At 43.9% G+C, this 115343-nt stretch carries 100 protein-coding genes and 4 tRNA genes (2 of these 104 cut by a window edge); 19 read left to right on the forward strand and 85 right to left on the reverse strand.

Features of this window, described 5'->3' with window-relative positions; all coding sequences use genetic code 11:
• Window positions 1–947, forward strand: partial view of a sensor histidine kinase gene (locus tag CRO04_RS07380; RefSeq protein ID WP_097003597.1) — the 3' portion only. 838 nt of this gene lie to the left of the window's left edge; 947 of the gene's 1785 nt are visible here — the last part of the coding sequence; its start codon lies beyond the left edge, outside the window; the stop codon is at window positions 945–947.
• 166 nt (window positions 948–1113) lie between these two features.
• On the opposite strand, the gene CRO04_RS07385 is transcribed toward CRO04_RS07380, so the two are convergent.
• From CRO04_RS07385 to CRO04_RS07415, 7 genes are all read right to left on the reverse strand, one after another.
• Window positions 1114–2388 (reverse strand): BclA C-terminal domain-containing protein, encoded by a 1275-nt coding sequence (locus tag CRO04_RS07385; protein ID WP_097003598.1) that lies wholly within the window; start codon window positions 2386–2388, stop codon window positions 1114–1116.
• A gap of 520 nt (window positions 2389–2908) precedes the next feature.
• A complete protein-coding gene (locus CRO04_RS07390; RefSeq protein WP_097003599.1) occupies window positions 2909–4846 on the reverse strand; it encodes a BclA C-terminal domain-containing protein in 1938 nt (645 codons plus the stop codon).
• Between the two features lie 194 nt (window positions 4847–5040).
• Entirely contained in the window at window positions 5041–6522 is a 1482-nt protein-coding gene (locus tag CRO04_RS07395) for an L-fucose/L-arabinose isomerase family protein (RefSeq protein WP_097003600.1), read from the reverse strand.
• A gap of 61 nt (window positions 6523–6583) precedes the next feature.
• Window positions 6584–7210, reverse strand: coding sequence for a DUF4867 family protein (locus CRO04_RS07400; protein WP_097003601.1), 627 nt, complete (start codon window positions 7208–7210; stop codon window positions 6584–6586).
• Window positions 7211–7230: 20 nt separating this feature from the next.
• The gene (gene fsa / locus CRO04_RS07405; RefSeq protein ID WP_097003602.1) at window positions 7231–7884 is read right to left on the reverse strand and encodes a fructose-6-phosphate aldolase; all 654 of its coding nucleotides are present in this window, start codon (window positions 7882–7884) and stop codon (window positions 7231–7233) included.
• A 34-nt stretch (window positions 7885–7918) separates the two neighbouring features.
• Window positions 7919–9442: a xylulokinase gene (gene xylB / locus CRO04_RS07410; RefSeq protein WP_097003603.1), complete on the reverse strand. Its 1524-nt coding sequence runs from the start codon at window positions 9440–9442 to the stop codon at window positions 7919–7921.
• Window positions 9443–9543: 101 nt separating this feature from the next.
• Complete coding sequence (locus tag CRO04_RS07415) at window positions 9544–11400, reverse strand: ATP-dependent nuclease (RefSeq protein ID WP_097003604.1); 1857 nt, start codon at window positions 11398–11400, stop codon at window positions 9544–9546.
• 128 nt (window positions 11401–11528) lie between these two features.
• On the opposite strand from CRO04_RS07415, the gene CRO04_RS07420 reads away from it, so the two are divergent.
• The 3 genes from CRO04_RS07420 (at window position 11529) to CRO04_RS07430 (ending at window position 15677) form a co-directional block, all read left to right on the forward strand.
• Window positions 11529–12899: a citrate transporter gene (locus CRO04_RS07420; protein ID WP_097003605.1), complete on the forward strand. Its 1371-nt coding sequence runs from the start codon at window positions 11529–11531 to the stop codon at window positions 12897–12899.
• 26 nt (window positions 12900–12925) lie between these two features.
• Window positions 12926–14776 (forward strand): asparagine synthase (glutamine-hydrolyzing), encoded by a 1851-nt coding sequence (asnB, locus tag CRO04_RS07425; RefSeq protein WP_097003606.1) that lies wholly within the window; start codon window positions 12926–12928, stop codon window positions 14774–14776.
• A 106-nt stretch (window positions 14777–14882) separates the two neighbouring features.
• Window positions 14883–15677: a MerR family transcriptional regulator gene (locus CRO04_RS07430; protein WP_097003607.1), complete on the forward strand. Its 795-nt coding sequence runs from the start codon at window positions 14883–14885 to the stop codon at window positions 15675–15677.
• Between the two features lie 26 nt (window positions 15678–15703).
• Here CRO04_RS07430 and CRO04_RS07435 read toward each other — a convergent pair whose 3' ends face one another.
• The 5 genes from CRO04_RS07435 to CRO04_RS07455 form a co-directional block, all read right to left on the reverse strand.
• Window positions 15704–17596, reverse strand: coding sequence for a sialate O-acetylesterase (locus CRO04_RS07435; protein WP_097003608.1), 1893 nt, complete (start codon window positions 17594–17596; stop codon window positions 15704–15706).
• A 6-nt stretch (window positions 17597–17602) separates the two neighbouring features.
• Window positions 17603–18478, reverse strand: coding sequence for a carbohydrate ABC transporter permease (locus CRO04_RS07440; protein ID WP_097003609.1), 876 nt, complete (start codon window positions 18476–18478; stop codon window positions 17603–17605).
• 11 nt (window positions 18479–18489) lie between these two features.
• Window positions 18490–19311, reverse strand: a complete 822-nt coding sequence (locus CRO04_RS07445) for a sugar ABC transporter permease (RefSeq protein WP_334293617.1) — start codon at window positions 19309–19311, stop codon at window positions 18490–18492.
• Window positions 19312–19439: 128 nt separating this feature from the next.
• Window positions 19440–20792, reverse strand: coding sequence for an ABC transporter substrate-binding protein (locus CRO04_RS07450; RefSeq protein ID WP_097003611.1), 1353 nt, complete (start codon window positions 20790–20792; stop codon window positions 19440–19442).
• 58 nt (window positions 20793–20850) lie between these two features.
• Window positions 20851–22812, reverse strand: coding sequence for a glycoside hydrolase family 20 zincin-like fold domain-containing protein (locus CRO04_RS07455; protein ID WP_097003612.1), 1962 nt, complete (start codon window positions 22810–22812; stop codon window positions 20851–20853).
• 280 nt (window positions 22813–23092) lie between these two features.
• Here CRO04_RS07455 and CRO04_RS07460 point away from each other — a divergent pair, with 280 nt between their 5' ends.
• Complete coding sequence (locus CRO04_RS07460) at window positions 23093–23896, forward strand: AraC family transcriptional regulator (RefSeq protein ID WP_097003613.1); 804 nt, start codon at window positions 23093–23095, stop codon at window positions 23894–23896.
• 148 nt (window positions 23897–24044) lie between these two features.
• On the opposite strand, the gene CRO04_RS07465 is transcribed toward CRO04_RS07460, so the two are convergent.
• The 3 genes from CRO04_RS07465 to CRO04_RS07475 all read right to left on the reverse strand — a co-directional run bounded on the left by CRO04_RS07465 (window position 24045) and on the right by CRO04_RS07475 (window position 30849).
• A complete protein-coding gene (locus CRO04_RS07465) occupies window positions 24045–25469 on the reverse strand; it encodes a hypothetical protein (protein WP_097003614.1) in 1425 nt (474 codons plus the stop codon).
• Window positions 25470–25677: 208 nt separating this feature from the next.
• Entirely contained in the window at window positions 25678–29427 is a 3750-nt protein-coding gene (locus CRO04_RS07470; protein WP_097003615.1) for a phosphoribosylformylglycinamidine synthase, read from the reverse strand.
• A 174-nt stretch (window positions 29428–29601) separates the two neighbouring features.
• Window positions 29602–30849 (reverse strand): 6-phosphofructokinase, encoded by a 1248-nt coding sequence (locus tag CRO04_RS07475; protein ID WP_097003616.1) that lies wholly within the window; start codon window positions 30847–30849, stop codon window positions 29602–29604.
• Between the two features lie 260 nt (window positions 30850–31109).
• Here CRO04_RS07475 and CRO04_RS07480 point away from each other — a divergent pair, with 260 nt between their 5' ends.
• On the forward strand, window positions 31110–31427 hold the full coding sequence (locus CRO04_RS07480; protein WP_097003617.1) for a hypothetical protein: 318 nt from the start codon (window positions 31110–31112) through the stop codon (window positions 31425–31427).
• Between the two features lie 14 nt (window positions 31428–31441).
• On the opposite strand, the gene CRO04_RS07485 is transcribed toward CRO04_RS07480, so the two are convergent.
• Together CRO04_RS07485 and CRO04_RS07490 are read right to left on the reverse strand one after the other, a co-directional pair.
• Window positions 31442–32068, reverse strand: a complete 627-nt coding sequence (locus CRO04_RS07485) for a histidine phosphatase family protein (protein WP_330400797.1) — start codon at window positions 32066–32068, stop codon at window positions 31442–31444.
• Window positions 32069–32083: 15 nt separating this feature from the next.
• A complete protein-coding gene (locus CRO04_RS07490) occupies window positions 32084–32674 on the reverse strand; it encodes a sigma-70 domain-containing protein (protein WP_097003619.1) in 591 nt (196 codons plus the stop codon).
• A 138-nt stretch (window positions 32675–32812) separates the two neighbouring features.
• Between CRO04_RS07490 and CRO04_RS07495 the strand changes: the two genes are divergently transcribed.
• Window positions 32813–33688, forward strand: coding sequence for a LysR substrate-binding domain-containing protein (locus CRO04_RS07495; RefSeq protein WP_097003620.1), 876 nt, complete (start codon window positions 32813–32815; stop codon window positions 33686–33688).
• 40 nt (window positions 33689–33728) lie between these two features.
• Here the strand turns inward: CRO04_RS07495 and CRO04_RS07500 are convergent, their stop codons facing one another.
• From CRO04_RS07500 to CRO04_RS07510, 3 genes are all read right to left on the reverse strand, one after another.
• Window positions 33729–34241, reverse strand: coding sequence for a GNAT family N-acetyltransferase (locus CRO04_RS07500; RefSeq protein WP_242974375.1), 513 nt, complete (start codon window positions 34239–34241; stop codon window positions 33729–33731).
• Window positions 34210–36621: an ATP-dependent DNA helicase gene (locus tag CRO04_RS07505; protein WP_097003621.1), complete on the reverse strand. Its 2412-nt coding sequence runs from the start codon at window positions 36619–36621 to the stop codon at window positions 34210–34212. The genes CRO04_RS07500 and CRO04_RS07505 overlap by 32 nt, the downstream gene beginning before the upstream one ends.
• Window positions 36622–36714: 93 nt before the next feature.
• Window positions 36715–36957 (reverse strand): HPr family phosphocarrier protein, encoded by a 243-nt coding sequence (locus CRO04_RS07510; protein WP_097003622.1) that lies wholly within the window; start codon window positions 36955–36957, stop codon window positions 36715–36717.
• A gap of 415 nt (window positions 36958–37372) precedes the next feature.
• Here CRO04_RS07510 and CRO04_RS07515 point away from each other — a divergent pair.
• Window positions 37373–37443 (forward strand) — tRNA-Trp (locus CRO04_RS07515).
• A 92-nt stretch (window positions 37444–37535) separates the two neighbouring features.
• Here CRO04_RS07515 and CRO04_RS07520 read toward each other — a convergent pair.
• On the reverse strand, window positions 37536–38507 hold the full coding sequence (locus CRO04_RS07520; RefSeq protein ID WP_097003788.1) for a P1 family peptidase: 972 nt from the start codon (window positions 38505–38507) through the stop codon (window positions 37536–37538).
• A gap of 307 nt (window positions 38508–38814) precedes the next feature.
• Here CRO04_RS07520 and CRO04_RS07525 point away from each other — a divergent pair, with 307 nt between their 5' ends.
• Entirely contained in the window at window positions 38815–40620 is a 1806-nt protein-coding gene (locus CRO04_RS07525; protein WP_097003623.1) for a sensor histidine kinase, read from the forward strand.
• Between the two features lie 3 nt (window positions 40621–40623).
• Window positions 40624–42171 (forward strand): response regulator transcription factor, encoded by a 1548-nt coding sequence (locus tag CRO04_RS07530; RefSeq protein WP_097003624.1) that lies wholly within the window; start codon window positions 40624–40626, stop codon window positions 42169–42171.
• A 38-nt stretch (window positions 42172–42209) separates the two neighbouring features.
• On the opposite strand, the gene CRO04_RS07535 is transcribed toward CRO04_RS07530, so the two are convergent.
• The 24 genes from CRO04_RS07535 to CRO04_RS07650 all read right to left on the reverse strand — a co-directional run bounded on the left by CRO04_RS07535 (window position 42210) and on the right by CRO04_RS07650 (window position 71039).
• A complete protein-coding gene (locus tag CRO04_RS07535; RefSeq protein ID WP_097003625.1) occupies window positions 42210–43967 on the reverse strand; it encodes an extracellular solute-binding protein in 1758 nt (585 codons plus the stop codon).
• 12 nt (window positions 43968–43979) lie between these two features.
• A complete protein-coding gene (locus CRO04_RS07540) occupies window positions 43980–44900 on the reverse strand; it encodes a carbohydrate ABC transporter permease (RefSeq protein WP_330400799.1) in 921 nt (306 codons plus the stop codon).
• An 11-nt stretch (window positions 44901–44911) separates the two neighbouring features.
• Window positions 44912–45844, reverse strand: a complete 933-nt coding sequence (locus CRO04_RS07545; protein WP_330400800.1) for an ABC transporter permease — start codon at window positions 45842–45844, stop codon at window positions 44912–44914.
• Between the two features lie 434 nt (window positions 45845–46278).
• Window positions 46279–46764 (reverse strand): hypothetical protein, encoded by a 486-nt coding sequence (locus tag CRO04_RS07550; protein WP_097003627.1) that lies wholly within the window; start codon window positions 46762–46764, stop codon window positions 46279–46281.
• A 227-nt stretch (window positions 46765–46991) separates the two neighbouring features.
• The gene (locus CRO04_RS07555) at window positions 46992–48113 is read right to left on the reverse strand and encodes an alpha/beta hydrolase (RefSeq protein ID WP_097003628.1); all 1122 of its coding nucleotides are present in this window, start codon (window positions 48111–48113) and stop codon (window positions 46992–46994) included.
• Window positions 48114–48129: 16 nt separating this feature from the next.
• Entirely contained in the window at window positions 48130–48903 is a 774-nt protein-coding gene (locus CRO04_RS07560; protein ID WP_097003629.1) for a response regulator transcription factor, read from the reverse strand.
• 20 nt (window positions 48904–48923) lie between these two features.
• On the reverse strand, window positions 48924–50663 hold the full coding sequence (locus CRO04_RS07565; RefSeq protein WP_242974377.1) for a sensor histidine kinase: 1740 nt from the start codon (window positions 50661–50663) through the stop codon (window positions 48924–48926).
• A 76-nt stretch (window positions 50664–50739) separates the two neighbouring features.
• Complete coding sequence (locus CRO04_RS07570; protein WP_097003631.1) at window positions 50740–51564, reverse strand: carbohydrate ABC transporter permease; 825 nt, start codon at window positions 51562–51564, stop codon at window positions 50740–50742.
• Entirely contained in the window at window positions 51564–52418 is an 855-nt protein-coding gene (locus CRO04_RS07575) for a carbohydrate ABC transporter permease (protein ID WP_097003790.1), read from the reverse strand. The genes CRO04_RS07570 and CRO04_RS07575 overlap by 1 nt, the downstream gene beginning before the upstream one ends.
• 96 nt (window positions 52419–52514) lie before the next feature.
• Complete coding sequence (locus CRO04_RS07580; RefSeq protein WP_097003632.1) at window positions 52515–53873, reverse strand: ABC transporter substrate-binding protein; 1359 nt, start codon at window positions 53871–53873, stop codon at window positions 52515–52517.
• A 483-nt stretch (window positions 53874–54356) separates the two neighbouring features.
• Window positions 54357–55748, reverse strand: a complete 1392-nt coding sequence (gene radA, locus CRO04_RS07585) for a DNA repair protein RadA (protein WP_097003633.1) — start codon at window positions 55746–55748, stop codon at window positions 54357–54359.
• 78 nt (window positions 55749–55826) lie between these two features.
• Window positions 55827–56240, reverse strand: coding sequence for an endosialidase (locus CRO04_RS07590; protein WP_097003634.1), 414 nt, complete (start codon window positions 56238–56240; stop codon window positions 55827–55829).
• A 95-nt stretch (window positions 56241–56335) separates the two neighbouring features.
• Window positions 56336–58789: an ATP-dependent Clp protease ATP-binding subunit gene (locus CRO04_RS07595; RefSeq protein ID WP_097003635.1), complete on the reverse strand. Its 2454-nt coding sequence runs from the start codon at window positions 58787–58789 to the stop codon at window positions 56336–56338.
• A gap of 16 nt (window positions 58790–58805) precedes the next feature.
• Window positions 58806–59840, reverse strand: a complete 1035-nt coding sequence (locus CRO04_RS07600) for an ATP--guanido phosphotransferase (protein WP_097003636.1) — start codon at window positions 59838–59840, stop codon at window positions 58806–58808.
• Window positions 59833–60387 (reverse strand): UvrB/UvrC motif-containing protein, encoded by a 555-nt coding sequence (locus CRO04_RS07605; protein WP_097003637.1) that lies wholly within the window; start codon window positions 60385–60387, stop codon window positions 59833–59835. Before CRO04_RS07605 ends, CRO04_RS07600 begins: the two co-directional genes overlap by 8 nt.
• 28 nt (window positions 60388–60415) lie before the next feature.
• The gene (locus tag CRO04_RS07610; protein ID WP_097003638.1) at window positions 60416–60796 is read right to left on the reverse strand and encodes a GntR family transcriptional regulator; all 381 of its coding nucleotides are present in this window, start codon (window positions 60794–60796) and stop codon (window positions 60416–60418) included.
• 231 nt (window positions 60797–61027) lie between these two features.
• Window positions 61028–62827: a cadherin-like beta sandwich domain-containing protein gene (locus tag CRO04_RS07615; protein ID WP_097003639.1), complete on the reverse strand. Its 1800-nt coding sequence runs from the start codon at window positions 62825–62827 to the stop codon at window positions 61028–61030.
• 21 nt (window positions 62828–62848) lie between these two features.
• A complete protein-coding gene (locus CRO04_RS07620) occupies window positions 62849–65209 on the reverse strand; it encodes a dockerin type I domain-containing protein (protein ID WP_097003640.1) in 2361 nt (786 codons plus the stop codon).
• Between the two features lie 211 nt (window positions 65210–65420).
• Window positions 65421–66785 (reverse strand): aspartate aminotransferase family protein, encoded by a 1365-nt coding sequence (locus CRO04_RS07625; RefSeq protein WP_097003641.1) that lies wholly within the window; start codon window positions 66783–66785, stop codon window positions 65421–65423.
• Window positions 66786–66815: 30 nt separating this feature from the next.
• Window positions 66816–67946, reverse strand: coding sequence for an iron-containing alcohol dehydrogenase (locus tag CRO04_RS07630; protein ID WP_097003642.1), 1131 nt, complete (start codon window positions 67944–67946; stop codon window positions 66816–66818).
• A gap of 28 nt (window positions 67947–67974) precedes the next feature.
• Window positions 67975–68868, reverse strand: coding sequence for a substrate-binding periplasmic protein (locus CRO04_RS07635; protein ID WP_097003643.1), 894 nt, complete (start codon window positions 68866–68868; stop codon window positions 67975–67977).
• A 40-nt stretch (window positions 68869–68908) separates the two neighbouring features.
• Entirely contained in the window at window positions 68909–69604 is a 696-nt protein-coding gene (locus tag CRO04_RS07640; protein WP_097003644.1) for an amino acid ABC transporter permease, read from the reverse strand.
• A gap of 12 nt (window positions 69605–69616) precedes the next feature.
• A complete protein-coding gene (locus CRO04_RS07645; RefSeq protein WP_097003645.1) occupies window positions 69617–70339 on the reverse strand; it encodes an amino acid ABC transporter ATP-binding protein in 723 nt (240 codons plus the stop codon).
• 94 nt (window positions 70340–70433) lie between these two features.
• Window positions 70434–71039: an AAA family ATPase gene (locus CRO04_RS07650; RefSeq protein WP_097003646.1), complete on the reverse strand. Its 606-nt coding sequence runs from the start codon at window positions 71037–71039 to the stop codon at window positions 70434–70436.
• A gap of 158 nt (window positions 71040–71197) precedes the next feature.
• Between CRO04_RS07650 and CRO04_RS07655 the strand changes: the two genes are divergently transcribed.
• Window positions 71198–72316: a PucR family transcriptional regulator ligand-binding domain-containing protein gene (locus CRO04_RS07655; RefSeq protein WP_097003647.1), complete on the forward strand. Its 1119-nt coding sequence runs from the start codon at window positions 71198–71200 to the stop codon at window positions 72314–72316.
• A 24-nt stretch (window positions 72317–72340) separates the two neighbouring features.
• On the opposite strand, the gene CRO04_RS07660 is transcribed toward CRO04_RS07655, so the two are convergent.
• The 12 genes from CRO04_RS07660 to CRO04_RS07715 all read right to left on the reverse strand — a co-directional run bounded on the left by CRO04_RS07660 (window position 72341) and on the right by CRO04_RS07715 (window position 86004).
• On the reverse strand, window positions 72341–72790 hold the full coding sequence (locus CRO04_RS07660) for a MarR family winged helix-turn-helix transcriptional regulator (RefSeq protein WP_242974379.1): 450 nt from the start codon (window positions 72788–72790) through the stop codon (window positions 72341–72343).
• 18 nt (window positions 72791–72808) lie between these two features.
• The gene (locus CRO04_RS07665; protein WP_097003648.1) at window positions 72809–74665 is read right to left on the reverse strand and encodes an ABC transporter ATP-binding protein; all 1857 of its coding nucleotides are present in this window, start codon (window positions 74663–74665) and stop codon (window positions 72809–72811) included.
• Window positions 74662–76392: an ABC transporter ATP-binding protein gene (locus tag CRO04_RS07670; protein WP_097003649.1), complete on the reverse strand. Its 1731-nt coding sequence runs from the start codon at window positions 76390–76392 to the stop codon at window positions 74662–74664. The genes CRO04_RS07665 and CRO04_RS07670 overlap by 4 nt, the downstream gene beginning before the upstream one ends.
• Before the next feature lie 192 nt (window positions 76393–76584).
• On the reverse strand, window positions 76585–77997 hold the full coding sequence (locus CRO04_RS07675) for an oxaloacetate decarboxylase subunit alpha (RefSeq protein WP_097003650.1): 1413 nt from the start codon (window positions 77995–77997) through the stop codon (window positions 76585–76587).
• Window positions 77998–78061: 64 nt separating this feature from the next.
• A complete protein-coding gene (locus tag CRO04_RS07680) occupies window positions 78062–79210 on the reverse strand; it encodes a sodium ion-translocating decarboxylase subunit beta (protein ID WP_097003651.1) in 1149 nt (382 codons plus the stop codon).
• A gap of 56 nt (window positions 79211–79266) precedes the next feature.
• A complete protein-coding gene (locus CRO04_RS07685) occupies window positions 79267–79638 on the reverse strand; it encodes a biotin/lipoyl-containing protein (protein ID WP_097003652.1) in 372 nt (123 codons plus the stop codon).
• Window positions 79639–79659: 21 nt separating this feature from the next.
• Window positions 79660–80439 (reverse strand): OadG family transporter subunit, encoded by a 780-nt coding sequence (locus CRO04_RS07690; RefSeq protein ID WP_097003653.1) that lies wholly within the window; start codon window positions 80437–80439, stop codon window positions 79660–79662.
• A gap of 17 nt (window positions 80440–80456) precedes the next feature.
• On the reverse strand, window positions 80457–81911 hold the full coding sequence (locus CRO04_RS07695; RefSeq protein ID WP_097003654.1) for an acyl-CoA carboxylase subunit beta: 1455 nt from the start codon (window positions 81909–81911) through the stop codon (window positions 80457–80459).
• Window positions 81912–82183: 272 nt separating this feature from the next.
• Window positions 82184–82750, reverse strand: a complete 567-nt coding sequence (locus tag CRO04_RS07700) for a hypothetical protein (RefSeq protein WP_097003655.1) — start codon at window positions 82748–82750, stop codon at window positions 82184–82186.
• Between the two features lie 131 nt (window positions 82751–82881).
• A complete protein-coding gene (locus CRO04_RS07705; RefSeq protein WP_097003656.1) occupies window positions 82882–83727 on the reverse strand; it encodes a YitT family protein in 846 nt (281 codons plus the stop codon).
• A 25-nt stretch (window positions 83728–83752) separates the two neighbouring features.
• Window positions 83753–84598, reverse strand: a complete 846-nt coding sequence (locus tag CRO04_RS07710; RefSeq protein ID WP_166432499.1) for a tyrosine-protein phosphatase — start codon at window positions 84596–84598, stop codon at window positions 83753–83755.
• Between the two features lie 83 nt (window positions 84599–84681).
• Window positions 84682–86004 (reverse strand): D-alanyl-D-alanine carboxypeptidase family protein, encoded by a 1323-nt coding sequence (locus CRO04_RS07715; RefSeq protein WP_097003658.1) that lies wholly within the window; start codon window positions 86002–86004, stop codon window positions 84682–84684.
• Window positions 86005–86118: 114 nt separating this feature from the next.
• Here CRO04_RS07715 and CRO04_RS07720 point away from each other — a divergent pair, with 114 nt between their 5' ends.
• The gene (locus CRO04_RS07720; RefSeq protein WP_097003659.1) at window positions 86119–87363 is read left to right on the forward strand and encodes a DNA polymerase Y family protein; all 1245 of its coding nucleotides are present in this window, start codon (window positions 86119–86121) and stop codon (window positions 87361–87363) included.
• Between the two features lie 30 nt (window positions 87364–87393).
• On the opposite strand, the gene CRO04_RS07725 is transcribed toward CRO04_RS07720, so the two are convergent.
• Together CRO04_RS07725 and CRO04_RS07730 are read right to left on the reverse strand one after the other, a co-directional pair.
• Window positions 87394–88272 (reverse strand): YitT family protein, encoded by an 879-nt coding sequence (locus tag CRO04_RS07725; protein WP_097003660.1) that lies wholly within the window; start codon window positions 88270–88272, stop codon window positions 87394–87396.
• Window positions 88273–88307: 35 nt separating this feature from the next.
• Window positions 88308–88640 carry a U-box domain-containing protein 56 gene (locus CRO04_RS07730; protein WP_242974381.1) on the reverse strand — a complete coding sequence of 111 codons (333 nt, stop codon included), beginning with the start codon at window positions 88638–88640 and terminating at the stop codon, window positions 88308–88310.
• Window positions 88641–88664: 24 nt separating this feature from the next.
• On the opposite strand from CRO04_RS07730, the gene CRO04_RS07735 reads away from it, so the two are divergent.
• Window positions 88665–89588, forward strand: coding sequence for an RluA family pseudouridine synthase (locus CRO04_RS07735; protein WP_097003661.1), 924 nt, complete (start codon window positions 88665–88667; stop codon window positions 89586–89588).
• On the opposite strand, the gene CRO04_RS07740 is transcribed toward CRO04_RS07735, so the two are convergent.
• Window positions 89551–90954 carry an RsmB/NOP family class I SAM-dependent RNA methyltransferase gene (locus tag CRO04_RS07740; RefSeq protein WP_207654417.1) on the reverse strand — a complete coding sequence of 468 codons (1404 nt, stop codon included), beginning with the start codon at window positions 90952–90954 and terminating at the stop codon, window positions 89551–89553. The two genes, CRO04_RS07735 and CRO04_RS07740, sit on opposite strands and share 38 nt — an antisense overlap.
• 75 nt (window positions 90955–91029) lie before the next feature.
• Here CRO04_RS07740 and CRO04_RS07745 point away from each other — a divergent pair, with 75 nt between their 5' ends.
• Window positions 91030–91605 carry a hypothetical protein gene (locus tag CRO04_RS07745; protein ID WP_097003662.1) on the forward strand — a complete coding sequence of 192 codons (576 nt, stop codon included), beginning with the start codon at window positions 91030–91032 and terminating at the stop codon, window positions 91603–91605.
• 69 nt (window positions 91606–91674) lie between these two features.
• Here CRO04_RS07745 and yedF read toward each other — a convergent pair whose 3' ends face one another.
• The 20 genes from yedF to CRO04_RS07845 all read right to left on the reverse strand — a co-directional run bounded on the left by yedF (window position 91675) and on the right by CRO04_RS07845 (window position 109681).
• Window positions 91675–92289, reverse strand: a complete 615-nt coding sequence (yedF, locus tag CRO04_RS07750; protein WP_097003663.1) for a sulfurtransferase-like selenium metabolism protein YedF — start codon at window positions 92287–92289, stop codon at window positions 91675–91677.
• Window positions 92290–92384: 95 nt separating this feature from the next.
• A complete protein-coding gene (locus CRO04_RS07755; protein ID WP_097003664.1) occupies window positions 92385–92720 on the reverse strand; it encodes a DUF1292 domain-containing protein in 336 nt (111 codons plus the stop codon).
• A 97-nt stretch (window positions 92721–92817) separates the two neighbouring features.
• Complete coding sequence (locus CRO04_RS07760) at window positions 92818–93342, reverse strand: cob(I)yrinic acid a,c-diamide adenosyltransferase (RefSeq protein WP_097003665.1); 525 nt, start codon at window positions 93340–93342, stop codon at window positions 92818–92820.
• Window positions 93343–93358: 16 nt separating this feature from the next.
• Window positions 93359–95191 carry an ATP-dependent helicase gene (locus tag CRO04_RS07765; RefSeq protein WP_207654421.1) on the reverse strand — a complete coding sequence of 611 codons (1833 nt, stop codon included), beginning with the start codon at window positions 95189–95191 and terminating at the stop codon, window positions 93359–93361.
• Window positions 95192–95273: 82 nt separating this feature from the next.
• Window positions 95274–96734: a glutamate--tRNA ligase gene (gltX, locus tag CRO04_RS07770; protein ID WP_097003667.1), complete on the reverse strand. Its 1461-nt coding sequence runs from the start codon at window positions 96732–96734 to the stop codon at window positions 95274–95276.
• Between the two features lie 95 nt (window positions 96735–96829).
• A complete protein-coding gene (locus tag CRO04_RS07775) occupies window positions 96830–99358 on the reverse strand; it encodes a transglycosylase domain-containing protein (RefSeq protein WP_097003668.1) in 2529 nt (842 codons plus the stop codon).
• A 79-nt stretch (window positions 99359–99437) separates the two neighbouring features.
• A tRNA-Thr gene (locus CRO04_RS07780) sits at window positions 99438–99510 on the reverse strand.
• A 184-nt stretch (window positions 99511–99694) separates the two neighbouring features.
• Window positions 99695–100648 carry an L-lactate dehydrogenase gene (locus tag CRO04_RS07785; RefSeq protein ID WP_097003669.1) on the reverse strand — a complete coding sequence of 318 codons (954 nt, stop codon included), beginning with the start codon at window positions 100646–100648 and terminating at the stop codon, window positions 99695–99697.
• Between the two features lie 56 nt (window positions 100649–100704).
• Complete coding sequence (locus CRO04_RS07790) at window positions 100705–101781, reverse strand: type IV pilus twitching motility protein PilT (RefSeq protein WP_097003670.1); 1077 nt, start codon at window positions 101779–101781, stop codon at window positions 100705–100707.
• A 19-nt stretch (window positions 101782–101800) separates the two neighbouring features.
• Window positions 101801–102235 carry a short-chain dehydrogenase gene (locus tag CRO04_RS07795; RefSeq protein ID WP_097003671.1) on the reverse strand — a complete coding sequence of 145 codons (435 nt, stop codon included), beginning with the start codon at window positions 102233–102235 and terminating at the stop codon, window positions 101801–101803.
• A 15-nt stretch (window positions 102236–102250) separates the two neighbouring features.
• A complete protein-coding gene (locus tag CRO04_RS07800) occupies window positions 102251–102658 on the reverse strand; it encodes a hypothetical protein (protein ID WP_097003672.1) in 408 nt (135 codons plus the stop codon).
• A 1-nt stretch (window position 102659) separates the two neighbouring features.
• Window positions 102660–103142 (reverse strand): DUF4860 domain-containing protein, encoded by a 483-nt coding sequence (locus tag CRO04_RS07805; protein WP_097003673.1) that lies wholly within the window; start codon window positions 103140–103142, stop codon window positions 102660–102662.
• A gap of 11 nt (window positions 103143–103153) precedes the next feature.
• Window positions 103154–103483 carry a hypothetical protein gene (locus CRO04_RS07810; protein ID WP_420323206.1) on the reverse strand — a complete coding sequence of 110 codons (330 nt, stop codon included), beginning with the start codon at window positions 103481–103483 and terminating at the stop codon, window positions 103154–103156.
• Window positions 103484–103486: 3 nt separating this feature from the next.
• On the reverse strand, window positions 103487–104539 hold the full coding sequence (locus CRO04_RS07815) for a type II secretion system F family protein (RefSeq protein WP_097003675.1): 1053 nt from the start codon (window positions 104537–104539) through the stop codon (window positions 103487–103489).
• 28 nt (window positions 104540–104567) lie between these two features.
• Window positions 104568–105551 (reverse strand): transglutaminase-like domain-containing protein, encoded by a 984-nt coding sequence (locus CRO04_RS07820; RefSeq protein ID WP_097003676.1) that lies wholly within the window; start codon window positions 105549–105551, stop codon window positions 104568–104570.
• Window positions 105552–105571: 20 nt separating this feature from the next.
• On the reverse strand, window positions 105572–106309 hold the full coding sequence (rlmB, locus tag CRO04_RS07825; protein WP_097003677.1) for a 23S rRNA (guanosine(2251)-2'-O)-methyltransferase RlmB: 738 nt from the start codon (window positions 106307–106309) through the stop codon (window positions 105572–105574).
• Entirely contained in the window at window positions 106306–106764 is a 459-nt protein-coding gene (locus CRO04_RS07830) for a Mini-ribonuclease 3 (RefSeq protein WP_097003678.1), read from the reverse strand. The genes rlmB and CRO04_RS07830 overlap by 4 nt, the downstream gene beginning before the upstream one ends.
• Entirely contained in the window at window positions 106749–108152 is a 1404-nt protein-coding gene (gene cysS / locus CRO04_RS07835; protein ID WP_097003679.1) for a cysteine--tRNA ligase, read from the reverse strand. Before cysS ends, CRO04_RS07830 begins: the two co-directional genes overlap by 16 nt.
• A gap of 23 nt (window positions 108153–108175) precedes the next feature.
• Window positions 108176–108721 (reverse strand): 2-C-methyl-D-erythritol 2,4-cyclodiphosphate synthase, encoded by a 546-nt coding sequence (gene ispF, locus CRO04_RS07840; protein WP_097003680.1) that lies wholly within the window; start codon window positions 108719–108721, stop codon window positions 108176–108178.
• A gap of 33 nt (window positions 108722–108754) precedes the next feature.
• Window positions 108755–109681, reverse strand: coding sequence for a diacylglycerol/lipid kinase family protein (locus tag CRO04_RS07845; protein WP_097003681.1), 927 nt, complete (start codon window positions 109679–109681; stop codon window positions 108755–108757).
• A 218-nt stretch (window positions 109682–109899) separates the two neighbouring features.
• On the opposite strand from CRO04_RS07845, the gene CRO04_RS07850 reads away from it, so the two are divergent.
• Window positions 109900–110343 (forward strand): hypothetical protein, encoded by a 444-nt coding sequence (locus CRO04_RS07850; protein WP_097003682.1) that lies wholly within the window; start codon window positions 109900–109902, stop codon window positions 110341–110343.
• Window positions 110344–110461: 118 nt separating this feature from the next.
• On the opposite strand, the gene CRO04_RS07855 is transcribed toward CRO04_RS07850, so the two are convergent.
• The 3 genes from CRO04_RS07855 to CRO04_RS07865 form a co-directional block, all read right to left on the reverse strand.
• Window positions 110462–110535: transfer RNA gene (locus CRO04_RS07855), tRNA-Met, on the reverse strand.
• Window positions 110536–110569: 34 nt separating this feature from the next.
• Window positions 110570–110642: transfer RNA gene (locus tag CRO04_RS07860), tRNA-Val, on the reverse strand.
• A 149-nt stretch (window positions 110643–110791) separates the two neighbouring features.
• Entirely contained in the window at window positions 110792–111676 is an 885-nt protein-coding gene (locus CRO04_RS07865) for a LysR family transcriptional regulator (protein WP_097003683.1), read from the reverse strand.
• A 127-nt stretch (window positions 111677–111803) separates the two neighbouring features.
• Between CRO04_RS07865 and CRO04_RS07870 the strand changes: the two genes are divergently transcribed.
• Window positions 111804–112802, forward strand: a complete 999-nt coding sequence (locus tag CRO04_RS07870) for a YeiH family protein (protein ID WP_097003684.1) — start codon at window positions 111804–111806, stop codon at window positions 112800–112802.
• Window positions 112803–112864: 62 nt separating this feature from the next.
• Here the strand turns inward: CRO04_RS07870 and CRO04_RS07875 are convergent, their stop codons facing one another.
• The gene (locus tag CRO04_RS07875; protein ID WP_097003685.1) at window positions 112865–113779 is read right to left on the reverse strand and encodes an NYN domain-containing protein; all 915 of its coding nucleotides are present in this window, start codon (window positions 113777–113779) and stop codon (window positions 112865–112867) included.
• 194 nt (window positions 113780–113973) lie between these two features.
• Here CRO04_RS07875 and CRO04_RS07880 point away from each other — a divergent pair, with 194 nt between their 5' ends.
• The 3 genes from CRO04_RS07880 to CRO04_RS07890 are packed head-to-tail and all read left to right on the forward strand — an operon-like array spanning window position 113974 to window position 115069.
• Window positions 113974–114159 carry a spore coat associated protein CotJA gene (locus CRO04_RS07880; RefSeq protein ID WP_097003686.1) on the forward strand — a complete coding sequence of 62 codons (186 nt, stop codon included), beginning with the start codon at window positions 113974–113976 and terminating at the stop codon, window positions 114157–114159.
• Complete coding sequence (locus CRO04_RS07885; protein WP_097003687.1) at window positions 114156–114452, forward strand: spore coat protein CotJB; 297 nt, start codon at window positions 114156–114158, stop codon at window positions 114450–114452. Before CRO04_RS07880 ends, CRO04_RS07885 begins: the two co-directional genes overlap by 4 nt.
• Window positions 114452–115069, forward strand: coding sequence for a manganese catalase family protein (locus CRO04_RS07890; protein WP_097003688.1), 618 nt, complete (start codon window positions 114452–114454; stop codon window positions 115067–115069). Before CRO04_RS07885 ends, CRO04_RS07890 begins: the two co-directional genes overlap by 1 nt.
• 126 nt (window positions 115070–115195) lie before the next feature.
• Here the strand turns inward: CRO04_RS07890 and CRO04_RS07895 are convergent, their stop codons facing one another.
• Window positions 115196–115343, reverse strand: the 3' end of a protein-coding gene (locus CRO04_RS07895; RefSeq protein ID WP_097003689.1) for a DUF3837 family protein. 161 nt of this gene lie beyond the right edge of the window; 148 of the gene's 309 nt are visible here — the last part of the coding sequence; the start codon falls outside the window, past its right edge; its stop codon occupies window positions 115196–115198.

The following is a 115343-nucleotide window of genomic DNA, read 5'->3' on the forward strand; positions in this document are numbered from 1 at the left end:
ATTTAAATGTAATCCACATAACAAAGAAATCAGCTCTTACCGGAGATATAAAGGAACTTCGCTCTTTTTTTATTCTGGTGTGGATTGCCTGTTTCCTTGCAGCTGTTTTACTCAGCATGGCTCTGTCCGGTCTTCTTACCAGAAATTTAAGGGTGCTTGGAACTATAATACGAAGTATCAACGACAAAACCTATACAAAGCGGAGGGAATTTAATCATACAGACGAAATCAGTCTTCTGGGAGTCCAGTTAAACCAGATGTACGATACCATTCAGCTGCAGCTTTTACAGATTAAGGATGAGGAACAAAAAAAGGCAATGGCGGAAATACAGATGATGTCGGAACAGATTAATCCTCATTTTCTATATAATACGCTGGAATGCATTCATTTTCAGATATTAAATGGTCATTCGGAAACTGCTGAGGGGATGCTTGAAAGTCTGGGGAAATATTTAAGGACTACACTTAGTTTTGGGAAAACATTGATTTCTATAGAAAAAGAAGTAGAACATGTGACTTCCTATATGGAAATCATGAACCGCCATTCTTCTGATGGGATTTTGATGGAAACAAAGATTGACCCTCTGTTAAAGGACTGCAAAATCATGAAAATTCTTCTCCAGCCGCTTGCGGAAAACTGCATACGCCATGGCTTTGACGGTTTTATAAGCGGTTTTGAACCGGTTCCGCCCCGAATTGATATTGTGATATCATCAGAAGAAAACAACCGGATCACAATAGAAGTAACCGACAATGGTAAGGGAATTGATATTGAAGTAGCGAATGCCTGCATTACGGAAAACTCTCCGGAGTCTCAAAAGCATTTTGGATTATCCAATATACAAAAGAGATTAAACGCGTGCTACGGGGATTCTTTTCATATATCATTTATAAGTATCCCTTATTTAAAGAACAGTGTTATTATTGAACTACCAAAGGATATTTAAAAACCAGATCAGTGTGATGTTCCATGCTGATCCGGGTTTAATTTATTATTGTAACATGTGGTTAATTGTCTGCGAAACATAAAAAATGACAAATATGCTGCAAAATCTAATGCCCCCATCCCAGTTAGATGAAGGGACGGGAGCATTTTGAAAAATTAAATCAAAATCATATTACTCTTACAAGTGTCATATACGTGCTTGCACCGCCCAGAAGCGTAGCTGCTCCCAGTAAACCAAATAATTGCAGGGAAATAGTATCACCTACAGTTAACGGTACAATAAATGTTGTCTCCAGGTTATCTGCAGCAATCGTCGGTGTAATAACAGATGCTGCTATCGGTGTTCCGTTTTGTGTGATTCGTGAGGATACCAGTAACGCTGCGGTTGTTGAGACGGCATAACTAATCAGGTATTCGCCTGTTGAAGGTACTGTAAATACAGTATTGGTTCCATCTACAATAAACGTATTTAAATTTTGATTATCTGGCAGCGGTATATCGGTACCTCCTAATACAACTGCAATGACTGCTGACGTTGTATTGGATGCAGACATACTGTCACTCGTTACGGTTGCTCCGGTTGGGCCGGTCGGACCTGTGGGACCTGTAATACCAGCTATTCCTGTGGGACCCGTGTCTCCCGTTGGACCTGTCGGACCCGTATCTCCCGTCGGACCTGTCGGACCTGTCGGACCTGTATCTCCCGTCGGACCTGTCGGACCTGTGTCTCCTGTTGGGCCGGTCGGACCTGTGGCTCCCGTCGGACCTGTCGGACCTGTGTCTCCTGTTGGGCCGGTCGGACCTGTGGCTCCCGTCGGACCGGTGAGGCCTGTTGCTCCTGTCGGACCTGTAAGACCCGTTGGACCGGTCGGGCCTGTGGCTCCCGTTGGACCGGTCGGACCCGTTGCTCCTGTCGGACCTGTAAGACCCGTTGCTCCTGTCGGACCGGTTGGACCCGTTGCTCCTGTCGGACCTGTAAGACCCGTTGCTCCTGTCGGACCGGTCGGACCCGTTGCTCCTGTCGGCCCTGTCGGACCAAAATCATCCTGGACTACAACCAGAGTTCCCCTCAAAGGAACAATTTGTGAAAAGTATACAGTTGCTGTACTGATATTTACAAGTGAAACCGTAACTGGAGCAGTGACTACATCAATAATGCCAATTCCATATACTTCCCCTGTATTTATAGGTGAATTTCCTTCCAAAAGATCCCCCTGCGAGGATGATAAAGCAAAGGCTGTCCCATTTGTCGATTGAGTAGATTGAGTTGCCAGCCACCAATCCAGAATATATCTTCCAGCTTCAGATATAGTAATTACTCCTGTAACTGGATTGTAGGATATAGCTCCGAATGAATAGACTATGTTGTCAAAAGGGACATTGGCACCTGAAGCTACAGTTGTAACTGTATTCAGTTCAATTTGCAGAGCATTATTCGCCATAAAAAATCCTCCTCTTTATAAAAGGCGCATCAATCTGATAACACCTAATAGCATTGTATGTAATGGCTGAGGTTTTCGATACTATAATTTTCATTGCCGGAGAGACTCACAAAATCCTGTGCCTGGTCTAATGTAGGACTACCCTCACAAAAATGCAATTGCCTGAGTTGGTGTGTATGCCAACCGAAATGATACCAATAAAGGAAAATGTGACTCCATACATTAAGCCACTCCTTTATGATAAATGGAAAAAGCGTAGTTTTAAGAAGTAAATCGGACGTCGGAAGAACATGATATATATCAAACATGGAGATTGCTACATCTGTAGTTATGGGAGAATTTTATGGCATGTAGGAAAGTTATAAATGATACTGCCTTCCCCAGCCAAAAGCTCATAGATTTTCTGGAATAAAGGCAATTCGGATAGGAGGTGCCACGGAGTTTCGGGAAGAATACGTTTATTGATCCGACTGTATTTCGAAAAGAAATACAGCCGGATTATTTTAACCACTTACATCATTTAGGACAACAGTATCACATCGAATTGTGCGCCTACACCTGTAGAGGAATCCGTAGTAAAAGGAACTGCCGAGTTGTTCCTGAGTGTAAGAACGTCCCCTGCGGCGAGCGTAAGCATGGCATCGCCGCCTGTTTCGCCCACAGCAGTAAGCAGATTCACATTTGTTGATGGGTCCACAACTCCATTCACGGCAATTGCAATAGCTGCGCCTACACCGGCAGTAATATTAACACCGTAGTATATCTGGTAAGTGCCGGCGGTTGGAACTGTTACCGGCGCAGTTCCAGCGGTATGAGTAACGCCGCTAAGAGGACCATTGTTGCTAAATGTTACATCCGCGCCTCCGGCAACCACTTGACCTCCAGCCGTCAAATCATACACATATCCGAATGTTGTTACACCCGCTCCAGTTGGGCCGGTATCTCCCGTCGGACCCGTTGGGCCGGTATCTCCCGTCGGACCGGTTGGACCGGTATCTCCCGTCGGACCCGTTGGACCTGTGTCTCCGGTTGGGCCTGTATCTCCTGTTGGGCCGGTTGGGCCGGTATCTCCTGTCGGACCGGTTGGACCCGTATCTCCGGTTGGACCGGTTGGACCCGTATCTCCGGTTGGACCGGTTGGACCCGTATCTCCGGTTGGGCCGGTTGGACCCGTATCTCCTGTTGGGCCGGTTGGACCGGTATCTCCTGTCGGGCCGGTTGGACCCGTATCTCCTGTCGGACCGGTTGGACCCGTATCTCCTGTCGGACCGGTTGGACCCGTATCTCCGGTTGGACCGGTTGGACCCGTATCTCCGGTTGGACCGGTTGGACCCGTATCTCCTGTTGGACCGGTTGGGCCTGTATCTCCCGTCGGACCGGTTGGGCCGGTATCTCCCGTCGGACCGGTTGGACCCGTATCTCCTGTTGGGCCGGTTGGGCCGGTATCTCCCGTCGGACCGGTTGGACCCGTATCTCCTGTTGGGCCGGTTGGGCCGGTATCTCCTGTTGGGCCGGTTGGGCCGGTGTCTCCTGTTGGGCCGGTTGGGCCGGTATCTCCTGTTGGGCCGGTTGGGCCTGTGTCTCCTGTTGGGCCGGTTGGGCCTGTTGGGCCGGTATCTCCTGTTGGGCCAGTTGGACCGGTATCTCCTGTTGGGCCGGTTGGACCCGTTGCTCCGGTTGGACCTGTATCTCCTATTGGGCCAGTTGCTCCTGTCGGGCCGGTTGCTCCTGTCGGGCCTGTCGGGCCTGTCGGGCCGGTTGGGCCTGTCGGGCCGGTTGGGCCTGTCGGGCCGGTTGGGCCGGTTGGGCCGGTATCTCCTGTTGGGCCGGTTGGACCCGTTGCTCCCGTTGGACCCGTTGCTCCTGTCGGACCCGTTGCTCCTGTCGGGCCGGCTGCTCCTGTCGGACCGGTTGGGCCTGTTGGACCCGTTGCTCCTGTCGGACCTGTTGGGCCTGTTGGACCCGTTGCTCCTGTTGGGCCGGTTGGACCCGTTGCTCCTGTCGGGCCGGTTGGGCCGGTTGGACCCGTTGCTCCTGTCGGACCAGCCCCGGTTAAATCATCCTGTACTACTACCAACGTTCCTATTAACGGTACTACCTGAGAGAAAAATACGGTAGCAGTGCTGATATTTACAAGAGAAACAGTAACAGGTGCAGCAGCAACCTCTATGATGCTGACACCAAATACTTCGCCGGTTTTTATTGGTGAATTCCCTTCCAGCAAATCTCCCTGGGACGAGGACAAGGCGAAGGATGTCCCATTTGTTGACTGGGATGCCTGGGTCGCCAGCCACCAGTCGATTACATATCTTCCGGCTTCCAGAAAAGTAATTACTCCCGTAGCCGGATTATAAGTGATACTTCCAGCTAAATAAACAATTGTATCAAAAAGTACATTTGCACCTGATGCTACACTTGCTGCTGAATTTAGTTCTATTTGAAGAGCATTGTTAGGCATAAATAATCCTCCAATCGTATCAATAAGGCGCTTTCAAGAAATACGCCTATAAGTAATGTATGTTGGCTAAAAGAGTTTCGATACAATTGACTTGTCCCGTGATATCGCAAAAAAATGAGGAAAGCCGATCCCAAACAGATGGCTTTCCTCTAGTATTAATTTATTATCGCTTGCTATATAAATTTCCAATCTGATTATAAAGCAAATGGATTTTCTGTCTTATAAAGCATACCCTTTGGCTGGTTAAATCCAATCTCTTCCACACCAAGATATTTAAAGATTTCAAATAAAGCTTTTCCATAATGTCCGAAAGCAACCGCTCCATGATGCGGGAAATTCTTCTCAATCAGAACATGACGGTAAAATCTTCCCATTTCCGGAATTGCAAAGATTCCAATGGAACCAAAGGAACGGGTTGCTACAGGAAGTACTTCACCCTGTGCTACATAGGCGCGAAGAATGTTGTCTGCAGTGCTCTGTAAACGGAAGAATGTGATATCTCCTGGAATAATATCTCCTTCTAATGTCCCCTGTGTTACCTCTTCCGGAAGAGCTCTTGCCATGATCATCTGATACTTCATAGAGCATGAGGACAGCTTCCTTGAGCAGGTATTTCCGCAGTGGAATCCCATAAATGTATCCTGATGGGTATAATCATGTTTTCCTTTGATATCACCTTCGTACATATCATCCGGAACCGTATTGTTGATATCAAGAAGGGTAACGGCATCTAAGCTCACGCAGGTACCAATAAACTCACTGAGTGCTCCATAAATATCAACTTCACAGGATACCGGAATACCCATTCCGGTTAAACGGCTGTTTACATAGCAGGGTACAAATCCAAACTGGGTCTGGAATGCAGGCCAGCATTTTCCGGCAATAGCCACATATTTGCGGTATCCTCTGTGCTGCTCTACCCAGTCAAGTAATGTCAGCTCATACTGTGCAAGCTTTGGAAGAATATTTGGTTTATTATTTCCTTCTCCCAATTCAGCTTCCATATCTTTTACAACATCAGGAATTCTGGGATCTCCTTCATGTTTATTAAATGCTTCAAATAGATCAAGTTCTGAGTTTTCTTCAATCTCAACGCCTAAATTATAAAGCTGCTTAATGGGCGCATTGCAAGCCAGAAAGTTTAATGGGCGTGGTCCGAAGCTGATGATCTTTAAGCTGGAAAGACCTACTAAAGATCTGGCGATCGGAAGAAACTCTTCAATCATATCCGCACATTCTTCCGCTGTTCCAACCGGGTATTCCGGAATGTATGCCTTAATGTTTCTCAGCTTTAAGTTATAGCTGGCATTTAACATTCCGCAGTAAGCATCGCCTCTGCCCTGGGTTAAACTGTCTCCGCTCTCCTCTGCAGCAGCGATAAACATAACCGGTCCGTCAAAATGCTTTGCAAGAAGGGTTTCGGAAATCTCCGGACCGAAGTTTCCAAGATAAACAACAAGGGCGTTACAGCCTGCATTCTTAACATCCTCTAATGCCTGCACCATATGTATCTCACTTTCCACGATACACACAGGGCACTCATATATATTGGCCGCATCATACTTTGTTTCATAAGCTTTGATCAGGGCCTTTCTTCTGTTTACTGACAATGTTTCCGGGAAACAGTCTCTGCTGACTGCTACGATACCTACTTTTAATTCCGGGATATTATTCATATTATGACTCCTCCTGTTATCCTAGGCTTTTTTATCTGCCTCATCATACTTTTTTTGTTCTTTATATGGAAAGATTTTCTCCTGTAATACCGATATAGGCTTCTTTTGGAAGACCGCCCTCTTCATGACCGATCAGCCATTTGTTTTTAGCAAACAACAGCTTATCTTCCTTGTTTACTGTCTTTTCAATAGGCGTTAAATCGGTATTGGTCCCCTGCGGGAGAATGACCACACAACGGAAACCGCTTTCCTCTGTATGGCATGGTGCATAATGGAGTGTTGTGGCATAAACCTCTACTACGGTTCCTTTTGGAATAAGAAATGCCTCCATATTACCTGAATCATAGCTGTAATCCGGTGTAATATCCTGCTGCCTGCCAAGGATCAGCACCAGATCAGTGACAGCAATATTTATTTCGGAATTCCTGTGATACTCTGCTGCGTTTAATTTTTTATTGTGTCCGTTGCAATAACCTACCTGTATCGGCATCTGTCCGTATAGATTGGACTCCATCTCCCTGCATACAGGAAGTGCTTCCAGTTCCTGCACGGAAGCAACATATATCACATCGTCCGGGAGCGGAGTTTCCTCCATCTTTTTTAAAAGATCACCAATTTCATAACCCTTTACGATCTTTCCATAAGCGCCAAAAGCCGGATCTGTTACCGGTTTTATCTCTAACCCCATAATAATCCCTCTCTTTTTCTCTATTCTCCGAATACTGCCACATAATCCTTTTTAAACTTCTCGATTCCCTGATCCGTCAAAGGATGAGCGGTCATCTGCAGAAGCACCTTATAAGGAACGGTTGCTATATCTGCGCCAGCCTTTGCACAGTCAATTACGTGAATGGGGTTGCGCACACTGGCCGCTATGATCTCTGTTTCAATTCCGTGAATCTGAAAGATCTCCATAATATCATTGATTAAATCAATACCCGGCATGGAGATATCATCCAGACGTCCGAGGAATGGTGAAACGTAGGTTGCACCTGCTCTTGCAGCTAAAAGTGCCTGAGCAGAAGAAAATACAAGTGTCACATTGGTTTTGATTCCTTCTGCATGAAGAACCTTTACAGCCTTTAATCCCTCTGGAGTCATGGGGATTTTAACTACCATATTGGGGTGGATTGCCGCAATTTCCCTGCCCTCTTCGATCATTTTCTTTGCATCGGTGGTTGTCGCTTTTACTTCTCCGCTTATAGGACCGTCTACGATAGAGGCAATTTCTGCAATTACTTCTTTAAAAATACGCCCTTCCTTTGCGATGAGAGACGGATTTGTGGTTACTCCGCATATAATTCCCATCTCATCTGCCATTCTGATTTCTTCTACATTTGCCGTATCAATAAAAAAACGCATATTCCAATCCTCCTGCTTTCTGTTAGTAAGTGATTTATAAACCTGCCAGTATCTTATAACTGCCTTTTAAATCTTCATAAAGCTTTTTGTAGAGCTGGTGGTAGTTTTTATATTTCTCTGCTTTTTCTGCATCAGGTTTCGTGGACTTGTCTTCGGAGATCAGTGCTTCACAGGCTGACTCCACACTCTCATATAATCCACAGCCTACTCCGGCAAGAATTGCCACACCTAACGCAGGCCCTTCCGTCTGAGCAACTGTTTTTACGCTGCACTGGTACATATCTGAAAGCATCTGACGCCATACCGGGCTTTTACCTCCGCCTCCGCATGCCATCATCTGATCTACATGAATTCCCATCTCTTTTAAAATGTCATTGCAGTCATTTAAGGAATAGGAAACACCTTCCATAACAGCACGCAACATGTGGGCCCGGGTGTGTATGGCTGAAAGTCCGAAAAATACACCTCTGCAGTCCGGATCAAGATGGGGCGTCCTCTCTCCCATCAGATAAGGAAGATATAACAGCCGTCCGCTTCCAGCTTCCACCTTTGCAACTTCTTTATTAATGATGTCATAAACATCAATTGATTCCCGCTCTGCTTCCTTCACATAATCTTTGCAGAACTGATCCTTAAACCACTTTAAGGAAAGACCGGCTCCCTGGGTAACTCCCATTACGTGCCACGTACCAGGTACGGCAGCACAGCAGGTATGAACTCTTCCCTTCGGATCAATGGTAACCTGACTGCTGTGGGCAAATACAACTCCGGAGGTTCCTATTGTGGTAAATGCTGTTCCATCTTTTACAACTCCGGTTCCCACAGCCGCAGCTGCGTTATCTCCGGCACCGCCGACTACCTTTGTCCCGTCAGACAGCCCTGTCCTTTCAGCAATCTCAGGAAGAACCGTACCCGTCACTTCGCAGGATTCATAAACCTTCCCCAAAAGCGCCGGGTCAATATCCAGCTTTTCAAGCACTTCTTGTGACCAGCATCTTCCGGGTACATCAAGAAGCTGCATTCCGCTGGCATCGGAAACCTCTGTCGCATAGACCCCTGTGAGAACAAACCTTATGTAATCTTTAGGCAGAAGAATATGTCTGCACCGTCTGTAATTATCCGGCTCATTCTTCTTTACCCACAGAATCTTGGCTGCTGTCCAGCCGGTTAACGGCGGATTTGCCGTGATTTCAATCCAACGCTCTCTTGGCATAATGGAAAGCATATCCTCTACCTCTGCGCCGGTTCTCTGATCACACCAGATAATGGAAGGACGTATCACCTCATTCTTCTCATCCAGCATCACCAGTCCGTGCATCTGGCCCGATAATCCAATTCCTTTTATCTCTTCCTTTGAAACTCCGGATTCCTTTACTACCTGGGAAATCGTCTCCAGAACCGCCTCCCGCCAATCCTCCGGTTTTTGCTCCGCCCAGCCGTTACTTGGCTGGTAAAGAGGATACTCTCTGGAAGCAGAAACCACTACCTGTCCTTTTTCATCAAACAGAACGGTCTTCGTTGCCGATGTTCCCACATCGATCCCTATCAGATAATTCATCCTCGTACCTCCTGGTAAAATCTCATACTCTGATTATAATATAAGTGCCGTAAAAAAGCGTGCTTTTATTTGTCCAAGTAATAGCACTTTCTTGCCTTTTTTTATTTTTCCACTTTTCTGTTTTCAAAATATACAAAGCGGTCAATGGCATCCAGAATATCCTTAAACTCCTCTCTGGGGGCCAGATCAATATACTTTCTTAAAATTTCTGCTTCCTGTTTTCTATATGGTCCATAAAAAATATCAAACAGATTATGCCCCCGCATATATATTTTGAATTCCTCCATATGCTCCTTTAATTCTTCCGGGCTTTCCATGTTCTTTCCAACTGCCTCTAAAAACTGTTTTCCGCTCTTTAACCGGTGAAGATACTCGTTCCATTTTTCGAACAGTCTCTCATAAAAAGATTCCTCACTTTCCACAATTCCCAGCTGTTCCATGATCTTAGGATTAAAGAAATAGTTTTCAAACGAATAGTATTTTAAAATAAGTACATTTCTTCTGGTCACTTTGGGAAGCCTGTCGATTTCCTCCTTTCCTCTTTCCTCATAATACCGGCACAGTTCTCCCGCCAGTTCCTCCGGATCTCTCCCGTCTCCATCCCGGATCATCAAAAACTGATCCCGCAGATAGACCTGATTCATATACTTTAAATTGGCATAGGTCTTGATATTGGTACAGCTGTTAGTGGTAATTATGGAGATTCTTGATAAGTTTCCTTCCTTGTCATAAATTTCTGAATAATACTTCTCAAGCAGCAGGGGCAGTCTGCTCTTGTCCTGCTTTCCTTCCACAATAAATACAAAGCTGACTCCCAAAAGATCAATGGCTCCGTATCCCAGATCATCAAGAATTACATCAATATCCGTTTTCTCCTTGACCACCGAATATCCACCCCGGTCAAGAACCACCTGGCGGATCTGGCGGCTGGTAAAGTTAAACAGCATGTTGGGCGAATGGGTGGTAAATATCACCTGATTCTTTTTTGACAGACGGTAGAGAATTTCACTGGAAGTCTTCTGAAGCTGGGGATGAAGAAAAATCTCCGGATCCTCCACAATGATGATATTGGGAATTTTCTTCCCATCCTCTGTATATGCTTCCAGAAGGGACAACATGTATAAACTTCTCATACCATTGCTTAAATTGCTGATAGGACTTGTTTTTCCCCGTTCTTCGTGATAAGTCTCTGCCGTCACCCGAAACATCTGGTTCGGATCGCAGATCAGGGAAAAGCGGATTTCTTCATACCCACCGTTTTTTCTGTAGTTTTCATTGACTCTGGCAGCAAAATCATTCAGATTAAGCTGATACATCTTATATTCCAGAAGCTTGGCAGTCTCATAAACCGCAAGTTCCTCCGGTTTCTTCTGATTGATCAGTCCGATGCACTGGAAGCACTGGCTGCACTCTCTGGCGCTGTCAAACATACAGACGTGATCTCTTAACCGGGAAAGCTGGTCATCCTCCTGGAAAAGCAGCAGATCATTCTGGAACTGATTCAGTTCTCTCTGGGAATCAATATAGTACAGTCTTGGCATTACCTCTTTAATATACCGGTTGTTTTTATGGTGTCCGTCAAAGAACCGGATCTCGCCGTTCCAGCTTGCCTGATAGGTAAATGTCAGTTTCCCTTCCTGGTAAGACGGCAGCTTTGCCTTAAAATCGTGCAGCCAGGTTTCGAACCGTTTATACTGGCTGACAATTCCCTCACGGTGAAACAGTTCTAAATCCTCCTTCGTCATCGCCAGAGTCATAATAATCTCAATTTTCTGTTTCTTCTCATTAAAATCTTCTTTTGTCACATCGTAAGCACTGGCAGCAGCCCGTATGGCATCCAGGATTCCGGTTTTGCCTGTATTGTTCTTCCCTACCAGGATCAGGGCATTTTCAATGTCCGTGATCTCCATGTCCTCAATTGACTTAAAATTCTTAATATGAACTGAAATAATCTGCATAAGATTTCTCCTTTATAAAATTCAGTATAAAAGGCTGAACGGAAAAATTCAAGTTCCTCTTAAAAAATCACACTGCCCATTCCCTTCTCTCATACAATAGATTATATTATTTCCCAGGAGAGATTCCTATGATTGATACCAATCTGGTTCTTACGCCCATGCACTATCTCTATCTCATAGGCGTTCTTACAATTCTAACAGTTATGATAATACGGCGGGATACTCCGCTCGTCTGCATTGCCTTTCTGTTCCTGATTGGCTTTGTGGGACTTGGTTCTGTGACTGGCGGCATTATGACTATATTTAAAGCGATTGTGTTTGCAGCAAAGGAATTTATGGATATTATTGCAACCATTGCGCTAATTACTGCTCTGTCCAAATGCTTAAAGGATTTAGGCAGTGATTACATTATGATGATTCCTATGGCTAAGGTTATGAAATCGCCCGCCGCAGCCTGGTGGATTCTGGGCCTGTCCATGTTTGTCTTCTCCCTTTTTCTCTGGCCCTCTCCCTCCGTAGCTTTGATTGGCGCCATTGTGCTTCCATTTGCTCTGAAAGCCGGGCTGGACCCGCTGGCCGCCGCTATTGCAATGAATCTTTTCGGACACGGCTTTGCATTAAGCTATGATCTGGTAATCCAGGGTGCTCCCTCCATTTCCGCAGGAGCTGCAGCCATTTCCCCCTCGGATATATTAACAAAAGGACGCCCTCTTTTTCTTGTAATGGGCATTGTCACCACGGCTTCTGCATATCTGTTAAACAGGAAACAGATGAAAGACTGCTGCAGCCAGGTCCGGATACAGAATATAGAAGAACCTCAAAATTCAGAATTTGCATCCATCTTTATGGCAATTCTGACTCCCCTGTTTTTTGCTGCCGATATCATACTGATGCTTGTTTTCGAATTAAAGGGCGGCGATGCCACCAGTCTTGTTTCGGGAACTGCAGTTGTGATTATGTGCATTGGAGCATATTCTGGCTTTGGCATACATGCTCTGGAAAAGGTCACTATCTATGTAACGGATGGTTTTCTTTTCGCAATACGGATCTTTGCTCCCGTTATTATCATCGGGGCATTTTTCTTTTTAGGAGGAAACGGGATTTCTTCTATTTTAGGAGACCAGTTTCAAAGAGGAATTCTAAATGACTGGGCAATCTGGCTGGCTCAAAATTCACCGTTAAACAAATATATGGCGGCGATCCTTCAGATGGCCGCCGGCAGTCTGACAGGTCTTGACGGATCTGGATTTTCCGGACTTCCGCTTACAGGAGCGCTGGCCGGTACATTAGGCATAGCTGTGAAAGCTTCCGTACCCATTCTGGCATCTCTTGGGCAGATTACCGCCATTTATGTAGGCGGTGGAACCATTGTTCCCTGGGGACTGATACCTGTTGCAGCCATATGCAGCGTCAATCCTCTGGACCTTGCCAGAAAAAATATTCTGCCCGTTTTCCTGGGATTTGCCGCGACGTTTATTGTCGCCTGTTTTCTCTTATAACCGATTCACCCAAAGGAGGAATCAATATGTGTGGAATTTCCGGATTCTATAACCCAAACCGGGATTACTTAAAAGATGAACCCTATTACAGCCACATACTGGAGGATATGGCTGCCATTCAAAGGCATCGGGGGCCAGATGCTTCCGGAACCTGGCTGTTTAAACATGGAGGGCTGTCTCACGCCCGCTTATCTATCATTGACTTAACAAACGGAAGCCAGCCCATGAAAAAAACGGAGTCTGGGAAAACGTTCGGGATTGTATACAATGGTGAAATCTACAATACCAAAGAACTTCGCAATGACCTCATCAGCAAAGGCCGCTCTTTTTCCACTACCTGCGATACGGAAGTCATCCTTACCGGTTATATGGAGTATGGACCCGATTTTGTCAGGCAGCTAAACGGTATCTTTGCCTATGCCATACTGGACCCATACAGAGAATGCCTCTGCCTGTGCAGGGACCGCTCCGGTGTAAAACCTTTGTTTTATACCATTCAGGAAGAGGAAATTCTTTTCGCCTCTGAGCTGAAGGGGATTTTTGCTTACCCTGGATTTTGTCCTCTCCTGAATAAACAGGGGCTGAATGAAGTATTCTCCATCGGACCTGCCCGCACCCCTGGCTGCGGAGTTTTTAAAGACGTGAAGGAACTGCTTCCAGGACACATGCTCCTCTGCTCCCAGGATGGCTTTCACTTAAAATCCTACTGGAAGCTTGAAAGCCGTCCCCATGAGGACAGCTATGAGGAAACAGTTGAAAAAACAGCATTCTTAGTCACTGACTCCATCCGGAGGCAGATGGTTTCCGATGTCCCCATCTGTACCTTCCTGTCCGGAGGTGTGGATTCCAGTATTGTCTCTGCAGTCTGTGCCGCAGAGTTAAAAAAACAGGGCAGGCGGCTGAACACATTTTCCTTTGATTTTGTAAACAACGATAAGTATTTCAAGGCCAGTGCATTCCAGCCGTCACAGGACCGTCCTTACGTAGATCTGATGGTAAAGTATCTGGACTCCGACCATCACTATCTGGAGTGCGATAATCTGACTCAGGCTGACCGTCTCTACGATTCGGTCATGGCTCATGATCTTCCTGCCATGGGAGATATCGATTCCTCCATGCTGCATTTCTGTTCCATGGTGAAGCCTTATAATAAAGTAACCTTAACCGGCGAATGTGCAGATGAGATCTTCGGCGGCTATCCCTGGTTTCACAGGGAGGACTGTTTCAAAGCCCATTCGTTCCCCTGGACCATGGATTTACAGCCCCGCAAAGCATTGCTTAAGGATGAATTTTTACAATATCTGAACATGGATGAGTACGTAAGAGATACCTATGAAAAATCAGTTGCCGAGACCCCTGTATTATCGGAAGACAGTCCTACAGAAGCCAGAAGGCGGGAGATTTCCTATCTGAACCTGAGATGGTTTATGCAGACTCTTCTAAACCGCATGGACCGTGACAGCATGTATTCCGGACTGGAAGCCAGAGTTCCCTTTGCCGACCACCGGATTATTGAGTATGTGTGGAATGTGCCCTGGGACATGAAAACAAGAGACGGAGTCGTAAAGAGTCTTCTCCGGCAGGCAGGAAAAGGACTTCTTCCGGATGAGATTCTTTTCCGCAGAAAATCCCCTTATCCCAAGACCTACGATACCAATTATGAAGCGCTGCTGATCAACAGAGTCAGGGAAATGATGTCTGATGGCAATGCACCGGTCATGGAATTCCTGGATAAAAATAAATTGAACCATTTCCTTTCCCGGCCTTCGGATTACGGAAAACCATGGTACGGGCAGCTGATGGCAGGCCCCCAGATGCTTGCCTATCTTCTTCAGATTAATTACTGGCTTGAGATTTACTCCATAGGGATCGTATAAATTCTGTTATTTTTTCGTAAGCTTAGAAAGAAAACCGTAATGGAAAAAACAGATTAGATATGTTAGAATATGAGTGGCAACAACAAACTGAACGTGAGGAGTGAACATGAAAAAGTACAGTATTGGAGAAGTCTCCCTTCGGTTAGGTTTGAGCCGCGATACACTCCGGTTCTATGAAAAGAAAGGTATCATACAGCCAGACAAAGAGGATAATGGTTACCGAAGCTATACCTACGAAGACATCAGCAGACTGTTAGACATTATGTATTACCGCAGACTTCATTTCAGCCTGGAAGACATTGAGCGGTTTCTTTATAAAAGTTCCCTTCATTCAAGCCGCTCCATGATTCAGGAAAAGATTACAGAAGAAAAAGAACAACTGGAACTTCACCGGCAGTCACTGATGCATTTAAATCAATTGAAAACCATTTATGACAATGTGAAGCAAGGTCTTAACCGATACCAGACCGGCCCGATGCTCTCCCATTACAAGATCAACGACAGCGAAGAGATCAACGACCTGGGAATCCCTGACTTATGCGCTCCATTTCAGGAGTATGAGATAAAGGAGAAGCATGTGAAACGGAAGGAAGATTTTTTTCTTCTTTCAGAAGAAACAGCTTCTGCTATGCATATGAATTCTGATCTCAAAAAGTTCCCGATTCTTAAATGGGAGACTTGTGTTTACACCGTCATTGATTCCGATTCCGTGATTCCGGATGAAGATAAGATACTGGCGGCTGTTAACTGGGGTAAGAAACAGGGCTATACTTTGACGGGTACCGCTTACTGCGGTGCAGTCACAGGATATGCCCCTAAACCGAAGACAGAAGAAGAAACTGAAGAAGATTTTGACAGCACCATACATTATCTGGAGCTGTATCTTCCTGTTTCCACATAATTCCTGCAAAAAGTCCCGATCGGCAGTTACTTGCCGGATCGGGACTTTTTGCAGGAACACATTGTAATTTTAAATGGAGAAGCAGGCAGTCCTGCTTCGTTATACAAAAGACCCTTCTTTGGAGCATTGGACCAGCCGTACCGGATAATAACCGGCTGCTTTACCTGGCTGCTGTGTATCATAACCACATGATCCTTAATCTCTCCTGTTACGGGATAAAAGACTCCGTCTGACCCTGCGGCCTCAAACTCTTCTACCCCTGTTCCCTCATGGACTACCAGACCTTTTTTATCTGCTGTATCAAATATCAGCTTTACCCACTCCCCTGACACTTCAAAGTCAGACAGCCGGGGACCACTATAAACTACAGGCTCCCCAAATATCATGCCTCTTACAGCCAGGGACATGCGGTATGCAACTTCCTGTTTATTCAAAGGATGGAGATCATTGTCTTCTCCCACATCCAGATTTACCGTAACTGCAACATTTTCTAATCCGCCGGCTTTTCTCTGCGCTTCCCGGATCTTTGGCCAGGCATCGCTGCTGTTATCTAAATCAATGGAAAAATTGGGAAGCTGTGCGATTACAAACGGAAGATGTTCTTTCTCCCACTTCTTTCGCCAAAGCAGAATCATCTGCTTCAGCCGTTCCTCATAAGAATCCGGTCTTGCATCGTTGCTTTCTCCCTGGTACCACAAAACCCCTCTGATCTGATAACCAAAGCAGGGAGCCAGCATTCCATTATAAAGTCCGGTGGGCTTTTGGGACATTAGATCAACCAGGGGCGCAGGTTCGCACCTGACACTGCTCTGGTACTCCCATACACCGTCTAAATCAATGACTTCATCTTCTGCAAATAAAGCATACACCTTGCCAGGAGTAACTCTGCCTGCTCCATGTTCACAGACAAGACAGATGCGGATCTCATTCTCCCCTGCCTGTAACACGCCTTCTGGTATATCGTATTTCCGCGGAGGATACTGATACCCTGTTTCTCCCACCAGAACACCGTTTACATAGGTTCTGTCGCTGTCCACCATGGTTCCCAGCCAGAGTCTTGCTTTTTTCCCTTCCAGCCGTTCAGGAAGTACGATCTTTTTCTTAAACCAGATCACACCGTTAAAATCAGGAAGACCAAAATCCTCTAAGAAGGCGGGAAGCGTCACTTCCTTCCAGTTGCCATCGTTTAAGTCCATGCCTTTTTCTAAGTTTCTGATTCTGCTATACCAGTCCTCATGCGCCTTAATCTGATCATCCATTTTTTTGCGGAATTGTATTTCATTGCGGCATCGTTCCAGCTCTTCCTTCATATCCGGATACATGCCAATCTCTTCTTCGCCCATCCAGGCTTCCACACAGGATCCGCCAAGGCTTACATTAATAAGACCAATGGGAACCTTACGGTCCTTGCGCATAAATGTTCCAAAGAAATAAGAAAGGGCTGAAAATTCACCGATCGTCTCAGGTGCACATTCCTTCCAGCAGGCTTCCCTGTGGTCCTTTAGCGGAGTTTGAAATTCATAGTTTTCCTTTACTTTATACAGCCTGAGCTGAGGATCTTTGTGCTTTTCGAATTCTTTGGGATACCGGTCCTTAACACGGTTCATGGGCAGTTCCATATTGGACTGCCCACTGCAGAGGAATACCTCCCCCAGATAAACATCTGACAGCTGAATCCTCTCACCGGATTCACTGGATATCTCCATCTGATAGGGTCCCCCAGGTAAAAGCCTGGAAAAATAAGCCTCCCAGTTACCCTCATCATCTGCTCTGCAGGTAATCTCCTGGTTTAAAAGCCGTAAAGTTACCGTTTCCTGAGGAACAGCTGACCCCCAGACTCTTGTTTTCTCTCCTGTCTGCAGGACACAGCCAGAGCTGATCAGTTTCGGCAGTACTAGCTGTTTTACCTTGTTTTGCATATCTACCTACCCTTTCGCACCTGTGGACGTAACTCCCTCCACAAAGTATTTCTGAGCTGCAAAAAACAGGATCAGAGCAGGAAGCAGGGCAAGAAATGACATGGCAAGGATCTGGTTCCATTCAACAATACCGCTGCTTTGATCAATGGACATCTTAAGTGCCAGTGCAACCGGGTACTTGGATAAGGTGGTAACGTAAATAAGCGGTCCAAGAAAGTCGTTAAAGCTCCAGATAAACTGAAAAATGGTGCAGCTGACAATTGCCGGCTTTAAAGCAGGCAGAAGAATGCGGATCAGAATCTCAAAGGAATTACAGCCATCCACAGTTGCTGCCTCATCAAGGTAAGTGGGGATGGAACGGAGAAACTGAATGAGCATAAAAACAAAAAATGGCTCGTTGGCAAACACTGTAGGTGCAATCAACGGGATATAAGTATCTAACAGTCCCAGATTTTTCCAGAGAATATAAAGCGGGATTCTGGTTACAACTGCCGGCAGAAACATGGTTGCCATCAGTATAGAGAAGAAAAACTTCTTTAATGGAAACTGGAATCTGGCAAAGCCGTAAGCAACCAGAGTACTGGATATCAGGCAAAACAGGATCTTTGGAATTACATATTTAAAGGTATTTAGAAAAAATGTTGTAAATGTGAACTGGGTTCTTGTCTTCCAGCCTTCAATGTATGGTGTGAAATCAATTCTGTTGGGAATAAAACTAACAGTTGTAAAGATTTCATTATTCGTTTTAAAAGTCGCGCCTACCAGCCAGATAATCGGATAAATCATGATCAAAGCCACTGCGGTTAAAATCCCGTAGCGAATGACTGCACTGATTAAGTTCCGGCGGCGTCTGCGTTGTTCTAGCTTGCTTAACCGGTTCATATGTCCCCTCCTTAGTTGCCTTCATCGGAATAAAATACCCACCGGTTCTGTGTGGCAAAGAGAACCGCTGTTACGGCCATGATAATGATAAATAAAACCCAGCTGGCCGCACTGGCATATCCCATATTGAAATACTTAAATGCATTGTCATAGATATACATAGAAGTCAGATAAGTTGCATTTAGCGGACCTCTTCCAGTGACCAGATAGGGACCGTTGAATTCCTGAAAGGCATTTACCATCTGCATAACCAGGTTAAAGAAAATGGTTGGTGTGATCAGCGGAATGGTAATCCGGAAAAAGGAATAGAACCTGGTGGAACCGTCCACACTTGCCGCCTCATACAGTTCCTGGGGAACATCCTTTAAGGCAGCCAGAAAGATCAGCATGGAGGACCCGAACTGCCAGACCTTTAAAAAGACGATAACAGCCATTGCTCCGTTAACAGATGAGAACCAGGGGATTGGAGCAGCTCCGAACAACCCGATAAAACGGTTGATGAAACCCTCCTGCTGAAATAAAAAACGCCAGAGTACGGCTACTGCCACATTTCCTCCTAACAGGGACGGAATATAATAGGCGGTGCGGTAAAAATTAATACCTTTCAGCTTAAAATTTAAAATATAGGCAATAAATAAGGCAAAGGCCAACTGAAACGGTACGGTGAAAATTGTATACTTAACGGTAGCTGTCAGGGTTGATAAAAAATCAGCATCCTTAAACAGAGTTACGTAATTTTCAAATCCTATAAAATTGGGTTCCCTTACAAGGTTATAATCAGTAAAGCTGATAACAAGGGCATTCACAAAAGGATATAATGTTAAAACTAACATACCTGCCAGCCATGGAAGAATATATAACAATCCTATTTTACTGTGTTTCAAAAAGCTCCCTCCTTCGATTCAGTCACGCAGAAGAATCGTTCCTCTGCGTGACAATTAACCAGCAGTTTTTTCTGCTATTATTTGTATTGCTGTACCAGCTTGGCATTCTCTTCGCTGATGGCATCAAAAATTGCTTTTGCTGCTTCATCTGCTGTGCTCTGACCGAATTCAAACTTCTCGTAATTTTTTTCGTATGCATTGGTGAATGTGGCGTTTTCAAAAATCGGAGAATTGTTGATAACTTTCGCATTCTCAGTAAAGTCATAAGCGTCCTTTACAACACCGGTAATCTGGCCGTCTGCTTCTAAGGATGCTTTTGCTGCCTTTGATGCAACCATTCCTCTGGTGGATCCCATTAATTTGGTTCCCTCCGGATCATTTAAGATGTACTGTAAAAATTCTGCTGCTGCCTTTGGATTTTTGGAATCTTTTGAAATCGCGAAGGTCAGAGAAGGTTTTGCCATAGTTCCCTCAAATTTAGCACCTTCAATTACGGGAAGAGGAGCAATTGCCAGCTCATCGCCTTTATCGGATAAGGTTTTTGCATTGGAAGCAATTCCACCGGTCCATTCCAGGACACCTGCATAACCACCGTTAATAAATTTAGCATTCTGGGCAATACTTACAGGCTCATTGCCTACATTCTCAATATAATCCTTTCTGGAGCAGAATACATGGGCATCTGCCAGGTCCTTATACCACAACAGCGCTTCTTTATAATCTTCCTGTGTATAGTTCATACTTAAATCATCGGCAAACTCTCCCTTACCGGTCTTTTGCTGCAGATAGTAAATAGCTGCAAAGCGGAAGGTTGGGCTGACGATTAAATAAGAGTTGGGATCTGCTTTTGTAAAGGCCTCTGCTGCCTTCTTATACTCGTCAAAAGTTTTAGGAAGTTCCTTAATTCCAGCTCTTTCAAATGCCGACTTATTCAGATAAACTCCCAGCGTATTCTGTCCGTATGGGATTACCTGCATCTTGCCTTTTCTCTCGCCGAATTTTAAGAACTCCGGATCATACTGGCTGAAATCAAAGGTATCATTTACCTGATCCAGATCATAAAAGCCAGCTCCATCCGGGCTGTACTGAAGAAGCCATGGATAGTTAACCGTCATGATATCGGCTGCAGTTCCTCCTGCGTAACGGGTAGCAAACGTCTCTTCCAGATTACCAAATCCAGAGGGCTCTCCTGTTACTTTAATTTTCCCTTCATGAGCTGTGTTAAAAGCATCAATTGCTTTTTGTGTTGCCTGATGACGGTCATCATTTCCCCACCAGGAAAAAGTTAATTCTGCAACACCACCGGTATCTTTACCTGCTGTATCCCCTTTAACCGGCTCTGCGGTCTTGCTGCCGCTGCATCCTGCTGCAAGCAGACTGACTGCAAGCGCTGCTGCACACACCATACCTGTTTTTTTCCTTAAACCCATTTCTAAACTCCTCCTTCACTTGATTAAATTATTTATCATGAATAAACTATGATAACAGCTAATCGTAGATCGTTCTTCCTGCTTCATCCGGAATACCTGATTTACGATAAAAATACGTATTCACCTGATCCCGCCATTCGATGGCGTGCTTCAGCTGCAGATTAAGACGCTCCTTTACATTCTGGTAGCTGTCCTCATCCAGATCTTCCTTAATGCTCTCCCACAAAGCCTGGTATTCTTTCACCTTTTCCACTCCACTGAAATGAGTGTCATAAATATGCTGAATCACCGATTTGCCGGAATGCAGCTTATGGGTATATGGTACGTGGTGGAAGAACAGTAAAAGCTCATCCGGGCAGGAAGCAATATCTTCGTACTCTTCAAATCTCACGGGTGAATACTGCTTTGTATAACCCGTTCCGGTAGCAGCGGTCCGGTCTCTTCCAAGCCCGTCTCTGTCCGCATAGTGATAAGTACCCCAGCAGTCATATTCATATCCATCAATATCACACCCGTAATGCAGTCCAGGCTTGCACATAAATCCCACAGCAAGGGGGCAGGTGTAATCCTCATAAGTATCTCTGGAAGACAGGAGAATCGACAATGCTTTTTTCTTTGCATCTTTGGTCAGTTCGAAGCTTAAATCCAGCCATTCTTCTGCAATTTCCCCAGACGTTAAATTATTGTCCCATGCCAGACGTCCATATCCATACCAGTTGGCCTGTGCCATCTTATTTCCTGTCCAGTTCCTGTCCATTCCCACATTACCCACGGCACTGAGTCCCGAAAGTTTCTGATTAGGGGAATAATCCCTGATCGCCTTTTTTACCAGACCAGACGCTCCATGTCCGGTGTCAAAATCCATGGTTTCCTTCCACATGGGAACCAAATAACAGATATCGATCTGATGCCCGGTGTATTCCTGGGTGATCTGAAACTCAAGAATCTGATTTGTCTTCTTTAAAGATCCAAGCAGCGGAGAAACAGGTTCCCGGATCTGAAAATCAATGGGTCCGTTTTTAATCTGTAATATTACATTTTCATCAAATCCTCCATCCAGATCCTTAAACAGATCATAGGCAGCCCTGGCACGGTCAAGACTCCGGTCTCTCCAGTCCTGGGTACAGTCATAGACAAAGCATCTCCAGACAATGACTCCTCCATATGGCAGGACCGCTTTGGCCAGCATATTCGCCCCATCTCCATGACTTCTTCCATATGTAAATGGTCCGGGCTCATGCTCAGAATCGGCTTTTACAACAAAACCTCCGAAATCCGGAATAATTTTGTAGATCTCTTTAACAGTCTGTTTCCACCAGGAAGCCACTTCCGGACACAGAGGATCTGCAGTGGAAAGCTTCCCGACTGAAATTGGCGCTGCAAAATCAATTGCAAGGAAAATCTTAATGCCATATGCAGTGAAGATATCCCCTATTTTTTTAATTTCCTTCAGGGAATCTGCAGTGATGAAAAACCGTTCATACTCGTGGACATTGACGTTATTAATAGAAACCGCATTAATGCCCACTGACGCAAGCAGTCTTGCATATTGACGGATCAGATCCATATCGCCCCGAAACTCATTATGATCGAAAAATATGGAACTTCCGGCGTATCCCCGTTCAATCGTTCCGTCAAAGTTATCCCAATGGTTGATCATCCGGTAATTCTGATCCGGTATACTGACATAAGGGAAGTTTCCCTTCTTGCACATTAACAGACGATGCAGACCGAACATTCCGTATAGGAGACCTTTTTGCGTGCTGCCTTTGATCTCATATCCCGATTCTTTTTTGTCTATGGAATACCCTTCTTCTCCAAGGCTGCTTTCTTCTGTTAGTATTAATACAACAGAGGCATCCTTCTTTTGCGAACGTGAGATTCCAAGAAATAAAAGGGGCATCTCTTGTTCAATGGTCAGGGCTGTCACTGCGTCATTCTTATCTTCCATAAACCAGGTTACAATTTCATTACTATTTACCGGCTTGAGCAACCAGCATAAATCTCTTTTTTCAAACATTCCTATTCCTTCCCGTACTCAGTCCGACTTTATAATTTGATCTTACTCTGTAAAACAATACAAACAAAGCTTCGTCTGACAGAAGTATCATAGCAAATTGCACAAAGTAATAGAATGGATTGATTTAAGATTTTTGTAATTATTAAAGATTATTTTTTATGCATTCGATCTTGTACTGTTGGTATTCTTGCCATATAATAGAATTAAGCACTTTAAATCCCAATATCCCGAAAATTTCTTCTTGTATAAATTTAATAACCCCCAAAAAGGAGCGATCCAAATGACCGAAGAACTGGATTTTAACAATCTCATCCCTGAACTTCACTACTACATTCACAGGAAACCTACTCCCGGCTGGAAGATCGAGCCCTGTATTACAGCCTTTATTGATATCACCTATGTCATGCAGGGAAAAGCTGAATATACCATTAATGACCAGACCTATATTGTTAATAAAGGAGATTTAATCTGCATACCACAAAATAGCTACAGAGAAGCCACCAGTATTCCAGATGATCTGATTGAGTGCTACGCCACCAACTTTCTTCTCCGCAACAAAACCGGTCAGAATGTATCGCTGCCACTGCCTGTTATTAGCCATATCGGCACTAACCCCCAGCTCATTGCACTTTTTAATGATATGCACAGTGAATGGCTGCAGCAGAATTTTGGTTATATGCTGAAAGTAAGGGGGTTTCTGTGTTTAATCCTGCATCTGATTTTAGACCAGCTCTTAAACAAAACGAATAACGCGCAGGATGACCCCCGCATCAAAAACAGCATCCGCTATATGAGTGCCCATTACTGGGAGAATTTAACAACAGAAGAAATGGCCAGAAGGTTCCATCTCCATCCAGCTTATTACGGCAATTTATTTCAGAAATCCACTGGTATGACTTTTAAACAGTACCTCATTTCCATCCGGCTAAATTACGCGGAAAACCTCTTAAAAAGCGGGGAATACAGTGTGGGAGAAGTGGCGCTGCAATGCGGTTTTTCTGACATATTTTATTTCAGCAAGCTGTTTAAGGCAAAGAAAGGTATTCCTCCCTCTGCCTGTTTTCATGAATTGAAAAAATTATAAAAAATCAGCCGGAACTGCGGCACTACACTGCAGGCTGGCTGATTTTTCAATTCTATTCAGACACTCCTGTTTTCTTTCCAAAGCCATTGTTCTGTTCTTTAAACACTCTTCACGAACTCTTATAAATGTGTAAGCCCAAATTCTCCATTTAACTATTTGACAATTGCAAATCTACCATACTCTGTTTTACAGTATTATATAATTCAATTTTTCTCTTATTAAATAAAGTTTTATGTATTTTTCTTATTTGTTTCATGATTAATTTTATCTGTACTAAATTTTCTTTTTTTAGAATCATAGCATCATATTCTTCGATAGTTCCATACATCATATCATTTTTAGTGATTTCATTATCTAAATTCACTTTAATATCATTAAGCAAACTATAAACTATACCTAAATATGTAGCATTTGTTTTTTTATAATCTTTATTTGTAAAATCTATTCTATTCATAAAGTTATTTAACTGTTTGATAATATTTCCTTGTTTAAACTTTATTAATGTATTAATTTTATCTAATTCTCTGGTATATCTTCTAACTTCAGCATTTGGTTTAAATGAAAATATCATGCCAATTATTGGCATTGCTATTGCCAATCCAATTATTATCATATTCCAAACCAGAATACTATTTTTAATTGATTTTATTATCAATTCATCATATCTGGAATCTCTTTGAGGTATACTCGGGAGATCATATTTATCGCTTACCAGAACTACTTTATCAGTAATTAGAGCTTGTAAATTATCTTCCAATCCATATACTAAATTTGTATCCAAATTAGAATACAAATACATATTTCCATTTTCAATACAATATGTCAAATTATTCTTTACTGCTCTTGTAATAAAGCAATCTCCAATAAAAATGATAAATAAAACAAATAGAGTTATAATAACTGCTCCCTGTATTACAATCCTCTTTTCCTTCTGTTCTTTTTTTATCATTAATTTAATTGGCATTCTTTTATTGTTTTTACTATTAATGTCTATCTCATCTACATAATAATACTTTACATAAAAAAGGCAAAAACTATTTAAAACTAAAAATATAATAATTGGTGGTACTGCATTCAATTTTAAAATATAAAAATAATAGATCAAATAATAAACTGTATAAACAGCCATTACCCCTATACTCGCAGCTATATAGGAATAACCTCTAACTTCATTTTTTGATCTTTCCCAATCTTTTTTTAGCATAAGCTTCAGATATTCTAATAAAGTATTTTTATTATTTTCAAACTCGATTTCTGTTTTTGTCTCTCTTAATATATTTATTTTATCCCATATGTGCCCGTCTCTTACATAATCCATTCTGTTATATTTCCCATAAGGATTAATATTTACTTCTAATTGAATCAGATAATTATTTATACTTTTATTACCTTTTCCAGCATATTTAACGCTCTCAATTCCAATAATAATTTCTCTGATTTTATCTCTCCATTTTCTTCTTTCATCAGTTATATAATTCAAAGTATTGGATTTTCTATTTGTAATCCAAGTAAATAAAAAAGTGATAACTGCACCAAATGCAGAAGAGCCTATAACAGCAATAATTGTATTCATACTCTAATCCCCCAAAAATTTATTACAACTTTTATTTTACAACTCTATCTCCTATTACTCAACAGAATTTTCCATAGATTGATTTATTTCCATAAATAAATGTTTCGTTAAGTGATAATGCTTACTTTCTAAGATCTCTTCCATAATAAAAGACCTCATACAAAATTAAATTTGCACAAGGTCTTAAAATTAAGGACATCTGTTACATTTATTTAAAATAATCCACACCCGATTCAAATACCTTCATATCCTGTTCCCCATAAATATTCATGGCAACACCGTCTCCCCGCCGCTCGGAATGTGCCATCTTACCTAGTATTCTTCCGTCAGGGCTTGTAATACCTTCAATTGCCATATAAGAACCGTTTGGATTCCATTCCTCATCCATGGTGGGGCAGCCGGCAGCATCTACATACTGGGTTGCCACCTGTCCGTTTTGCATCAGTTTCCTCAGCCATTCCTCATTAGCAACAAACCGTCCCTCACCATGAGATGCAGGATTGCAGTATACGCCGCCTAATTGTGCGCCGGAAAGCCATGGCGATTTATTGGAAACCACTTTTGTATATACCATTTTGGATATATGGCGTCCAATGGTATTCATGGCAAGAGTTGGGGAATCCTCCTTCTGTTTTGTTACTGCACCTTCCGGTACCAGCCCCAGCTTAATCAGTGCCTGGAAACCGTTGCAGATGCCTAACATCAGACCGTCTCTTTCCTCCATAAGCTTTGTTATCTCTTCCTTTATGGCAGCATTTCTGAATACTGCTGCAAAGAACTTGGCAGAGCCATCCGGCTCATCACCAGCTGAGAATCCTCCCGGGAACATGACAATCTGGGATTTGCTTATGTCTGTCTTGAAGCACTCAATGGATTCCCGGATATCCTCTGCAGTTAAGTTCTTAAACACACGGGTAACCACGTTTGCACCAGCCTTTTCAAAGGCTCTGGTGCTGTCGTATTCACAGTTGGTTCCCGGAAATACCGGAATGAATACAGTTGGTTTTGCAACCTTGTTCTTGCAGACATAGAGCTTTGATGTCTCATATGTTTTCTCAGCTGCCGCTTCCCCTCTTGCACCTGAATTGGTGGGAAATACCTCCTCCAGAGTCTTTGTCCATGCGTGAATTGCCTCATCTACGGAGATTTTCACATTCGCATATTCAAACAATCCATTGTCTGTCACTGCACCGATTACGGTATGGGGAATCAAAAGCTCTGCTGCCATACCATCAGGAATCTCACACACAAGATTTCCCCAGCCTGCTTCAAAGAGCTGTTCCGGCTTCACCATCTCATCAAGTTTAACTCCCAGCTTATTACCAAAGGCCATCTTGCTCACTGCTTCACAAATACCATTTGCTTCTACTGCATAGGCTGAGATCACACGATGCGCCTTGATATCTTCAAATAATTTTCCGTAGATGTCCATCACCTGTTCATAAACCGGAAGATCATATTCATCCTTCTTAATTGTAACCAGAACAATCCGGCTTCCCGGCTGTTTTAACTCAGGAGTAATGATATGCTGATAGCTTGCTGTATCCACTGCGAAGGAAACAAGGGTAGGCGGAACATCCACATCCTGGAATGTTCCTGACATGCTGTCCTTTCCTCCAATGGAAGGCAGACCAAAGCCCATCTGGGCATGGTAAGCTCCTAACAGTGCTGCAAAAGGCTGGCTCCAGCGTGCAGGGTCCTCCGACATGCGGCGGAAATATTCCTGGAACGTAAAACGGATCTTTCTGTAATCGCCGCCTGCTGCAGCGATCTTTGCTACCGATGACAACACTGCATAGATTGCACCGTGATAAGGACTCCAGCTTGATAAATAAGGATCAAATCCGTAGCTCATCATGGTAACCGTATCCGTGGTGCCTTTCTCTAAAGGAAGTTTGGCGACCATGGACTGGGTCTCTGTCAGCTGATATTTTCCTCCATAGGGCATAAAGACACTTCCTGCACCGATGGAACCGTCAAACATCTCCACCAGCCCCTTCTGGGAGCATACATTTAAACCGGATAGCATATTCAGCCAGGTGTTCTTTACATCTGCAACTTCCTTCTTCTTAAAGGCACTGCCCTCCTTTGACGGAACCTCCACAATAACAGAGGCCTCCTGATGAGCTCCGTTGGTATCCAGGAATTCACGGCTGATATCAACAATGGTCTTTCCTCTCCAGCTCATAACAAGTCTTGGTTCTTCCGTTACCACTGCCACTGCAACCGCCTCTAAGTTCTCCTCTGCTGCATAGGAAAGGAACTGGTCCACCTCTTTCGGATCAATGACCACTGCCATACGCTCCTGGGACTCGGAAATTGCGATTTCTGTACCGTCAAGTCCTGCATATTTTTTCGGAACCTTGTCCAGGTCGATTTTAAGTCCCTCAGCCAGCTCTCCGATTGCTACGGAAACACCGCCTGCGCCGAAGTCATTGCACTTTTTAATGATACGGCTGACTTCTGCCCTGCGGAATAATCTCTGGATTTTTCGTTCTGTAGGGGCGTTTCCTTTCTGAACCTCTGCACCGCAGGTTTCTATGGAATCTTCCGTGTGGACCTTGGAAGACCCGGTAGCTCCACCGCAGCCGTCACGTCCGGTTCTTCCGCCCAGCAGGATAATAATATCTCCCGGATCAGAAGTTTCCCGGATTACATTCTTCCTGGGCGCTGCACCCATAACTGCTCCGATTTCCATTCTTTTCGCTACGTAGCTGGGGTGATAGATTTCTTTAACATAGCCGGTTGCAAGACCGATCTGATTTCCGTAAGAGCTGTACCCCCTGGCTGCTCCTGTCACGATCTTTCTCTGAGGCAGTTTTCCCTTTAAAGTCTCCTTTAAAGGTCTGGTGGGATCAGCAGCACCGGTCACACGCATGGCCTGATAAACGTAGGTACGTCCGGAAAGCGGGTCTCTGATAGCGCCGCCAAGACAGGTTGCTGCACCTCCGAAAGGCTCTATTTCTGTAGGATGGTTGTGGGTTTCATTTTTGAAATTTACAAGCCACTCTTCTTCTTTTCCGTCAATTACTACAGGAACTACAATACTGCAGGCATTGATTTCATCAGACACTTCCAGATCTTCAAGTTTTCCTTCCAGACGCAGCTTCTTCATGGCCATCAGAGCCAGATCCATGAGGCAGACAAACTTTCCGCTCTTTCCTTTCAATACTTCCTCCCTGTCAGAGAGATAGCGGCTGTATGTGTCCTCCATAGGCTTTTTATAGTCCCCGTCTGTAAATTCCACTTCCTTTAACTCGGTCTGGAAGGTGGTATGACGGCAATGATCCGACCAGTAAGTATCCAGCACACGAATCTCTGTCATGGTCGGATCTCTGTGTTCTTCAGCCCTGTAATAGTTCTGAATGTGAAGGAAATCCTGAAATGTCATGGCAAGATTTAATGAATCATAGAGTTCCTTCAGCTGATTCTTTTCCAGCTTCTGAAACCCGTCAAAAACAATCACATCCTCCGGTATATCAAATACGGTTACTAGCGTCTGGGGTTTCGTCTCTTCTGCCTGCCTGGAATCCACCGGATTAATACAAAAGGACTTCACTTCCTCTTCCTGAGCGTTAGTGAGCGTACCTGATATGACATAAGTAACTGCAGACTTAATCACCGGTTCTTCATCTTCCTTGAGAATCTTAACACACTGCTGGGCAGAATCTGCTCTCTGGTCAAACTGTCCCGGAAGATATTCCACGGTGAAGATGGTGTCCCCGTCTTTTACCGGAACTTCTTCCTCATAAACCAGATCAACGGGAGGTTCTGAAAAAACGGTAGTAAGTGCCAGCTGATAGGTCTCCTCTGATAAATTTTCCACATCATACCGGATCAGTACCCGTACATCAGTCACTGTATTGATACCCAGATAATTGGCGATCTCCTCTTTCAGTTCACCTGCTTTTACGGCATAGGCTGCTTTTTTCTCAACGTACACTCTTCTTACACTCATAATTTCCTCCTTGTAAAGAATCCTTATGATCCATCAGGTCAGACTTCCCTGTTATTATCGTACAAATATCATACCACAAAACATATCAATTAGATAAATTAATATATCTTATGTCATTAATCACTTTTATTAATAAAACGGTGCCGAACTTAAATCCGTTCCGGCACCGTTTCCTTATTCATTCCTATGATCCTGGCAATACAGATGTCTTGGCAGACCATCTGCCATGATAGGGGTAAGTTCCGCCTGAATCAGAGGGCGGATATAGCTTAAAAATGCTTCTGTTACATAATCTCCCTCTTCATTGATCCACTCTCTGGGAACCTTTTTCTCGATATTTGCGATCTTATGGACATCATAAATATCTGTTACGCAGATATAGGGGTCATCCGATATCCGTTTTAAAATCACCATCTTTCCGGTTTCTCCTTCAAACGCTGCCTTCACAGCTGCTCCGCCAACCTGATAAGCCTCTGTAATATCCACCCTGGAAACCATATGAGAAGCACATCTTTGGAGAGAACTGAATTCAATGGCTCTTGTCTTACAACCGGTATCCCTTGCGATACGGCCGGCAAGGAATCTGGCAGCTCCGGTAAGCTGACGGTGCCCGAATGCATCCACATAATCCACATTATCCGTCAATTCACAGACATACCTGCCGTCCTCTACCCGGATTCCTTCAGAAATAGCAACCACCACGGATTTCTTCCGTTCATGAAGCTTCGCCACCTTTTTCATAAAATCTTCTATATTGAACGGAATCTCCGGAAGGAAGATCATATCCGGTCCTTCACAGTCCTCACACTTTGCCAGTGCTGCCGCACCGGTAAGCCAGCCTGCGTTCCGTCCCATAATCTCAATCATAGTCACACTCTGCTGGTCGTAAACAAGACCATCCCGGATTACTTCCTTTGTGATGGAACCGATATATTTTGCAGCACTTCCATATCCAGGTGTATGATCAGTTGCAGCCAGATCATTGTCAATGGTTTTGGGAACTCCCATAAAGCGTATCCTGCTGCCATTTAATATAGAATAATCGGACAGCTTCTTTATAGTATCCATGGAATCATTCCCACCGATATAGAAGAAATATTCAATCTCCATGTCATCAAGGATTTTAAATATCTTCTTATAAATCTCCTGATCCTCCTGGATTTCCGGCAGTTTATACCTGCAGGAGCCAAGATACGAGGAAGGTGTCCGTTTTAACAGTTCAATGTCCAGATCACTTTTTATGTGACCGGATAAGTCCACCACCCGATTCTCCAGCAGCCCCTGAATTCCATGAAGCATTCCGTATACGATGTTCGCTCCTCTGTCCTTAGCCGTTTTGTATACGCCCACCAGGCTTGAGTTAATTACTGCGGTTGGTCCTCCCGACTGGCCTACGATTACATTTCCCCTGATTTCCTTCATATTGACAGCTTCCTCCCTGATGCCTTTTTGTAAGTACTTACAATTTTCTGTTAATGTTATCATAATATAGAGAGATCAGAAAATCAACCCTAGATAAATGATTCACAATTTTTCATTGTCTTACAATAGAAACAGTATCTGTCCGAATTACAAATCGACAAATTTCGACAATTCTAATCGTATTTTTTAATACTGCTTGAAAAAAAACGGATTTTACAATATAGTAGTAAAGGATTTTTTTATGAAGGAGCGTTAATTGAATGGAACTCGATCAGCAATTAAAAGATTTAACCCAGAAATACTTATTTGAAAGCACGGAGTATCAGACCGATAAGCAGTCTCCCAATCTGGAAGTCTGCCTGCAGCTTAAGGAAAACCACATTGATACTTTTATTCAAAAGGCCGGACAGCTGAATTCCATTGTGGAATCCTGCGCCAATATGGTAAGCATATTTGATAATTCCGCCTCAAAAGAGATTATGCTTAAAACAACCATCCGCTGCAGCGGACGCGACAGGCTGTTTATCCGTACTACCCCTTCCATGTTGAAAATTCTGGTGGAAACATTATTTGATTAAAGATCAGGGAAAGCTTAAATAAGCTTCCCCTTTTTTATATGTGACGTATCATTGCGTTCCAGCACCGTGAAAATCTCAGTCAGCGGGCTGTAATGTACCGTAGTAATGCTGGCATTCTCTACAATGATGCTTTCCTCCTGAACATCCGGTCCAAGCATGACAGATACCAGCCAGGCAAGTATGCCCCCATGGGAAACCACTGCGATATCTTCCCTTCCTCCGGTTTGTTCCACAATTATATGCAATACTTCCATACAGCGTTTTATGATCTGGTCCTGACTTTCTCCCCCCGGAGGTGCAGCCTCCGAAGGATTTAACACCCAGTGTCTGTATTCTTTCGGGTATTTTTCCTCAATCTCTTCCCAGGTCAGTCCTTCCCACTTACCAAATTCCATTTCAATCAGCTGTGGCATGGGAATGATTTCAGCCTGCTGCCTGCTGCTTAGTGCCTCCGCTGTAGCAAGGGCCCTTTTTAATGTGCTGGAAAATATCTTTTTCACAGGTTTGGATTCCATGCCTTCTGCCAGCATCTGCGCCTGCATAAGTCCTGTTTCATTCAACGGGATATCATGGCTTCCCTGTATCCTTCCCTGTATGTTCCAGTCAGTCTGTCCATGGCGTATCAGATATATATTCATCATTCTTCTCCCGGTATCTTACACTTCGTAATCGTAATCTTCCTCTTCCAGTTCATCCATATTTGCAAGCGCTTCCAATTCCGAATTATCTGCATTTAGACTCACCGCATCCATTGCCATCTTCATGATTCCCTGTATTTCTTCCACGCTCATCTTCATCTTTTCCGCCAGTTCCTCTACAGTGGCCTCCCGTCCAAGCTCTGCCGCAAGAGTCTGAGAGATCTGGGTCAGAACATTGACTCTGGCCGCCAGTTCCTCGCCGGTCCGGTCTGCAAACTGTTCCTCTTCCACAGCCAGCTCCAGCGCTTTCTTTATTTTCTGACCGACATAACTGTCGAAACCATTCTCTCCTCCTGCTGCAGCATATTCATCCACTGCCAGGAAAAGCGCCATGTTGGCTTCCTGTACCAGATCAGTCAAAAGCACACCCTTTCCCTCAAATTCTTTGGCATACTCCAGTGCAATTCTTAAATTGCCTTCCACAAGTCTTTTTTTCGCTTCCTGGTTTCCTTTTTTTATCTCTTCAACCAGCTTATCCTGTTCTTCTCCTGTACAGGGAGTGATTTCTCCCATTTCTTCCAAATACATCTGGTAAAAATTATCATGCATCTTTTTCTTCACTCCTTTATTGAATGGCCTGATTCCTGTGCCCGTTACTATACCGCAGTCCAACAAATTTGTCAAATTCCTTTACAACTCAATCAATATTGTGATAAAATACACTTATATTTATAAGGAGGGCTAATGATGGATATTAATTATGAACTGTATAAAGTTTTTTATCATGTTGCCGCTACACTTAGTTTCTCGGAGGCCTCCAAGCAGCTCTTTATTTCCCAGTCTGCAGTCAGCCAGTCCGTAAAGGTACTGGAAAAGAAATTAGACCAGACTCTCTTTATCCGAAGCACCAAAAAGGTACAGCTTACCCCCGAAGGCGAGATTCTTCTAAAGCACATAGAACCAGCAATCAACCTGATACAAAAAGGAGAGAACCAGCTTCTGGAAGCCAATACCTTAAACGGAGGACAGCTGCGTATCGGCGCCAGTGATACCATCTGCCGCTACTATCTGGTTCCCTATTTAAACAAATTCCATAAAGCCTACCCCAATGTGCACATCAAGGTAACCAACCAGACCTCCATTGAATGCGCTCATTTACTGGAGAACGGCCAGGTGGATTTCATTATCACCAACTATCCCAACTCCGGTCTTTTAAGCTCCCAGAAGGTTCGGGTAATCAATGAATTTGCAGACGTATTTGTGGCAAACCAGGAATACTTTCCATTAAAGGGGGAGACTGTCAACCTTCAGAAGCTTCAGACCTACCCCATACTCATGCTGGACCGGAAAAGCACCACAAGTGAATTTCTCCATCATATGTTTCAGAAGGAACAGCTGGATCTGGTTCCTGAGATTGAACTAAGCAGCAACGATCTTTTAATTGATCTGGCCCGGATCGGACTTGGGATCGCTTTTGTACCTGATTTCTGCATTCCGTCTAATGACAAAGATTTATTCCAGGTCAGACTTACACACAAGCTGCCGACACGCCAGATGGTCGTGGCTTATAATGAAAATATACCCGTTTCTCAAGCTTCCAGACAATTTATGGACATGCTTTAATCAGACGTTTCGCTGCCGGCTGTTTCCTTCGGCAGCGTTTTTATTCTGCCCGGTATACCATTAAGTAGTTTCCCCATTGTTCCTCATCAAAAACAAAATCATCTTCTTTAAACTGCTCTGCCTGAAATCCTGCTTTCTCATAGCATCGTTTAGCAACGGGATTGCAGTCAAACACATTTAACGTAATCCGGTCCATCTGCAGGAATTCTTTCCCATAACGGGCCGCTAAAGAAACCATCTGCTCCCCGATCCCCTGCCCTCTGAGACTGGGATCTACAACAATCAGTCCAAGGTGCACGCTTCTTTTCTCATAATCCGCTCTGGACATGCGAAAGCTTCCAACTGGTATTCCATGATCATTAAGGGCTGTAAAGCCAAAGCAATATGGATCATTCTCCATGTCCTGGTAATACCCATCCAGCTGGTCTTGTGTCAGCGGATACGAAAAATTCTCTCTGCACCACATTCCAAGCATACGCCGGTCTGTCAGCCAGCGGCATAAAAAGGTTCCATCCTCTCTTTTATATGGTCGTAATCTCATTGTGTATTCCATCGCTTTTTTCCTCCTCATGCCGGCTGTCCCAGAAATGTCTGGCAACCTCTTTCACATTCTTTAATTTCACTTCATAGAAGCTGTCCCATTCCCTGGGAAACAGCACCTGATAATCAGGCCGTAAAAAACGTTCATCCAGAAGAGCAATAATACCTTCATCTTTTGCTGTGCGGATTACTCTGCCGGCAGCCTGCATTACCTTATTCATTCCAGGATACTGATATGCATAATCAAAGCCCTTACATGACCGTTCCTCAAAATAATCCTTTAAAATCTCCTGTTCTGTGCAGACCATTGGAAGTCCGGTTCCCACAATGATAACACCGATCAACCGTTCTTCCTTTAAATCAATCCCTTCGGAAAACACACCTCCCATAACACAAAGACCTACAAAGGAATCCTCACGCTCCCTGGAAAATTCCATTAAGAACCCCTCCCTGTCCTGCTCATTCATATGGGAAGCCTGTGCAGCAAAAGTAATCGTACCGTCCTGGGACATCTGTTCCGGCAAAATCGCTTCCATTTCCCTTAAATATTGATAAGATGGAAGAAACACAAGGTAATTCCCTTTTCTGGCTGAAACGATCTTACTGATGTAGTCCGCAACTTTCCGGTATTCGTTGCTGTTTCTCCTGGTATAGCGGCTGCTCACATCAGTTCCTATCATCAAAAGGCGTTTTTTCTGATCAAACGGTGAATGGGCATAAACAGCATACTCTTCCTGGTCTCCGCTGAGCAGTTCTTTATAGTAGGAAACCGGGAGCAGCGTTGCAGAAAAGAATATGGTGCTGTTCCCTTTATTCAGACATTCCTGCAGATTCTTTGACGGGTTTACACAAAACAGACGCAGCATAAAGCGTCCGTCCCCCATAAGCTCTGTATAAATCCGGTAATTATCATCCAGACGGTCATAGATATTTAAAAACTGTCTTAAAGCAAAGAAGAAATCCAGTACCAGATCTCTGTCCCCGAATTCCGGGTTTTTCTCCATAAAAGGCTCCATCTCGCCAAATAAAGTCATAACGCTGGTAACAAAGAAACGGACATCTTCCAGAATGCGATAACTCTCACACTGCCGTTTCATTTCCAGCAGTTCCTTGTTGCACCGGTCAAGCAAACGGCTTATTTTTTCGTCCATAGGCTTTATTACCTTTTTAATAAGAAGAAAGTCCTCTTTCCAGATTGTGGCGCTATACATTTCCCTGGCTCGCGGAACCAGATTATGCGCCTCATCCACCAAAAATAAATAGTCCCCGCTGATACCTTCTGAAAAATACCGTTTTAGCCTGACATCCGGATCAAAGACATAGTTATAATCACAGATCACTCCATCCACCCAGTTGCTGATATCTAAACACAACTCAAAGGGACACACATGATACTCACCGGCGTACCGCAGTATCACCTCTCTGGTAATACTGAATTCCTTGTGAATAAGATCATAGATGCAATCCCCTACCCGGTCAAAATGACCTTTGGCATAAGGACAGGCATCGGGATTGCATTCCGGCTTCTCCAGAAAACACAGCTTCTCCTTTGCAGTAATAGTGACAGTGCTGAAGTAAAGCCCCTTTTCTCTAAGAATATCAAATGACTCCTCTGCAACTCCCCTTGTAATGGTTTTTGCAGTCAGATAAAAAAGCTTATCCCCTAATCCCTCCCCAATTGCTTTTACAGCCGGAAATGCGGTGGATAAGGTCTTTCCGATACCGGTGGGTGCCTGTATGAATAAATTCCGCTTTCTTTTTATGCTGCGAAATACTGACACCGCCAGTTCCCTCTGCCCCTGGCGGTAGGGGTACGGAAATTCCAGGTCCCGGATTGATTCATCTCTTCTGATTCCATGGGTATATAAGTACCTGGCCCATTTTACATATTCATGAATCAGTCCCTGAAACCAGTTTTCCAGTTCCTCAAAGGACTTCTCCGTCTGAAAACGGCGGATCTCCTCCGTCTCTATATTACAGTAAGTCATCTGCATGACCGCACCATTCTTCTGCTTATCAAAACAGTAGAAATAACCGTAGCACATAGCCTGGGCCAGATGTACGGGAATCGGCTCCTCCAGATAGGATAAGTCCATATAAATTCCCTTGATTTCATCAATGATCAGCTCGTCCGGCCTGTCAATAATCCCGTCCGCTCTTCCTTCCACCAGAATCTGAAACTGATCTTCCTCCACCACATGCTTTAATGTCACTTCTGCTTTATAATCTGCCCCCATGCGCCGCTGAATCTTTCTGTGTATCCGTCCGCCCTCCAGCATGGCATTCTTTTCTGCAGTGAAACTATGGCGGTTATCCAAATCACCGGAACGAAGCACAAATTCTACCAGATTCCTGACGGATATGCTTAAGATCTTTTTCTCTTCCTTTTTCATTCCGGTCCCCTTTCCTGCTCATGGCGTTTAAACTGAAAAAAAGGAAACTGCAGACCGTACGGCTACAATTTCCTCTTTTCGTTGCTTTATCATTTATGCTGCTGAGTAGTTCTTCGGAGCTAATTTTTTTAAGTATTCTTCAAATTCTTTATCTTCACCATTTAACTGGACAGTAAGAATCTTGGATAAATCCAAGCTTAAAACACCTAATATAGACTTTGCGTCAATAATCACCCGATTATAAAAAACGTCTATGTCGAATTCACATCTGGAAGCAGCAGCAACAAACTTTTTGGCCTCAGCAACTGTCGGTAACATAATCTTAAACTGTTTCATAAGCAGACTCCCTTTTTTATAAATGCTATGAAGTACTTATAACATGTTTGACATCATTTGTCAAATTCTGTTTCATATACGATTATATCGCCTTTTTTTGTGCATTATTCGTTATTTCAGCTAAAAAAAGCCGCAAGAATTAAGCATCTTTTTACTAAGACAAATTTAAAATAAGGAATAATCTTCCCATCGCTCTTTTTTAATAATTCATTTTCACGGTTTTTATGTTATATTTTTATCAAAAACGCCATAATGGTCGTTTGTTCCACAAACCGATAATACATTCATTTTACCACAAACTATTATTTATGAACAGCAGAATAAATTTTTTATTTTATTCAAAAAACTGTTGCAATTTAAAATGTTCTATGCTATACTTTCAAAGTGCTCGGGTGAGCACATTAATTAACCATTTAGGGGAATAGTTCAATGGTAGAGCAACGGTCTCCAAAACCGTAAATGGGGGTTCGAGCCCCTCTTCCCCTGCTAAATTTATAAACAGTAAAAAAGAGTCGGACAATCGTTGAAACTTAACGGTTTTCCGACTTTTTTATTTCTAATATGCAATACTTATTTTATTACTTTACTCCAAAAATATCTTTATAAGATTTAACATCATCGACCGTTTCTGCACTTTGAATCCCATTAATCGCTGCAGCGGCTAAAACCTCCCCCGCCAGTACACCTAATAGATTTATATCGCAGGTAAGATTACCATTTGATAAAACAAAAATTGTGTCGCCATCTAACGTTGTACCATATGGATAGATTGTATTTGACAAACCGTTCGATGCCATCTGTGCAACTTTAGTACATTCTGATTTTGTAAGTTTTGCGTTGGTAGCTATAACCGCTATTGTAGTATTATCCATATGAAAGGAATATGACATATCCTGCTGTTCTAACATAACCTTCAAAGTATCTTGTGGCTTATTATTCATAAGAGGACCTGCCAATATAGTTTTTGTTTTTGGATCCCGGATATCCCCAAAAGAATTTACTGCTACTATTGCACCTGCTGTAATACCGTTTTTTAATGAAATGCTGGCGCTTCCGATTCCTCCCTTCATACATTTATCAATTCCCAATGCCTTTCCTACTGTAGCACCTGTACCGGCACCTTTATTTCCTTCTTCTATTTTTCCCGTCTTCGCATTCGTACACGCAAGGTATCCCATATCCTTATCGGGTCTTACTGTACTATTACGTAAAGATAAATCAAATAAAACAGCTCCCGGAATGATTGGTACACGTCCGTAACTTGTGTCAAAACCGAAATTTCTTTCTTCAAGAAACTTCATCGCTCCATCTCCGACCGATAGTCCATACGCGCTTCCCCCAGATATAAATACTGCATGTACCTGATTATTTGACATCAATGGGTTTAGAAGACAGCATTCTCTGGAACCTGGTGCTCCTCCTCTAATATCTACTCCGCAGGTTGCCCCATCCGGGCACAATATAACGGTACACCCAGTCATATTTTTTAAATCAGACACCTGTCCAACAATTATTCCGTCTACATCTGTAATACAATTATAACTACTCATTTTTTCCTCTTTTCTCATCATTGTATCAGCTTAGGCTCCTCCCTTCTCTTTTATTAACTCTTCTGATCTATACTAGTTCACGAGAAAGAAATCATTCATATCATCTACTTCCTTCATGATACTACCAAATCATTAAATACAAAATATCTTTAAATCGCAATCTTCGACATTTCTTGTTTATAATTTTATAATTTGAAAATAACCTTATGCTCAAAACCTTTTTTTACGAAAACGTGGTCAAACTGTTCTTTCTGGATAAAAACTTTATAATATAATAATAATGGGCAGGTGTAAAAGGTGTTAATATATGAGTAAGAAACGGTTCCTGAATATTTTTACTAAGATCAGGGTGCAGAAGCAATTGTACCTTTTCTTTTTCATTGCTATTTTCATTCCCATAACAACTGTAGGCAGTTATCTCATCTATCATACCCGGACCCAGTTGTTCGACCACTATTCCAGACAGACTTATTCCGATAATCTCCGGGTAAAATCCCTGATTCTGGATTTGACAGGAAACATCTACAACAAATCCCAGATTCTTGTCTCTGACCAGAATTTAACCGCACTCTTAACCACCAGATACAATGCCCAAAACGAAAGCAAATCAGCCATAATCGCTTACAAGGGGATTGAAACACTTCTTTCCGGCGATGCCTCCTTACGTAACATTGCTGTGTATACCTTTAATCCCACCATAGCAGACAGCCCCCGCATCCACCCAATTACAAACAGCATCAGGAACCAGCCCTGGTTTAAACGCGCTGACTCGTCCGTCACCCCTTTCTGGACCGTGGAGCTGGAGAAAAGTGAGCGATACGGTACCGAACTGCATAATCTCTGCCTGTATACCCACATCTTTCTTCCACAGATTCACAGCTATGCCATCTTAAAGATTACCGTCAGCAATAACCACATCCGCAACCGTATTGAAAACAGTTCCATGCATACAGTCATATGGCTTAATGACGGCGGCATATTTTATACCAGTGACAGACAGGTGATAACGCCCGGACTGGAGAGATACGCGGATCATGAAGGGGACGGTGCAGGCACTTATACCGGAAAAATAACGTTAGAAAACGGAACCGTAATCGGCAGTGTTTCCTCACTTTCTGCCACCTGCTGCGAAGACAGCTTTTACATGGCCTCCCTAAGCTATGACGGATACCCTTATTTAAACCGGATTAACAGTATATATTTTGCAATCCTGGCAATGGTGCTGATTATCACCAGCATGTTTATCTGCATATTCTCCCATTACTTCAGCCACCGTATCATTACGCTGCGGGAAAGCATGCACAGGGCCAGTCAGGGCAATTATGAGATTGCGGACAGCTTTCACGGCGAAGATGAACTTTCTGAAGTATTTTCTGATTTAAAGCTGATGATCCATGAGATTCTTAAAAAAGAAACTTCCGTCTATCAGGCACAGCTTAAAACCCAGGACTTAATCAATAAACAACAGCAGATGGAATTCAAGATGCTTTCCAGCCAGATCAATCCTCACTTTCTCTACAATACACTGGAGACCATTCGCATGCGTTCATTAAAAGCGGGTAACTTAGAAGTGGCGAATGCAATAAAGCTCTTAGGCAAATCCATGCGTTATGTACTGGAAAACACTTCCACTGCAGTTACCTCCCTTTCCCAGGAGCTTAACTACATTGAAACTTACTTAAGCATTCAAAAACTGAGATTTCACGATCGCGTCAATTACTCCCTGAAAATATGCCCTCAGTTGAATCCTCAGGATTACCAGATTATGCCCCTGCTCTTACAGCCCATTGTTGAAAATGCACTCCTGCACGGACTGGAGGAAGTAGAATATAATGGAAAAATCATCCTGAAAATCAGCCTGATAAATAAAATACTCCGTATTCAAGTTTTTGATAACGGATGCGGCATGACGCATGAGGAGCTGGACCTGATAAACCAGTCAGTCAAACATCCCAAAAATGACTCCTCACACGGAATCGGACTTTATAATATTAACCAGAGAATCAGGCTATCCTATGGATTTGAATACGGTCTTATCATTCAAACAAAAAAATCCATGGGAACCCTTGTAACTGTGGTCATCCCGGCACAAAAATATACAGGAGGGTCTTAAAACATGAAGCTTTTAATCGCTGATGATGAAATTGATGTAAGAGAAGGCATCCGTTGTCTGTTAGACTGGGCTTCACTGGGCTTTACCATCTGCGGAGAAGGAAAAAACGGTCAGGATACCCTGGATCAGATCCGCAGACTGCAGCCCGATGTTGTCCTTATGGACATACGAATGCCGCATTTGAACGGACTGGAAGTAGTAAGACATGCCAAGGAAGAGGGCTTTTCCGGTATATTTATCATTATCAGTGGTTTTTCAGACTTTTCTTTCGCCCAGGAAGCCATGCGTTTTGGCGTTACCTGTTATCTCACAAAACCCATTGACGAAGAGGAACTTGAAAAGGCGGTGCAAAATGCCAGACGGCTTCTCACAGAAGAACAGGGAAAGCTAGAAAAACTGGTACACTACAGGGAGCGGGCGAGAGAATCTGTTTTATATGACATTCTTACTAATCAGATCGCTTTTCCATTTCCCGACTGCCATGATCTGCAGTTAGATGCCTCCGTTTACCAGGTTGTACTCTATACAAACTATAATCATGAATCGTTTCAGACCACCTGGGATTTTGCAGAAATCCTGCGGCTGGCGAACCACAACCACAATTCCCTGGATTATATCCGCATCGAAAATCAAAACGTCATTATTTTAAAAGGAGATTTTGCCTTAAGACGTTTTGAAGAACTTGCAGACCACTATATCAGCCAGCCCCAGAAAGGTTCGCCTCTGGATACATTATTTCTTACATATGGGCGCCCGGTCTGTTCCTTAAAGCAGATTTATATTTCTTACAACGATGCGCAGAAACTTATGAAACGGCGCTTCTTTTGCAGGTTTAATCAGCATGTATTATGTTATAAGGATATGCCGGATGAAACTCCGCCTTATGGAACCGGGTTTATCATGGAAAATACATATTCACAGCGGCTATCGGATTACATACAGTCCGGTAACCGCCAAATGGTACTGGATGTTCTGGAACAGCTGCGCCAGACTCTTTACTGCTCCGGTCTGGAGATTTCAAGCATCAGACATTACCTGGAAGATATCCTGATCCAGGTGAAATCAAGTGTTATATACGCTTATGGCAATCTTGAAACACAGTTTCCCAATCATGCGGCTATTATCCACACAATAGAGGAGAAATATTATCTCTATGAAATTCTGGAATTCTTCACTCTGCAGTTTGAGATGTATATGAATGCCATCGGCTCTCCCACCCGGGACAGTGTACTTGATAATATTCTACAATATATCCGCCACAATTATCAGGAGGATTTAAAGCTTAGTACCATTGCAGAACTGTTCGGCTACAACAGCTCCTATCTTGGAAAGATTTTTACCAGAACCACCGGAAAGAATTTCAATGCTTACTTAGATGAAGTACGGATTGAAAACTCCAGGCGTCTTCTTAAGAATGATAATTATAAAGTGTACGAAATAGCACAATTAGTGGGGTACTCAAACGTGGACTACTTCCATAAAAAGTTCAGAAAACATACAGGAATAAGCCCTGTAGAATACCGGAAAACGCACGCCAGAGCAGACATATAAATGTCCGCTCCGTAAGCCATACTGCACTTTGAATTTTTTTATTTGCTGCAGTTATTATACTCATCGATTGCCGTTTTTCTCGTTGCCGCCCGGTCCTTTGCATTTTTTAAATCCACTTCCAGTATCCGGTCATATCCCAGACCGAGAACGGTATCCTGCATGTGCTGTAAATATGATTGAAACTCAGCCTCATCCGCCGCAAAAACCATTTTCCAGGAATCATCCACGATTACTGCCTTGCACTGTCCCCGCAAAGTTGTAATATCTGAGCTTTCCTTAGGTTGAATATAGGAAGTACCTGGTGCTACCGAAAGGGCCCCCTTCTTTTCCAGTAATTCAATGGTTGTTTTTGCCCCCTGTGCATACTTCTGCCAGTCTGTATCCAACGGAGTATGGTTCATCTCCAGCACAGAACTCCACATTGTGGTCAAATATGGCTCATTGGTCTCCGGGTCAATATCCACAATTGCTAATGGCTTGTAATTCAAGGCACTAACCCCGTCCTTCCAGCTGCCTCCGCCCCACTCTTCTGGTACGGGTACATCGTTGTTGGGAAGTGCTTTCCATCCATAATCGGTATAAACCGCCCTTTTGTCTTTCATCTCCCAGGTCAGACCTTTTGGACCGGCAGCACCATTTGCCTGCCCCATCAGTTCCATTCCTTCCGGAGAATACATCCAGTTAATAAAATCTGCAAGACGCTCCGGTTCCTTTGCCTGACTGCCAATGGCGATCACGGCTTGCCCATTTCCCATAGAATAACAGCCATCTGTATAAGGTGCCATATCTTCAATAAAAGCAGGCATAATGCCCTTTCCTTCCTCTTTTCGTTCCCGTGTATTATAGTAGCTCTGCCCCTGCCAGAACCATAAGGATGTGAGTACCTGCCCATCACGGTATTTATCCGATAATATATCATAATTCTGAGTTGTGGATTCCGGATCTATCAGTCCTTCCTGATTGGCATCAAAGAGGAAATGCAGGGCTCTTACATAATAACTGTCAGAATCAATGATATTTTGGAAGTCACTGCCATCGTATTTTTCCATTACAAAACCAATTTCCTGATAACCATATAAGGAAGCAAAATTTTTTGCAATCATCATCATACTATCATCCCAGTCCTTAAACAGAGACAAAGCATAGGTCTTTTTACCGGAATCGCTCTTTGGTATCTGCTCCTGAAGCTGTTTCATCACAGGTATCATATCCTCCAGCGTTTTCATTTCAGGATAACCGATTGCCTTGTAGCCATCCCACCGGAGATAGGGCGCTACAAGAGGTTCGATTCCATCTGAAGATACCGTAGGGGACTGGCTGGAAATCTCGCTTGGAATGGCATAGACTCCCTCTTTCTCCAATCCTTTATTCATATTCAAAATAGCATCTTTATAAGCTTTATATACATTTTTATCCTTTAAAAGCGGAGCCATATCCATTAAAAGTCCAGCTTTTACCATGTTTTCAAAACGCCCGTTACCAGTTTTTGTAATAATTAAATCTCCTAAATTTCCGGCTGCAGAACGGGTCTGAAAAAGAGTATCCCCGCCCCCTGCTACATTAGGTGCTATGATATTTAACTCCATATTAAATTTATCTTTTACAATCTTTGCAAACCAGCCGCTCTGTATCCCCTGATAATTGGCAAGAGTATCAAATACATCCACAGTAATAAACTTATCATAGCTGCTGTTGCCTGTCATATTTCCTGCAGAAACCTCTTTTTTGCAACCGGATAAAATGACAGCGGCTGAAATTGCCACACACAGGATCACACGTATCTGTTTCATCTTCATTTTCCACTCCTCCTAACCTTTCACGGAACCAATCATGATACCTTTTACAAAAAATCTCTGGAATATGGGATAAATAAATAGAATCGGAAGCACTACAATCACCGAAACCGTCATTCGTATGGAGGAAGGCGTCTGCTGGCTGGCAAGGGCTGCCCCGCTTATTGCACCTGTCCCTCCGCTTCTCACCATTGCTGCCAGGGAACTGGCCTGATTAATATAGGTATACAGTAAATACTGCAGGGAATACAGTTTCTGGTCGGTCACATAAATTAACGTATCCTGAAAGGAGTTCCATTGGGAAACTGCTGCAAATATGGCAACAGTCGCCATAATCGGCTGCGCTGCAGGCAGAATAATCTTTGCAAAAACAGTAAAGATTCCAGCCCCGTCAATCTCTGCTGCTTCCTGAAGCGATTTTGGAATCGACTCAATATACGTTTTAACCAGTATGATATAAAATGGCTGTACGACGGTGGGGATTACATACACCCAGAAGGAATTAGTCAGATGCAGCGTCTTCATGGTAATGAACATAGGAATCAGTCCTGCGTTAAAATACATGGTAATCACAAAGAACCGGTACCAGAATTTCCTGTGCCACATTTTCTCCTGTGTAAACATAAAACCTAAATAAGCAGAGGTAAATACGGTACACGCAGTTCCTAAAACTGTCCTGGCAATGGAAACCACTGCTGCTGCAGAAAGTCCACGCAGCCCCAGCACTTGTCTGTAGTTTTCCAGATGTAATCCCTTTGGCAGAAAATTAATAAATCCGTTGGCGCTTAGATCATTTGCACTGACGGTATTAATAATCATGTAATAAAACGGGTATGCACAAATCAGAGTGATGATGCCAAACATCAGATAATTAACGATGTAAAAGATTCTATCACGCAATTTTGCCTTTTTTCGTTTCACAGATAAAACTTTCACCTAATTCCCTCCTAAATAATGGTCTCTCCTCTGGTTTTTTTTGAAACATAATTTACCATCAGCAGCAGGGTTACACTGACCAGACTTTTAAGCATACTGACAGCCGTTGCCAGTGACAAGCTGCTTCCTGTCATGCCGATATTATATACATAGAGATCCAGCACCTGGATATGGGTCTTATTAAAAGAATTCTGAAATACATAATACTGGTCCATGCCGTTGTTTAAAAAATTAGCGATGGACAGCATTAACAGTACGAAAAACGTGGGGAGCAGACAGGGAATTGTGATGCTTTTCATCAACTGGAACCGATTGGCGCCATCTACACGGGCTGCATCGTAAAGCTCAGGGTCAATCCCTGCTATGGCAGCCAGATACATAATGGCTCCCCAGCCAAGCCCTTTCCAGAGACTCCACAGCATCATCCAGAGATACGTATGTGTATCACTGTCAAGAAATTTAACAGGTGCCTGGATCAGCCCGTGATTGAGGAAAAAGGTATTGACCATACCGCTGTCAGTAAACAGGCAGAATGCCACTGAGTATACCAGCACCCAGCTGATGAAGTTGGGCAGTGTAGTCAGCGTCTGCACCAGATTTTTAAACCACCTGCATGGAATTTCATTTAGAAAAACAGCAAACCCAATCGGCAGAAATGAAGTGGCTATACTAAGAAGACTCATGGCAAAGGTATTCTTCATAACCTGCACCATCTGTCCCACCTGGGTTTTGTTGGCAAACAGCGTTGTAAACCATTTCCAGCCCACAAACTCACACTGGGACAGCTTTAACGGCGGCTTATAGTCAAAAAACGCATAAATCCATCCGTAAAGCGGAAAATAGGAAAACAGAAAACATAGAATGATGAATGGCACAATGCAATAGAATAATCTGCGGCTCCGGACCGTACTTTTTGGAGTTTTTCCTGATAGCGAAGATCTCATATTCCACATTCCCCCATGTGTTTCTCACTTTAATAATACTATTATAGTGAAGGAAGCACTTTCCGATAACCATCATATTTAGCGATAAATTACTGTACTTTTTAGAGGTTTGAGCGATGTCTTCTGCTAAGGCAGAAAGTTGACTGTTTATTAAACGAATTGATCTCTTTAATTTGTGAATGATTGTATTAATTTTTTCAAAAAATAAATAATCAAAAATAATATAAATATGGCTGAATATGAAAAATTCAACATAATACTATACAGTAAATTTATATTAGCGGTATAAAATGAATGGTTTAAATAATCACCTCCCCTTTAACTGCCTTCTCGGCATAATGCATGTTATCAGAGAAAACGATCTGTGTTATTATGGAAGTCTTATTACTCTGTACCCCATCAATGACATTCTTAAAAAGATAAAGATTGAAACTTCAAAGTAAAGGAAGGATTAATAGCATTAGTAAAACAATGATATCCGTTCTGGTTAAACCATTACTCTTGTTACCATTTTTATTTTTTGATATATAATACAACAAAAAAACCGCATATATGATTGAGAATACACGACTAATCATAATATCATGAAACAACACATTATTCAGAACTATATTATAATATTTGAATAATAACTCAAATTGATATACTCCTAAAAATAACAATAAAATAAAAATTCCGGTAAACAACCACATACTCTCCAGTGTATAACCTTTTTTTATTAATTGAAGAATGCCATAGAATGCAGCAATTATAATCATGCTGTAAAAAAGCCATTCAAGTCCGATTTCTGCTTTATTTAACAGTTCTGAATTTCTAATGCTATTTAAGGATACCAACTTTCCATATAATACAGATACTATAAAAAAAGAAATATATAGCAGCCACTCTTTTATACTTTTACTATTTTTATTATAATTCATTAATTTTTTCCCCTTCGCTTCCCCTTAAGTTCCTAACTATTAGTATATATATTATATTATTTTTTTCAATCCAAGTTCCAATATTATACACGTTGTACTCTAAAATTAACACAATTAATCAAATTTGAAATATTCATTATGAAACAAAAAAACAGAATAGAAATCCGAACAACAGATTTCTACCCTGTTTTTGTAAAATAAATATAGTCTCTATTCTTAGTCAGTTCTCATAGATGAATATCCGCATAATTCAAATAACAATTCCAGTCATATTCATCCATATCATGATTCCCTGTCTTATAATGATGTCCGATCCTTCCCTGATAAAGCGGCTGCTCCGGCAGAGGCTTTTCATCGGTCTCCACGCCTTCAATCCCAAACAGGCGGTACACCGGGTCTGCCTGTACCAGGGACTCAAACTGTCCCTGTGGATCTGCCCATTTATCATAGGTTTTGGAGGAGGTATATACCAGTCTGGGAGCAATCAATCCAACCAGCATATGCTGGTCAAACGGAAGTGTCTCTTCCTTATCTATGTACTTCTGATAATTCTTACAGAACCAGTAAGGAAAACGGGTTACAATATCTTTAATTCGCTCCCCTTTTGCTCCTCTGGACAATGCATCTCCGCTATTTCCTGCACAGCTGCTGACAGCCATAGCAAAACGCTCATCCTGGGCAGTTCCCCAAAGGGCCGTCTTACCTCCTCTGGAATGTCCCACCAGTGCCACTCTTTTTTCGTCAATCAGCGGCTCCGTCTCAAAATAATCCATGATCCGGCTTGCAGCCCAGGACCATGCGGTGATTGCACCCCATGCATCGTCCGGCCTGTCCGTTACAAACTCAGGAAACAGCCTTGAAAATCCGGTTGTAAAACCTTCCTCATAATCCGGGGAGATCTCCTGGGTGCGGAAAGCTGCGCAGGCATATCCCCTGGAAATAATCGTCTCAACCGGATAAAACGGGCTCAAAAAATGTCTGGCCGGATCACTGTCCTTGATTCCCCTGTTGCATACGGTCACAAAAGCCGGAACCGGTTTAATGGAACCGACAGGAATGAATACAACGAAACAGAAGCTGAAATGTACTCCCTTACGGACCGCCAGAACCTCTACGGTCTTTCTGACTGCACGACCTTCCAGGATCTCCTCCGACTGCCTGGAATCTGCCACACGAATATGAAGCTCAACATCACTCATATCCGGAAGACGGCCGTATTCCTCTCTGCGAAAAAGCTCCAAAAGCTCCGGCCTGCGTTTTGACATCCATATTTCCCAATCCGTTACCTCTGTTCCATCCATACAGGTCAGTACAGAGGGCAGGTTTCTTTTATTTTCCGGTAATTTCATCCGTTTGTCCTTCTTTCTACTTACTGTAAAGCTTAATATCACTGGGTGCATAGCCAAACTGTTTTTTAAATACCTGAAAAAAATAAGAGTAATCACGGTATCCCAGCATGTGCGCCACCTCGTTCACCCGGTTCTGGGGATTCTTTAGAAGAATTCTGGCATTTTCCATTTTTACCATGGTAACATAATTAACAAATCCAACCCCAGTCTCTTTCTTAAAGCACTTGCTGAAATAAGAAGTGGAAATTAAAAGCTCCCGGCAGATACTCCCCAGAGAAATATTATGGTGGATATGCTGGTCAACATATTCAAGCGCCTTTGAGACTGCGGTTGAATATTCCTGTTTTTTCTGCCTGATAAACCGAATCCTCTCTTCCAGGGTATCCGGCACCTTCTCTGTTTCCAGCCGTTCCTTTTTCCGTAACATTCCAGCCGCCTTTTCCAGTGACTGCTCTAACTCCTCCGTCATAACAGGCTTCAGCAGAAAATCACTGGCTCCATACCGGATGGCCCTCTGTGCATACTCAAACTGATTGTAGCCAGATATTATAATAAACTGAATGTCAGGCTTTTGCTGCTTGATCTTTTCTATAATATCAAGCCCATTGAATCCTGGCATCTGAATGTCAATAATTACAATATCCGGATTTTTTTTATGAATCAGTTCCAAACCCGAGATTCCATCATAAGCGACACCAGTTACTTCACAATGAAATGTTTCCCAGTTGGTGGATTTTACGATTGCTGTTACCGCTATCTTATTATCATCTATAACTAATACCGAGTACATAACATTCCCCCTCCCCTTAACTAACACAAAGGAAATTCCAGTCTGACTTCTGTAAAATGAAGATAAACTGATTCAATCCACACACCGTAATCAGTTCCGTACATCAGCTGTATCCGATCCTTTACATTTTTTATCCCTATCCGTTTATTGGCTTCATTTGTCTCAAATAATGTTCCCAGCTTTTCCGGAGGAATGCCAAGGCCATCATCCCATACTTTAATTATTAGCCTCTCATCTTCACTGTAAACAGAAATGCGGACAGTGCAAAGCCCGATCTTCGGTTCCATTCCATGGACAAGTGAATTCTCCACTATGGGCTGCAGGATACAGCTTGGAACCATTATGTCAAGAAGTGAATCATCCACATGCCATTCCACTTCCAGCCTGTCCGGATAAATGTTTTTATAAAGCTCCGTATAATTTTTAATATATTCAATTTCTGCATTTAAACTGCAGGTGCTCCTGCTTCGCTCTATGTTTCTTCTGAAAAAACGGGCCAGCAGACCGATCAGCCTGCTTACCTGGTGATCTCCGTTAATCTGTGCGATTCCATGAATGGACTGGAGAATATTAAACAGAAAATGCGGATTGATCTGAGCCTGCAGCTCATAGTATTGAAACTCCAGCAGCTTATATTCATTCTGCTGCTGAATCTCCTTCGCGCTTCTGATCTGGTCCATCAGAGTCTGAATATGCCCCGCCATCTGGCTGATATGTTCAGACAAAAGGTCCATCTGGTCCCCTTTGGCAAATGAAGTGGGCTCCAGCTCAAAGTTCCCTCTTGATACCCGCGTAATGTTGCGCAACAGGATACGGAGATTGCTGGCCATATTCCCAAACATCAGCCATAAGAAGATAATAATTAGTACGAAAAGAAACAGTCCGATAAAAGACACGAAATAAAGCAGGTCCGAAAACCGTCTGTTCTTAGCTTTTAAGTCTACCTCATGGGAAATCTTAAGCCTTCCCCTGTTGATCTGGTACTCGGCATATAAATACCCTTCCTTATCTTCTGACCGTAGTGTACGGGCATTTAAACCATTCCGCTCGCTTGTGGTAAACAAAAGATTGCCATTCATGTCATAAAGCGCAAAATTCCCCACTTTACTGCTGTCTATCTCGAGGAATATATCTTTCAGAACGGTATTTTTAAGCTCTGCAATCACACAGCCGCTGAATTTCATGGTATTCTCATCAAACAAATACCGCATTACAATGATTCCGTCTTCACTGGTACTGCCTGTCCATATGGTATTGCCAGGGCGCTGTGCTACATAAGATTGATTCTCATGAAACAGCTTCCGTACCGATTCTTCGTTTGGTCTGCCTTCTTTCGGTCTGCTGTCTCTGCATGCCAGATATACCGTATCAGCTATATCAACAACAGACACCCAGTTAATATCATAGTTGGTACTGAGTATTTCTTCCAGCTGTTTTCTCACCCTGGGTTTTAAAAACGGATCGGGTTCCCCGCCTGGTCCCGTCACTGTACGAAGCAGCGGAGTCAGTCGCTGGTTTGTGGCAGTTAATGGAATCGTTCCTTCCATCAGTTCCGTAAGGGAAATATCCACATTTTTGCAAATCTGTTCCGTTAATGTGTCCGACTGATACGTCAGCTCTGTCTTAAACCATTTACAGGTAACATGATAAATACATATTAAAGCTCCCAGAAATGTTAATCCCAATAATGCTGTCACCGCAATCATTTTAAAATAAAGCGTCTTTCTGAAATGAATGCGTTTCTCTGCTGATTCCATCATTCAACCCCCTGTCTTTTCCCACTATAGCAAGTTGGAAAAAGATTGTCAACGCCAGTTCAGAGCATTGATTATGGCCTTATCCTTTTACTGCACCCTGGGTAATTCCCCCGATAATATATTTTTGCAGCATAAGATATAACGCTAATATAGGGATGACAGAAAGTATAAACAGCGCAAACGCCAGCCCAAGCTCGATGCTGTTTTCCCCAAAGAAGAAATACTGCGTCAGGGGAATATTGCGTACCTGCTTTTGCTGAAGCAATGTCAGAGACATCTGAAAATCATTCCACACATTCAGTGCATTTAATACGATGGAAGTCAGAACAATAGGTTTCATCAGAGGAAATACAATCCGAAAGAAAACCGAATACATACCCGCTCCGTCTATGGAAGCAGCTTCCTCTAATTCCTTTGGTATACTTTTTACAAATCCCGAAACCAGCAGCACCGTAAATGCAATCTGAAAGCCGATTTTAGCAAAAACAAATCCATGCAGGGTATTTAACAGCTTCCACCTTGTCATGTCAATATAGAGCGGAGTCATGATGGACTGAAAAGGAATGATCATGGCACCCACAAAAAAATAGTAAATCAGATTATAAAAACGGTTATTTTTCCTTGCGATAATATAGGAAGCCATGGTGCAGGTCAATGTAATAAATAAAACTGCAAACACGGTGGTTAGAAGGCTGTTTTTCAGTGCCAGACCGAAATTGGAGGTCTCTATGGCTCTGGTAAAATTGTCCCAGTGTACGGTTTTGGGAAATGCCAGACGGTCTGTTACCATTTCCTGCTTTGATTTTACAGAATAAATCAGCGCGATATAAAAAGGACTGATCACAAGCAGCGTAATGGCCGCCTTCACAAACAAGGCCAAATAGTTCTGAACTTTCTTACTCATTAAATTTCCACCTCCCTGGCTCTTAATGTTTTTGAAACCAGCGTACTGACTGCAAAAATAGAAATGGTAAATACGACTGCGATCGCCTGGCCATAACCTGCCTTAAAATAAGTAAACAGATTGTTATAAATCAGCATTGCCACCGTTTCTGACGCTCTTCCCGGGCCTCCTCCTGTGGCTGCCATGGGATAATCAAATACCTTCATTCCCCATGCAAGCAGAAGAGTAAAATTAGCGGTAACCGCAGGAGCGATCATGGGAAATGTGATTGCCTTGAATTTCTGCCATGAAGTGGCACCTTCCAGTTCTGCTGCTTCATAATAATCCTTGGATACTCCCTGGATCGCAGCAATATAAACTACCATACAGTATCCTGCATCTCTCCATACGGATATGACTGCAAGTCCGATCATTACCCAGGTCGTACTCCCCAGCGGGCTGGCTATACTTAATTTGTCATAAAACACATCGCTGTAAACGTATCGCCAGATATAGGAAGATAGTACAAGACTTAAACAGTAAGGCATAAAGATACAGGTTCTTAAAACGTTATTTAATTTTGATTTTTTAGAAATCATCAGGGCAAACAACAAACCGAACAAATTGGAAAAAACCATTGTAACAGCCGTAAACAGCAACGTGTTCTTAACCGCATTCCTAACATTTGCATCCTGAAAGATTCTCAAATAGTTTCGCATTCCCACATATGCTTTGTTCGGACTCATGCCATCCCATTTCGTAAAAGAAATAGGAAATCCCTGCAGAAACGGATATGCTACAAAGATTGTAAACAAAACCAGTGCAGGTATAATAAAAGTAAACTCCTGAAGCTGTTTTTTTATTTTTCGGTTCATACTGCCTCCAACCTGGGAATAGAAAAGCCAGGGAGTCATATAGCTCCCGCTACACTGCCACCCTGACTTTCTGAATTTATATCATTACTTCAAAAACTACTGTCGAATGGATGCGATCTCATAATCAATGTCCTGAAGCAACTTGGTAACATCACGCTGGCTGTCATCTAATGTGACAAACTCCTGAAGCTTGGTACGGAATGCTGTGTTGTACTCAGATGTATAATCCGGAACCTGACTCTTGGATACAATCATATCATTATCAATATAAGATTTGATTTCCTTAATGAATTCATCGGAATCATCCGTTGACACATTCACATTGCTGGTCATAAGCTTAGCAGTTTCCATCCAGATCTTTGAGGACTGTTCATTGGCGAAAAAGCTGAGTAATGCCATAACCTCATCCTTATGCTCTGTCTGGGAAGATACAACAAATACATCGTCAATACCAACCCAAAGCTTATTGTCCTCTGGTTTATCTGACCATGGGGTAGGGAACATGCCGAACTCACCATCTGGGCTTGCAGCGATAACATCGCCCATCAGCCAGCCGCCGTTCATGTACATCGGTCTCTGACCTGCTGCAAAATTCTGAATTCCCTGAGTCTGGTCAACTGCAGTGTCTCCCGGATCTTTATAAGATGCAAATTTGGAAAACATCTCCAAAGCGTCTTTTACTGTTGCGTTATCGGATAACTCTTTTGTTCCCTTCTGGGAATCTTTCCAAACTGTCTGATTGCCTGTGCCGGCAGCCATAGATGTATAGAAGGAATCTAATTCATGGAATACTCCATGAATAAAGTTATATGGATGAATAAACGGTTTAATTCCTTTTTCTTCAAATGTATCCGCAACCTTAAATAACTCTTCTCTGGTCTTTGGAACCTCTACTCCCGCTTCTTCAAACATCTTTTTATTGTAGAAGCATGCCTTTACCTGTGCATCCAGTGGGAATCCGTAAACGCCTCCGTCCACTGTACACTCATCTTTCAGCATTGGCAGAACATTTTCCATGCACTCTTCTCCGGAAAGATCCATGAAGTATCCGCCGTCAACGAATTCTTTCATTGTCTGTGGCTTTCCGAACATGATATCAGGAGCTTCTCCTGCTGCAATGTAATTTTTATAAGTAGCAATATAGGAAGAGGATGCCACAACCTCTACTTCAACATTAATGCTTGGATATTCTGCTTTAAATGCTTCCAGCATGGCATCCAGTGCATCACGTTTGGACTGTTCTCCCATATAGTGTACCAGACGCAGCGTTACAGCATCCCCTCCTGCAGCCTGCTTCGTCTGTCCTTCTGTTTCTTTTTCCTCTGCTTTTGTGGTCTGCTCCGCTGCAGCCTCAGTAGTCTCCTCTTTCTTCCCTGCGGAACACCCAACCACAGACGCTGCCATGAGACCGGCCAGCACGAGAGCAGAAACACGCTTTAAATACATTTTTCTCATAGTACTTCCTCCTTGTAAAATATCATTTTTGATGTTGCATGATAATTATATTTTAGCAGACGAAAGCGTCAGGTTATATATGAATATTTAGCTGTATTATTATATTTTTTGTCATTTTTTATTAATGTACCGTAAAAAAGGACGGGTTTTTGTAACTTGTCTCAGTTTACAGGCAAAGCCTGCAACTATCTAGGAAAATGCACAACTGTGCTTTAAAACTGGTATGTTTGTTAGTTCATGAAACAATATACGTTTAAGAAGAAATAATGAACGAAAATTGCAAAAAAATTTAGAGTGGTAAGCACTGATATGTTTTACATTATTTCTTAGCTCATTTTTAAATAGTTTGTTAGTATGGAAAAGATATAAGAATTCTAACTGAAACAGTATATGCAGGTATGGTATTAACAGCTCAGAATGTAGACAAAGTCCCGGGCGGATGCCCGGGACTTATGCCTGCGCATGTGAGAATATCCGTTTATGTCAATTAGATATCCCCGCAATGGCTTCTCTCACATTCTCCACACCAAGCAGCTTAATTCCTTCCACAGGTCCCAGTTTATCCAGAGAAATCTTCGGAAGAATGCAGGTATGAAATCCCAGCTTCTTTGCCTCATTCACTCTCTGCTGTGCCATGGAAACAGCTCTCACTTCTCCTGATAATCCCACCTCTCCAAAAATGATGGTTTTGGAATCAATGGCCCGGTCCTTCATGCTTGAAACTATCGCCATGAGAATAGCCAGATCCAGTGCCGGCTCATTCATACGAAGACCGCCGGTGATATTAACATACGCATCAAAATGAGACAGATCATAATGTCCTCTTTTTTCCAGAACCGCCATCAGAAGATTCACACGGTTGTAATCCGTGCCCGCTGCTGTACGCCTTGGCATACCAAAGGCGGTGGGAGTAATAAGCGCCTGCACCTCAATCAGTATCGGCCTGGTTCCCTCCATCAGACAGGCTACCACTGCTCCTGACGCATCCTCAGGTCTTCCGCTGAGCATAAATTCAGAAGGATTCTTTACTTCTGCCAGTCCGCTTTCTATCATTTCGAATACACCGATCTCATTGGTGGAACCAAACCGGTTCTTTACTCCCCGTATAATCCGGTAGGACGCACTTCTCTCCCCTTCGAAATATAAAACCGTATCCACCATATGCTCCAGCACTCTGGGACCGGCAACTACACCTTCCTTCGTTACATGCCCTACGATAAAGATGGCGATTCCTTTCCCTTTTGCAATCTGCATAAGCAGATTTGTGGATTCCCGCACCTGGCTTACGCTGCCCGGGGCAGATGAAATCTCTTCCCGGAACATGGTCTGAATGGAATCTATAATCACAACATCCGGGTTTTCCTCCTGAATGGCCGCTTCGATAAGATCCAGACTGGTCTCACATAAAAAAAGCAGTTCTCCCCTTACTTCTCCGATGCGGTTTGCCCGAAGTTTTATCTGCTTTAAAGATTCTTCACCTGATATGTATAATACTTTTTTCTCTGATAACGCCAGATTCCTGCATACCTGCAAAAGTAGGGTGGATTTTCCGATACCCGGATCACCACCAACCAGGATTAAAGAGCCTCTCACCACACCTCCGCCTAAAACCCGGTCCAGCTCCTCGTACCCCGTTTTCATTCTGTCCTGCTCATCAAGCACAATCTCCGAAAGTCTGGCAGGCTTTACCGCCTCGCCTCTCCCGCCTTCAGCCTTCAGCCTTGATATCCCCCGTTTGCCGGATGCTTCTGTTTTTGCTGTCGGTTCCTCCACAAATGTATTCCATTCATGACAGCCCGGACACTGCCCCAGCCATTTTGCAGATTCATAACCACATTCTTTGCAAAAAAATGCGGTTGATTTTCCTTTTGCCATTGGTCCCTCCTCGCCATAGAAAAAAGTCCGGGTCCCAATCTCTTTTTGAAAAAGAGCCGGACCCGGACTGAAGTTTCATTACTTTCTGCAGATTTTTACCTTCACTGGTGTTCCTTCGTTCAGTTCCACACTGGCTGACAGCTTCCCGCTCATATTGGTTCTCATGCCGCCAGCTGCTGCGCCGTCCACAAAGACTTCATATTCCGTGTCTTCTGCCAGCTGAACTGTCAGCTGAGCGTCCTTATCGCCTTCTACTTCAAATTCCACTCCGTTATCTGAAACTGCAAACATCTCTACTGCAGTACCTGGTACGGATTCGTATACAAACATGCCGTTACGTTCCAGCTTGGTTATCTCATAAAATGTCTTAACTTTATATAAATCACCATCGTGCTCAAAATCCTGTAATTTTGACTTTGTTCCTAATTTGTAATTACCGAAGCTGATTGTACCGTTCTTTTCTGTGCGGATTAATTCTTCAATTACCGGCATTGGTTTGCCCTCCTAGTATTTTCTTTACTTATCCCTGTTGGCGATAAAAAGATCCTTTCGCTTGTAATTATTATACACGAACTGCAGGAAAATGGCTAGCTGTTTATCAGTTCTCTGACAGAAAATTTCAAACCGTCTTCTCCTGCTGTAATCTTAACTGTGTCGCCTGACTTTACCGCTCCGGAAAGGATTTCTTCTGCAAGCTTATCTTCTAAACTGCTCTGAATGGTACGCCGCAGGGGTCTTGCACCGTATTTTTCATCATAGCCCTTCTGAATCAGATAATCCTTCGCTGCCTCATCAATCTCAATTGTGATACTCATCTGATCCGATGTACGTTTCGTAATATCCTTCATCATGATGGTTACAATGTCCTTCATATGAGTCTTGTTGAGCGGATGGAACACAATAATCTCATCAATTCTGTTAATAAATTCTGGCTTAAAAAGCTTCTTGACTTCTTCCATAACCCGGTCCTTCATTAGCTTATAGTCGGCTTTTTCATCGGCTGCAGCTCCAAATCCCAGACGTTTTGGTGATATGATGTTTTCAGCTCCGGCATTGGAAGTCATGATAATTATAGTATTCTTAAAATCAATCTTTCTGCCCTGGGCATCTGTAATATGACCGTCATCAAGAACCTGAAGCAGTATATTAAATACATCCGGATGGGCCTTTTCAATCTCATCAAAAAGAATTACGGAGTAAGGATTTCTTCTGACCTTCTCACTCAACTGACCGCCTTCATCATACCCTACATATCCTGGAGGAGAACCAATTATTTTGGATACACTGTGCTTCTCCATATATTCAGACATATCAACACGGATCAGCGCACTGTCCATGCCAAACATTGCTTCTGCAAGGGCTTTGGACAGTTCCGTCTTACCAACTCCGGTAGGTCCCAGAAACAGGAAGGAACCGATGGGACGTCTGGGATCCTTTAATCCTACTCTTCCTCTTCGGATAGCTTTTGCAACGGCAGTGACTGCTTCTTCCTGACCGATCACCCGTTCATGAAGGATGGATTCTAAATTCCTGAGGCGCTCACTTTCACCCTCTTCCAGTTTCTTTACCGGGATCTTTGTCCAGGTCGATACAACATCTGCGATCTCCACTTCATCTACCACAGGCGTTCTGGAGGTTTTTTCTTTCTGCCATTTATCACGGATCTTTTCTATCTTTTCCCGTTTTTTCTCCTGCCGTTTTTTTATGGTTCCTGCCTTCTCATAGGCCTCTGCCTTAATGGCAGCTTCCTTCTGATCTTCCAGCACCTCGATCTCTGCTTCTAATGCCTTGATCTCCGGCGGTTCTGTAAACGTAGCAAGGCGGACCTTAGAGGAAGCCTCATCAATGACATCGATGGCTTTATCCGGAAGGAAACGGTCGTTGATATAACGGGCGGATAATTTCACCGCTGCCATAATCGCATCATCGGTAATCACTACCTTATGATGATCCTCGTATCTGCCTTTTAAGCCTCTTAATATACCAACCGCTGCCTCTTCCGAAGGTTCTTCCACTTTTACAGGCTGGAAACGCCGTTCCAGAGCAGAATCCTTTTCAATATATTTGCGGTATTCCTCTATGGTGGTTGCACCGATTAACTGAAGTTCCCCCCTGGCTAAGGATGGCTTTAAGATATTAGATGCATCAATCGCCCCTTCTGCTCCTCCAGCTCCGATTATGGTGTGAATCTCATCAATAAACAGAAGTACCTCACCATCTTCTATCACCTCTGCAATCACTTTTTTAATTCGTTCCTCAAATTCTCCGCGATATTTGGAACCTGCCACCATACCGGATAAATCCAGAGTCAGAAGCCGTTTCCCTGCAATTGTCTCCGGCACTTCACCCGATGCGATCATCTGGGCAAGTCCTTCCACAACTGCCGTCTTCCCAACACCAGGTTCCCCGATAAGACATGGGTTATTCTTTGTTCTTCGGCTTAAGATCTGAATAAGGCGTGTAATCTCCGCTTCTCTTCCGATTACCGGATCCAGCTTTCCATTTCCAGCCAGTTCTGTCAAATCACGGCTGTAGCTGTCCAGAGTCGGTGTACTGCTTTTCCCTTTGGAAGACTTCATCAGTTCCTCCTTATTGGCAGGTGCATCCTCTCCCATGGCAGCCAGAACGTCAATATAAAGCTTCTGAACGCTGATACCGATGGTATTTAAAAGTCTGGAGGCAACGCAGTCATTATCCCTGATAATAGAAATAAGCAGATGTTCCGTACCGATTAAATTGGCTTTAAAACGAACTGCCTCCCGGTAACTGTTTTCCAGCACTCTTCTGGCACCTGGCGTGTAGCCCCCATCTTCTCTTATTCTTACAGCCTGGTCCGGAGCGATCAGCTGGCTGATCAGCCCAAGCACCTTATCTTCCCTGACGCCATTCTCAATCAGCACTCTGGCTGCTACACCGCTGCCTTCCTCTAACAGTCCTAAAAGCAGATGCTCTGTTCCCACATAACTGTGCCCAAGCCGGCCTGCTGCCTGCTCTGCCAGATTAATGGCTGTTCTGGCCTTTGTCGTAAATCTGTCTATCATAAATGCATTCCTCCTGTCAATTTAATTCCGGCAGCTTCTCCCGGATGAACTCCGCCCTCGCCATGTCCAGTTCCTCTTTGTTCAGAGGGCGATCGGATATTCTCTGCAGATTTGCCGGCCAGATGCCTAACATCAGGCGGTAAACGTTACACTCTTCCTTTGTATGAATCAGACCATCTTCCAGTCCTGCCATCATCTGTGACAAGAATATCATGGCATCTCTGGAGGTCAGTCTTCTGGCATATTTGAGCACACCATAGGACTTATATATCTCATCCTCCCGCTCAATTTTCCGCCGCTGCAGGGATAACTTTCTTACCTGCATCTCCTGGTTGGCCAGCTGTATCGCCGCCTTTGTAACAGTATCAATAATTTCCCGCTCAGTCTGTCCCAGTGTCTTTTGGTTGGAGACCTCATAAAGAGCACCAAAATTATCTTCTCCTTCTCCATAAACACCACGTACAGCAGCTCCAAACCGTCCCATCTCTCCAATCAGGCTAGAAAACTTCCGTCCCTGGGATAACATGGGAAGATGTACCACAACCGATGCCCTGAGTCCGGTTCCTACGTTCGTAGGAAAAGCCGTTAAGTAGCCGTACCGGTCATCAAATGCATATGGAAAACGTTCATTCATATAATCATCAATCCGATTCGCCTGCTCCCAGAGTTCATCCAGATGCAGACCGGTTTTTAACAATTGTACCCGGATATGATCATCTCCGTTAAAGACAATCCCTGTATCCTCATTCTCTGACAGCAGAATTCCCACAGGTGACACCTTTGCAGCAATGGAACTATTTAGTACTCTTCGTTCCTTTAATGCCACCCGGTCCAGTTCGTTTAAGTCCTCCAGCATGGAAAAAGACAGCGGCTTTCCAATCTCTTCATTCAAATCCTTTAAACCGAATTCCAGGCGGTGAATCATCTCGCTGCTGTCCTTTTCATCCAGTTTAGAGGGAAATTTATATTCCTTCCAGTTTCTGACCAGACGGATCCGGCTGCTAACCACTCCGCACCGGCTGTTGTCAGTCTGTTCAAACCATTTAAGCATCGCCTTCATTCCCCTCCCTGAGTTCTTTGATCCGGTCTCTGCAAACAGCAGCAGTCTCATAATCCTCAAAACGGAGTGCTTCCTTTAGTTTCGCATCCCATTCAGAAATCTCATTGGATACGGTATTGGATTCATCCTCCGCAGCACGCTGGTTCATATGATCCATTTTTTGATACACAGGTGTTTTACCTGTATGGATAAGATTTCCCTGCAGCTGCTTAATGCTGTCCTCCATCAAAGGACCAAAAACGCTATAGCAGTCTGCACAGCCGAACCTGCTGTCCTTCACAAACTCGCTGTAGCTGGTGCCGCAGGATGGACAGGCAATCTGTGACAGCTTATCAGGTTCTTTTTCATTATCTTCTATGCCTAAAAGACCTGACAGCAGCTTACCAAGGGGAAATTCCCCATCAAAAATTGCTGCATATACACCAAAATCCATTTCCTTTGCACATTGGGCACAAAAATGGTGTTCTTTCTTTACACCATTCACCACTTCCGTATATTGAATATTTGCTTCGCGAATCTTACATCTCTCGCACAACATATAGAACCTCCAATCCTGGGAATCACTGTTATCTCTGGCTTTTCATAAAAGACTGAAAAATCTCGTCAACCAGCTGGTGAACCTCACCACACGAAATATTTTTGCAGATGCCTCTTGCTAATACAACACTTAAATCCCTGCGCATTTCATCAAGAACCTGCATTTTATCTACATCAAGGGAAACAACCGCTCCTTTCCGGCGGTCCAGTTTCACAAATCCCTCCTGTTTGAGTACAGAGTACGCCTTATTTACCGTATGCATATTAATGCCTATGTTATCGGCCATCTGGCGCACGGAAGGCAAGGGGTCTCCTTCTCTTATACTTTCCGTGGCGATTCCTATGATTATCTGGTTCCGAAGCTGAATGTAAATCGCTTCATCACTGTTAAAATCAATCTGCAATATCATCTTTTCACCATCTTTCGTTATATCTGTTATACACATAATAGCACACGATAATTCATTTTTCAATATATATTATATGCCAAATCTTAAAATGCAGTTTAAAAATGGCAATATTCTTTTTCTTTTAGAAAATCATTATAACAAACCACTTTACGCTTTTCAATAGCAGATGCCTGAGTCAAGATAAAACGAAAGCACCCGTAAGGGCGCTTTCGTTTTATCTTATATCATTAATCAGTCATCCAGATCCAGGAATTCAAAGTCATCATCCTCATTCTCATCCATCTTTGGATTCCTTCTGGAATTGACTTTCCTATCCTTCGGCTGCGTCTGATGTGTCCTTACTCCAGGCATTAAATTCTGCTCCATCTCCTCCAGGCTGGACTCTTCCATAAAATCGTCCTCTTCCTCGTAAGCAGTTGTCCTGGGTATGAACGTATCAGGCTCGTCCATAATATCATCTTCAAAACCGGAATTAAATCTGCCTGTCCGTTCTCTTTCTGTGAATTCCTCTCTGCTGTAGCGTTTCACCTTTACAGGCGGTGCAGCCTCCGTCCGGCTTTCTCTGCGGCTTCTGGGCTCGTCCTTCCTTTGATTATCATGCAGGGGTTCATCAGGTCTTAGATCAGGTCCGCTGCCTCGTTTAATCAGGAAAATGACAATAACCAGTAATGCTAATGCAAGTACGCTGACTGCAATCAATATATAGAACTGCAGGTGGTAATCCTTCAGCAGGTCACTGTAAGTCTGCGCCAGCTCCACATATTTGTCATTGGTAACACCGGAAGCAAAATATCTCTGAACCGTCTTTTCAGAAAGATCATAGCGGTAGAAATTCTTTTCTCCGTTCCAGTTCATACCATAGAACAGACAATACTCTGCCTTTGATTCTGTATTGGGCACCCATCCGGTAACTTTGATGCCATCAATTTCAATCTGCTGTTCTTTAAAGCCTTCCGGAACAGCGGCATCTCCATCCAGAGGGATAATTACAACCGCTTTTTCCGTAGTTTTTACTTCAACGAACTGTGACCAGCTGTCCGCGCCTTCATTATAGATAAAGAAACCGCCGTCGCCGCCTTCATCCTTTAAGTACAATAAAAGTATATCTTTTTCAAGCCCCTTACCAGCCATCACCTCAGTTCCCTTATACTGATAAGTTGTGGCTTCAAAGCCTTCCGGAAGTGTGGACTCATCAAAGGAAGATGCGATGCGGTATACAATATCATGAATTGTTACAGAGGCGGAACTAAACTCTGCTTCTCCAGTCTCTCCGCCAGGGTTGGCTGTCGGAGTTGTCTCCCCGCCTTCCGGTTTCGTGACTTTAATCGTATAATTCTTGATTGTCTGGCCATCTTCCGCAGTCACCTTGACTACAACCTGATTCTCTCCTGCTTTTAAGCCCTTCTCTCCCGTAAGAGTTACATGTGCTCCAGCATTGGAAGCCACTGCGTTGACAATCAGATCCGCTGTATTGGCATCAACCTCGGCAGTATAGCTGTCTACTTTTGCAGAGAACTCAGGGGATAAGGTTCCGGGCGAGATCTTTAAAGACTTCAGTGTTGCATCCTTTGAATACGTTGCAGGTGATGTTACCTTAACAGTGGAGCTGCCCTGTTTCGATACGGTAACAGCTCCGGAATTCACATCATAGATTTCCTGCGAAGTAACCGTAATCTTTCCATTTCCTGCTTTCAGTGTCTTAAATTTCAGCGTAAACTGAAACGATTTCTGATCTGCGGAATTCATGGTTCCAAGTATCTTAATCGCTCCGGCTCCGCCGTTTGCGCTGGTTCCGCTTACAAACTCCAGAATTCCGGGATCATAAGAAAGCATGATCTCCGCAGTTCCCAGCGCGGTATCGCTGGTCACTTTCATATTCACGGTCACATCATTGCCTACCATAACGGAAGGATCGGAAAATGAGATCTTAGCTTCCGATGCAAAGGATACAATGTGGCCCCAAGGGCTTATTACAGCCATCATGCAAACCAGTATAAGGCTGGTGATTATTTTTTTTAGTTTCCTGTTCATATTGTCTCCTATTTGATAAACTTACATTTTAAGTACTTTCTTCTGCAAAAGAAGAAGATCCTGAGAATTTACTTTTCCGTCTCCGTTTAAATCGGCTGCTGCTTTTCCTGCTTCCGGTAATTTCTCCAGCCCCAGCAGATATCGCTGCAGCTTCAGCACATCCAGACTGTTAACTTTCCCATCTCCGTTTATATCACCGCTTCCTTTTGAAGTTGTGGAAGAAGCTGGCTGCTGGGTCTGGGACTGTTCCTGAGTCTGCGCCTGTGTCTGAGCCTGGGTCTGTGCAGGGCTTTTAACACCGGGGCCCTTTTGTCCTTCACCGGCAGTTGACTGTGCTGCTGTTGTGGAACCAGTCTGCGTTGATGTTCCGGTAGAACCATCCGGAGCTATTGTGATATTGCTGCCGCCTGGGGTTCCTGCGTCATTACCTGAGCTGGAACCAGAAGCTCCTGGTCCCCAGCTGCCTCCTGAAGAACTGCTGCCACCCGAAGAACTGTTTCCGCCTGAAGAAACAGAACCTGGCTGGTTATTGTTTCCTGAACTATAGGTAGGTCCATTGGCCTGGCGGACCACATGAAGGATATACTCTCTTACATTACCATTTTGCGCAGTAACTGAAACTTTAATATCATTATTGCCGCTTTGAAGCGCTATTGTCCCCGTTCCTTTTATGGAAGAAGCAGAATTTAACGCAGAAGCATTTACTTTAATACTGGTCACACCAGAATCCACAATCAGATTGTATTCTCTGGTGTCCCGGTCAAAACTGGGCGTCATAACAAATCCATCCACGCTAAGCCCTGACAGCTTATTGTTGGGATTGCCGTCACCCGTTGGCTGGCTGCAGGGATTTTCGGGCATATTATTATAAACCGGTATTTTAAATTCAAGTCCGGTCTGTTTCATCTCATTGTTATATGCTTTTGAATATACAGCAGCCTCAGATGCCGCCCCCTGTACATTGGTCATATACTGATGCTTATACAGATTCGCCCCCTGTACATTATATTTCTTCAGATAAAAAGTATCCTGCCCAACTTTTACATAGTTATTACCATAATATAGTGCACCGCCTAAAATTGATTTTTCCGGCGTATTCCAGGGGCGTTCATAATTGCCTGTCTGGGATGCCCACCAAAGACCTCTCTGTACAGCAGTCATGCTGCCGGACTGGTATGCTTCTATATTAAAGAAATTATAGACTCCGGCATATCCTGGTTCTGTACCGGATATACTCTTGCCTGTACCTGCAGAACCCTGTTCCTGAATGATCATGGCTGCCAGTACATATGGATTCACTCCTGACTGGGTTGCCGCATTCATAATCATATTGGTATAGGCAGAGCTTCCTGTTGTGGTTCCTGTCGCAGGTGCATTGCCAGATGGTCCGGTAAGACTTGCTCCAGGACCATATTCCATAAGAATGGCTGCATGGTTGGGCGTAATAGATGCCTGAGGTGATTCCAGGCTTACATTACCGGAAGAGGAGCTTTCAGTCTCTGTTTTTCCTCCAGGACCAATATTGGCTCCGGGACCCGCAGCATTCCCTGGATCCGTGGATGATCCTCCATCCGGCGGAGTGAGTGAGCCTCCCTGGGAAGTGCCGGTATTGGCAGTGCTTCCAGACAGGAATGTCCCCCTGACCATGGCATTTAATCCTTCCAGTGTATGCTTATTGCTGTCATACGTATGCGTCAAAAATTGAAATACATTGGTTTCATCCAGAAAATTTCTGGGATCCATAAAATACTTGACAATATCCTCTGATGCCGTAACCCAGGTACTTCCGTCAAATCCTACCCAGGTACTGCTGTCCCAGTCATAAGCCCCGTTCTCCGTAGACTTCCACGATGACATACTGTTTGTATGCACAAGAGTTTTACCTACCAGACTTTCTTCCTTCACAGCAGTGTTCCAGTCCAGATTGGTCTTCTGGGCAGTAAACACCCAGTTGGGATATTGGGCGTGCAGCGCTCTTAAACGTACCTTATAACTTTCAGGAAACCCCTGAGCCGACAATTTTGATTCAAAATCTGCATCACTGGTATAAACCGCCGAAAATTTCAGATAGCTTTTTGTAACATAGCCTGTCACCGTCTGTCCATTGGAATTGTTAAACCGTATTTCATACCAAAGACCTCCGTCTGATCCGTTCTTTTCATTGACCACGGTAACGGATGCTCCATTGGCCAGTTTCGTAACAATGGAATAGGAAGTTCCAGGTCCGCTTCTCACATTCAGAGTTGTGGCATTCACCGTTGCCGTCTTATTCGTATAAGCATACGTATCTATGTATGGCGATACCGCTCCTGTAAACGATTCAATCACCAGAATACTGGCAAGTACTACTGCCCACTTACCAGCTTTTTTATACTTTTTCATCTGTTTCTCCCATAATACACTTCCGTATTTTTATTTCCAGTTATATGTAAAGCATACATTATTTTATTATAATGACAAATGATACCATGTGTCAATCTGAATCAGTCAATCTTCACCCATTTGGAAATATTTGTAAGAAAATCTTTCATTTTTTCCGGATGACAAAACAGCAGGACGATGAAACACCCTGCTGCCTGAAAATTATATATATTTATTTTAAAGAATTTTCTGTGCATGCCTCAATTGCAGATTCTAAAATTGCAAGCCCGCTTTCAAGCTGTGTATCTGTTACGACTAATGGGCATAAAAAGCGGATCACATTGGAATAGGCGCCTGCACTTTCCACAATTAAGCCATGGTGGACACAGTAGTCAACAATTTCACGTACCAGTCCTGCATTTGGCTGTTTACTCAGTTTATCCGTTACAAACTCAATCCCCATCATGCAGCCGATTCCTCTTACGTCACCTACTTCTTTGAATCTGTTTTTCCATAATTCAAATCTGCTTCTGCATAAATTTGAGATTTCAACAGAACGGGAACACAGATTCTCTCGTTCCATAAGCTCTATTACCTTTAATGCAGAGGCACACGCCAGCGCATTCCCTCCAAAGGTGCCGCCTATAATTCCGCCTTTTACACCATCAAAGATCTCTGCCGCAGCAGTGACTGCACTTAAGGGCAATCCTCCTGCAATTGATTTGGCTGATGCCAGAATATCAGGAGCACAGCCGGCATCCTTCCAGTAATCGGATACAAACATCCTGCCGGAACGTGCAAAACCAGTCTGGACCTCATCTGCAATCAGCAGAATCCCTTTCTCATCACAAATGGTCCTTAAAGCCTTAACCCATTCTATGGGAGCTGGAACAAAGCCGCCCTCGCCCTGCACCGGTTCTACCACAATCCCCGCCACATATTCTGCAGGAGAGGCTTCTTCAAATACCTTCTGTAGTTTTTCCATATAATATCCAACTGCTGCGGCATCGCTTAATCCCTCTGGTTTTCTATACAGATACGGAAATTCTGCGCGGTAAACTCCATCTGGAAAAGGTCCGGTCCCGAACGCATATGCTTTTTTTGCCGTCATCGTCGCAGCAAGAAGCGTTCTTCCATGAAATGCCCCTGAAAAAACAATAATATTGGGCCTTCCTGTGCAGGACTTTGCAATTTTTACTGCATTTTCTATCGCCTCAGCGCCGGAATTGGCAAACATAGTTTTCTTTTTTTCTGCTTTGAGCGGAACAATTTCATTCATTTTCTCCGCAAGCTTTATGTAGCCTTCGTGTGTGACAATATTCATCATACCATGAAAATATTGATCTGCCTGTTCTTTAACCGCTTCTATAATTTCCGGATGACTGTAACCAATGTTTAATACACCTACTCCGCCAACCCAGTCAAGAAACCGGTTACCATCCAAATCCTCCAGCATAGCACCCTCTCCTCTGCTGATTACGCAGGGATATACCGATTTAATGGCATCTGGCACCGCTTCCTTTCTACGTTTTAAAACGGCCTCAGCTTTCGGTCCCGGCAGAGGCATTTTTATTTCCGGTAATGCATCTCTCAGCATATGATCCTCCTTTTTGCCATGGTACGGCATCTAAATTGATTTTGTATAAATACAGCTGATCTCTTCCCGATTCAGGATGACGGGGTGATTGGCAATACTGGCGGCTGAGATCTTCATACAGTTTTCCGTCAGCCATGGTACGTCTGCTTCTCTGATTCCCATCTCTCCTAAGGTTTCTGTCAAATGAAGTTCTGCAATCAGTTTCCTGATCTGACTGACAAAATCAGATTCATCCTTTCCTCCAAGCAGCCTTGACATGGCTGCAAATTTATCCGGAGAACCTTTTATGGATGCTTCATAGACATAAGGAGCAAGCGCCGCCAGCCCTCTTCCATGAACCGCATTTCTAAGTCCGCTGACCGGGTGTTCCATCCCGTGGAGTGCGGTCACTCCCGCTGTATTGATCACCATTCCGCCCAGTGTACTTGCAAGGCACAGCTTCTCCCAGCTGTCTAAATCTTCCCTGTTATGACAGACCTTTATCAGGCTGTCCGCCGCCAGCCGGATTCCTTCCAAAGCCATCATATCGGTAAGCGGCTGAGCTATGGAAGACAGATATCCATCCATGTTATGGCAGAGAGCATCAAAGCCGACCGATGCCAGAACTGCCTGCGGCATGGTGGTCATCAGCAGCGGATCAATGATGGAGCATGACGGTACTATGGCACTGCACCGGAGTGATTTTTTATCAAGCGTATCCGGATTGGTCATTACCGCAAATCCATTGCCTTCACTTCCGGTTCCGCAGGTCGTTGGAACTGCCAGTACAGGCAATGCCCTATCGCTGACCTTCTTTCCAAAAATATACTCATTAATATCGCCGCCATTAACTGCCTGGAAGGCGATTCCCTTCGCTGCATCCAGACTGCTTCCTCCTCCCAGAGCAACAACAAGGTCACATGCTTCCTCCACTGCGATACCAGCCCCTTCACAGACCGTAGTGGTCAGGGGGTTGGGCTCAACTTTATCAAACAACACAGACGATACTCCCTGCCTTTTAAGCAATTCTTGTGTTCTGGCAAGAAGACCGGATGCCTTCGTACTCCTGCCACCCGTCACAATAAGGGCCCGCTTTCCAAGTCTGGCTGCCTTTTTTCCGATTAAATCTGCCGTTCCCCTTCCAAATACCAGATTAACCGGCAGGTAATATTGAAACTCCATATAAATGCCTCTCTTCTTTGTATTTGCACTATTTTACATTTTTAGTTTTCCCGTCCTTGGCGTTAACAAAATAATCATCCGTCAGCCCATAGGATTTTATTATTTTTAACAGCGTCCCGTCTTCTTTCATTTCATTCAGGCACAGATTTACTTCATTCAGGAAATCCTTATCCTGAAAACGGACCGCAGCTCCGATCTGTCCGCTGGCTTCTGCCTCATAGGGAGCCAGAAGCTTCAGCTTTAAAGAGCTGTCTGCCGAAAGCGTATAGCCGGCAACAATTCCATCTGTCACAACTGCGTCAACCTTTCCTGTGTTAACCGCTGTCATCAGCGTTGCCTGATTGTCATAAGCAAGCAGCTCGCCTATTTTTCCTTCATCCAGCCATTTTTGTGCTGTTTCATAAAATGCAGTGCCTGGCTGTGCACCGATTGTCTTGCCATTTAGATCCTCTTTGCTTTTCACAGCGGAATCAGCTGGTATTACCACTGCCTCTCCCTCCTGATACCATTTATCAGTAAATGCCGCTATTTCCAGTCTCTCATCCTTTACATACATTCCATCCACAACCATATCAATATTGCTGTTATTCAGTTCCACCAGCAGATTGGAAAAATCAATTTCCTTCATTTTAATATCTCCGATACCCAGGCGGCTGCACAGTTCTTTTAAGATTTCGATATCAATTCCTTTTAACTGTCCGCTTTCCACATCTTTATAGCAAAATGGAGCGTCGTTGGAAGATCCAATCAGAATATATCCCTTCTCTTTTATTTTCTTTAGCATGGCTGATTCTCCTGCTCCCTGTTCCGTGGAGGCCGCCTGCTTTTGACCCGGACCATCACCAGAAACACCGCAGCCTGCTAATAAAACTGCAGCCAGCACTCCCAGTACAGCCATTCTTAATCCTGATTTCTTTTTCATAATTCTCCTGCCTTTCTTTTTATATGATAATTTCTAAGGGTTACGGCATACGTTTCAGTCTCCGTTCCAGAATCCCGGTTATCTGGGAAAGTGGAATACTGAGCAGTAAATAAACAACTGCCAGCAGAGTATACGCTTCTACTGTAAGAAACGTCTGAGATGCATAGGTTTTTGTGCGCAATAGCAATTCCTGCACTGAAATCATTGCCAGCAGGGACGTATCCTTTATGAGCATAACCAGATAATTTCCAAATACCGGTACAGAATTTCTGAGAGCCGGAGGTATAATGAAATGAATCATTACCTTTCCTTCTGAAAACCCAAGTGCAAGCCCAGCCTCTCTCTGCCCAGGGTCCACCGCAAGTATTGCAGAACGGATAACTTCTGACATGTAACATCCATAATTAACTGCAAATCCTATGATTCCGCAGGTAGATGCCTTCAGCTGTATGTTGGTCTGGTATCCTGCCATGGCGAGTATCCCGTTTAACAACGTGGGAACAACATAATATATATAAAAAAGCTGTACAAGCAGCGGCGTTCCCCTGACCAGCTCTATGAAAACCGACAGGACCCGGCTGAGCACCCTGTTTTTGGAGAGACGCCCCATTGCGATGAGTAGTGCCGCCACTAATGCAAAGAAGAAACCCGAAAGGGTAATATAAAGAACAATCCCAACTCCTCCCCACAGGCTGGGTCCCAGTGTGTGAATTGCTTTTCCAAAATTTAATTCCATCCCTTCACCTCCCTATAACACTCTGGACAGAAATGTCCTGGTTCTTTCATTTTTTGGGTTGGTAAATATGTCCTGTGGCGAGCCTTCCTCTACAACATACCCGCCATCCATAAAGATCACACGGTCTGCCACATCTTTGGCAAATCCCATTTCATGGGTGACCACAATCATGGTCATTCCCTCTTTTGCCAGCTGTTTCATCACCTCCAGCACATCTCCTACCAATTCAGGATCCAAAGCAGAGGTGGGCTCATCAAAGAGAAGTATCTCTGGTTTCATTGCCAAAGCTCTGGCAATGGCGACACGCTGCTGCTGCCCTCCTGATAGTGCGGTCGGATATGCATGGGCTCTGTTTTCCAGACCCACCTTTTTCAAAAGGTCCAGAGCCTGCTCTTTTGCTTCTTTTACAGGAACCTTATTGAGTTTGACCGGCGCATACATTACGTTTTCCAGTGCATTTTTTAACGGAAACAAATTGAACCTCTGAAATACCATACCCACCTGCTTCCTGTAATCTGTGACCTTTTTCCCCAGATGTGTAATATCCTCTCCCTGATACAGGATCTCTCCCCCTGTCGGGCTCTCCAGTAAGTTTACACAGCGCAGAAGCGTACTTTTGCCAGATCCGGAAGGTCCTATAATCACCACTACTTCACCCTTTTTTACTAACAGGTTTACATCTTTTAAAACTTCCAGATCTTCAAAGCATTTTGACAGATTCTTAATTTGCAGCATGATTAACCTCCTTTTTGCTTTTTTTATACAACAAAAAGGCAATGTCTTTTTTTCAAAAGCTTCATTGCCTGGTATATTCTATATGAATGTGTTTTTACAGCATGTTCTTGAATTTTTTGCGGATAATTTCAGTTAAGATTTCACAGGTACCTTCCACTCCCAGCAGACTGGAATCAATCATGATATGCTTATGTTCCTTGTCAGACATCACATAACCGCAGTAATGCCTGTGATAGGACTCTCTCGCCTTATCGACCGAAGCGATCATCCTCCTGGCCTCATCTGGTCTCATGTTAAGACGTTCCACACAGTTTTTCAGCCTTGCCTCATAGGGCGCATAGATGAAAATGTGGATCGTATTCTTATAATCCTCCAAAATATGATCCGCGCATCTGCCTACGATGATGCACGATTCCTTCTCTGCCAGATCAATAATAATCTTTTTCTGGGCTGCAAAGACCGAATCCTGAATGTTTGTGGTCCCCATACCAAGAGGATAGTTCATGTTAAAGAATGCTGATTTTGCACTTTCTTCCACATCGCTGACAGCAGAAACCGGAAGATTTAAATCTTTGGATGTCATCTCAACGATATCCCGGTCATAATATTCGATTCCAAGGTTCTCGCTGACCATTCTGGCTATGGGTCTCCCCAGACTTCCAAACTGCCTCGTAATCGTAACAACAAACTTTTCTTTCATATGGTGCACCTCTCTTCTGAAGGATTTGTTATAACATTTATTATATCCCCTCCCGGTTACCCCTGCAATGTCTGCAGATTCCAATCTTTTTTTTAGTTATTGTACTTTAAGTACAATGTATGGTATACTTACCCTCAATCTGAGAGGAGGCAACGATTATGAGAACTAAAGTTTCTGATTTGTATCATTCTGGATCTGAAAAATACAGCCTTGTCCTTCACAGCGGTGAAAACGGACTTTCAAACTCTGTCTCCTGGATTTACCTGGCAGAGGATATTCAGAATATATCCTTTTTAAAGGGAGGAGAGCTGGTTATAACGACTGGACTGTTTACACAAAGCGGAACCTGTCTGTTTGAATTTATCTGCTCTCTGGTGACTTACAACTGCAGCGGGCTTCTCATCAATGTGGGGAAATACCTGGAAACAGCCGATTTATCCCCTGAGATTCTGGATTTTTGCAGAATCAATAAATTCCCTTTAATCACCATGCCATGGAAAATTCATCTGGTAGACATCATGCAGGACTATTGCAAAACACTCCTTCATGATACTCAGAATGCGGACCATTTAAACGCTGCATTTCAGTCGGCCCTTTATCAGGACCCGATTCACGATACCACTCTTATGACCTTAAACCAGAACGGTTTTCCAACTGCAGCCGGCTACCGGATCATTGTGATTCAAAATCTGCGCAATATTACCAGAATTACGTTTACCTTAAACCGTCTCTCGTTAAAATATCATCTTTTTGAACACGATAATCTGCAGATCCTTCTCTATCTTATCTGCCAGTCCACCCCTTCACTGAGCGAAATTATGGATATCCTTATGTATTATGACGGCATAACGCTGGGGATTGGCAATGAATTTCATACCCTCGATAAGATAGGAGTCTGTTATAAACGCGCCCGTTTTGCCCTGGCCGCGTCCCTGTTCTGGAGTATTCCTTCTGTTAATTTTGATGAGCTTGGGTTATTTCAGATTCTTTTTTCCTCCTCTGACCCGGAGCTGCTGCAGTCTGTGTGCAAAAACAGCCTGGGGGTGCTGGAAGACTTTGATTCAGCCCATGATACCGATTACATGGATACCCTGAAAGTCTTCCTCCTGTCTGACTGCAATCTGCTTAAAACTGCGGGCAAACTGCACACCCACCGGAACACGGTCATATACCGGATGAAAAAAATCAAAGAGTTGTTAGGAACAGAATTGGATGATTCTAAAATTAAATTCGATCTTCTAATGGCTTTTTATATCAGAGAATATTTTGACATATAATGAGGGCATACACAATGACTCACATTACGTTTGGCTTTCTGCAGCATTAAAACGTTCCAGATTGGTACACATGTGCTCCATAACACGGTAAAAAACTTCAATCTCCTCCGGAGCAATCCCCTCACTGACTATGTCTTCAAACTGCTCAAACACCTTTTTGATCTGCTTTGCCTCTGCATACCCCTTTTTTGTCAGGCAGATTAAAAAGGATCTCCTGCAGTCAGGGTTGCTCTCCCGGACAAGAAGTCCAAGCCCCTCCAGCTTATCAATATTTCTTGACATGGCTGCTGTATCAATTCTGCATTGGTCTGCCAGATCTTTTTGGGTAACACGGTCATTTAGCAAAAGACGATATAATATTTTTGCCTGCCCCTGTCCTGGTATCAGCCCCATTTCAGATAACAGCGGAAATAAAGCCTGCTTCCTGGCTTTTTCCCCCCGCACCAGCATTTCCCTGATCGTTAGTTTATTCACAATTTGCCTCCTTCTTGTTTATTCCAGTTCAAACTGCCCTGTATAGAGCTGGTAATACCTGCCCTGCTGTTCAAGCAGTTCCTCATGATTTCCACGTTCAATAATCTCTCCCCGTTCCAGAACCAGAATAGCCCGGGAATTGCGTACAGTTGAAAGTCTGTGGGCAATGACAAAGACGGTCCGCCCGTTCATCAGTCTGTCCATTCCCTTTTCAATCAGCTTTTCCGTCCGTGTATCGATGGAGCTGGTCGCCTCATCCATCACCAGTACCGGCGGACGGGAAATGGCAGCCCGTGCTATGGCGATCAGCTGTCTCTGGCCCTGGGATAAATTACTTCCGTCATTTTCAAGCATGGTATCGTAGCCTGCAGGAAGTCTTCTGATAAAGGAATCCGCATTTGCAATTTTTGCCGCCTCCAGTACGTCCTCCTCAGTAGCATTCAGCCTTCCATACCGGATATTATCGGCAATTGTTCCGGTAAATAAATGAGTATCCTGAACAATCAGTGAAATAGAGCGTCTTAATTCATCCTTTTTTATCTGACGGATATCAATTCCATCATAGGTGATCAGCCCATCATTTAATTCGTAGAACCGGTTGACCAGATTGATAATGGTGGTCTTTCCGGCTCCGGTAGAGCCTACAAATGCAATCTTCTGTCCTGGTTTTGCGTATAAACTGATTCCATTCAGGATGGAATGCTCCTGTTTATAGCCAAAAACCACCTCATGAAAACGCACATCTCCCTTTAGAGGAACCAGACGATATCCTTCCCTCTCATCGGGGATCTTCCAGGCAAATTTTCCTGTATAAACGTCAGATTCCTTAAAAGAACCGTTCTCCTCTTCCTCTGCCTTTACCAGAGTAACATTTCCTTCATCCACTTCCTGTTCCTGCTCCATCATCAAAAAGATCTTCTCCGCGCTGGCAAGTGCCACCATCAGGAAATTAATCTGCATGGTAAACTGATTCATCGGCATGGCACTTTGCCTTACATACACAAGATAAGATGCCAGTGTCCCCAGATTAATCAGACCGGAGATTGCAAATAATCCTCCCACGCAGGCGGAGACTGCATAGTTAAAATAGGACAGCGCAACAATTGTGGGAACCGTGATTCCCGTGTAAACTGACGCTTTTGTGGAAGAGATTCGAAGTGCTTCGTTTAATTCACAAAACTTTTCAAAATTCTGCTTCTCATGACGAAAAATTTTTTCTTCTTTCTGACCCTCCACCATCTCTTCCACAAATCCATTGACATGACCAAGGTTCCTCTGCTGTTTTGCAAAATATTTTTTACTCATACTTCCGTTATGACGGATATAAAGCAGCATAACTGCAAGAAAGAAAATAACGATCATGGAAAGACGCACATCCAGGACCAGCAGCATGATAATCGTTCCTGTTGAAGTAATAAAGCTTTGAATCAGCAGTGTAAAGCTGTTGTTTAACGCCTCTGATATGGTATCCACATCGTTGGTAAAATGGCTCATCAGCTCGCCGTGGGTGTGGGTATCAAAAAATACAAGGGGAAGCTTCTGGGTGTGGCAAAACAAATCCATCCTGATATCGCTCACGACCTGCTGGGATACATGAACCATCATTCTGCTGTATATCAGACTGGAAAGAGCACCTGCCAGATACAGGCATCCCATGATCAGAATCATTCGTATCAGCCCCGGAATATCTCCCGGAAGAATATAACGGTTAATCACCGGCTTTAGAAGATAGGTTCCTGCAATTCCTGAACTTGCACTGATGCATACCAGAACTGCAATCAGAAATAAGGAACGTCTGTAATGCCCAAGGTAATTCAAAAGATGGAGCAGGGTCTTTTTCGTATTCTTTGGTCTTGTATGTCCTGTGGGTTTCATGCCAAAAGTCCTCCTCCTTTCTGCTGGGATTCAAAGATATCCCGATAGATTTCATTGTTCTTAAGCAGTTCTTTATGTGTACCTGTTGCATTCACTCTGCCGTCATCCAAAACAATAATCTGGTCTCCATGGGAAACCGAAGAGATTCTCTGACTGATAATAATCTTTGTCATGTCGGGAAGTGAATCTTTTAAAGCTTCATTGATCTTCTGCTCCGTAGCTGTGTCAAGAGCGCTTGTGGAATCGTCCAGAATCAGGATTCTTGGCCTTTTTATCACTGCCCTTGCGATACAGAGTCTCTGCTTCTGGCCGCCGGAAAGATTAACCCCTCCCTGACCGAGAACGGTATCATAACCATTATCCAGCCTGTCAATGAATTCGTCCACACAGGCAATCCGGCATGCCTCTTTAATCTCCTCATCAGAAGCATTCTCCTTTCCCCAGCAGATATTTTCCTTCACTGTCCCTGAGAACAAAGTATTTTTCTGTAGTACCATGCCAATGGCTTCCCTTAAATGATCCTGCGTATAGTGCCGAATCGGCTGACCGTCTATCAGTATTTCTCCTGAGTTTATCTCATACAGACGCTGAATGAGCTGGACCAGTGTACTTTTCGCAGCACCTGTCTGCCCGATGATTCCAATCGTCTGTCCAGGCTGAATCTGAAAAGATATGTCTGAGAGCACATACTCTTTTGCAGTATCCTTGTATTTAAAGTATACATGATCAAAGCGTATTCCTCCCTGTGTAATCTCAATGTCAGATGCCAAATCATCACGAATGGCAGGTTCTTCCTCAAGAACTTCTGAGATTCTCCTCCAGGAAGTCAGGGATCTGGTAAATAAGAGGAATACATTGGAAAACATCATAAGAGAATTCAGAACCTGGAGCACATAGCTTAAAAAGCTGGTAAGAGCTCCCACCTTCATACCCTCTCCGATCACCAGGTTCCCCCCAAACCACAGAATACTTAAAATCGTACCGTACATCACAAACTGCATGGCAGGCATGTTAAGTGCTGCCAGTGAGAAGGAACGTTCCGAAGCATTTTTTAACGAGGCATTGACCTCTCCGAATTTTTCTGTCTCATAATCGCCCCTGACATACGCTTTTACCACTCTGACTGCTCTTAAGTTCTCCTGTATGGTACGGTTAACAAGATCCATCGCCCCCTGCATTCTACCATAAAGAGGTCTGACATTCTTAATAATAAGAATCAGAATTACTGCAAGCAGGGGCGCCGCAATAAAGAATACCATTGCAAGGCGGGCATTGAGCCGGAAGGAAACAACCAAAGCTGTCATCATCATCACCGGAGATCTGAATCCCGGACGCATTCCATTGGTAATGGAATTCTGAATGGTAGTAACATCACTGGTCAGCCTTGTTACCAGGGAGGAAGTGCTGAAATGGTCGGTATTGGCAAAGGAATAGGTCTGCATCTTCTGAAATTCTGCCTTACGGATCTCCGCTCCAATTCCATTGCCGCAGATTGCAGTAAATCGTGCGCATACATGCCCCAGCAAAAGAGCAGTTGCAGCAAATGCGATCATCTGTCCTCCCTTCATTAAGATATAGCTTCTGTTACCGTTTGCAACGCCCACATCAATGATATCTGCCATAATCATAGGTATAATCAGTTCAAATATGGTCTCGGCTTCGATGCATAGGATTGCGATAATGAATTCTTTTCTGTACTTCTTAGCATAATGCAGCAGACTGTTCATATTTCATTCTCCATATTGATATTACAACAGTTGTATTTGCAACTATTGACTATACAACAATTATATTCTCTCTGCCGGAAATGTCAATGAATATTTCCCAGTATATAAAAATCAGGCCTGTATCCCCTCAAAGGGAATTCCAGACCTGACTTCTTATATTGACTTCTTATATTAACTTCTTATATTCGTTTTTTATACCGGATAAGTTTTATTCTGCTTATCTGCCAGAGTGGAATCCACTCCTGTCTGCTGTGCTGCACGATATTCAAAGAAATCCTTTGCAACAGCCGGGAATAACGCATAGGATAGCACATCTTCTTCCTGCTGTTTCCACGGTGCACACTCTTTCTCGAACTGTGGAAGCTGAGGTGCAATTAAATCAGCAGGACGGCAGGTAATAGGAGTTTCATCACCGATAATCTTCTTCTGTACTTCCGCATTAAACGGTTTTACTGTCTGTCCGAACTCACCCATCAGAATCTTTTTGGATTCCTTGGTTACCATCTTATAACGCTCTCCGCTGATAACATTTAAAACAGCCTGTGTTCCGACAATCTGGGAAGAAGGAGTAACTAACGGCGGTTCTCCGAAATCCTTTCTTACTCTTGGAACCTCTTCCAGCACCTGTAAATATTTATCTTCCTGGCCTGCTTCTTTTAACTGGCTTACCAGATTGGAAAGCATACCGCCTGGTACCTGATACTGAAGTGTTTTAATATTCACACCCAGAACCTTAGGATTTAACCGTCCACTCTTTAATGCCTCTTCTCTGACGGGCTGGAAATGAGCTGCAATCTCTGCCAGCAGAGTCTGGTCATAACCGGTGTCATAAGGTGTACCCCTGAAGGTCTCAACCATAACCTCAGTCGCCGGCTGGCTGGTACCTAAAGCAAGAGGAGACATTGCGGTATCAATGATATCGCAGCCTGCTTCCACTGCCTTTAAATAGGTCATGGATGCAACACCAGATGTATAATGGGTATGAAGGTCAATCGGAAGCTTAGTTGATTCTTTTAATGCATGAACCAGCTCATCCGCTTTATATGGTGTCAGAAGTCCAGCCATATCCTTTATGCAGATAGAGTCTGCGCCCATATCCTCAATTCTCTTTGCAATATCTTTCCAGTATTCCAGAGTATAAGCGTCACCCAGGGTGTAGCACAAAGCTACCTGAGCATGCCCTTTTTCTTTGTTGCAGGCTGATACTGCAGTCTGTAAGTTACGGATATCATTGAGACAGTCAAAGATACGAATAATATCAATTCCGTTCGATAAGGACTTCTGTACAAAATATTCCACCACATCATCTGCGTAATGATTGTAACCCAGAATATTCTGACCGCGAAACAGCATCTGCAGTTTTGTATTTTTAAAACCATCTCTCAGCTTTCTCAGTCTTACCCAGGGATCTTCTTTTAAGAAGCGCAGGCATGCATCAAAGGTCGCACCGCCCCAGCACTCCACTGCATAATAACCAACCTGGTCCATCTTCTCCACGATCGGAAGCATCTGTTCAGTTGTCATTCTTGTAGCAAGCAAAGACTGATGAGCATCACGAAGAACTGTCTCAACGATCTTAACCGGCTTTTTTTCTATATCTGCCATTTTTTTACCTCCTGGTTATTGTTCATTTACTTTGCTCCCGGAACTATCAATGTCTCCGGTCAGACTATCTTACTCCGAAAATAGCCATGAATGTACCGGCTGCAACTGCAGTACCGATAACACCGGCTACGTTTGGTCCCATAGCATGCATCAGCAGGAAGTTTGTAGGATCTGCTTCTGATCCCACCTTCTGGGATACACGGGCTGACATGGGAACTGCGGATACACCGGCTGACCCAATGAGCGGATTCACCTTGCCGCCTGTAACCTTGCACATCAGCTTACCAAAGAGAACACCTGCTGCTGTTCCGATTGAGAATGCAATCAGACCTAACAGAACGATTTTAAGTGTATCCAGATTTAAAAATGCTTCTGCACTGGTTGATGCTCCAACAGATGTTCCAAGTAAAATTACCACAATATACATTAATGCATTCCCTGCAGTCTCAGCCAGCTGTTTAACAACACCGGATTCTTTGAATAAATTCCCCAGCATCAGCATACCCACTAAAGGTGCTGTAGTGGGAAGAATCAGACATACAACGGTAGTAACAATAATCGGAAACAGGATGCGTTCCAGTTTTGAAACCGGGCGGAGCTGCTCCATTTTGATTTTACGTTCTTTCTCCGTTGTAAGAAGCTTCATAATCGGCGGCTGTATAATGGGAACAAGTGCCATATAAGAGTAAGCAGCTACCGCAATGGGACCCATAAGGGAAGTCATACCCAGTTTTCCTGCAAGGAAAATGGAAGTCGGGCCGTCTGCTCCTCCGATAATGGAAATGGCCGCTGCCGCTTTGTCGTTGAATCCAAAAAGAATTGCCATAAAATAGGCAGAATAGATACCAAACTGCGCCGCAGCACCCAGAAGAAAGCTCTTGGGGTTTGCAATCAAAGGACCGAAATCGGTCATCGCACCTACGCCCATGAAGATAAGCGGAGGCAGAATCCCCCATTCATCCAGTTTAAAGAAATATTGCAGCAGTCCGCCGCCGGAACCATCCGCTCCAACCTCTTTCATAATATCCGGATAGATATTTACCAACAGCATACCAAAGGAAATCGGAACCAGAAGCAGGGGTTCAAAACCTTTCCGAATTGCCAGATACAGAAAAATAAAGGCAACCAGAATCATTAACATATTTCCTGCAGTCAGGTTAAAGAATGCGGTCTGCTGAAGAAGATTGGTGAATGTATTACTGATATAATTCATGTTAATCCCTCCATAAGGAATCCGCGCTATTTATCGTTTTAGCGGATCTTTCCGTACTAGTTTAATGTAGCTAATGTTGCGCCTGCTTCTACGGAATCACCCACTGCTGCATGAATGCTGGCAACTGTTCCATCGGAAGGTGCTACGATTTCATTTTCCATCTTCATCGCTTCCAGAACGATAAGGACTTCACCTTTTTTCACTGCCTGGCCTGCACTTACCTTTACGCCAAGGATCTTGCCAGGCATGGGAGCAGTTACTTTTACAGAGCCTTCCGCTCCTGTTACCGCTGCCTTCTTCGGTGCCGGAGCAGCCTCTTTTTTAACCGGTGACGGAGCTGACACTGCTGCCGGAGCCGCTGCACCTGTGCTTTCTTCTACGGTTACATCGTAAACATTACCATTCACTGTAATTGTATAATTTTTCATGATGAGAATCCTCCTGATTATTTATGCTTTTTTCCATTTTCCGGCTGATGCACGTTTAATGGAACGTACCACCAGACCGCTTGGGGAGCTTCCTGTAGATGCTGCGATTGCTGCCGTTATGACAGCCACCAGTTCTAAATCGTCTGAAAGTTCCTCTTCCACTTCCTCTTTCACATCTGCAGCAGGAGCCGCCGGCTCTGCAGCAGGAACTGCCGGTTTGTTCTTATTAACAGCCTTTGCTTCCAGAACGCTGATGTAGCGGAAACAGCTGATCAGCAGACTGATAAAGATCAATACCAAAAATACGGTACCCATTCCCATCAGTGTATTCAAAGCCGCTTTTTCCATCTTTTCACCAAACGTATACTGGGGAATAAACGCCACGCCGGTTATCTTGGAAAGCTTGTGGTCAAAGGTTACGGTAAAATCCATATTTCTTTTTTCAAATACAGTATTGACCGTAGCACTGTAACCTTCCTTGCCCTCTTCTAATTTTACAGAATCCGAAGCAGAGATAAAGCCGCCTAATTCATCCTTTACATTCTCCCAGGAATCGATTCCCTCTGCCAGAGCTGCAACCTCATCCTTTTTTACCAGGCTCTTTCTCATCTGCTCGGTATCCTTGTCCTCAAGACCGGTGTACAGCTCCAGATACGAGGCGACGGGAATCTGCTCAAGCTGCGCTCTCATATCTGCATCGATAGCTCCGGCCTCAGACCCGGCTTTGCTGCATGCAGATAATGAAAGGAGGCAGACTGCCATAGTAAGACCCACTACTACTCGTTTCAAATTTAATTTCATATGCCTGTCACCTCATTCTATATCGTGCCATGTTTTTTTGCCGGACGATCCTCTCTCTTTGTGAATAACATCTCAAATGCAGCGATAACTCTGGCTCTTGTTTCACTGGCATCGATGATATCATCAACATATCCCCTTTTTGCAGCAGAAAGTGCACTGGACTGAAGAGCACGGTAGCTTTCCGCCTTCTCATCAAGCACTGTCTTTCCATCTTCAACCTTTGCGATCTCATCCGCATACATAATCTTTGCGGCCTGTACCGGGTCCATCATTCCAATTACTGCCTCAGGCCATGCATAGACGATATCTGCACCGATGGATTTGCTGTTCATAGTCAGATAAGCACTGCCAAACGCCTGACCGGTCACAACCGTAACTTTCGGCACGGTTGCATTGGCAAATGCATAAGTGAGCTTAGCTGCTGCCTTTGCAATCATCTTTTCTGAACCGGCTGTGCTCTCATATCCGGTTACGTTCACCAGAGTAAGCAGCGGAATATCAAATGCATCACAGAATCCAACAAATTCTGCAGCTTTCTCACAGCCTTGTCCCGTCAATTTTGCTTCATAGGACTTAGTCTTTAAACCATTCTCATCATAGGATTCTGTTCGATTGGCAACGCAGCCTACGGTAATTCCATTTAAACGGATAAAGCCGGTAACCATAGAGGAGCCATATTCTTTTCCGGTCTCCATAAAGAAATGATTATCAGAAATCTGCGTGAGTGCGATCTTTGTATCTCCCACATAGTTGGCTAAATCAGAACAAACGCGGTTTAAATCATCAGTGCACTCATCGTAAGACATGTCGTCCTCACTATTAGCAGGTAAAATTGTGACCAGAGTTCTGATATTACTCAGAATCTCCTCTTCATCTCCAACAAAATCTACCAGGCCGGCTTCCCTGCTCTGGAAGTCAGCAGAAGCTGTATTTAATTTTTCCGCATAGTTATTCTCAATGGCGTTAGGAGAATTCACAAACAGCTTTGCAGACGTTCCTTCCATAAAAGTAAAATCTGCCATAGCTGATGAAACAGCCATGCCGCCGCCACAGGTGCCGAAGACCGCCATAATCTGTGGTACCACTCCTGATGCTAAAGTCTGGCTCATATAGATCTCACCAAAGCCATTCAAGGCATCTGTTGCCTCCTGAAGCCGTAATCCGGCGCAGTCTACCAGACCAATTACCGGCGCTCCCATCTTCATAGCCATGGTGTAAAGTCGTGTAATTTTCTTAGCATGCATCTCTCCTACAGCCCCTCCGAAAACAGAAGAGTCCTGGCTGTACACATACACAAGGCAGCCCCCGATGGTACCGTAACCGGTAACAACACCGTCAGAAGGAGTTTCCCTTGCTGTCATGTTAAAGTCTGTACTTCTCGCTGTTACGTAGCCGCCGACTTCAACAAAACTGTTTTCATCAAGCAAAGCATGAATCCGATTACCTGCTGATGTTTGTGTTGAATTACTCATTTTGCAATCCTCCATTTTGTAATATTTGCATAGCCCCGTTATAAAAATAACGATAAGACTATATAATAACACCAATTTCTGCCAATTATAATTGTATAATTAATCTCAACTTATTTCAAGCTCTATTTAGTAAAAAAAGAGCAAAAAACTATGGATTTCTTACAATCCATGGTCTATTGCTCCTAATTATCGTTGGCATAATATCGATTCGTGTAGATTTTTCCGGCACATTGTATATTTTTGTCGAAAAAATTTGTGAGTTGTATCCAATGTTATTCTTTAATTTCTGTAATACCCATGCTGCCCTCCGGTGATTCCTGAAACACAATCCTGGAATCTCCTTCGCCCATCACGACTCCTTTTGCTGTTTTCTTCAGCATGGCTGTATCAACTTTGGCCACTGCAACCATTAAATCGTCACCAAATACCATATCCGGATTCTGCTTTAACAGATCTTCCTGCGTTTTTAGAATAATCGTTTCCTGATCACCGGTAATAAACACACAGGGATAGGTAATAAGTTCTGCCAGCGTTTCCAGACTCCGGTCTGAAACTGCTTCCTGTATTTTTTCCGCAAAGGCTTCCGTCTGTTTTCCTGGTCCCTCATAGGTCTGATCAGCCGCCAGATCTGTACCTTCTGTATTGTCTTGTGATATGCCTTCTTCCGTTATATGTTCTTCTGATATGGCATTTTCCGTAATGCTGGCCGCAGTCTCCGATTCTGTCATCTGCGCAGTTTTTAAACCAGCGGTAGAATCTCCCTTTTTCCCGCATCCAACTGCAAAAAATACAGCCAGCACAATGACAAAACTTATGAAACCGAATCTTTTCCTGAACATTTTAACTTCCTCCCTGCGTCCTTTTACTGCTTCGGGCACAGTATAGCACCGGAAAAGATTGGAAGTCAATAGAGTTTCCAAAACCGTAAACCTTAGTCATTTTTCCGTAAGATATTTGTCCGCATTTTTAATTATTTGTATTCCTTATGAAGTGTAAAACCTCTTCCCCGCACTTCAGTAACCTGATTGATAATCATAAAAGCATGAGGATCCATTTGAAGAACCAGCTCATTGAGCTTTGACAGCTGCCTTCCGGAAATCACAGTAAGTACAGCAAAGGAAGATTCCCTTAAATAACCGCCCTCACTGGCAAGCAGCGTTGTCCCACGGTCCATCCGCTTTTGTATCTCCCTGCTGATCTCGTCATATTTGTTACTGATAATTTTTACCTGCATCTGATTTCGTCCCGTCATAAGCACTTTATCCAGAACAAGGGTGTACAAAAGAACAAGAAGGATTCCGTACAGGATCTGTTCGAGGTTGGAAAATATCATCTGGGACAGAAGTATGAGACAGTCAAATACCGATAATGTAAGAGAAATTGATAAGTTCCACTTTTTATTCAGAATCAGAGGAGGTATGTCCATGCCCCCGGTAGATGCCCCCGCCCGTATAACCATACCGATTCCTGCACCAATAAGAAGGCCGGAAAACACAGTAGCCAGCATACGGTCATGAGTGATAACCGTACTCCCCAAAAGTTTCTCAAAAATCCCCAGAATGAAAGGGAAATAAAATGTACTGATCATGGTTGTCAGTGCAAATGCTTTCCCCAGCACAAACGCGCCTGCAATAAACATTACAATATTAAAAATTCCGATAAAAAGAGCAACCGGTATTCCAAACTTCGCATGGGCAACCAAAGCAAGACCTGTGGTGCCTCCTGTAATCAGCCCGTCCGGGAGAATAAACAGGGAAACAGCAAGCGCATATACGGTGTTTCCTGCCAGCACAGCCGCTATTTTCTTCCAATTCATACTTTAGTAACTTCCTTTCATGTACTTACTCTGTTAAAAACTTTGCCCTAAGCTCATACCTTTTTCCTGGAGTCACGGACAGCCGGGTGCTTAAGTAATGGTCGATAGATCCAAAGGACTGTTCCATAGCAGTAAAGGCACGGAGAATATAAGTCTCTGAAACAGTGAATAATATCCTGACACAGTCCGCAAGACCTTTATCGCCTGTCTCCTTTTCGATCTGGGCGCAGACCTGATTGACCTGCTCCATAACGTAATCATTGGTTTTCACAAAATCCCTTATAATGGTTTCTCTGCGGACACCAAGTGCAAAAAGAAGCAGCGCAGTTCCCACACCAACCCGGTCCTTTCCTGCTGTGCAGTGCCATAATACTGCCCTGTCATCTGCTTCCAGCAATAGGTCGAAAAAACGGGAATAGGAAGCAGCGGCATGGTCATTTAAAACCAGGTCTTCATAAAGCCTGTCCACATACAATTGCGGTTTTCCGTCCAGGGAAGAGGCATGAAGAATAATTGATTTTAATGCATCTCTCTCCCCTTCCTCTGCCTCCTGTTCTTCCTCTTCAAAGGTAATCCCCACTGTTTTCTCGTCCAGAATGGGATTAAATATATTACATACACCGGGCATATCCGGATCTGGTTTCTGCATTCGTTCCGTGGCTGTTCTGAAATCAATGATGGTTCCAAGTCTGCACTTATCAGACAATATGCGGATATCGTCACCGGTTGCCTCATATAAGGTGCCGCTTCTGATCAGCCTGTTTTTCAGTATCATTCTCCCGTCCTGAGTTCTAAAACCGCCCAGATCTCTGGTATTGTGCAGCTTCTCAAGTTTAATTCTGCCACTGAAAACGGTATCTCTCTCATTCATTTTATCATATCCTCCCATTCCCTCCTGCCCGTTTTCTGTTAAAAGAGGGAATTCATTTTTGTCAAGTATATCATAAGTTCCCGTTAAGAGGAAGCGAGTATTTCCATAATCCCCGGCATTGACAGATAACGGGATAGAATATTTTTAAAACACCAGACAACCGTCAGACGTTTCGTTCCTTCTGTTAAATAAACAGGAAATTCTTTTACAGTCTCACCATTTAGCTGGTATGTAACAGCACCTACCGCCTGCCCTTTTTCCACAGGGGCTTTCAGCTCTTTCGCAATGCTGGTCTTAACAGTGACTTTCTCATCGTCAGCCAGCAGAAGCTTTATGCTTTTCTTCCGGTCCTCTGCCATGGAGCAGGAAATCATGACAGGCTGGTCAAGACCGCCTGATAAGGGAACTGCATCCGTGATCAGCACCTGGGGCAGCTGGACCTCTTTATAAACTTCCCTGTAATGGAACCGGTCCATGCCGTACTGAAACAGCTTTCTGGCATCAGACCATTTATAAGTTTTATGGGGAGGCCACCCGCAGCCAAGAAGAGCGATGGTAAAGATCCTTCCGTCGCTTTTGACTGCTCCCACATAAGAGTAGCCTGCTCCTCCGGTAAACCCCGTTTTTCCGGAAAAAGCGCCGCTCATGGACGTGAGAAGTGCATTGTGATTGGTGCAATGATAGGACCTCTTTCCATCTACATCTGTAAAAGTATAGTTCTGAGTGCCGGTAATTTCCAGAAATTCCCTGCTTTTTGGTGATGCTCCAATGCAGTAATTCATAATTCTGGCTAAATCAGATGCAGTGGTAGCATGTTCTTTGATTTCTCCGCCTATTTCTTCCTTTGCATCCAGGCCGTTAGGCGTAATAAAATATGTATTGGTGCAACCCAGCTCCTTCGCCTTTTGGTTCATGAGCTTAGCAAATCCTTCTCTGCTTCCTCCCACATGCTCTGCAATCATCATGGCCGCATCGTTGTGGGATTCAAGCATCAGACTGTAAAGTAAGTCTTTCAGATAAATCTTTTCTCCCTTATAGACTCCCAGATGAACCTTTGGCTGGTTTGCTGCATTCTGGGTGGCAGTTACCTGGTCGGACAGGTTACCGTTTTCCAGGGCAATAATACATGTCATAATCTTTGTGGTACTGGCCATCGGCCGTACCAGATCTTCATTTTTCCCGTATAAGACACGGTTGGCAGAGGCATCCATCAATACTGCTGACTGAGCATGAAGATTCAGCTCATCGGTTGTCTCAATTGGTGGCTTATGATCCGCTTTTTCTGAAGTCACTGATGTATGGTTTATAATGGTCTCTTTTTCTGCCAGCGTTCCCGCCGCTGCTGCAAAAAGGATGAATGCGGCGGTTCCTGCTGCTGCCAGGAGTTTTCCTTTGGCATGCCTCATAAAAGAGCCTCCCCCTTGACTTTATTTTATCCTATTCCGCGGTTTTTTTAATTATTCCCCTTTACTTTCCGAACATATTTTCGGTATAATAAAAAGAAAAAAGGAGAATCGGATATGTCAAGGGAGCCACTCATTTTCCATATTGATGTGAACTCAGCATTCTTAAGCTGGGAATCTGCAGACCGCTTAAGACAGGATCCAAATGCACTTGATTTACGGACCGTAGCCTCTGCAGTGGGAGGCGATGCCCAGTCAAGGCACGGAATCGTACTGGCAAAATCCACACCGGCAAAAGAATATGGAATAACAACCGGAGAACCCATCGCCCAGGCACTTCGCAAGTGTCCCGGACTCACTGTGGTCCCCGCACGCTTTGATATCTATCTGGAATATTCCAGAAGACTGATGGCTCTCCTGTCCGATTATACTCCGGATATCGAGCAGTTCAGCATCGATGAGGCCTTTCTCGATATGACGTCCACCATCCATTTGTTCGGATCTCCCCTTGCTGTAGCAAATCAGATACGGGAGAGAGTCTGGCAGGAGCTTCAATTTACAGTGAACATCGGGATCGCGCCCAATAAACTGTTAGCCAAGATGGCCTCCGATTTTAAAAAGCCCAATCTATGCCATACCCTGTTTACTCATGAGATTCAGACAAAGATGTGGCCGCTTCCTATCGGAGAGCTGTTTTTCGTGGGACATTCCGCCAGACAGAAGCTGGAGAGAATCGGCATTCATACCATCGGACAGCTGGCCGGATGCGATGTGATATATTTAAAGCGCCTCCTGGGGGAGAAGTATGCCGTTTTAATTCATGACTATGCCTGCGGTATCGATGCTTCCCCGGTGGCCTCACGGGAACCGGCAAATAAAGGATACGGCAACAGCACCACTTTAGCAAAGGATGTGGACGACATGGAAACAGCCCGCTACATTCTTTTGTCCTTAAGCGAGACAGTAGGGGCCAGGCTGCGGAGAGATCACGTGATGTGCGACTGCGTCTGTGTTGAGATCAAGGATTGGGACTTCCATACCCAGACTCATCAGACTACACTGAACAATCCTACAGATTCCACAACTGTTATATATGAACATGCATGCAGACTTCTGGAAGAGTTCTGGGACAGGACGCCGCTGCGACTGATCGGGGTCCGCACAACCAAGATTTCGGATGAGAGTTATCTGCAGATGAGCTTATTTGAATCAGAACAATCAAAAAAGATGAAAGAGATGGAAAAAGCAGTGGATCATATTCGAAACAAATTCGGTACTGACAGCGTAAAGAGAGCCAGCTTTTTACAAAAGGACCGAATGGTGGATCATGCTGCAGGAAAGGAAAAGCATATGAAAAACTAATGCTTTCCTTCCCTCCTGACCAGATGAGAGCTAAAACTGACCGTTGATCGGCTTAAAGCCCTCCCCATAAACTTCATTGGAATCGGTGATAATTAAGAATGCATCCTTGTCCGTCTCATGGATCGCCCTTCTGATTGAGACCACCTGAGCATTATTGCATGCACACATCACCACATTCTTTTCATCTTTGGAAAAAGAGCCCTGTCCCTTTAAAAAGGTACTGCCTCTGCCGGTTGCCTCTTCAATTTTTAAAGCCACTTCTGCTTCGTGGGAAGTGACAACAAACACCAGCTTACCTGCGCCTAATCCATACATGATTTTATCGATTACCATGGTTGTCACGATGGAAGATACCAGACCGAGAATAACAGCGTCAATATTTCGAAATACCAGTCCGCCGGTTAAAATTACAACTGAATCCACAATAAGGGAGATCTTTCCGATGGTGATATGGGGAAACAGCTTTCTGATTGCCATAACCAGGAAGTCAGTTCCTCCGGTGGAACAGTTTCTCAAATAAACAATGGTTAATCCCAATCCGGAAAAAATACCCGTACAGGCAGATGCATATAAGGGATTTCCCTGATAAGCCGGCAGCATGGGAACAATATAATCCAGAACCAGTGCAAAGATCAGCATACTTTTCATGGAGCGCAGAAGAAATCTTCGTCCAAGCAGCTTATAACTGACCAGTACAATGGGGATATTTAATACAATGCTGGTAATACCCATGGGAAGTCCGAACAGATAGCGCAGAATCAACGCAATACCCGATACTCCTACCGGTGCAAACTGTGCATTTACAGCAAAGTTATAGATTCCCACATTAAACAAAATTGCTCCCACCAGATCACACAACAGATCGATTCCAAGTTCCCTGGGGGGATATTTCTCACGGTCTCCCTTCATGTTTATACTGCCTCCGTTTCTTTCTTCCGATTATTTTATAAAAAATAATCGTTAATCTCAAATTCTTTTCTGCCAATCCTTATGCGCTTAATTAAGACACTGCTCTCACCATCTTCCTCTGTGCAGATACCGGCTGCAAAGATCTGTGTCTTACCATAGGATTCCGTCAAATTCACTTCTTTATCCAGAATTCCCTTATCTGCCAGCGCTTCTGCCAAATCAAGCAAAACCTCTTCTACCTCTTCCTCAATGTGATTCTTTTCAAACTCTGCTTCCAATTCCTCATACATCTCTTCATTAAACATCTTAATAACCCCCTTTCCGCTTTCAGAATTAATTATACTCACAAGTTCCTTCTTGTCAATCATGTCCCTCCATGATAGAATCGGCTTATGAAAATGATTATGAATTACCTGATTACCGAGACATCAAACGATACAACTATAGAGCGGTATCTCTTAGAGCAGGGATACTCCCAGAGCCTGATCCGGCACTTACGCAATACGGAGAATGCAATTACAGCCGGTGGCATGGCAGTATATACCACCCACAGACTGATACCGGGGGAAGTCCTTACCATTTCCTTTCCGGAAGAGAAGAACTCAGAGAATATTATACCAAGTAAACTGCCCATTGATATTCTGTTTGAGGATGAGCATCTTCTGGTTATCAACAAAGCAGCCGGCGTTCCCATTCATCCGTCACAGGGAAATTACGACAACACCCTGGCCAATGGTCTGGCTTACTATTTTAAGGAGAAGCAGATGCCATTTACCTTTCGTGCAATCAACCGGCTGGACCGGGATACCACCGGTCTTTTAATTATCGCAAAAAATCCTTTAAGCGCATGTATTCTGTCTGAAATGGTGAAAAAGCATGAGATCCGCAGACGGTATCTGGCCGTTGTTTCGGGAGAGCTTCCTATGGAAGGCACCATCGATTCCCCCATTGCCAGAGCACATGATTCTACAATAGAACGGTGTGTGGACCCGGTTCTTGGTGATCCGGCAAGAACATTTTTTCAGCGCCTTTTTTATGATCCTGTGACCGGACATTCCCTTGCAGGCATTCGGCTGGAGACAGGACGCACCCACCAGATCCGGGTTCATCTAAAATCCATCGGACACCCTTTGCCAGGTGATTTTTTATATAATCCGGATTACCGCTATATAAAGCGGCAGGCTCTCCATTCCTTCCGGCTGGACTTTATCCACCCTGTCACCAGAGTCCGGCTTCATTTTGAAGCACCCCTTCCGGAAGATATGCAGTTTCCTGGTATTACATCCACCGAAGGCCTTTGGGATAATGATTTTTAAGAATGCTGCCAGCCAGTTTTGCAAAACCAATGGAATATCCATCTGCTTCAACCAGCACCCAGCCCTTACCATTTAGCTTCGACGGCCAGGGTACAGGTTCCTGAAGCGTATGGCCTTTTAAATATTTCACCATATCTTCCTGATCTGCCGGTATGTTGACCCATTGAAGAACTGCTTCTTTTTTCAGGGAAAGTGCCAGTGCATGGGAAGGCTTAAACCGGTTCTTTTTTATGGTTCCCATGTGAAGTCCCGGACGAATCACTTTGATCCCTTTTAAATCAATCATTTCCGGCGGAAGAAGGTAAAGCTGTTCCCCAAAGAGGATATACTCGTTCCGGTTTAGAAAATCATCCGGTTTTACCAGGAAATCCTTTAAAAACGCCTCAACTTCTTTCCAGACAGATTTATCTTTTAAATAAGAAGGATAAATCTGCTTTTTCTCCAGACAATCACCCTCTTCTTTTGTCAGAACTGCCAGAAAATGCCCCTCCCCCTCTGACTTATGCGGCCAGATGCGGTATGTCTTATCAAGCGTCTTTGTTCCTGCTTTGCTCCATAAAGCACAACCTCGGGATAATCCCGGACGTTCCCCCCTGTCTGCAATGGAAAATTCAGGATGTGACAGCAAAAATTCCTCAATCACCTGCTCATTTTCCTCCGGCGAAAACGTGCAGGTAGAATAAACCATGGTTCCCCCAGGCTTTAACATCGAAGCTGCATGAAAAAGAATCTCATTCTGCCTTTTTGCACATGCCGTTACATGATCCGGACTCCATTCCAGTCTGGCAGCCTCATCTTTACGGAACATTCCTTCCCCCGAACAGGGCGCATCCACCACAATCCGGTCAAAGAACCCAGGGAATTTAAGAGCGAGCGAGCGGGAATCTTCGTTGGTAACGACGGCATTCACCACTCCCATCCGTTCTACATTCTGAGCCAGTATTTTTGCTCTGGCAGGGTGAATCTCATTGCTTAAAAGGAACCCTTCTCCTTTCAATCTTCCTGCAATGTGAGTCGTTTTTCCTCCTGGCGCCGCACATAAATCCAGAATCTTTTCTCCCGGCTTCGGATCGAGAAGCTCTGTCACAGCCATGGCACTGGGTTCCTGAATATAATAAACACCGGCTTCATGATAGGCATGCTTTCCCGGCCGCTGACCGGCCTGATAGTAAAAACCTTCTGATGCCCAGGGAACCGGCTCTAATAAAAAAGGAGAATTCCTGAAAAATTCCCGTGGGTCTGCCTTTATAGGATTGATCCTAAGCCCCAAAGCCCGGTCATCTTCATAGCTTTTAAAGAAAGCATCCGCTTCTTCCCCCAGCAGTCCTTTCATCTTTTCCATAAATGTTTCCGGTAACTGAATCATATTTATTCCTCATAATTTTCTGTTATTTTTTTAAGTTTGTGGCAAACTAATGGGAGAAACACCGGGAGGTGCCATATGACTTTTTTAACTATAACCGCTTATTTTATCATCCCTGTTTATACCATTCTGTTTGCCTGGGGAACCAACTGGTTCACGCTTAATTTTTCCATTCTCGGTAGTCTGGCGGACAGAAAAAACTTATTTCTTCTTTGGGGTATTATTGTTGGTACGTATTTCTATTATGTATTAAAAAGGATTATCCGCACACTTCCCAGAAATAAAAAGGAGAAGGCATTTACAACTTTAGCCCTCATGCTTCTGGCTCTGGCCGTCACAACTCCCTATCTGCCTGATACCCGGCCTTTTCATGCAGTGCTTCACGTAGTATTGTCGTTTGCAGCTTCCATCTCCCTGCTTCTAAGTCTGTTTCTGGTGATCTGGAAGCTATACTGTATGAACCGGACCGCCTATCGTCTTTATTTCGTAAGTCTGCTGTTAATCACTGCGGTCTGTGCAGTCCTTTTTTTTCTGACCGGTATTGTCAGCACCGCTCTTGAGATCTTCTTTATTCTGTCAAGCACCTTCTTACTCCGCAGGCTTTACGGGAAGGTATGCAGTCCGGGTATCCTGTGGAAATACCAAAAGTTTTGACAATAAAGGGAAATGTCCGTAAGACCACCAATCTCTTACGGGCATTTGCATCTTACGATTCCTCTGTTATCACGGCCTGAGAACGGAACGTGCCCCTGCCATTTTTTCTGTTATCTCATACATGTTTGTCACTGATCCAACCTTCAGTTTTTCTGATATACCATAAAAATTCAGACAGGTGCCACAGGTTAATATCTCTACCCCCTGCGCTTCCAGCGTCTTTAGATCCTCCAGAGACTGGGACCCCTCGGTTGAAAGCCAGGCCCCTCCATTATAAAGCAGTATGGTTTCAGGCAGTTCCTCCAGCTGTGTCAGGGCATATACAAACCCTTTCATCAGGATTCGGCCAAGTTCTTCACTCCCGGTTCCCATCTGATCAGAGGAAAGCACAACTACCAGACCTTTTTTGCGGCTGTCCGGAATGCATTCGTCCTGCGATACAGTATCATCTTCATGCAGTTCCCCGTTTTCCATATGAAACAGTATCTGATATTCATTTTCTGAAAGCTTCCTGGATTCAGACCTCAGACCGGAATAATTCCCCAGTTTCACTACATTCTGAACTGCAATTTCATTGTCAACAAGAATGGTCAAAGTCCCCTGAGACATCCCCTTCATGGCTTCCTTTGTCTTTATCACCGGCTGGGGACACGTAAGACCTCTGGCATCAACTGTCTTATCCATACTTCCATCTCCTATTCTTCTATACAATAAAATCAAAAGCCGGGACCGGCTCCATATCCCGGACCTTTCCCGACTTTTCACTCTTCATTTTCTTATTACTCTTCTTCGTCTTCGCCAACCAGTTCATCGTATTCTGCTTCATCTAACAACTGATCAAACGCATCTGCTACGATCTCATATTCATCGTCATCTTCGATATTTTCAAGATTTGGCTGTCCGTCTTCTTTTTCGGAATAGCGATACAGATAAACTTCTCCTTCTTCTGCTTCAGCGCCTTCCATAGGGAGCAGAGCAATATAATCTCTCTCAGCTGCTGTGAAAATTGTAAGTACGACGCACTCCAGTTCCGATCCATCATCCAGGGTCAGTGTCACTGTCATCTCCTCCTGGGGTTCCATATCATCGCGCTCTAAATTAGGATCCTGTGCCATCCTGTTACCTCTCTTTTTCTATCTTAATATTATGGTGTATGTTAACACCTTTCTCCACTCTATCAGACAATCCGGCAAAAATCAAGGTATTTTGTCGTTAATATTCAATTCCCCTTCTGGCATTTATTCCCCGGTCATACGGATGCTTTATCTTTTTAATCTCTGACACATAATCCGCCTGTAAAAGCAGCCTTTCAGAAGGATTTCTGCCAGTGAGTACTACCTCCAGTTTCTCTGGTCTGTCAGCGAGGAACCGAAGCACCTGATCCTCATTTACCAGTCCATAATTACACACAGCCATGATCTCATCCAACACCAGCAGATCAAAGGATTCATCTGCCGCTTTCTTTAGCGTGGTATCAAGAAGTCCGGAATAATAAATACCGGCAGCTGTTTTTTGCTCTTTAGTCATGTTGGTAAAAAAACCAAAGCTCTGTTCACAGGGAATGACTGTGATACCAGACAGTGTGCCAAGTGCAATTACCTCACCTGAATGATCGGTCTTGAGAAAACGGGCAATCAGCACCTTTTTATCACAGCCGCTGGCGCGGACTGCCAGGCCCACAGCAGCGGTGGTTTTTCCTTTTCCATCTCCGCAGTAAATGTGTACACAAGATTCCATAAAATCCGTATCCTCCTTAATTTTTTTCCAGATACTCTCTTATAAAGCGGGATACCTCCTGCTTCTTGCCATATCGTTCCCTGACGTAGTTGATATGAAGCCGCTCCTTTGCTCTCGTCATGGCTACATAAAACATCCTCCGTTCCTCTTCTAAATCAGCCGTAAGAACCGCTTTTTGATGAGGCGTCACCCCTTCATTGGCATCTGGAATATAAACTATTTTGTATTCCAGTCCCTTGGAGCTGTGCATCGTCATGAGCGCCACACCTTCTCCCTTAGTCTGCCCTGACTTTGCTCGGTTGTTAAGCTCTTCTCCATATTCCTTCATATGCAAAAGCCACTGTTCAAACGAAGCAAAACCTGCGGCACTTTCCTGAAGCTGGTCCGCCACCTCTAAAAGCTCCTCCGGCTTCATCCTGCGGTACTGGGCATATTCTTTCAGATAATCATCGTACCCCACCGCTTTCCTGATATAATTAACAGCTGCAACAGGTGCCATATTTTTAATCATTCGCAAATCATATTCCAGCTGTTCCACCCGCTCCACCATAAACCCCCGGTCCTGATAGAAGGATTTTACCGACTCCCAGTTTACAGGATTCCCTTCCAGAGAATCCCTGCTGATGTAGCGGTTAGGCCGGTTGATGATCTGGAGAACGTTGGCCCTCTGGCAGTCTCCCCGGGCGGTTTTCATGTAGGAAACCAGGTTCCCGGCAATCCAGTGATCATATAAATTGGGAACGGAATCTCTGGTAGTAAACGGTACATTGTATTCCATAAATTTCTCAATTAGCAATCTTGGTCCCAGATTTGTCCGGTATAACACAGCGATATCGTTCAGTCCATACCCCGCTTTTACATAATCCAGAATCTCCCTGACAATTTCCATGGTTTCTTCCTGAGGATCTGTCCACATTCTGGTAATCACCGGCTTTCCTGGTCCTTGTCTGGTGATGATATTTTTAGTAAAACGCATCTGGTTGTGGGCAATCAGCTTTCCTGCAGTTTCCACGATATCTCTGGTGCTTCTGTAATTGATATTTAACAGTACCTTCTTCGTATTTTTATAATCCTTTTCAAAACCCAGCATAATTTCCGGCTTTGCTCCCCGAAACCGGTAGATGGACTGGTCATCATCTCCCACAATAAAAAGGTTGTCCTCAGGAGCTGCAAGCATGCGGACAATTTCATATTGTACCCGGTTAATATCCTGAAACTCATCAATCAGGATATACCGGTATTTCCTCTGCCATGCCGAAAGGATATCCTTTCTCTGGGTAAATAACTCATGGCACATCACAAGCATATCATCAAAATCAATTAAATTGGCTTTTCTCAGCCTGTCTTCATAGCCCTGATAAAGCTGTTTAAACGTCTCCTCCGAACAGTTTTTGGAATAATAATGATCCAGCGGAATCATATCCCCTTTCACGGAACTGATTTCCGTCAGAATGGAGGCCACAAACTCACTCTCATCCTCTACCTCCACTTCCCGCCGGTCCATCTCTTCTTTAACAAACCGGACTTTCTGGTCTTCCCTTATGATATTCCTGGCATCATAGTGGTAAGCAAATTTAAGAATACGGAAAAATACGGAATGAAATGTTCCAAAACTGACAAAGGGCGCAGGATCTCCCATTAAGGCATCAAACCGCTCTTTCATCTCCGTGGCTGCTGCCTTGGTAAATGTAATCACCAGAATGCTGGATGGGTCCACTTTGTACTCCTCAATCAGATGGCAGACCCGGTGTGTGATGGTAAAGGTTTTTCCGGATCCCGGCCCTGCCAGCACCAGCATCGGCCCATTCCGGTGAAGAATTGCTTCTTTCTGGGCGCCTTCATAAGTCACTTGTTGTTTCATGTTATCCTCCGTCTGAAACAAAGAAACAGGAGTCCGGCCTCCGGCCTTACCCCTGCTTCTTTCTTCTTATCTATAAAGTCCCTTTGCTCAAAAGTTCGATTCCTCTTCTGATTCGTTGTAAGGATTCTTCTTTTCCAAGGACCTCCATAATTTCAGTTGCACCTGCGGGAGTCATCTGCTTACCTGAAACTGCAGTGCGGATGGGCCACATCACAAAACCGGTTTTGCAGCCCTTCTCTGCAACATATGCAGAAAGTGCAACATAAAGTGCATCGTTGCTGTAATCTTCCTGCTTCTCCAGAATAGGAAGTATCTCCGTCAGCAGGGTAAGAGACGTTTCGCTGTCCGTCTTCATCTTTTTGTTGGTATACATGGCACAATCATATTCCGGGAGTTGTTCAAAGAAATCAATATGATCCTCTATATCAGGGAATACTTCAATTCTTGTCTTAACCATGGCTGCGATCTTTCTTAAATCAAGATCTTTTTTTATAACTGCTTTCAGATAAGGCTCTGCCATCTGATAGAACCGCTCAGCGTCCATAGATTTTAAATACTCGCTGTTCATCCACTTCAATTTGGTCATATCGAACACAGCCGGTGACTTGCTTATATTTCTGTAGTCAAATTCCCGAACCAGTTCTTCCAGAGAAAATATCTCCTGGTTTCCAACCGGTGACCAGCCAAGTAAGGCCACATAATTAACCACTGCCTCAGAGACAAATCCCTGTTCGATCAGATCTTCATAGGAAGCATGTCCGCTTCTTTTGCTCAGCTTTTTATGCTCCTCATTGGTAATCAGCGGGCAATGCACATATACAGGAACTTCCCAGCCAAATGCGTCATACAGGCGGTTATATTTGGGAGAAGAGGATAAGTATTCGTTTCCTCTTACCACATGGGTGATTCCCATCAGATGATCATCCACTACATTGGCAAAATTATAGGTCGGATATCCATCGGACTTGATCAGAACCATATCGTCAAGCTCAGAATTATCAACGGTAATATCACCGTAAATCTCATCGTGGAATGTGGTGGTTCCATCTACCGGGTTGTTCTGGCGGATGACATAAGGCATTCCAGCCTCCAGATTCGCCTGAACCTCCTCCTTGGAAAGATGAAGGCAATGCTTGTCGTAAACCATGATCTCCTGTCCGTCGACCATTTTCTTTAAGCTGTCCAGACGTTCCTGGCTGCAGAAGCAGTAATATGCTTCCCCTTTTTCCACCAGCATTTTAGCATAATCAAGATACATCCCCAGAGCATGGCGCTCGCTCTGGACATAAGGGCCGACTCCGCCATCCTTATCCGGTCCTTCATCATGAACAAGTCCGGTCTCTTCCAACGTTCTATAAATAATCTCCACAGCACCTTCGACAAACCGTTCCTGATCAGTGTCCTCGATACGAAGAAGAAAATCTCCTCCTTCATGCTTTGCAATCAGGTACGCATACATGGCAGTTCTTAAATTCCCTACGTGCATACGGCCTGTGGGGCTTGGGGCATATCTGGTTCTAATTCGATTCATTATAAACACACTCCTATATCTTCATTCTCGTGATGTTTCAGACAAACTTCATTATATAACGAACAATTGGAAAAAACAATGACTTCCCTGTATTTTTATTCCATTCCAGGAGGAAGCATCTCCGCCTGGGGGCCATCTGTCCCGCCTGGCTGGGAAATATCATCGCCCGGAAAGGCAGGGGCTGTGGTCTCTCTCGGTCTTCCCATTCCCGGTCCGATTTCCTGAGGTTTCCCTGAATCATCCTGTTTGGGCAGAGACAGAGCATGGCTGACGGCATCATCCAGTGCCTGTCTGAGGCTGTCATAGTTTTCGGTTCCATTTAACTGCTCTAAAAACGTCTTGGCAGAAGTAATCTTATCATCAGTCGAGCTGTCACGATGATCCAGTCCGTTAAGTTCTGTGATAAGCTCCTGCAGAGAGGCCGCTGCCTGCTCTTTCGCCTGTCTGTCCGCTTCAGAAGCCGCCAGTTCCATCTGTGCCTGTGATTCCTGCAGCTTACGCGCTTCTTCCTCTTTCCATTTTACAGAATCTGCTCTCGCCGCGGCTTCTGCCACTGATGAGAACAAATCCTTATTCCCTGTTTCCTGATCTGTTTTTTCTCCTCTTGCGTCTACAGGATAAAGGGAGACAGTTGACGGCATATCCCAGTCCTGAGGCGGCAGATCCTTATTGATTTCTGCCATAAAATCATGCCACATTTTTCCGGAATACGTCTTACCATAGACACCGGGCATCGCTCTTGGTGTATCATACCCCACCCAGATCGCAGTGGTATAATATTTGGTATAGCCGCAGAACCAGGTATCCTTGCTGCTGTTTGTGGTTCCGGTTTTTCCTGCTGCCGGAATCTTAAGCCCCAGTCCGGAACCTGTTCCGTAAGGTTTATCCAGAGTTCCCTTTAATACATCAGTGACCATATAGGCAATGTCTTCCGTAAAGATTCTTTCATCTGCCGGGCTTCCCTGATATATCTCTCCGTCATACTGGCTTTTGATGCTTGTTATGCAGGTTTTATTGCTGTATCTTCCCTGATTGGCAAGAACGGAGTAGCCTTTCGCCATATCCACAACTCTGGCTCCCTCGGTAAAGCCGCCTATACTCATACTGCTGTTTCCATTGTCCATATAGCTTAAACCTGCAAAGTGCATTTTTCCTAAGTAGCTGATTCCCTTATCCACACCTATATCATTCAGTATCTGCCATGCCACGGTGTTTAAGCTTCGGTTTAAAGCTTCTCTTACAGAGATCTCCCCGAAATACTTGCCGCCGCTGTTTTTCGGACCGCCATCAAATAAATGGTCATTCACCAGCCTGGAGGGATAATAAAAACCGGTTTCAAAAGCCGGAGCATAATCAATCAGCGGCTTGATGGTGGAGCCCGGCTGCCGTCTGCTTAAAAATCCACGGTTATATTCATCATCCGTTCCTCTTCCCCCTACGATTGCCACCACATACCCTGTCCTGTTATCAACGCAGACTGCGGCACCCTGCAAAGCAAATTTTCCATTGTCCTGCACTTCGGTAAATCCCTTTAGATGGGAGTCAATATTTTCCTGAAGCATGGACTGCAGCTTTGAATCCAGACTGGTATGTATTTCAAATCCTCCCCTGCGCACCATATCACTCTTTGCCTGATACAGCTCCTGATATTCTTCCTTATAGGAATCATAGGACGCCTTACCTGGAAATACATACTGAAATACAAATCCGTCATTTTTCATCATCTCCAGCACTGCAGAATGGATGGCATAGCTGGTCTGATAATTTTCCCTGGTACCGCCTTCATAAACCTTTGCAACAGTCAGAGGCTGTGCCTTTGCATTTTCCTGTTCATCCTTTGTAATGAATTTACAAAATGCCATACTGTCGATAATCTGATCCCGCTTCCATTTTGAAGTGTCGGGGTGGGCCACAGGATCATACTTGGATGGATTGTTGCTGATTCCGGCAAGCGTCGCCGCCTCCCAGACCGTTAAATCCTTTGCCTCTTTGTCAAAATAATAACGGCTTGCCTCAGATACACCGTAACACCGGTTGGCATAGAAATTGGTATTGCAGTAAAATTCCAGAATATCCTGTTTGGAATACTTGTCCTCAATCCGGGGAGCAGCAAAAAATTCCGTGATCTTTCTCTGAATGGTCCGCTCCTGGGTTAAATAGGTGTTTTTTATCACCTGCTGGGTAATAGTACTGCCGCCCTGAGTCGCAACTCCTTTGTTTTTAATAAAAACCAGACCGGCTCTTAAAAGCCCTTTGTAATCAATTCCATGATGTTTATAGAACCTTCTGTCTTCCTGAGCCACATAGGCATTCTGGAGATTTTCACTTATGTCCTTAATGGACACATATTCGTAGTGACCGGAATTGATGGTTCCGATTAAATTCCCTTCTGAATCATAGACTTTTGTATCCGTTGGCTGAGAGAAATCGGTTCTGGAGGTCTGTCTGATAATTGTATCAGCCTTTTCCTTGCATGCCATGATCTCATCCTGATATTTAAAAAATATGGCGCCTCCGGCCAGACACCCTATCGCCATTACCAGCAGAAATACAAAGAGTATGATCTTTATGGGACGAAAAAATATATACCAGGCACTTTTTCGTTTTTTTCTTTTCTTCGCCATAACAAACCTGCCTCCTTTTTCTTTTTTGGATATAATAAAAACGGGAAGTCTCTTAAATTAAGACTTCCCGTTTGTTATAAGCTGATGACGGGACTCGGACCCGTGACCTCCTCACTACCAATGAGGTGCGCTACCACCTGTGCCACATCAGCATTCTGGTTCGTCGCTCGAACCTCGTATATCATAGCATGGGAAAATCTATTTGTCAACGTTTTTTATAAGTTTTTTATAATACACATAAAACTGCAAAAATTCTACAAATACTTAGTAAAAATGCCCTTATTCCGGCTGAAACAGACCAGGAAAGAATGGGAATCCCCATCCTTTCCTGAATTTTTATAAAATTCCTTCAAAGCTCTTTCGTAACGTATCACAGGATTTTCCAAACTGCTTCATCTCTTCTTCTGTAAGAGAAAGGGATAAAACCCTCTGGATTCCGTTCTTATTTATGATACAGGGAACGCCGGCATATACATCTGTCTGACCGTACTCCCCTCTCAGCATGGTTGATACGGTAAATACGCTGTTCTCGTCTCCAAGAATTGCTTTTGTGATTCTGGTCAGTGCCATTCCGATTCCGTAATAAGTCGCCTGCTTCGCATCTATAATCCGGTAAGCGGCTCCCCGTACTTCCTCCTCAATCCGCTTTAATTCTTCTCTGCAGACGATGTCGTCTTCCCCGCCGTTCCCACAGAGAGACAGAATTGGTTTGGTAGCAACCATAGCCTGACTCCACGGAACAAATTCACTGTCCCCATGTTCTCCCATTACGTAAGCATGGACATTCCTCGGATCCACCTTAATGGATTCTCCAAGCAGATACCGAAGTCTCGCCGTATCTAAGGCTGTCCCGCTTCCAAGAACACGCTTTGGATTGAAACCGGAAAGCGAATAAGTGATTCTGGTCATAATATCAACCGGGTTGGTCGCCACCAGAAAGATTCCGTTGAATCCCGACTCTGTCACGGGCTGTACAATAGACTCAAAAACGGAAGCATTTCGTTTTAACAAGTCAAGTCTGGTTTCTCCCTGTTTCTGCGCCACACCTGCACAGATCACCACAATATCCGCATCCGAACAATCCCTGTACTCTCCTGCATAGATCTTCATATGATATCCGGAAAAAGCCAGTCCATGATTTAAATCCATGGCTTCCCCCTCCGCCCTCTTGCGGTTAATATCAATTAAAACAAGCTCATCACAAACTCCCTGATTCAGCATGGAATAAGCATAACTCATTCCCACCATTCCTGTTCCTACAAGCGCAACTTTTCTGTTATCTGTTCTCATATTTTATGCCACTCTCCTGTTCTTATTATAGATAGTGTTACTGCATGAAATGGAAACTATGCGTTTGATATTCCCCGTTCTATTTTTTTTAACATTAATTCACCGTTACTGCTGTAAATGACTGCATTCTCTTTTGAAATCTTTCCCTCTTTAAAAAGATTTAAGAGACTGGAATCCATGGAGCGCATTCCTTCTGCCTGACCGGTGGCTATAACCGAATCAATCTGGTGAGTCTTGGATTCCCGAATCATATTGCGGATTGCATTGTTAAAAAACATAATTTCAAATGCCGGATACACACCCCCGTCAATGGTTGGAATCAGCTGCTGGGATATGACTGCCTGCATGACCATGGACAGCTGCATCCGGATCTGCTGCTGCTGATTGGGAGGAAAACTGTCAATAATGCGGTCAATGGTATTGGCTGCTCCTACCGTATGGAGTGTAGAAATTACCAGATGACCGGTCTCAGCCGCTGTCATGGCAATCCGGATCGTCTCATAATCCCTCATCTCACCCACCAGTATGACATCCGGCGCCTGGCGGAGAGCAGATCTCAGCCCGGTTACATAGCTGTCGGTATCTGTGGTCACTTCCCTCTGGGTTACCACACTCTGTTTATGACGGTGCAGGTATTCCAGGGGGTCCTCCAGTGTGATAACATGGGCATTGCGCGTATTATTAATTTTATCAATGATGCAGGCAAGTGTAGTGGTCTTACCGCTTCCGGCAGGACCAGTCACCAATACAAAACCTTTTGTCAGCCTGGCTGCCTCCATAACGGTTTCCGGAATATGAAGCTCTTTAAAATCGGGAAGATCGAAGTTTACCACGCGGATTACCGCTGCCAGAGAGCCTCTCTGCCGGAACACACTGGATCGAAACCGGGAGATTCCGGGAATTGCAAAGGAAAAATCATCGTCCCCATGCTCTTTTACTTTCCCCATGCTTCTTTCTCCTGCCAGCTGGTAAAGTTCTGTAATCAACTCCTCCATCTGGGCCGGATACAGCTTTTCCTCACTTTGATAAACAATTCTGCTTCCAATCTTATACGAAAAGGGCATGCCTGGCACAAGAAATATATCAGATGCCTTCTGTGCCACGGCAGAACTTAATAAATCTACTACCTTCATCTTCCTGTCTCCTGCTCTGTCAATTCCCGCCCTTCCATACGGGCATGGATTGATCTATTTCATAATCTTCTGTCTGAATCACTTTCCACTGGGATACTGCGATCATTCCAGCCTTTTGGGGCATCGGTGTCAGCTTTATGGAAAGGGCCTGGGACCGTTTCATGGGAATCCGGGTTGATATTGTCCCGGTTTTGGCGTCATAATAATCCCCAAGCTCCAGGGAAAGAGTATTATGATCCATCGCCTGTAAAACCATCTGGTAAAATGCTTCCCCCTCCCGATCCGCTCTGTAATATTCCGTAACAGAATCTGCGCTTCTCTGAGCCAGATTCCATTCGCTCTTAGCAGTACTGAGAGAAAGCATCCCAAATGTAACCAGGCAGAGTATCATGAATATTAAGATCAGAGTGGGCGTTCCGATATTGGCTTTGTAGCCAATTTCCTGCTTTGCCATATGCTCCTCCTTTCCTCATTCCGTCTCATGGCGGCTGACGTTCAGGGAATACAGTGTGTTTCCAGCCTTTGATACACTCACTTCTGCTTCCAGCCGGTTTATAATTCTGATCTCCCCATCATAAACAGCGTGGGACGGATCAGCGGTATTTCCATGTTTGTCATACAGCCGGGTATACGTCTGCACAGAAGCATCCCCTTTCAAACTGTACGAATGGCTTTTTAACCCCGCTTCCCCTTCCGCCTTCCAGATCTCGGCTGTACTTTGGGCAATCAGCACACTCTGATTTAAATCAGCCGCTCTTTTGCTCAGCAGATCCGCCTTTACAAAAGCCTGAATACAGACGGCTGCACACAAAAGAAAGAAAAATACGACTGCAATCATCTCCATCATCATTACATTGGATCTGTTTTTTCTATTCATCTTAAGCCCCTCCGCTTCGTAAGGAAAGGAAGAGTTCTCCGCCTGAATCGCTTTCTGATCTCAGATGCAGAAGGTGATCAGAAAGCTCCATAGTGATCTTGCCACATTCCAGTATCTGATTTCCATTCTGAACAGAAAGTCCGCTGTTCTGATCCGCAAATAGCTCCCACAAGCTACCGTCACGGTAATAAATCTGTGTCACATATACTGTTCCCTCAATGGACTGCTTTAATTCCAGGACCTGTACTCCCCCGCTTTCTGTCAGTGATACGGCACCGGTCTCATCTGCCTGCCTGACCTTATTGGCGATATAGCTGAATGCAATCTCTTTCTGATAGGCCAGCTCCGATCTATGATTGATGTTTTCGTAGACTTTGCCGCCGATTAATATGAGAAACAGGGCGCTCATCACAAACACCAGAAACAAAAGGAGAGGAAATACAACTGTTCCCAACCGGCTTTTTGATATTTCTTTTCCTGTCATGGTACACCTTCCTATGGATTTTGTAACTGAACCGTGATATCCGGCATGAAATTGGAGGCGAATCCGCTGTAAAATACATTGTAGCGGTCCCTGTCAATTTTAATTCCGTAATATTCTTCTAAATATTCAACACTGGGAGGATATCTTCCTTCTATTGCATAGCACTGAACCGATGCCCTGCGTATTGCATCCCGTAAAGTCTCTGCTCCCCGATCACCGGAACGTCTGGAAAATGTTAGAGCAGATGAGATAAAAAGTGCAACTGCCAGAAAAAACGCTCCCAGGGATACCAGCTGGCCTGCCAGATCCTTCCCCCACTGTCTTTGTTTTTTCATAGACACCTCCTAGCCGATGGCAGACAGTACACCCATTAACGGCAGCATGACGGATAACAGAATCATGCCCACAGAAACGGCAAGAACCGCTATCACCGTAGGTTCAAAGCGGCCAATCAACTGTTCCGTAGCAAGATCAGCTTCTTCCTCGTAGCTTTTTGATATTTCCGACATCACACTGTCCAGGCGGCCGCTTCTGGTCCCCACCTTAATCATCTGGATATAAAAACCGCTGAAAAGACCGGTATCTTTCATGGCAGTATAATAATCACTTCCTGCCTCTAACTGACTGGCGCACTGGCGGATCTTCTCTTCTACTGCCGGATTTTCAACCAGCTCTCCGGCAAGTTCCATTCCTTTTTCCAGATCCAGACCGCTTTTTAACGTCAGGGAAAGAACTGCGGTAAAACGGCGGTTTGCTATAGATCCTGCAATTTTGTTTCTTCGTTTCAGCCAGTTAATAACGCCTTCTGCCAGAGGAATATTTTTGCCGTATCTCCCCATAATCCAGACAAAAAAAGCCGCAATACCAAGCAGAAGAACGATTATCAGCGCAGCAGCGCAAAATATTCCTCCCAATCTTGTTGCAGCAATGGATACCGGCGGCATCTGGGCCCCCAGTTGTTTATATACCTTCTCAAATACAGGCATTACCCTGGTAAAGAGTACAAAGAGAACAATCAAAAGCATACCGGTCATCATAGCCGGATAAGTAACTGCATTTTTTAAGTTCTTCTTCATAATATGCTCTTTTTCGTAATATCCGGCAAGGGACTCCATGATCTGATCCAGAGTTCCGGTTTCTTCCCCAAGTTTTGTCATTCGGATCATATAAGTCGGATAAACGCCGGTTTCCTTCAGCACTTTCGAAAACGGATTTCCCATTTCCGCCTCCTCTGCCATGGTTAAAAGCAGCTCCTTTTCTTCCTTCTGTCCGGCATCCTCCGCCATAACAGACAATCCCTCATCAAGAGGGACCGCTGCATGAAGAAGAATGGAAATCTGAAGACAGAATACTGAAAGTTCCTGGGCAGAGTACTGTTTTTTCTCTGTTTTTGCCATCTGTCCTTTCTCCCTATCATTCAATTCTTTAGTATGTATATTTTGCTTTATAATTCGAACTGTTTGTAATGTAATCCTTTACAGAGGGATCATTCTTCCCCGAAGAAGCAAAGGTGGGATCCATCAGCTTCCACTGATAGCCGTCAAAATAAATCATATTATCCACCCAGCCCTGTCCGTCTATGTAAACACTTACCCATGCATGATAGAGGCTTCCTGTGTATCCAACGATCAGTTTCGTGGGAATATTCTGAGAACGAAGCATGGCTGTCATAACCGCTGCATAATCAAAGCAGATTCCCTTCTTCACCGACAAAACATGATCCACATCCGGCAGGTAACCGCTCTGAACCGTATTAGCCAGTGCCGTATCGTATGTAAAATTTTGGACTACGTAATTATATACATTGCTCACAACCCCAAGGGCATCTGCCGCCGAAGCCGCAACCTCCGCACCTTTTAAAACCACTGCACTGCCGGCACTGAAATTAACATACTGGTTGGGATAAAGAAACGGTTCAAATTCATTGGAAAGAGTTACGTTAAAGCTATTGTTTGATTTTACCGCATACTGGTTTCCGGTCACCTGTTCCAATACCCGGACAGTATAGGTTCCGTTTCCCTCCGTCAGCGGAAATACCTCATAAGAGGATCTGGCATTTAAATCATATGTATAAGTCTCTCCCCCGCTTTTTAAAACCTGTACCTTTATTTTAGCCGAATTGCCTGAATACTGTACCATCACATACCCATGACTGGTATTGGAGGCATCCACAAGAACCGAATTGCTGCTGTACGTGACCGTCCCTGATGCCTGAGGAACCTTGACGCTGCTTTTGGCAGGTTTTGAATAGAGCGGAACCGCCTCATCTTTAATCGTCACAACCGTTGTCCACTGTGTGGATTCTGCCGTCTGGTCAGCAGATGCGATCCGGTTTGCCGGGGCACAGCCGTTTAAGGAAACTGCCAGGGCTGTACAGACAGCCGCAGCAGCCATACCTTTTTTTCTCATGCTTATCATCTCCTAAATGGTTATCCCAAACGCTGCCTTACAATCTCATAAGCCAGCACTCCTGCAGCTACTGAGGCATTGAGAGAATCGATGTTTCCCTTCATGGGAATAGAGGCGACCATATCGCAGGTTTCTTTTACCAGTCTTCCCACGCCGCTGCCCTCACTGCCGATTACAAGACCAATCGGTCCTTTTAAATCCAGCCTGTACATGCTCTCTCCATCCATATCAGCACATACAAACCACATTCCCTTTTTCTTTAAATCTTCCATTACAGCAGTTAAATTCGTTACTTTCGCAACAGGTGTATAGTTAAGAGCGCCTGCAGAAGTCTTTGCCACTGTGGCGGTTAAACCTACTGCTCTTCTCTTCGGTATAATAACACCATGGGCGCCTGCCAAGTTAGCTGTACGGATAATCGCTCCCAGATTGTGGGGATCTTCGATTCCATCAAGCAGGAATAAAAACGGCGGTTCTCCCTTTTCCTCAGCTGCCTTTAACAAATCTTCCACTTCTGCATATTCATAGGCAGCCGCATGGGCGATCACACCCTGATGGCGTCCTTCCTCAGACATCTGGTCCAGACGTTCTCTTTCTACAAAGTTAACGATGGTATCTGACTTTTTGGCTTCTCTCAATATAGACTGAATGGGGCCATCGGATACTCCTTTTAACACAAACAGCTTGTCTATGGTCTTACCGGAACGGAATGCTTCAAGCACTGCATTCCTTCCTTCTATCGTAAATTCTTCTATCATTCCAGTTCTCCTATTCTGTTAAGCCCCCTGCTTACCACCAAAATCAAACGTTCCAGACTTCCCTTTAAATAAAGATAGCCGCATAATGCCTCAAAACCGGTTGCAGTTCTGTAATCTGCCACCGTCGCATGTTTTGCTGTTGTAGCAGATTTGGCATTGCGTCCCCGTTTGTACACGGCTATCTCCTCAGGAGTCAGCTCTTCCCCTTCAATCAGACTCCGGATGAGATCAGCCTGAGCTTTTGCATTCACCAGCCTGGCACTTTTTTTATGCATATTATTCACCTGTGTGCTGCCATAGTTCAAGACTTTTGTACGGATTATGAGTTCATAAACCGCATCTCCGATATAAGCCAGTGCAAGAGGGGAATAGCTGGTAATATCCACTTTCTTTAATTGTAGCGTATCTGCAAAAAAATCAGTAAATGCAGACAGTGAATTTATATTCTCTTCCATTTTACACCTTCCCTGGTGTCCTCCAGTACAATGCCCTGATTAAGGAGCTTACCCCTGATTTCATCAGCCAGTGCAAAGTCTTTGTCTTTTCTAGCCTGCTGTCTTGCTGCTATCATGGCTTCAATCTCTTCATCAAGAATTACTTCTTCTTTTTCTGTGATAATGCCTAAAATGCCGCAAAGCTTTTCTATGGTATCCAGTAATAAGGAAATATATTCCAGGGAACTTTCTTCATCTGTGGTAGTATTGCTTAATTTTACCAGTTCAAAAACAGCAGAAATGGCATCTGCAGTATTAAAATCGTCATCCATGGCAGCTTCATATTTTTCTACAAGCGCATCAGCCAGACTCCGGTCTTCCTTCTCAAGCAGACCTTCTGTTTTCCCTGCCTGTTTCAGTCCTTTTAACTTATCAACAGCAGTCAGAATACGCTCCAGTCCGTTTTTCGAGGATTCCATTAAATCCGCACTGAAATTTAACGGACTTCTGTAATGAGCACTTAGCATAAAGAAACGAAGCACCTGAAGATCATATTTTTCACTGATGTCACGGACAGTAAAAAAATTGCCCAGTGATTTCGACATCTTCCTATTATCAATATTAAGAAATGCGTTATGCATCCAGTATCTGGCAAATTCTTTTCCGTTAGCCGCCTCACTCTGGGCGATCTCATTCTCATGATGTGGGAAGATTAAATCCTCGCCGCCTGCATGGATATCAATCTGATCTCCTAAATATTTCTTAGACATAACCGAGCACTCGATATGCCAGCCAGGTCTTCCGTCACACCAGGGGGACTCCCAGTATGGCTCCCCTTCCTTTTTGGGTTTCCAGAGTACAAAATCAGAAGGATCTTCCTTTTCCTCTTCTCCGGTAACTTTCAGTTCACGAAATCCTGACTGTAAATCCTCCAGGTTTTTATGAGACAGCTTACCATACTGGGAAAAGGACTTAGTCCGGAAATAAACGGTCCCATCGGCTGCAGCATATGCATGGCCGGAATCAATTAAATCCTTTATCATGTCAAGCATGCCGCAGATTTCTTCTGTAGCAAGCGGATTCTTAGTCGCCGGCTTCACATTCATGGCTTCCATATCCTTTTTGCACTCCTCAATATAACGTCTGGATATGGTATCTGCATCAACGCCTTCTTCTATGGCTTTTTTAATGATCTTATCATCCACATCCGTAAAATTGGAAACAAAATTCACCTCATAGCCTTTGTATTCAAAATATCTCCGCACAGTATCAAATACGATCATGGGACGCGCATTACCAATGTGTATCAGATTATAGACCGTAGGACCGCAGACATACATCTTAACCTTTCCTGCCTCTAACGGTATGAATTCTTCTTTTTGTCTGGATAACGTATTAAAAATCTTCATGTTGTCTCCCTTCTATTCTCCTGTTATTCATGTTTGCAGCAGCCTTTGCAGCCCTGACAATCATTTTGCATCATTCTGTCATCATAACAGTAATCTCCAACAGAAGTTAAAAGAGCAACGGCCTGAGCGGAAATTCCTTCTCCTCTTCCTGTAAATCCAAGTCCTTCCTCTGTTGTTGCTTTCACACTCACCTTATCAGCAGGCAGACCAAGAGCAGCGGCAATCTTCTCCGCCATCAGGGGTCTGTATGATAAAAGCTTTGGTTTCTGGGCAATGACTGTGGAATCAATATTCTCCACTACATACCCTTTTTCTTCCAGCATACCAGCCACATGCTTTAACAATTCTATGCTGGAAACATCTTTAAATCTGGGATCCGTATCCGGGAAATGTTCCCCGATATCGCCAAGTGCAGCAGCTCCCAATAAAGCATCTATAATTGCATGGGCAAGCACATCTGCATCGGAATGGCCCAGAAGCCCCTTCTCATAAGGAATCGTTACTCCTCCCAGGATTAAATCCCTGCCTTCTGCAAATTTATGAACATCATATCCCTGTCCAACTCTCATTATTTTTCCTTTCCTATATAAATAGATCAGATCTTATACGATCATACGAAGTTTTTTACCAATACACCGAATCTCCACATCCCTCTGGCAAAAGCAGCTTTCTCCGTCTACATGAACTGCCATGGGGCGGTCCATATGAATACGAATCTCTTCGCAGTGATAAAACCGGATTCCTTTGTTTATAGATTTTCTTCCCATCAGGGAATTAAGCAGCACATGAACCAGCTTTCTCTTCTTCCGGTTATTCATCACGCAAACCGACAGTCTGCCGTCTTCATAATCTGCATCCGGTGCAAATTTAAATCCACCGCCTTCATATGGATGAATATGAGCGGAAATAAAATAAGCATGGTTAAACTCTATCTTCTGCACACCATTTAACAGTACATATCCCTTACATGGCTTAGCCGATATCAGCTGTCTGACACCTGCAAGCAGATAAGCCAGCTTCCCGATCCGAAGCCTGTGAAGCAGCCCTTTTGTCCTGGAATACAGCAGATTATGACATACTGCCGCATCCATACCGATTCCGGCACTGACCATGAAACGCCGGTGGGAGATTTCACTGTCTCCGTAAGATAATACACCGTAGTCCATCAGTTTATAATATTTGGGGTGCAGGATCTTGTTCAGACACCTGACCGGATTATGCGGAAGTTTTAAGCTTCTTGCCAGATCATTGCCCGATCCCGCCGGAATATACCCAAGTGTAACACAGCTGCACATGGAAAATCCGTCAAGGACCTCATTAACCGTCCCATCTCCTCCAACCGCAATAATCACATTGGATTCCTTACAGCCGTCCGTTATTTTTTTTGCAAATAACTTAGCATCTCCCGACCGTTCCGTTATATATGCCTGATATTCCACGCCGGAATCTTTTAAAGTTTGTTCCAGTTTTTCCCAGATAATTTTACCCCGCCCACAACAGGAGTTTGGGTTAACAATAAAATAGTACATGGAATCCCTCCGCTTTTTGCTATTAGTAAGTATAACATAAAACAACAGAAATGAATATATAAAAAAAGGAAAATGGTCCGGGCTTCCTGTCGAAACAGGCAGAATCCTGAATTTTATTGGTTCTTGCATTTATTCCTTAATTTTTATATAATGATTTTAGATTTGCCGGTCAGGTTTTGGACCTGTTGCAAGCGAATAAAATTACGGGGGTAATTTACATGAGAAAGATGCAATTATTTCTCGCTGCTGCGTTATTGACCGCAGCATTCAGCATGACGTCCTATGCAGCGGACTGGAAGAGCAATGATAATGGGTGGTGGTATGAGAACGACGACGGTACTTATCCCGCAGGCAAACTGGAAAAAGTCGGGGAAAACTGGTACTATTTCAACGCAGACGGATACGCTCAGCAGGGCTGGGTACAGCTTGATACCGGCTGGTATGAATTAAACGACTTTGGAATCTGCCAGAATCCCATTGATCCCGCTACCAATCAGCCTGCAGGCGCTCCTTACGGCGGCTGGATTAAATATGTTGAATGGTTCGGAAGCAAAGAAGATCTTGGTGCTGTTTTCCACAACAACTTCTACTGGATTAAATTTTATGATATAGAAAAAACAGATATTACCAATGTACTTCAGGACGATTTTAACCAGGTTTAATCGTACTGGCGGGCCAGTATCTCTGATACTGGCCATTTCTCCCTGCGGTCTATTCCCGCAAACAAAAAAACACATCAAATCCAACTGAAGTGTTAGATTTACATGTGTTTTCCACAAGTAGCGGAAGGGAGATTCGAACTCTCGACACCACGGGTATGAACCGTGTGCTCTGGCCAACTGAGCTATTCCGCCATATTAAATTGTCTGATAAGCGGCTGCTTATCAATGGGACCTACAGGGCTCGAACCTGTGACCCTCTGCTTGTAAGGCAGATGCTCTCCCAGCTGAGCTAAGATCCCAGTGCCTGTCAGGAGCTTTTATTTTCTCTCGTTCCCGACTGCTTCATTAGTATAATATGAATTGTATCAATTGTCAACACTTTTTTGTCAATTATTTTCTTTTTTTACCAGGTCCTGTAAAACCCTGATTCCTCCGTGGTTTTCGCCGCTTATCCCTCTGTTCGGAACAAGTCAAAAATATTTTTATAGTAATTTTTATAGATACTTCCCTTTCTCCAGATGAAAGAAAAATCATGAGACAAATCAAAATCTTCCAGATGTATCTTTCTTAAAATACCTTCCTCCAATTCCCGTTTTACAGCAGTCTCATACAAAAAGGTAATCCCCTGCCCTTTAGCAGTCATCTGCTTTATGGCGCCGATGTTGTTAACCTCCACCCGGCTGGTAAAATCCTGAAGAAGCAGGTTTTTTCCCTCCAGATACCGTTCTAATACATAACGGGTACCTGAACCGGACTCTCTGATAAATATACGCTCCCCCAAAAGATCCTCCATCTTCTTCACTTCCTTATGAAACTGGTAATCCGCCGCACACACAGCTGCAAAGGGCTGGGAATCATAAACCAGGAAATCATACTCCTTCTTTTGAAAGAAACCTTCCACAAGAGCAAATTCAATTTCACCTTCATTCAGCTTCTGCAATAGCTCCTTCGTATCCGCCACAATCATGTGAACCGCCGAATCGGGATATATCTCTAAAAATCTTATCAGTGCATCTGGCATCTTATATTCCCCGATGGTCATCGTGGCTCCGAATACCAGTTGTCTGCTTCTCTCCGACTGCTGTTTCATCACCTTTTTTAAATGAAGTTCATCATCTTTCATGGTAATGGCGGCTGACAGTAGTATTTTCCCGCTGTCTGTAAGGCTGATCTTCTTCCCGCTGTACTCAAACAGGCGGACTTTGTACTCCTCTTCCAGATGTCTGATGTGATGGGATACTGCAGGCTGGGTGATATTCAGTTCTCCTGCAGCTTTTGTAAAATTCATATGTTTGCAGACAGCAAGAAACGTATCCATACGAAAATCCAGCATCTTGTATCCTCCTCGGTAGTATTAGCTAAATCATAACATATATTTATCATTTAATAAATATTTATAATTTTATTTTATTGTACTTCTCCTTTATAATTGCTTCAGATTGAAAAGGAGGAATTCACTTATGAAAAAATATGTTCCAGGTCTGCTTGTGTGCCTGATGATTGCCATCCCCGCATGGTTTCTTGGAAAACTGGTTCCTGTTGTGGGAGGACCGGTTTTTGCCATACTTCTTGGTATGGGAACCGCGCCTTTTATCACCGGAAAGGAGAAGTTCCGGCCAGGTGTCACCTTTACTTCCAAAAAAATTCTTCAGTATGCCGTGATTTTACTGGGCTTTGGCATGAATTTATCCACGGTGCTGCAAAAAGGCAGACAATCCCTGCCCATTATCGCCTCCACCATTACAGTCTCCCTTGTGATCGCCTATGTTCTGTTTCACAAGTTAAAGGTTCCTGAAAAAAGCGCCATTTTAATCGGAATCGGATCATCCATCTGCGGGGGCTCCGCAATTGCCGCAGCAGCACCTGTCATTGATGCCGACGATCACGAAATTGCTCAGGCAATTTCCGTTATTTTCTTATTTAACATTGCTGCTGCCCTTTTATTTCCTGCTTTTGGCAGCGCACTTGGTCTTACCAATGAAGGCTTCGGACTGTTTGCAGGAACTGCCATTAATGATACTTCTTCCGTTACTGCGGCCGCATCTGCCTGGGATGGAATCTACAAAAGCAATACACTGGAGGCTGCAACCATCGTGAAACTGACACGTACACTTGCCATTATACCCATAACTCTGTTTCTGGCCTTTCACAGGACCAGAAAAGAACGAAATGGTTCCGGGCAGAAAACAGGGCTTGCTAAGATATTTCCTTTTTTCGTACTGTATTTTCTGCTGGCCTCCATTATTACCACTCTCTTTTCCCTTCCTCATTCCATTACCGGCCAGATCAGGGAATTAAGCAAATTTTTTATTATACTTGCCATGGCTGCCATCGGTACCAATACAAATCTGCCCCATCTTCTGAAAACGGGGAAAAAACCGATCATCCTGGGTTTTAGCTGTTGGGCAGGAATTACCGCCGTGAGCCTTACCCTGCAGAAGGTACTTGGAATCTGGTGATTTCGTACAGAATCATACAGGCTGTGACGGGAGCGCAAAGCCACCCTGTCACAGCCTGTTTATTATTTTATATAAACGGATTTACTGTTATTTTTATTCTCCCGGACCTCCAGCTGTGAAATGCTGTGTACAAATTTGGAAAATGTAGAATAGCCGTAATCCTTAACCTTAAAATCTGTAAATTTACGATGCATGCCATTGCCAAGAGCAGCCAGCTCCATGCCATTCTTTCCGCTTCCTTTTACCAGTTTCACTGCGTAATCGTCCAGTTCCTGTTTTCTGGTCCGGTTGTCCTTGATCCGTACAGTAACCACATTGCTGGTCTTTCTCAGTTCAAAGCTTTCCATCTCCTCCAGAAATTTGGATAAAGAGCTGTATCCATAATTTCTTACGTCAAAATCCGAATATTTCTTAACAAGCCGGTTCCCGATTTCACCCAGGCCGGTTGCTTTGTTCTTGTCCTCATTTTCCAGAATAATCGAAGCAATGTCCTGTTCAATCACCTCTTTTCCGATGGCTCCGCCTCCGGTTCCCTCTTCATCCTGGTCCAGCAAAATCTCCAGATTGGTAAAAACAGTACAGGCAGCGCGGAACGATTTGGGAGTCTTTTCCTCTCCCATTCCAATAACTTCCTTACCGGATTCCCGTAAACGGCTGGCAAGACGGGTAAAATCACTGTCACTGGATACAATACAGAATCCATCTACATTATCAGTATAAAGCAAATCCATGGCATCGATAATCAGAGCGGAATCGGTTGCATTCTTTCCTACTGTATTGGAAAACTGCTGAATCGGTGTAATGGAATTCTCAAGCAGCTCCATCTTCCATTTGCCCATCTGGGCGCTTGTCCAGTCACCGTAAATTCTTTTGTAGGTAATCACTCCATATCGGGTCATCTCATCCAGTATACACGTAATATACTTTGCGGATATATTATCCGAATCAATCAATACTGCAAATTTTTTATCACTCAATCCTCTGCTCTCCCGTCATTAATGTTTTACATTTTCTGTCAATTCATTGACTTTATCTCTATTATATTTCATTTTTCCATTTATTACAATAACATCGCATTGGGATAAATGGGATAATTTTTGCATCGTATTTTTTTTAATTTGAACCATAATAAAAAAGAGTTAATGAAACATCAACAGAAGGGAGTGTTAATATGAATTCAGTAGCTGTAAATGAATGTGAAACTGCAACACCCAGTCAAACTGTAGTATTAGCCATTGCAACCATTCCCATGCAGCCTTGGGAACAGCCATTTGATCCAAAAACTGCTTTAAAACACGGAACAATATTTCCCAGCCTGGATCTGCCATTTTATGTGACAGGAGGGGAACAGCCATGATTGATCAAAAAAGTTTATTTAACCAAATAACAGAAATCAGTTTTACCGTAAATGATTTAAATCTTTATCTGGACACCCATCCTCTGGATGAAAATGCGCTGAATGCATTCAAGGATGCAATGACTCAGAGAAAACAGCTATTGCAGACCTATGCAGATAATTTTGAACCACTCACCATGAACTGTATCTGCCCTGATTCCAACAACAAAACAAAAACCCAGACTAAATATCCGGACCAGAGGCATTTTACCTGGTGCGACGGTCCTCTTCCATGGGAAGGAGGTGCATTCTGATGTGGACTTATGAAAAAAGGCTTCAATTTCCTGTTAATATTAAAAATGTCTGTCCCAAAACTGCTTCTCTGATTATCAGCCAGTTTGGCGGTCCGGATGGAGAGCTGGCAGCTTCCATGCGTTATCTTTCCCAAAGGTATTCCATGCCATGCAAGGAAGTGGGAGGACTACTCACCGATATCGGAACGGAGGAGCTGGGGCATCTGGAAATGGTTTGCTCCATTATTTATCAGCTGACAAAAAACCTGACTGCGGAACAGGCCAAAACCGCCGGATTTGATGTTTATTATGTGGATCATACCACAGCACTCTGGCCAACAGCTGCTGCAGGAGTTCCTTTTAATGCCTGTGAATTCCAGTCGAAAGGCGATGCCATTACCGATCTGGTAGAAGATCTGGCTGCGGAACAGAAGGCAAGAACCACCTATGATAATTTAATCCGTATCATTCCAGACCCAGATATTCGGGAACCACTTAAATTTTTACGGGCAAGGGAAGTGGTTCATTTCCAAAGATTCGGCGAAGCACTGGAAAAAATAAAGACTACGCTGAATCCTAAGAACTTTTATTATTACAATCCCGAATTTGACAAGCAGTTTGTAAAAAAAGAGATGTAAGCTTATAAACCAAATAAAAATCACCTTTCAAACAAAAACGAAAGGTGATTTTTATTATCCGGCTTATTAAACACTTCCTTATTATATACTTCGCATTTAATTTATCAACTGTAGACTTTTCCGCTTTTACCGCTGTTCATCATAGCTGTATTTTAACAGCTCATAGATTTCATCTGTTACCCGGTCATCTTTATAATACTCATCAAGAAGGGTTATGATTTTAGCTGCATATTCCGACGGAACCGGAAGTCCGCCAACTGCGTCATGAAAATCC

The organism is Lacrimispora amygdalina (assembly GCF_900205965.1).
GTDB classification, from domain to species: Bacteria; Bacillota; Clostridia; order Lachnospirales; family Lachnospiraceae; genus Lacrimispora; species Lacrimispora amygdalina_A.

Excerpts from the sequence above, each read along its gene's own strand:
- CRO04_RS07740 (WP_207654417.1), bottom strand. The coding sequence starts at position 90,954 with ATGATTCAGTTACCGGAAACATTTATGGAAAAGATGAAAGGACTGCTG.
- CRO04_RS07735 (WP_097003661.1), top strand. The coding sequence starts at position 88,665 with ATGAAAATGATTATGAATTACCTGATTACCGAGACATCAAACGATACA.
- CRO04_RS07530 (WP_097003624.1), top strand. The coding sequence starts at position 40,624 with ATGAAGCTTTTAATCGCTGATGATGAAATTGATGTAAGAGAAGGCATC.
- CRO04_RS07880 (WP_097003686.1), top strand. The coding sequence starts at position 113,974 with ATGAATTCAGTAGCTGTAAATGAATGTGAAACTGCAACACCCAGTCAA.
- CRO04_RS07865 (WP_097003683.1), bottom strand. The coding sequence starts at position 111,676 with ATGCTGGATTTTCGTATGGATACGTTTCTTGCTGTCTGCAAACATATG.
- CRO04_RS07550 (WP_097003627.1), bottom strand. The coding sequence starts at position 46,764 with ATGAATTATAATAAAAATAGTAAAAGTATAAAAGAGTGGCTGCTATAT.
- CRO04_RS07610 (WP_097003638.1), bottom strand. The coding sequence starts at position 60,796 with ATGATATTGCAGATTGATTTTAACAGTGATGAAGCGATTTACATTCAG.
- CRO04_RS07430 (WP_097003607.1), top strand. The coding sequence starts at position 14,883 with ATGAAAAAGTACAGTATTGGAGAAGTCTCCCTTCGGTTAGGTTTGAGC.
- CRO04_RS07600 (WP_097003636.1), bottom strand. The coding sequence starts at position 59,840 with ATGCTTAAATGGTTTGAACAGACTGACAACAGCCGGTGCGGAGTGGTT.
- CRO04_RS07545 (WP_330400800.1), bottom strand. The coding sequence starts at position 45,844 with ATGAGATCTTCGCTATCAGGAAAAACTCCAAAAAGTACGGTCCGGAGC.
- cysS (WP_097003679.1), bottom strand. The coding sequence starts at position 108,152 with ATGAAGATTTTTAATACGTTATCCAGACAAAAAGAAGAATTCATACCG.
- CRO04_RS07645 (WP_097003645.1), bottom strand. The coding sequence starts at position 70,339 with ATGCTGCAAATTAAGAATCTGTCAAAATGCTTTGAAGATCTGGAAGTT.
- CRO04_RS07680 (WP_097003651.1), bottom strand. The coding sequence starts at position 79,210 with ATGAATTATATCAGTAATACATTCACCAATCTTCTTCAGCAGACCGCA.
- CRO04_RS07485 (WP_330400797.1), bottom strand. The coding sequence starts at position 32,068 with ATGATGAATATATATCTGATACGCCATGGACAGACTGACTGGAACATA.
- CRO04_RS07885 (WP_097003687.1), top strand. The coding sequence starts at position 114,156 with ATGATTGATCAAAAAAGTTTATTTAACCAAATAACAGAAATCAGTTTT.
- radA (WP_097003633.1), bottom strand. The coding sequence starts at position 55,748 with ATGGCAAAAGGAAAATCAACCGCATTTTTTTGCAAAGAATGTGGTTAT.
- CRO04_RS07510 (WP_097003622.1), bottom strand. The coding sequence starts at position 36,957 with ATGAAACAGTTTAAGATTATGTTACCGACAGTTGCTGAGGCCAAAAAG.
- CRO04_RS07710 (WP_166432499.1), bottom strand. The coding sequence starts at position 84,598 with ATGAATGAGAGAGATACCGTTTTCAGTGGCAGAATTAAACTTGAGAAG.
- CRO04_RS07745 (WP_097003662.1), top strand. The coding sequence starts at position 91,030 with ATGACTTTTTTAACTATAACCGCTTATTTTATCATCCCTGTTTATACC.
- CRO04_RS07575 (WP_097003790.1), bottom strand. The coding sequence starts at position 52,418 with ATGAACCGAAAAATAAAAAAACAGCTTCAGGAGTTTACTTTTATTATA.
- CRO04_RS07635 (WP_097003643.1), bottom strand. The coding sequence starts at position 68,868 with ATGAAAAAGAAATCAGGATTAAGAATGGCTGTACTGGGAGTGCTGGCT.
- CRO04_RS07480 (WP_097003617.1), top strand. The coding sequence starts at position 31,110 with ATGGAACTCGATCAGCAATTAAAAGATTTAACCCAGAAATACTTATTT.
- CRO04_RS07730 (WP_242974381.1), bottom strand. The coding sequence starts at position 88,640 with ATGATTGACAAGAAGGAACTTGTGAGTATAATTAATTCTGAAAGCGGA.
- CRO04_RS07555 (WP_097003628.1), bottom strand. The coding sequence starts at position 48,113 with ATGAAATTACCGGAAAATAAAAGAAACCTGCCCTCTGTACTGACCTGT.
- CRO04_RS07620 (WP_097003640.1), bottom strand. The coding sequence starts at position 65,209 with ATGAAAAAGTATAAAAAAGCTGGTAAGTGGGCAGTAGTACTTGCCAGT.
- CRO04_RS07595 (WP_097003635.1), bottom strand. The coding sequence starts at position 58,789 with ATGATAGACAGATTTACGACAAAGGCCAGAACAGCCATTAATCTGGCA.
- CRO04_RS07685 (WP_097003652.1), bottom strand. The coding sequence starts at position 79,638 with ATGAAAAATTATACAATTACAGTGAATGGTAATGTTTACGATGTAACC.
- CRO04_RS07455 (WP_097003612.1), bottom strand. The coding sequence starts at position 22,812 with ATGTTTGAAAAAAGAGATTTATGCTGGTTGCTCAAGCCGGTAAATAGT.
- CRO04_RS07420 (WP_097003605.1), top strand. The coding sequence starts at position 11,529 with ATGATTGATACCAATCTGGTTCTTACGCCCATGCACTATCTCTATCTC.
- CRO04_RS07760 (WP_097003665.1), bottom strand. The coding sequence starts at position 93,342 with ATGGAATCTTGTGTACACATTTACTGCGGAGATGGAAAAGGAAAAACC.
- CRO04_RS07615 (WP_097003639.1), bottom strand. The coding sequence starts at position 62,827 with ATGAACAGGAAACTAAAAAAAATAATCACCAGCCTTATACTGGTTTGC.
- CRO04_RS07495 (WP_097003620.1), top strand. The coding sequence starts at position 32,813 with ATGGATATTAATTATGAACTGTATAAAGTTTTTTATCATGTTGCCGCT.
- CRO04_RS07605 (WP_097003637.1), bottom strand. The coding sequence starts at position 60,387 with ATGTTGTGCGAGAGATGTAAGATTCGCGAAGCAAATATTCAATATACG.
- CRO04_RS07630 (WP_097003642.1), bottom strand. The coding sequence starts at position 67,946 with ATGGAGTTTCAATATTACCTGCCGGTTAATCTGGTATTTGGAAGGGGA.
- CRO04_RS07400 (WP_097003601.1), bottom strand. The coding sequence starts at position 7,210 with ATGGGGTTAGAGATAAAACCGGTAACAGATCCGGCTTTTGGCGCTTAT.
- CRO04_RS07715 (WP_097003658.1), bottom strand. The coding sequence starts at position 86,004 with ATGAGGCATGCCAAAGGAAAACTCCTGGCAGCAGCAGGAACCGCCGCA.
- CRO04_RS07415 (WP_097003604.1), bottom strand. The coding sequence starts at position 11,400 with ATGCAGATTATTTCAGTTCATATTAAGAATTTTAAGTCAATTGAGGAC.
- CRO04_RS07505 (WP_097003621.1), bottom strand. The coding sequence starts at position 36,621 with ATGAAAAAGGAAGAGAAAAAGATCTTAAGCATATCCGTCAGGAATCTG.
- CRO04_RS07725 (WP_097003660.1), bottom strand. The coding sequence starts at position 88,272 with ATGAAGGGAGACCGTGAGAAATATCCCCCCAGGGAACTTGGAATCGAT.
- CRO04_RS07565 (WP_242974377.1), bottom strand. The coding sequence starts at position 50,663 with ATGATGGAATCAGCAGAGAAACGCATTCATTTCAGAAAGACGCTTTAT.
- CRO04_RS07475 (WP_097003616.1), bottom strand. The coding sequence starts at position 30,849 with ATGAAGGAAATCAGGGGAAATGTAATCGTAGGCCAGTCGGGAGGACCA.
- CRO04_RS07705 (WP_097003656.1), bottom strand. The coding sequence starts at position 83,727 with ATGAATTGGAAGAAAATAGCGGCTGTGCTGGCAGGAAACACCGTATAT.
- xylB (WP_097003603.1), bottom strand. The coding sequence starts at position 9,442 with ATGAATTATCTGATAGGGATCGATGTGGGAACATCGGCAACGAAGACC.
- CRO04_RS07720 (WP_097003659.1), top strand. The coding sequence starts at position 86,119 with ATGTCAAGGGAGCCACTCATTTTCCATATTGATGTGAACTCAGCATTC.
- rlmB (WP_097003677.1), bottom strand. The coding sequence starts at position 106,309 with ATGATAGAAGAATTTACGATAGAAGGAAGGAATGCAGTGCTTGAAGCA.
- gltX (WP_097003667.1), bottom strand. The coding sequence starts at position 96,734 with ATGAATCGAATTAGAACCAGATATGCCCCAAGCCCCACAGGCCGTATG.
- CRO04_RS07535 (WP_097003625.1), bottom strand. The coding sequence starts at position 43,967 with ATGAAGATGAAACAGATACGTGTGATCCTGTGTGTGGCAATTTCAGCC.
- CRO04_RS07775 (WP_097003668.1), bottom strand. The coding sequence starts at position 99,358 with ATGGCGAAGAAAAGAAAAAAACGAAAAAGTGCCTGGTATATATTTTTT.
- CRO04_RS07795 (WP_097003671.1), bottom strand. The coding sequence starts at position 102,235 with ATGGCAAAGCAGGAAATTGGCTACAAAGCCAATATCGGAACGCCCACT.
- CRO04_RS07500 (WP_242974375.1), bottom strand. The coding sequence starts at position 34,241 with ATGGAATACACAATGAGATTACGACCATATAAAAGAGAGGATGGAACC.
- CRO04_RS07465 (WP_097003614.1), bottom strand. The coding sequence starts at position 25,469 with ATGAATACAATTATTGCTGTTATAGGCTCTTCTGCATTTGGTGCAGTT.
- CRO04_RS07390 (WP_097003599.1), bottom strand. The coding sequence starts at position 4,846 with ATGCCTAACAATGCTCTTCAAATAGAACTAAATTCAGCAGCAAGTGTA.
- CRO04_RS07655 (WP_097003647.1), top strand. The coding sequence starts at position 71,198 with ATGAGAACTAAAGTTTCTGATTTGTATCATTCTGGATCTGAAAAATAC.
- fsa (WP_097003602.1), bottom strand. The coding sequence starts at position 7,884 with ATGCGTTTTTTTATTGATACGGCAAATGTAGAAGAAATCAGAATGGCA.
- CRO04_RS07695 (WP_097003654.1), bottom strand. The coding sequence starts at position 81,911 with ATGAGTAATTCAACACAAACATCAGCAGGTAATCGGATTCATGCTTTG.
- CRO04_RS07650 (WP_097003646.1), bottom strand. The coding sequence starts at position 71,039 with ATGAAAGAAAAGTTTGTTGTTACGATTACGAGGCAGTTTGGAAGTCTG.
- CRO04_RS07870 (WP_097003684.1), top strand. The coding sequence starts at position 111,804 with ATGAAAAAATATGTTCCAGGTCTGCTTGTGTGCCTGATGATTGCCATC.
- CRO04_RS07525 (WP_097003623.1), top strand. The coding sequence starts at position 38,815 with ATGAGTAAGAAACGGTTCCTGAATATTTTTACTAAGATCAGGGTGCAG.
- CRO04_RS07490 (WP_097003619.1), bottom strand. The coding sequence starts at position 32,674 with ATGCATGATAATTTTTACCAGATGTATTTGGAAGAAATGGGAGAAATC.
- CRO04_RS07790 (WP_097003670.1), bottom strand. The coding sequence starts at position 101,781 with ATGAAGGTAGTAGATTTATTAAGTTCTGCCGTGGCACAGAAGGCATCT.
- CRO04_RS07800 (WP_097003672.1), bottom strand. The coding sequence starts at position 102,658 with ATGAATAGAAAAAACAGATCCAATGTAATGATGATGGAGATGATTGCA.
- CRO04_RS07385 (WP_097003598.1), bottom strand. The coding sequence starts at position 2,388 with ATGGCGAATAATGCTCTGCAAATTGAACTGAATACAGTTACAACTGTA.
- CRO04_RS07690 (WP_097003653.1), bottom strand. The coding sequence starts at position 80,439 with ATGAAATTAAATTTGAAACGAGTAGTAGTGGGTCTTACTATGGCAGTC.
- CRO04_RS07470 (WP_097003615.1), bottom strand. The coding sequence starts at position 29,427 with ATGAGTGTAAGAAGAGTGTACGTTGAGAAAAAAGCAGCCTATGCCGTA.
- CRO04_RS07590 (WP_097003634.1), bottom strand. The coding sequence starts at position 56,240 with ATGCCGGTAATTGAAGAATTAATCCGCACAGAAAAGAACGGTACAATC.
- CRO04_RS07815 (WP_097003675.1), bottom strand. The coding sequence starts at position 104,539 with ATGGCAAAAACAGAGAAAAAACAGTACTCTGCCCAGGAACTTTCAGTA.
- asnB (WP_097003606.1), top strand. The coding sequence starts at position 12,926 with ATGTGTGGAATTTCCGGATTCTATAACCCAAACCGGGATTACTTAAAA.
- CRO04_RS07580 (WP_097003632.1), bottom strand. The coding sequence starts at position 53,873 with ATGAGAAAAATGTATTTAAAGCGTGTTTCTGCTCTCGTGCTGGCCGGT.
- CRO04_RS07785 (WP_097003669.1), bottom strand. The coding sequence starts at position 100,648 with ATGAGAACAGATAACAGAAAAGTTGCGCTTGTAGGAACAGGAATGGTG.
- CRO04_RS07820 (WP_097003676.1), bottom strand. The coding sequence starts at position 105,551 with ATGAGAAAAAAAGGTATGGCTGCTGCGGCTGTCTGTACAGCCCTGGCA.
- CRO04_RS07450 (WP_097003611.1), bottom strand. The coding sequence starts at position 20,792 with ATGGGTTTAAGGAAAAAAACAGGTATGGTGTGTGCAGCAGCGCTTGCA.
- yedF (WP_097003663.1), bottom strand. The coding sequence starts at position 92,289 with ATGGATAAGACAGTTGATGCCAGAGGTCTTACGTGTCCCCAGCCGGTG.
- CRO04_RS07665 (WP_097003648.1), bottom strand. The coding sequence starts at position 74,665 with ATGAAACCCACAGGACATACAAGACCAAAGAATACGAAAAAGACCCTG.
- CRO04_RS07845 (WP_097003681.1), bottom strand. The coding sequence starts at position 109,681 with ATGTACTATTTTATTGTTAACCCAAACTCCTGTTGTGGGCGGGGTAAA.
- CRO04_RS07700 (WP_097003655.1), bottom strand. The coding sequence starts at position 82,750 with ATGTTCAGGAAAAGATTCGGTTTCATAAGTTTTGTCATTGTGCTGGCT.
- CRO04_RS07625 (WP_097003641.1), bottom strand. The coding sequence starts at position 66,785 with ATGCTGAGAGATGCATTACCGGAAATAAAAATGCCTCTGCCGGGACCG.
- CRO04_RS07675 (WP_097003650.1), bottom strand. The coding sequence starts at position 77,997 with ATGGCAGATATAGAAAAAAAGCCGGTTAAGATCGTTGAGACAGTTCTT.
- CRO04_RS07520 (WP_097003788.1), bottom strand. The coding sequence starts at position 38,507 with ATGAGTAGTTATAATTGTATTACAGATGTAGACGGAATAATTGTTGGA.
- CRO04_RS07440 (WP_097003609.1), bottom strand. The coding sequence starts at position 18,478 with ATGAACCGGTTAAGCAAGCTAGAACAACGCAGACGCCGCCGGAACTTA.
- CRO04_RS07850 (WP_097003682.1), top strand. The coding sequence starts at position 109,900 with ATGAGAAAGATGCAATTATTTCTCGCTGCTGCGTTATTGACCGCAGCA.
- CRO04_RS07395 (WP_097003600.1), bottom strand. The coding sequence starts at position 6,522 with ATGAATAATATCCCGGAATTAAAAGTAGGTATCGTAGCAGTCAGCAGA.
- CRO04_RS07560 (WP_097003629.1), bottom strand. The coding sequence starts at position 48,903 with ATGTACTCGGTATTAGTTATAGATGATAATAAGATAGCGGTAACAGCA.
- ispF (WP_097003680.1), bottom strand. The coding sequence starts at position 108,721 with ATGAGAGTTGGACAGGGATATGATGTTCATAAATTTGCAGAAGGCAGG.
- CRO04_RS07640 (WP_097003644.1), bottom strand. The coding sequence starts at position 69,604 with ATGGAATTAAATTTTGGAAAAGCAATTCACACACTGGGACCCAGCCTG.
- CRO04_RS07670 (WP_097003649.1), bottom strand. The coding sequence starts at position 76,392 with ATGAACAGTCTGCTGCATTATGCTAAGAAGTACAGAAAAGAATTCATT.
- CRO04_RS07890 (WP_097003688.1), top strand. The coding sequence starts at position 114,452 with ATGTGGACTTATGAAAAAAGGCTTCAATTTCCTGTTAATATTAAAAAT.
- CRO04_RS07805 (WP_097003673.1), bottom strand. The coding sequence starts at position 103,142 with ATGACAGGAAAAGAAATATCAAAAAGCCGGTTGGGAACAGTTGTATTT.
- CRO04_RS07435 (WP_097003608.1), bottom strand. The coding sequence starts at position 17,596 with ATGCAAAACAAGGTAAAACAGCTAGTACTGCCGAAACTGATCAGCTCT.
- CRO04_RS07830 (WP_097003678.1), bottom strand. The coding sequence starts at position 106,764 with ATGGAAGAGAATATAAATTCACTGTCTGCATTTACTGATTTTTTTGCA.
- CRO04_RS07755 (WP_097003664.1), bottom strand. The coding sequence starts at position 92,720 with ATGGCACAGGATCCTAATTTAGAGCGCGATGATATGGAACCCCAGGAG.
- CRO04_RS07445 (WP_334293617.1), bottom strand. The coding sequence starts at position 19,311 with ATGTTAGTTTTAACATTATATCCTTTTGTGAATGCCCTTGTTATCAGC.
- CRO04_RS07570 (WP_097003631.1), bottom strand. The coding sequence starts at position 51,564 with ATGAGTAAGAAAGTTCAGAACTATTTGGCCTTGTTTGTGAAGGCGGCC.
- CRO04_RS07460 (WP_097003613.1), top strand. The coding sequence starts at position 23,093 with ATGACCGAAGAACTGGATTTTAACAATCTCATCCCTGAACTTCACTAC.